Origin of the sequence: Paraburkholderia sp. NMBU_R16, from assembly GCF_013282575.1 — a bacterium.
Classification (GTDB): domain Bacteria; phylum Pseudomonadota; class Gammaproteobacteria; order Burkholderiales; family Burkholderiaceae; genus Trinickia.
Genome location: NZ_JAAAYE010000007.1, coordinates 1 through 112,682, shown reverse-complemented (window position 1 = coordinate 112,682; position 112,682 = coordinate 1). Strand labels below are relative to the sequence as shown.

The following is a 112,682-nucleotide window of genomic DNA, read 5'->3' as shown; positions in this document are numbered from 1 at the left end:
TTCGTCGAGGACGATGCCCTTGCCGCGCATGTAGATGAGGGTGTTGGCGGTGCCGAGATCGATCGCCAGATCGTTCGAGAAGTAGCTGCGCAAAAAGCCGAACATGAAATTCCTGTCTCGCCGGGGAAGAGCCGGGCTTCGCCACCTTGGGCGCTGCCGCGGCAGCGGAAAAAATAAAAGCCTCGGGATCGGGCGTGAACGGTGCGCCGATACCTGCGTACCGCCCACCGCGAGCGCGAAGCTGCGATGAATTCGACCGGAAGGCCGCACGAGGCGAGGCGGCAGCGTGGTTTTCAGCGCCAAAACCCCCTGCGAGGGACGGTCCGGGTTTGGTTCGAACGCGTAATGATACCTTATAATTTCGACCTATTTGTAGTAAACGGACGGTCCTTTTTGCCGTTCCCGGCCCGCTGTTCCGGGGTCTGAAGCGGCACTTCAACAGTTTCGCGCGGCACCGTTTCGGGCGCCGCGCGAGGCCCCTTTTTCTCCGGTGAGACGCATGGCCTTGACCCTGACCGATGTGAAACGCATCGCCCATCTCGCGCGGCTCGAGCTGCCCGAGGCGGACGCCGAGCCGACGCTCGCCCAGCTCAACGAATTTTTCGGCCTCGTCGAGCAGATGCAGGCGGTCGACACGGCCGGCATCGCCCCGCTCGCGCATCCGATCGAGCAGATCGAGGATGTCGCGTTGCGGCTCCGGGACGATGCCGTCACGGAAACAGTCGAACGCGAAGCCAACCAGCAGTGCGCGCCGGCCGTCCAGGACGGCCTTTACCTCGTACCGAAGGTGATCGAGTAACCGAATCGTCTTCAAGACAGGAACGAACCAGACATGCACGCCAACAGTTTGACCGAGCTCTCCCGCGCGCTCGCGACGCGGCAGATCTCGGCCGTCGAGCTCGCGCAGCTCTTTCTCGAGCGGATCGAATCCGCGCGCGAATTGAACGCCTTCATCGAAGTCGCGCCCGAGCGTACGCTCCAGGCCGCGCGCGCGGCCGACGCCCGTATCGCCGCGGGCGACGCCGGCCCGCTCACCGGGGTGCCGGTGGCCCACAAGGACGTGTTCGTGACGCGCGGCTGGCACTCCACGGCCGGCTCCAAAATGCTCGCCGGCTACGAGAGCCCGTTCGATGCGACCGTCGTCGAGCGGCTCGCGCGAGCCGGCATGGTGACGCTCGGCAAGACCAACATGGACGAGTTCGCGATGGGCTCGTCGAACGAGAACTCCGCCTTCGGGCCGGTGCGTAATCCATGGGATACGCGAGCCGTACCGGGGGGCTCGTCGGGCGGCTCGGCCGCGGCCGTCGCCGCCCGGCTCGCGCCCGCCGCGACCGCCACCGATACGGGAGGCTCGATCCGTCAACCTGCGTCGTTTTCAGGCGTGACGGGCATCAAGCCCACCTACGGCCGCGTATCGCGTTACGGCATGATCGCGTTCGCGTCGTCGCTGGACCAGGGTGGGCCCATGGCGCAGAGCGCCGCGGATTGTGCGCTGCTGCTCAATGCGATGGCCGGTTTCGATGAACGCGATTCCACGAGCCTTGCGAGAGAGGACGAGGATTTCGGGCGTTATCTCGACAAGCCCTGGGATGCCTCGGGCAGCGCGGACAAACCGCTTGCCGGCCTGCGCATCGGCTTGCCGAACGAGTATTTCGGCGCCGGTCTGGCCGATGACGTCCGCGAGGCCGTCGACGCCGCGCTCAAGGAGTACGAGGCGCTCGGCGCGACGCTCGTGCCGGTTTCGCTGCCGAAGACCGAGCTGTCGATTCCGGTCTACTACGTGATCGCGCCGGCCGAGGCATCGTCGAACCTGTCGCGTTTCGACGGCGTGCGCTACGGTCACCGCGCGGCTCAGTACCGCGACCTGCTCGACATGTACAAGAAGTCGCGCGCCGAAGGGTTCGGCCCGGAGGTCAAGCGCCGTATTCTCGTCGGGACGTACGTGCTCTCGCACGGGTACTACGATGCCTACTACCTGCAGGCACAGAAGATTCGCCGCATCATCGCACAGGATTTCCAGGAAGCCTTCCACCACTGCGATGTCATCATGGGGCCTGTCGCGCCAACGGTCGCATGGGATATCGGCGCAAAAGGCGACGACCCCGTGCAGATGTATCTGGCGGATGTCTACACGCTCTCGGTGAGCCTGGCCGGCCTGCCCGGCATGAGCGTGCCTTGCGGTTTCGGCGCCGGCGCGGGCGCAAAGCGCCCGGTGGGCTTGCAGATCATCGGCAATTACTTCAACGAGGCCCGTATGTTGCAGATCGCTCACGCGTATCAGCGCGCGACGGACTGGCAGCAACAAGCGCCGGAGGCATGACCATGCAGTGGGAAGTCGTAATCGGCATCGAGACGCACGCGCAGCTCTCGACAGCCTCGAAGATCTTTTCGGGCGCCTCTACGCGCTTCGGCGCGGAGCCCAACACGCAGGCATGCGCCGTCGATCTGGCGCTGCCCGGCGTGTTGCCGGTCATGAACAAGGGAGCGGTCGAGCGGGCGATTCGTCTGGGACTCGCCGTCGGCGCGACGGTCGCGCCGCGCAGCATTTTTGCGCGCAAGAACTACTTCTACCCCGATCTGCCCAAGGGCTACCAGATCAGCCAGTACGAAATCCCCGTCGTGCAGGGTGGCGCGATCACGATCCAGGTTCCGGCCAACGAGAAGACGGGCACCGCCGCATATGAAAAGACGATCCATTTGACGCGCGCTCACCTCGAGGAAGATGCCGGCAAATCGTTGCACGAGGATTTCGCCGGCATGACGGGTATCGATCTGAACCGTGCCGGCACGCCGCTGCTCGAGATCGTGACGGAGCCCGACATGCGCAGCGCGGCGGAGGCCGTCGCTTACGCGAAGTCGCTCCACGCGCTCGTCGTCTGGCTGGGCATTTGCGACGGCAACATGCAGGAAGGCTCGTTCCGCTGCGACGCCAACGTTTCTGTGCGCCCCGTAGGCCAAGAGCAATTCGGTACCCGCGCCGAGATCAAGAATCTCAATTCGTTCCGTTTTCTCGAAGAGGCGATTCAATACGAGGTGCGCCGGCAGATCGAGCTGATCGAGGACGGCGGCACCGTGGTTCAGGAAACGCGTCTTTACGATCCGGACAAGCGCGAGACGCGCTCGATGCGCAGCAAGGAAGACGCGCACGACTATCGCTATTTCCCCGACCCGGACCTGATGCCGCTCGTGATCGATGCGGGATGGATCGAGCGCGTGAAGCTCGAGATGCCCGAATTGCCGGCCGCGATGCAGGAACGGTTCGTGCAGCAATACGGGTTGACGCCCTACGATGCAGCGGTGCTGACATCGAGCAAGGCAATGGCGGCCTACTTCGAGGCTGTCGTGGCGAAGCTCGGCGCCTCGCAGGCGAAAACGGCCGCGAACTGGCTGATGGGCGAGGTCTCGTCGCAACTGAATCGCGATGGTCTCGAGATCGGCGCGTGCCCGGTGTCCGCGGCGCAGTTGGCGCTCGTGCTGCAACGGATCGCCGACGGCACCATATCGAACAAGATCGCCAAGGAGATCTTCCTCGCGATTTGGGACGAGAAGGCGACCGACGACGCTGCGGCGGATCGCATCATCGAAGCCAAGGGCCTGAAGCAGATCTCCGATACGGGCGCACTCGAAGCGATCATCGATGACGTGCTGGCGGCCAATCCGAAATCGGTCGAGGAGTACCGGGCCGGCAAGGAAAAGGCGTTCAACGCGCTGATTGGGCAGGCGATGAAGGCTACGAAAGGAAAGGCCAATCCGCAGCAGGTCAACGAGCTACTGAAGAAGAAGCTCTCATGATGCGGCACGGCAGCGGCTTCGAAAGGCGTGAATGAAGTCATGGTAAAACGAGCGCATTTGGACGACTTCCGAGTCCCGTTCTTCGACAGCGGCAACAAGAGCGACGCCTTCGATCTGACAGACTTCGATCCGGCCGACAAGCCGTTCTCGGCCCGCACGAAGCAGGCCGATCGCGAGCGGCTGGCGGCGCTCGCCGTCCAACTCGACGAAATGCAGGAGCGCTTGCACGCGCAACGCCGCGAGCGTGTCCTGCTGATCTTGCAGGGCATGGATACGAGCGGCAAGGACGGCACGATTCGCGCGGTATTTCACGAGGTCGACCCGCTGGGCCTGCGCATCGTGCAGTTCCGCGCGCCGACACTCGACGAAGCCGCACATGACTTTCTTTGGCGCGTGCATGTCCACGCGCCCGCGGCGGGCGAGCTGACGATTTTCAATCGGAGCCATTACGAGGATCTGCTCGTCCCGCGTGTGCAGGGACAACTGAACGACGAGGCATTCACAGCCCGTGCGTGCCATATCCGTCATTTCGAAGCGCTCCTTGCGGATTCCGGGACGGCGATTCTCAAGTGTTTCCTGCACATCTCGAAGGAAGAGCAGCGCGGCCGTCTGCAGGCGCGCATCGACGACCCGACCAAACATTGGAAATTCGATCTGTCGGATCTGGATGCGCGCAAGCAATGGGATGACTACCAGAAGGCTTACCGCGATACGTTGGCGGCCACATCGACCGACTACGCCCCTTGGTACGTGGTGCCGGCGGACTCGAAATCGCATCGGAACGTGATGGTGGCGGCATTGCTGCTGCGCGTATTCGAAAGTCTTTCGCTCGAGTATCCGCCCGCCAAGGCTTCCCTGACCGGCGTGACCGTCGTGTGACGCCTGTGTCGGTATCGGGGGCGGCCGCAGTCGAATCGACGAACAACGAACAACGAAAGGAAACGAGCATGCTGCGCGTGATTACCGCCAACCTCAACGGCATTCGGTCTGCCGCGAAAAAAGGCTTCTTCGAATGGTTCGGCGAACAGGAGGCCGATGTTCTCTGCGTGCAGGAAGTCAAATGTTCGCAGGAGGACATGACGCCCGAGTTCCTTGCGCCGCACGATTTCACGGGCTATTTCCAGCACGCCGTCAAAAAGGGCTATAGCGGCGCGGGCCTTTACACGCGGCGCCAGCCCGACGATGTCATCATCGGGTTCGGCAGCGCGGAATTCGATCCGGAAGGTCGTTATGTCGAAGCGCGTTTCGGCGAACTGTCGATCGTTTCGGTGTATGTGCCGTCCGGTTCGAGCGGCGAGGAGCGCCAGCAGGCCAAGTACCGCTTCATGGACGAATTCATGCCGCATCTGGCCAAGCTGCGCGAATCGCGCGAGGTCATTCTCTGCGGGGACGTCAATATCGTCCACAAGGAAATCGACATCAAGAACTGGAAGAGCAACCAAAAGAACTCCGGTTGCCTGCCCGAGGAGCGAGCATGGCTCACGAGGCTTTTCGACGAAGTCGGCTATGTCGATGTCTTTCGCACGCTCGATCCGCGCCCCGAGCAGTACACGTGGTGGAGCAACCGGGGCCAAGCCTACGCCAAGAACGTCGGGTGGCGGATCGATTATCAGATCGCGACACCCGGTATTGCCGAGAAGGCCAAACGGACCTCCATTTTCCGCGACATCAAGTTCAGCGATCACGCGCCGCTGACCGTCGATTACGATCACTGGGGCTGATCGCGGCGTCTGGGGGCTCGCAGAGATCAACGATTGCGCGTAGGCCGCGCCTTCGGCGATTTGACGCCGGGATAGTCGGGCAGCCGATCGGGTTCGACGCCGCGCGCTTTCGCGTACTGCGCGAGCATGTCGGGCAGGCGCTTGATGATATCGAGCCTGCGCGCTTCGCTGTAAGGGTGGATATGAATGAAGCCGGTGCCACGGTCGCCGCGTGTCGCGTCGGCCAGCTTGTCCCAAAGCGGCACCGCCGCGCGGGGATCGAAGCCGGCGCGCGCCGCGATATCGGCGCCGATCACGTCGGCCTCCGTTTCGTCGGTCGCATCGTAGCGCATGGCCAGAATCGGGCTGCCAAGGCCCGGCGCCTGGGGCTGTGAGCCGTCGAACTCGGTCACGCCGAACAACTGCGGCAGCGGATCGGTACCGAACGGTGCCGCCTGTTGAGCGCTGAGCCGGTCGCGCACCTGCTCACGCAGCGCATGGGCGATCATGTGGCCGAACAGCACACCGAGTTCGTCGTCCTTGAGGCGCAGGCGATCGAGCAGGCCGCTATAGACGACGAGCTTGCCGCCCGGCAGGCAAAACATGCCGATCTCGCGCGAGCGTACGACGTTGACTTCCCATCGCCAATCCTTGATGCGCTCGCTCCATTTATCGCCGTAAGGCGCCACGCGCATAAGGATCGAGTGCACGCGCTCGACGCGCGGGTCGCTCGCCGGCAGCAGGCGGCCCTCGCCGCGAGCCCGCTCGATCAACTGCGTGTACTCGACGGCCGACTGTGCTTCGAGGAGCGGCGACGGAATGAGGCTGCGGAACGTCGGGCCGCTGCCGAAATGCACGGTCGCATTAGGCGCGAGTGCGCTCGATGCCGGGGCGGGTGCCGAGGCCGGAATCGCCGCCGAACTGGTGCCGGCACTGGCGGCCAGCAACGGCTGTGCCGCCAGCAACACGAGGGCAGCCGATGCCAGCGCGGGTATTCGCACGAGGGGCCGCACCGTGCGATGGCGGGAACGGCACGAGGTGGCCCCTCGCTTCATGCGCGCGAACTCCATGGGGCAACTTTCGGCAATAGCAGCATGCCGGGTACCGCAAGCAAGGCACAGAGAAAGAAATAGTCGAACCAGCCGATTTCCGTAACGATGTAACCGCTCGCCGCCGAGGCAAGCGTTCGCGGAACGGAAGCGAGGCTCGTGAACAGCGCGAACTGTGTCGCGGTGTAGCGCGGATCGGTGGTGCTGGCGATATAGGCTGTGAAGGCTGCCAGCGTCAAACCCGTGGCAAATGTTTCGAAGCCGTAGATGAGTGCGAGTGCCGCGGGCGACGGTCCGATCTTGGCCAGCCAGGCGAAACCCAGCGTGGAGACGATCTGCACCACGCCGAACACCCAAAGCCCACGGGCGATGCCGACTTTCACGAGCCAGGCGCCACCGATGATGCCGCCGGCGAGGCTTGCCCAGAACGCCGTCGTTTTGGCGATCACCCCGATCGCGGTCTTGTCGAAGCCGATGTCGAGAAAGAACGAGGTGGACAGCGTGGTCGCCATCACATCCCCGAGCTTGTAGAGGAAGATGAACGCGAGGATCAAAAGTGCTGCGCTCCAGCCGTCGCGCGAAATGAACTCGGTGAACGGCTCCACGATAGCGGCGCGCAGGTTTTTCGGCGGCTGACCGCTGACCTGCGGCTCCCTCACCACGAGCGTCAGGACGATACCGGGCAGCATGAATGCGGCGGTGGCAGCGAACACGACGGTCCACGGCAGGTGATCGGAAAGGATCAGCGAAAGCGAGCCCGGAATGAGCGCCGCGACCTTGTAGGCGTTCACATGTATCGCGTTGCCCAGCCCCTGCTCGGTATCGGCGAGCAACTCGCGGCGATAGGCATCGATGACGATGTCCTGGCTCGCACCGAAAAATGCGACGAGCGCCGTCAGTGCCGCGACTGTCCAGATCTCCTCGCGCGGCGACACGAACCCGAGCGCCGCGATCGCGCCCGCGACGAGCAACTGCGTGGCGAGCATCCAGCCACGACGGCGCCCCGGACGCCAGCCCGGCAGCCGTGGGACGTACCGGTCCATCAACGGCGCCCAGACGAACTTCCAGGTATAGGGGAACTGGATCAGTGCGAACAGGCCGATTTCCTTGAGATTGACGCCTTCGGAACGCAGCCAGGCTTGCACGAGATAGACGAGCGTAAAAAGCGGCAATCCCGACGTGAAGCCGAGAAAGACGCAGATCAGCATGTGCCGGTTCAGGAATGCCCGCCAGCCGGGATGGTCCTCGTGAGCGCCCAGCGGGGCGTGCTCGTGCGGCGGGTTCGGAATATCTCGTTTGATAGGCGGCCTCTTGGGATGGTGCTGCGTCAGCCCGGGGACGGAACACCCGGCGCGGCGCGCTTCACGCGATAGACCGCAAGACTACCACGCCAGTTTCGGCCCCAGCGCACCGTCCGGCCTTCATGCAGGACGACGCGATCGAGGATCTCGATCCCGACTTCGGGGGCGAGCGCTTCGAAATCCTCGATCGTCAGTACGCGAACGTTGGGCGTGTTGTGCCATTGATAAGGCAGCGAACGCGAAACGGGCATGCGTCCGCGCAGCACCGAGAGGCGGTGCGGCCAGTAACCGAAATTCGGAAAGGAGACGATGCATTCCTTGCCGACGCGAACCGTTTCGCGCAGGATCGCGGCCGTTTGATGGATCGTCTGCAGCGTTTGCGAGAGGATTGCGAAGTCGAAGCTGTCGTCTTCGAAGAGTCGCAGGCCATCTTCGAGATTCTGCTGAATGACGTTCACGCCGTGTTTGACGCATGCGAGCACGCCCGCGTCGTTGATCTCGATGCCGTAGCCGCGCACCTCGAGCTCCTCGGTGAGCAGTGCGAGCAGCGTGCCGTCCGCGCAGCCTAGGTCGAGCACGGTCGAGCGGGGCTCGACCCAGCGCGCGATGGCGCGAAAATCGGCGCGTGTGGCGAGCGAATCGATAGCGGACTGGTTCATGCGCCGACCTCCTCGGCAATGCGCGCGTAATAGGCGCGTAGCAGATTGTGATAGCGCGCGTCGTCGAGCAGAAACGCGTCGTGACCATGCGGCGCATCGATTTCCGCGTAAGTGACTTGCCGCTTGTGATCGAGCAGCGCCTTGACGATCTCGCGCGAGCGCGCCGGCGCGAAGCGCCAGTCGGTGGTGAAGCTGACGACGAGGTATTTCGCGCGCGTCGCGGCGAGCGCGGCCGTCAGATCGCCGCCGAAAGCGCGGGCGGGATCGAAATAATCGAGCGCGCGCGTAATGAGCAAGTAGGTGTTCGCATCGAAGTAATCGGCGAACTTGTCGCCCTGATAGCGCAGATACGACTCCACTTCGAATTCGACATCGAAGTTGAAGTTGTAGGCGGCGCCCGCGGCTCCGTTCTCGGCGTTCTCCCGCCGCAGCGCACGGCCGAACTTCGTCGCCATGTCGTCATCGGACAGGTAGGTGATATGCCCGATCATGCGGGCGACCCGCAGGCCTCGCCTCGGTTTGACGCCGTGAGCGTAGTAGTCGCCGCCGTGAAAATCCGGATCGGACAGGATCGCCGAGCGCGCCACTTCGTTGAACGCGATGTTCTGTGCCGAAAGCTTCGGCGTCGAAGCGATGTCTATGCAGTGCGCGACGCGCTCCGGGTACATCGTGCTCCAGGCGAGTGCCTGCATGCCGCCGAGGCTGCCGCCCATGACGGCGGCGAAACGCTCGATGCCGAACGCATCGGCCACGCGCGCCTGCGCGTTGACCCAGTCCTCGACGGTCACGACGGGAAAACTCGCGCCGTACGGGCGTCCGGTCGCCGGATCGATGCTCATCGGCCCCGTCGAGCCGAAGCACGAGCCCAGGTTGTTCACGCCGATGACGAAGAACCGGTTCGTATCGAGCGGCTTGCCGGGGCCGACGAGGTTGTCCCACCAGCCGATGTTCTTGGGTTGATCCGCATAGAAGCCTGCGACGTGATGCGAGGCATTGAGCGCATGGCAGACTAGCACCGCGTTCGAGCGCGCGGCGTTGAGCGTGCCATACGTTTCGACCATGAGATCGTAGCCTGCGAGCGTGCTGCCGTTTTGCAGCGCGAGCGGCTCATTGAACTGCATACGTTGTGGCGTGACGATACCGATCGATTCCATTCATTCCGCCTCATGACAGGGCGGCTAAATGGTGTCGGCGATGCGCGGGGCAAGGCGGGCGCGGCTGACGACCTCTTTAGCCGCATTTATAGTGAATCCCATTTCGAGGGATTCGCGCGCCCGCAATCGAGTCGACAAATCGGCGCGCAGCTTGAGCTCGAACCCTCGAGCCACCCGACACGGTACCCCGTGACCGGGGCCGCATTCAGCAAGCAGACGGCAAAGAATAGCGGAAATCGAGTGCTTGCGCTATTGGAGAATCAGCCGCAGTTCGGCTTCGGCGTGCTCGGCCGGCGCGCGCGCAAAGCCGCTTCGCGCATAGCGGTGCCAGCGGCCGAGTACGTAGCTGACGAGCAGACTGGCCCTGAGCGCGGGGTCGTAATCGGCCGGCAGCGGTGCGGCCGCGTCGTGCGCGCCCTGGTTCGCCTCCATGAGCGCGACGCGCAGGCACTGCTTCACGGAGGTCTCCACGCGTTCGAGCATCTGCGTGACGCGCGCGCTCAGGCGTTCGTGCTCGCCGACGAGCGCCTCGCCCGTCAGCACCCGTGTCATCCCGGGATTTTTGGCCGCGAAGTTCAGCAGCATGACGCCGATTGCGCGCGCCTGCAGGACGCCGTTCGGCTCCTTGGCCGCGATCTGGTTGATGAGCCCAAAAAAGGTGCTTTCGATGAACTCGATCAGCGCTTCGAACATTTGGGCCTTGCTCGCGAACTGCCGATAAAGCGCCGCCTCGGAGACGCCGAGCCGGGCGGCGAGCGCCGCCGTCGTGATTTTCTCGCCTTTCGGGGCTTCGAGCATCGTGGCGAGCGTCTGCAGGATATGCACGCGCCGCTCGCCCGGTTTCATGCGCGGCGCTTTGCCGGTCCCCGCGGGGTTCGCTACACCTTCGGCCTCGCCATCGAGGATCGCTGCTTGCCGTTCAGTCGAGCGCATGGGAGCTCCGCGAGATGACCCGTCGGAGCGATTTTAGCGAACGAATGCGGCTATCGATATAGTGGGGGCGTCCGGCACCCGGCATTCGTGCCGCGCGGCGCTCGCCGCGTCCGTCGCGTTCGCCGCGCACCGGTGCGACGAGGTGCCCGACGATCCATACGGTGCCGATGCCGAGGCGCCGGTAGCGCTTCAAATGGGAGCGCGTATCTTCCACGAGCACGGCTTCGGCGAGCCGCACGCGCGCGGCTCGCAACACGTGGCGCAGCATCGCGAGATCGGGTTTCGCGTGCCACTGACCGCGCCGGCGCATATGTTCGATCGCGATGATTCGCTCGAACAGGCGCTCGATGCCGAGTTCGTTGAGCACGGCCCGCGCGTAGCCCTCCGGCGCGTTGGTCAGCACGATCTTGCGGCCCGGCAGCGCGTCGATCAGGCGCGCCAACCCCCGCTCGGCGCGCAGCATCTGGCGCAGCTCGGGCATCGCGTGCGCCACGCGCAGGAATTCGTGCGGATCGATCGGATGATGTCGCGCCAGGCCGAGCAGCGTTGCACCGTAGCGCCGCACATAGGCGAGCCGTAATTCATCGGCTTCAGCGCGCCCGATGCCGAGCGCGTCGATGATGTAGCGCGTCATCCCCTCGTTGATCGCCGGAAAGATCGCGTGCGATGCGCTGTGGAGCGTGTTATCGAGATCGAACAGCCAGACGGGGCCGCCGCCGCGATGTGCGGGACGGCGCCGGCGGGAAACGGGAATTGGCATGACGTGTGAGGGCAAGCGGCGGCGCGGCGCGCAGGGCCGCAGACAGCCGCGCCGCGCTCGTGGCCTCAGTGAGAGCGGATCATCGTGCCGAACGGCTGCTCGGTCAGAATTTCGAGCAGCACCGAGTGCTCGATCCGGCCGTCGATGATGTGTACCGAGCGCACACCGCTCTTAGCGGCGTCGAGCGCCGAGGCGATCTTCGGCAGCATGCCGCCCGAGATCGTGCCGTCGGCGAACAGCGCGTCGATCTCGCGTGCCGAAAGATCGGTCAGCAGATTGCCGGCCTTGTCCATGACGCCGGGGATGTTCGTCATCATGACGAGCTTTTCGGCATTGAGCACGACGGCCAGCTTGCCGGCCACGAGGTCCGCGTTGATGTTGTACGACAGGCCGTCCTCGCCGAAGCCGATCGGCGAAATGACGGGAATGAACGCATCGTCCTGCAGCGCCTTCACGACAGCCGGATTGATCGCCTCCACCTCGCCCACCTGGCCGATATCGACGTACTGCCCGGGGTTGTCCCGATCCGGCATCATCAGCTTGCGCGCATGGATGAGGCCGCCGTCCTTGCCTGTCAGACCTACGGCCTGGCCGCCGAAGTGATTGATGAGCGTGACGATGTCCTGCTGGACTTCACCGCCCAGCACCCATTCGACGACTTCCATCGTTTCTTCGTCGGTCACCCGCATGCCCTGGATGAACGTGCCTTGCTTGCCGATCTTCTTGAGCGCCTGATCGATCTGGGGGCCGCCGCCGTGCACGATGACGGGATTGATGCCAACAAGTTTGAGCAAGATCACATCGCGTGCGAATCCTTGCTTTAACCTCTCTTCCGTCATCGCATTGCCGCCGTATTTGATGACGACGGTCTTGCCGTGGTACTGACGGATATAAGGCAGGGCCTCGGCCAGAATTTCGGCTTTCAGCGTAGGCGCGATCTGGGCGAGGTCGTGAGGCTCGGACATGGCGGCAAGCTCGGCAGGCAACAGGGGTTCGAACGAGTGAGAGAGGCGAAAACAGGCCGAATTGTACAGGACTGGTGCTATGTTCCGCGGTTTTTGGTCGCAGGGCCGACGGCCGCATGCGGCTTGGCGCGAGGGCACGCATGCGCCGTGCCGGGAACGCTGGCATGATGCACTTGTCGTCCATGTTTCGGTTTTTTGCGGGCAATCGTCATGAGCCGTTCGCAGCGAAAATCGCCCGAGTGCGCGGCGGCACGCCCTGCCCGGTGCTCTCGGTGCGGCACGCCGTTCGATTGCGGCCGCGATGCGAAGCCCTTCGAGTGCTGGTGTGCTTCGCTGCCGCCGGTGGCGGCCGAGCGGCTCGTACCGGGGTGTGGTTGCCTGTGCCCGCGGTGTCTCGCCGAAGCGAGCGCGCCGCGCTGCCCGCCCTCGCCTCCGTTTCCCGATTGAGTCTCTCGATGCACCGAATCACCAATACCGGCCGCGTGAACCTGGGCCATCTGTTCTGGCTCCGCTCGCTGGCCATCATCGGTCAGCTTGCGACGATTGCCGTCGTCGAGCAGTTCTTCGGCGTCCATCTGCCGCTGCCGGCGATGCTCGCGATCATCGGGCTCGAGGTGCTTTTCAATGCGTTGACCTGGGTTCGCGTCGCCAGCGCGCGGCCGGAAACCGATCTCGAGTTGCTGGGCCAGCTTTGGGTGGATCTCGCGGCGCTTTCGGGACTGCTCTTTCTGTCGGGCGGCACGACGAATCCATTCGTTTCGCTTTATCTGCCCTCGCTTGCGATCGCCGCCGCCGTGCTGCCCTGGCGGCACATGATCTGGCTGGCCATTTTTGCGATGTGTTGCTATGTCGCGCTCGGCTTCGATTCGGTGCCGCTCAATATGGACAACCCGGCCAATCTGTTCGATTACTACCGCGCCGGCATGTGGGTCAACTTCATGGTGAGCGTCGGGCTCATCGCCTGGTTCGTCGCACGTATGTCGAATGCGCTGCGCCAGCGTGACGCCGCGCTCGGCGAGGCGCAGCAGCGACTCTTGCGCGACGAGCGTGCCGTGGCACTCGGCGTGCAGGCCGCAACCGTCGCGCACGAGATGGGCACGCCGCTTTCGACGATCGCCATGCTGACCGAGGAGCTGCGTGCGTCGGCCCAGCACGACAAGGGACTCTCGCCGTATGCGCCGGATCTCGATCTGCTCGAGCAGCAGATGACGCTTTGCACGTCGGCGCTCGCGCGGCTGCGCAGCCGAGCCTCCGAATCGTCGCATCGCGAAAATCTCGAGCAATGGTTGGGCGGTTTTTCGGAGCAATGGCGGCTGCGCCATCCCCACGTGAAATTCGAGCGGCTCGGCGCACCGTGCGCCGATGCGTGTGTCGACGATACGACGGCCGTCGGGCAGATTCTCACGATTCTTCTCGATAACGCGGCGCGCGTAAGTCGCGACAGCGTGACGCTCGCGGCGCTGGTGTCAGCGGGCGTCATCGAATTCGAAGTGCGCGACTGCGGGCCCGGCATCGCGCCCGCGCTGCGTGCGCAACTCGGCGCGACGCCGGTCGATAGCGCCCAAGGCGGTCATGGCGTCGGGCTTTATCTCGCGTTTTCGGCGGCCGCGCGCCTGGGCGGCTCGATCGAGCTTGCCGATGGCGTGCCGCGAGGCACGCGCGCGATTCTGCGTGTGCCCGCCGCCTCTTCTTCATCCGATTCCAGGGAGACCCTACGATGAGCGACACCCCTTTTCTCGTCATCGACGATGACGAAGTATTCTCGGGCATTCTCGCGCGCGGCTTGACCCGCCGCGGCTACGAGGTTCATCAGGCGCACAACGCGCAGGAGGCGATCCAGCTTGCCAATGCGCACAAATTCGATCTGATCACGGTCGATCTGCACCTGGGCGGCGATTCCGGCTTGAACCTCGTCGCGCCGCTGCGCGAGCTTCAGCCCGATGCGCGGATGCTGGTGCTGACCGGCTATGCAAGCATCGCGACGGCTGTGCAAGCGGTCAAGGATGGGGCCGACAATTACCTCGCTAAGCCGGCCAATATCGAGTCGATCTTGAGCGCACTGAAGGAAGAAGCGAGCGTCGAGCAGGCGGAGGCGGCACTCGAAAGCCCGGCGCTGCTTTCGGTGGCGCGGCTCGAATGGGAGCATATTCAGCGTGCGTTGGCCGAGAACGGCGGCAACATTTCGGCCACGGCGAGGGCGCTCAATATGCATCGGCGGACGCTGCAAAGGAAGCTGGCGAAGCGGCCGGTGAAGCAGTAGGACGAGGTGCGCACGCAGGTCGCGTCCGAGCCACCCGAATCCTGGGCGACCGCAGATGACCGCGCTCGAAAGCGGCCTTGAATGCTTGGGAGCACTCGCCCGGGTAACGTACAACGTCCGGCGCACCAGCACTCCACGGGGAAAAGCGTGAACGGCACAGCTGCCGCGGCGGGCTGTGCCCGGGCGTCGACCCGCTCGTCGACGCCCGGTCCGGCGCAGCCGTTGTTGAATGAACGGCTGCGCTACAGGATGACAGACGCCTGCTATTGGGGGATGGGAAGCGCGAAGTCGTTCAACTGCCCGCTTTCGACGAGACGCTGGATCAACCCTTGCCGCGGTGCGCTGCGATCCCACGACGCATGGGTGTTCTCCCCGATGATCTGCTGCAACATCCCGCGATTACCGGTACGAACGGCGCCCCAATCCGGTACGGAGCCCGCGGTGGCCACTACGCCTTGCTCCGTTGCCGCCTCGCCTGACGTTGCACCGTTCGGATCGCCCGTCTTCACGAACTGCTCGATATAACGCGAGAACACGCGTGCAACGTCGTAGTCAGCCGCCGTCCATGCATACTGCCGCAAGTGTTCCAGGTTGCCGAGCGAGTAGGCCACCTGCGCGTTATGCGCCGCCCCCGGAGCGGGTAGGTCCGGCTGAGCAGGCTCGGGCGACGCTTTCAGCTCCGCTGGCAGAGGTTGGGTATAGCGGTAATAGAAGACTGGCGACTGGCCCGTCTGCCGGTGATGATCCATCCACCGCCACGTACTGTGGTTGACGAACAGATCCCCTGCCAGTGCAGCCGCCGCATGCTTGACCTCTTCCGTATCGTTGCCGGGGTAATGCGCGAGGACTTCTTCCGCGTGATCCTTGAAGTGCGTTTGAATCGCTCCCCGCCAAGCCTCCGGTGTCGGGGCGGCCTTGCCGAGCAGCGCCGTGAAAGGCTGTTCCTGCGCGTTCGATCCCACGAGCAGCGGCACCTGCGCTTGCCCGCCGCTGGCGAATACCTGCTCGGGCGACGCAGGCAGGAAGTGGCCATCGACATGCGGCCAGAAAATCGCCGAGCCCGGCGCGAACTTGAGCTGCGTGGATGCCGTCAGCAGTGTGCGTGCCGGCAACGAGCGCAGCTGCTGCAGCGACGTTGCGCCGACGCGCGTCGAGAACTGCGTCGCCGCCGCCACTGCCTGCTCGCGCGCCCACAGGCGGTTCGGCGCGAATGCGCCGCCGCTTTCGCCGATGGCCCGGGCAAAGAGCCCGCGCGAGAGCGGCGAGACCATGTGAGCGCTGACTGCGACCGAGCCGGCCGAATTGCCGGCGATCGTCACTTTCGACGGATCGCCGCCGAACTGCGCGATATTGTCCCGTACCCAGCGCAGTGCGGCGACTTGATCGAGGAGACCGTAGTTGCCGGTCGCACCGTTCGAGGATTCCGTTGCCGCATCGGGCGATGCCAGGAATCCGAATGCACCGAGCCGGTAGTTGACCGTCACCGCGATGACGCCGCGCGAAGCCATGGTCGTGCCGTCATAACGAGGCTCCGAGCCATCCCCCGAGACGAATCCACCGCCGTGAAAATAGACGAGTACGGGCAGTTTGGCGTCCGGATTGCTCGCCGGCGTCCAGACGTTCAGGTAGAGGCAATCTTCGCTCATCTCCTTCGAGCGGAAATCCGGCTTGGCGGCGCCGGTGACAGGCGCCTGCATGCAACGAGGCCCGAACTGCCGGGCTTTCAATGCGCCAGCCCAGCGCGCGACGGGCTGCGGTTCGCGAAAGCGGAACTCGCCGACGGGCGGTGCCGCATACGGAATTCCGCGGAATACGCGGATGTCTTTATGCTGGCCGCGCATCTTGATGCCTTCGACGACGCCGTCGGCCAGGCGAACTTCGGGAGCTAGTGGCGCGCGCGCGGCATGAGCGCCGGGAGTCATGCACAAGAGAGAACCGCTGGCGGCGAGCGCCGCAACAACGGCACGATGGGTGACACGATCGAACGAAACTCTCACAGTCTTGCCTCCTTTTGTGGTTGAACTGTGGGTCTACGGCCCCACCGTTCGGGTGGGAGGCTCGATCATTGATGTCGAAATAATCGGGGCTCGTCTCGATTTTTCGAATCAGACGGAATAACGGTGCTCACCGAGCGGCGTGCGATCGGTCATAGCCAGCAGCGGATTCAGTCGCTGCATTGCTCGGATTTTGGTCCCGCGGGGCTTGGCGGCTTGCCGAGGATGGCAGAATCGCAAGGGGTGTAGCAACACTGCCACGTTGATTGACAGTTCAATGGGAGGGCGCTGGTGACCATTACCGTTTTGTCCAGCCACGAGTTCGAGCCCGGAGGCGAAGACGTCGAGTTCGAACCGCCACGCGCCGACATCGAGGCGGGACGACCCTCGCGGCCATCCCGCCGTCCAGCTCAAAGGACGTAGCGCGACAGATCTTCGCTTTGCGCTATATCGCCCAGCGCTTTATCGACGTACGCAGCATCGATGCGCACCTTCTTGCCGGTGTGATTGCCGGCCGAGAACGACACGTCCTCGAGCAGCTTTTCGATGACCGTGTAAAGCCGCCGGGCGCCGATGTTCTCCGTGCGTTCGTTCACGGAATACGCGATCTCCGCCATGCGCCGAATGCCGTCCTCGCCGAACTCGAGCTCGACTTCTTCGGTTGCAAGCAGCGCTTGATACTGCTTCACGAGACTCGCATCGGTCGCCACGAGAATCGATTCGAAATCCTCGACCGACAGCGAGTCGAGCTCGACGCGAATCGGAAAACGGCCCTGCAATTCGGGAATGAGGTCGCTCGGCTTCGACAGATGAAATGCGCCGCTCGCAATGAACAAAATGTGATCGGTCTTGACCATCCCGTAGCGGGTATTGATCGTCGTGCCCTCGACAAGCGGCAACAGGTCGCGCTGCACGCCCTGGCGCGACACCTCGCCGCCGCCGACTTCGCTGCGCGAAGCGATCTTGTCGATCTCATCGAGAAACACGATGCCGTTTTGCTCGACGTTCTGAACGGCCTTCGCCTTGACTTCCTCCTCGTTGAGCATCTTCGACGCTTCTTCGTCGGTCAGCACCTTCAGCGCTTCCTTGACCTTCAGCTTGCGGCGCGTCTTCTTGCCGCCGCCGAGATTGGCGAACATCGAGCGGATCTGCTCGGTCATGTCCTCCATGCCGGGCGGGCCCATGATGTCCATGCCGACTTGCGGCAGTTCGACGTCGAGTTCGATTTCCTTATCGTCGAGCAACCCTTCGCGCAGGCGTTTGCGGAAGGTCTGGCGCGTGGCGTTGTCTTCACCCGCCTCGCTCGAATGCGAACCGAACCCCACCGGACGCGCGGTGGGCAGCAGTATGTCGAGAATGCGGTCCTCGGCCTGGTCCTGTGCCTTCGAACGCACCTTGCGCATCTCGAATTCGCGCGTCTGTTTCAGCGAGATTTCGATCAGATCGCGCACGATGCTATCCACGTCGCGGCCGACATAACCGACCTCCGTGAACTTCGTGGCTTCGATCTTGATGAAGGGCGCATCGGCCAGTTTGGCGAGCCGCCGCGCAATCTCGGTCTTGCCGACACCCGTCGGCCCGATCATCAGAATGTTCTTCGGCGTGATTTCCTGGCGTAACGGCTCGGCAACCTGCTGACGGCGCCAACGGTTGCGCAGGGCGACAGCGACGGCCTTCTTGGCCTTTTTCTGTCCGATGATGTGCTTGTCGAGCTCCGAGACGATCTCGGCCGGTGTCATAGTGCTCATCGTGTCCTCACTCGATCGTCTCGATGACGCGGTTGTGGTTGGTGTAAATGCACATGTCGCCGGCGATCGAGAGCGATTTCTCGACGATATCGCGCGGGGACAGATCGGTGTTTTCTGCGAGCGCGCGGGCCGCAGCCTGCGCATAGGCGCCGCCGGAGCCGATCGCGCAAATCCCCCCCTCGGGGTCGAGCACGTCGCCGTTGCCGGTGATGACGAGCGTCGTTTGCGCGTCGGCCGTGATCAACATCGCTTCCAGGCGGCGCAACATGCGGTCCGTTCGCCAGTCCTTGGCGAGTTCGACGGCTGCGCGCGTCAGATTGCCCTGGTGTTTTTCGAGCTTCGCCTCGAAGCGGTCCAGCAGCGAAAACGCATCGGCCGTGCCGCCGGCGAAGCCGACGAGCACCTTGTCGTTGTATATGCGCCGGACCTTCCTCGCACCGCCTTTCATGACGATGTTGCCAAGCGTGACCTGGCCGTCGCCGCCGAGTGCGACCTGGCTGCCGCGTCGCACGGAAACGATCGTCGTGCCGTGAAATTGCTCCATTCTCGTTCCTTCAAAAACGTCGAAAGCGCCGCCGGCGACACGCGCCGGACGGAGGAATCGGGTGGTGGACGAGCTGCGGGTCACAACGGCGCCGCGGCTCGCGTATGACGCACGTCGGATTCATTTTAGGGCGAGTGCGGCTTTATCAAGAGCCAAGGCAGCAGGTACGCGTGGATCGGCGCCCGGCAGGCGCCACAACGCGCTTTCGCGGCGAGGCCGCGAGCGGGCGAGCAAAAAGGGGTATGTTCCACTAGAAATCGGACCGCGGAAGGGCCGAAGCACGATCGCGGCCGACAAAGAAAAAGCGCGCGGAATACCGCGCGCCTCTTCGAAGCAGCGTCAAGACGCGCAGCCTTCATCGCCGCGCGGGTTCTGGGTCGGTCAGTCGCCGAACAGCTTCTGGCGCAGCTCGCGGCGCTCCTGCGCCTCGAGCGACAGCGTGGCCGTGGGACGTGCGAGCAACCTCGGAATGCCGATCGGCTCGCCCGTCTCCTCACACCAGCCGTACTCGCCCGTTTCGATGCGCGCGAGCGATTGCTGCACTTTCTTCAGCAACTTGCGCTCGCGGTCGCGCGTACGCAGCTCGAGCGCATGCTCTTCCTCGATCGTCGCGCGATCGGCCGGATCGGGCACGATCACCGTTTCGCGCAGGTTCTCGGTCGTCTGGCCGGCATTGCGCAGAATCTCTGCCTGCAGCTGTTCGAGCCGGTTCTTGAAGAAGGCGAGCTGGTCTTCATTCATGTAATCCTTGTCGCTCATCTTCAGGATTTCGGCTTCGGTCAAGAGTCGTTTCGTCGTCATCTGCGTGCTTCTTCAATGTGAGGCAAAACCCATACATATTGCCCGCACTTTCGTGTTGCCCGCAAGCAGCGCACTATGCGCCACTCGGCAGGTCTGGCAGTCGTGACGGCCAGCGCCCGTGCGGGGCCGAACTCCTCTGGAAACCGATCCTTGGATGCACTCCCGTTTCGATGAGGTGTCCCTTGCCGGGCACTTCTTCCTGAGGCGACACCGGCACGAAGCGTGGTGTCGCCCGGGGTTTCGCCCGGCATTCCGCTTTGTCATTTTCGTTCGGCGTTGCCCGGATCAGGTTTTCCGGCGCCGTTCGCTACGCCCCGCGCGTATGGGGCGCGGGCTTCGCTGCTTACTGGTCAAGATCCAGCGGGCACGTATTGTAACTGAATCGCCCTTGCGCGCTGCAACAGAGAAAACCCTGCTGCGCGGCCTATTAGCACGAAAATATAACGCGCGAATTTATAAAAAGCGAACTCCCGGTGCAAACTGCGAGCGGTATCGTACACGCTCACGCCAAACAGGCATCGAGACCGTCGGTGATCAAGTCCTGCGGCAGATCGATACCGATGAAGACCATCTTGTTGGTCTTTTTCTCCGCCGGCAGCCATTTGGCCGCCAAGTCGCTACCCATCATCTGATGCACGCCCTGGAATACGACCTTGCGGTCCACGCCCTTCATATAGAGCACGCCCTTGTAACGCAAAAGCCGCTCGCCGTAGATTTGCAGCACGCCACCGAGAAAGTCCTCGAGCTTGTTGGGATCGAAAGGCCGGTCGTTGCGATAGACGAACGATTTGATCCGGTCGTCGTGATGGGCGTGATGATGGTGATGCCCGTGTTCGTGCCCGTCATGTTCGCACTGGCCATGGTCGTGATCGCAATGGGCATGATCGTGCCCATCGTGGTCGTGATCATGATCGTGATGCTCGTGGTCGTCTTCGGCCAGGAAGTCCGGATCGATCTCGAGTTTCGCGTTCAAATTGAAGCCGCGCAGATCGAAGATCTCCTTGATATCGGCGTCGCCGAAGTTCACGGTCTTGATCGTCGCTTTCGGGTTCATATGAACGAGCCGGTGGCGTAGATCGCCCAGCGCGGCTTCGTCGACGAGATCGGCCTTCGTGATGAACAGGCGATCGGCGAAGCCGACCTGGCGTTGCACCACCTCGTGTTCGTCGAGCTGAGCGTCGGCGTGCTTCGCGTCGACGAGGGTGATGATCGCGTCGAGCATAAACTCGTCGGCGATCTGGCTATCGATGAAGAACGTCTGGGCAACGGGGCCCGGATTGGCGAGACCCGTCGTTTCGATGACGACGCGGTCGAACGAGATCTCGCCCGAACGCTTGCGCTCCGCCAGATCGCCGAGCGCGCGCGCCAGGTCGCCGCGGATCGTGCAGCAAATGCAGCCGTTGCTCATCTGCACGATCTGCTCGGCTTCGTTCTGTACGAGGATTTCGTTGTCGATGTTCTCTTCGCCGAACTCGTTTTCGATCACGGCGATCTTCATACCATGCTTTTCGCTCAGGATGCGCTTGAGCAACGTGGTTTTGCCGCTGCCGAGAAAGCCGGTCAGGATGGTGACTGGAATCATTGTGACTCGCCTGTTGTTCGATGAAATCGGGGCCGGTACAGCTCGGCGCCCTGGCCTGGAAATATTGAAGCATACCTGTCAAGCGGGACGTCCCGCTCGGAGCGCTTCACGCGCGGGACAGATGCGCTCGCTCAGAGAATTTGCAACAGCAGCCCCTTCAGGTATTCGCCCTCCGGAAACGAAGCCAGCAGCGGGTGATCGAGGCCAGTGCCGAGCCGCTTCAAGATTCGGGCATCCACCCGCGCGTCGGACGCGGCGCCGGCGACGATCTTCAGGAACAGCTCAGCATCGATCGCGCCCGAGCACGAGTACGTGAAAAGCAGCCCGCCCGGGCGCAGCAGGCGGAAACCGGAGAGGTTGATGTCTTTGTAGGCGCGTGCCGCCCTGTCCACATGCTCGCGGGCCGGGGCGAACTTCGGCGGATCGAGCACGACGAGGTCGAAGCGCTCGCCTTCGTCGGCCAGACGTCGCAGCGTGCGAAACGCGTCGGCGTCGAGCCACTCGGCGCGCGCTGCGTCGAAGCCGTTCGCCTGCACGTTCGCGCGTGCGAGCGCGAGCGCCTCGCCCGATGAATCGATCGATACGACACGTCGTGCGCCGCCCTTCAATGCGGCCAGCGAGAAGCCGCCCGTATAGCAAAAACAGTTGAGCACGTCGCGCTCGGCGGCGTACGCCTGCACGAGCGCGCGGCTCTCGCGCTGATCGATATAAAAGCCGGTCTTGTGGCCGTTGCGGACATCGACGCGGTAACGCACGCCGTTTTCATCGACGATGAGCGTATCGGCAGGCGCTGCGCCGGCGAGCACACCCGTCGTTTGCGCGAGCCCTTCTTTTTCGCGGATCGAAACGTCGGAGCGCTCGTAGACGTTCGGGCAGCCGGTTGCGCCCGTGAGCGCGGCGACGATCGCCTCTTTCCATGCCTCCACGCCGGCCGCCATGAACTGACAGACGAGCTGCCCATGTTCTGCGGCTTCGTCTCCGGACAGCGGCAGGCGGCTTGCCCGTATAGGGACGTTCGAGTTTGGATCTGCCGGCGCGGAACCGCCGGCCATCGCGAGATCGGGAACGTAATAGTCGACGATGAGCCCGGGCAGGCCGTCCGCCTCGCCGAAGACGAGTCTGACCGCGCCGGTGTCGTGCACGAACGCTCGGCGATGCGCGAGCGCTTGCTGGACGCGGCGCTTGAAGAAGGCGTGATCGATCGGTTCGGCCTCGTCGAAACTCCACGCGCGCAGGCGAATCTGGGAGTGCGGACTGTAGGCGGCGCGCGCGAGAAAGCGTCCGTCGTGCGCGCGTACGACGACAGTCGCGCCCGAGGCGGGTTTGCCGTCGATCCGGTCGATGGCGTTCGCGTACACCCACGGATGACGGCGCAGCAGCGATTTTTCCTTCGACGGTTTGAGCGTTACGGTATTCATGCGGGTGTGAGAAACGAGTTACCCCTGCCGGTTCGGCTGAACCGGCAGGCGAGCCGGGGATCGGGTGTCGATCCGAGCCGCCGCGGCCTATTGGATCGATTGCGAATCAGCGCTAGTCGCGCTTTTTCGCGCGAGGATGCGCTATGTCATAGACCTGCGCGAGATGCTGAAAATCGAGCGAGGTGTAAATCTGTGTGGCCGCCACGCTCGCATGGCCGAGCAACTCCTGCACGGCACGCAGGTCGCCGCTCGATTGCAGCAGATGCGTTGCAAACGAGTGTCGAAGGACGTGCGGATGGACGTTCGCCGGGATGCCTGCCGTACGGGCGGCGCGCTTGATGCGCTCGCGTACGACGTTCGGCGACATACGCGCTCCGCGCACCGAAAGAAACAGCGGGTGCGGGTCGTGCCTGACGAACTGCTCGCGCACCGCGAGCCAGGCCTCGAGCGCCTCGATGGCCTTTTTGCCGACGGGTACCGTGCGCTGCCGCTTGCCTTTGCCGAGAACGGTCACTTCAGCGGTATCGAGTGCGAGCCAGCCCGCCGAGCGATATCCATCGCCCTCGGCGAACCCGGCGTCGAGCCCGACCAGTTCGGCCAGGCGCAATCCCGACGAATAAAAGAGCTCGAGGATCGCATGGTCGCGCAGCCCTTCGCCGCTTTCGGGCGAGGCGGCTTCCATCAGCGCGTTGGCGTCGTCGACGGACAGCGCTTTGGGCAGGCGCTTAGGCTGTTTTGGCGCGCGTACCGTCGCAACCGGGTTCGCCGGCAAGTCGACCCGTTCCGCAAGCCATCGGTAAAACGCGCGCCAGGCCGAGAGCCGATGCGCGATCGAGCGCGCGGATAAGCCGCCGCTATGAGCGCGCGCGACCGCCAAGCGGATATCCGTAGCCGAAAGGCTCGCAAGCGGGCGTCCGTTGGCGAGCGCGGTCAAGCCCTGGAGCTCGTGCGTATAGCTGCGCAGCGTGTGCTCGGACAGGCGCCGTCCATGAGCGAGGCTCGCGAGGTAGGCGGCGATCAGGTCGGTATCGGCCGGCTGCATGGCGTTTCGCGGGACGGTCTGGATGCGGTAGGCAGCCGGCTCAGCGCGCAAGCAGGCGGCTCGTCGCGGCACTCGCGAGCGTGCCGATCTGCATGAGGAAGTCCGTCGCCATGCCTTCGTGAAAGCGGCGCGGGTCGGGCGAGCCCATGACGAGCAGGCCGAACGCGGGCGCGCTTTCATCGGCCTGCGGATCGCGCAGCGCGAGCAGCACGACCGACTGGATGCCGCCTGCTTCGCCCGCAGCCGTGCCGGCTTCCTCGGCCGAAGCAGGGGCGCTTGGCTGTGCGCCCGCGCCGAGCCACTGGGCGGCTTCGAAGCCGGTGTTCGCCCCGCAGTACGGGGCGCCCAGGCTGTTGGCGAAGATCCGGACTTCTTCGCCGACCTGACGCGCGAACTCGGCCTGCGCATAGACATCGGCGACGTCCCAAAGACGCAACGCCGCGTGCGGGACGTCGAAGACTTCCGTGAGGCCATACGTGACGGTACGCGGCAGCGCGTGCGGATCGCGCTCCGCGATGACGCGTGCGGTCCAACGGTTGAACTTCGCGGCGATGCTGTCGTTCTCGTGCCCATAACGCAGCAATTCGGCCAGGCGCCTTTCGAGCAGCTTGTTCTTTTCGCGCAGCATCTCCATCTGCCGCTCTTGCAGCGACACGGCGGCTTTGCCATGAGGGTTCGCGAGTCGCACCGCGGCGAGCAGTTCGGCGTGTTGCACGAAAAATTCAGGATTGGCGAGCAGATATTCGGCGACTTCGCGATCGTTCATGGTGTGAGCGTTTGTGGCGGATAAGTGAGCGGCAAGCGCGGGCGGTTAGGCGGGTTCTCAGTCGGCCAATTCGATCTCGCCGCGAAAGACGGTCACGGCCGGGCCGGCCATCGTCAGCGCGGATGTTTCATCGCGCGCCCCGTCCCAGGCGATGGTCAGCGTGCCGCCGTGCGTGCGCACGCGGACCGGCGAGTCGAGCCGATGGCGCCGAATGCCGGCGGCCACGGCCGCGCAAGCACCCGTGCCGCAGGCGAGCGTTTCCCCGGCGCCGCGCTCGAACACGCGCAACGCGATTTCATGGCGGGAAACGATCTGCATGAAACCGGCGTTGACGCGCTGCGGGAAGCGCGAGTGCCGCTCCAGCGCAGGACCGACCGACGCAACAGGGTAGGCCTCGACGTCGTCGACGATCGTCACGGCGTGGGGGTTGCCCATGGAGACGACGGAGACTTCGAGCGGCTCGCCGGCCGCCTCGATCGGCCAGAGTGCGTCGGCACCCTCGGTGCGCGCGGCGAGGCCTCGAGAATCGAACGGCACGCGCGCCGGATCGAAGACGGGGCGACCCATGTCGACGACGACTTCGCCGTTGTCCTGCATCGTCAACGTGATCATTCCGCCGTGTACTTCGACGCGCACGCTGCGCTTATCGGTGAGTCCGGCGTCGCGCACGAACTTGACGAAGCAGCGCGCGCCGTTGCCGCAATGTTCGACTTCACCGCCGTCGCAATTGAAGATGCGGTATTTGAAATCGGCCCCGGCCGCGCTCGGCCGCTCGACGACCAGCAGTTGATCGGCGCCGACGCCGAAATGGCGATCGGCCAGCGCGCGCACCTGCTCGCTCGTCAGCGAGAGCGGGCGGCTGTAGCCGTCGAGCACGACGAAGTCGTTGCCCGCACCCTGCATCTTGGTGAATTGAAGTCTCATGATGGGCGTTATTGTAAGCGACGCGCGGCGCATATCGGGCGACGCCCGGTCAGTAGACGCTCGGCATGCCGGGCGGCCGCGTCTTGAAGCGTTTGTGAACCCAGTAGTATTGCTCCGGCATCCGCGGAATCTGTTCTTCGAGAAAAGCGTTCATGCGGCGCGCGTCGATGTCGTCGTCGCCGCTCGGGTAGTCCTGCCACGGCTCGAAGACCTTGAGCCGATAGCCCTTGTAGTTCGGCAGCACTTCGCCGATGAACGGCACCACCTGGGCGTGACCGACCTTGGCGAAGCGGCCGACGGCGGTCAGCGTGCAGGCCGGTACCCCGAAAAACGGCACGAAGGTCGAATTGCGCAGGCCGTAATCCATGTCGGCGCCGAGCATGACCGGTTTGCGATCGCGCAGCCAGCGCAGCACCACGCGCGCGCTATCGGCCCGGCTTGCCATGTCGGCACCGAAGCGCCCGCGCGCCGCTTTGGCGACGGCCTCCAGTTCGGGGTTCGACATCGGCTGATAGAGCGAGCCGCAACGGCGCCCGAGTGCGTGGTTGAGGAAGATGGAGCCTGCTTCGATGCCGACGAAGTGCAAGCCGAGAAAGAGCGTGGGCGGCAGGTCGGGATCGGTCAGATCGACGGCGCTGTCGACTTGCACGAGCTTTTCGAGCTTGCTTTGCGAGCCAAACCATTGAACGCTGCGCTCGACGTAGCTGCGGATCGCGTGGCGGAAATGCTGCTGTGCGATCCGTGCGCGCTTTTCGTCGCTCCATTGCGGGAAGCAGAGCGACAGATTCGTGTGAACGATACGGCGGCGCCGGCTCGGAATCTGATAGAGCAGCCAGCCGAGCCCGTCGCCGAAGCGCGCGACGAGGCCATAAGGCAGAATCGCGAGGAACTTGAGCAAGCCGATGGCGAACTTCGTGCCGATGTGCCTCAACATGCGCGCGCTCCGCTCGGTAGCGGGCGCAGCGCATGCCGCGCCGGCGCGAGGGGCGTCATGATGCCCGATACGAACGACGGGACCGGTGTAAGCGCGCAATGCGGCAAACAGGAGGCACAAGACACGGCAGTTCACTCTGTGACAGGATCGAGAAGTCGCTATAATACGGACTTCGCCGAGTTAATTAGACAACTTGCGGGGCGAAGCCGCAGGGGGCACGTAAAGGCCCACTCGCGGTAAGGGAAATCCGCTAAAGCGTCGCCGCTTCAGGCTCCCGGAGCTGGCTACGTGAAATCGACAACCGTAACCAATGGAGTCTGCAACGTGGCAAACGACTACCTCTTCACGTCCGAATCCGTTTCCGAAGGCCATCCCGACAAGGTCGCCGATCAAATTTCGGACGCGATTCTCGACGCCATCTTCACCCAGGACAAATACTCCCGTGTTGCCGCGGAAACGCTCTGCAATACGGGTCTCGTCGTGCTGGCCGGCGAAATCACGACGACGGCCAATGTCGATTACATTCAAGTCGCGCGCGATACGATCAAACGTATCGGCTACGACAACACGGACTACGGCATCGATTATCGCGGCTGCGCGGTGCTGGTTGCCTATGACAAGCAATCTCCGGATATCGCGCAGGGCGTCGATCGCGCGCACGACAACAACCTCGATCAAGGCGCGGGCGACCAAGGCCTGATGTTCGGCTATGCGTGCGACGAAACGCCCGAGCTGATGCCGTTGCCGATCCACTTGTCGCACCGGCTCGTCGAGCGTCAGGCGAGCCTGCGCCGCGATGGCCGTTTGCCCTGGCTGCGTCCCGATGCGAAATCGCAGGTCACGGTGCGCTATGTCGACGGCAAGGCCCATTCGATCGACACGGTGGTGCTCTCGACGCAGCATGCGCCCGATATCGATTTGTCGATGCTGCGCGAAGCGGTCATCGAAGAAGTGATCAAGCCGACGTTGCCCGCCGAGCTCGTCAAGGGCGACATCAAGTTCCTCGTGAATCCGACCGGCCGGTTCGTGATCGGCGGCCCGCAAGGGGACTGCGGTCTCACGGGCCGCAAGATCATCGTCGATACTTATGGCGGCGCGGCGCCTCACGGTGGCGGCGCGTTCTCCGGCAAGGATCCGTCGAAGGTCGACCGCTCGGCAGCCTACGCCGGCCGGTACGTGGCGAAGAACATCGTGGCGGCCGGGTTGGCCTCGCGCTGCCTGATTCAGGTGTCGTACGCCATCGGCGTGGCGCAGCCGACTTCGGTGATGGTCAATACATTCGGCACGGGCCGCGTGTCCGATGCGACGATCACGCAACTCGTGCGCGAGCATTTCGATCTGCGTCCGAAGGGCATCATTCAGATGCTCGATTTGCTGCGTCCCATCTACGAAAAGACGGCGGCTTACGGTCACTTCGGCCGTGAGGAACCCGAATTCACGTGGGAAAGCACGGACAAAGCGCTCGCGCTTGCGCAGGCGGCTGGGACGGAGGCTGTCGCGGCTGTGGCGTAACCCAGTGCGGTCACACTCGACGTGAAGAAAACCCCGACTTAAGGTCGGGGTTTTCGTTGGCACATCCGTGACGTACAGGCCTCGTCGGCGAACGCGGCTGCCCGCCTGCGCTGGCTGCGCTTTACGCAGCATGCGCGAGCTGGGAGCGAGTCAGTATAGGGTGCGCGGCGCCAAGTGCGGCGCGAACATACGGCAGTCCCGGGAGACTGCCGCGGCGCCGACTACGAAAAAAGGCGAGCGCATGAAGACGGCAGCATCGGCCGTCTTCGCCGACGGTCAATCCCGGTCAGGCGCACCGAGCGGAAACAACGATCGATAGGGTCGCGCCTCGTCGACGGCGCGCGCAAACGAGGGGCGCGCGAGCAACCGCTTGCGGTATGCGATGACGTGCGAAAACGACGGATCGATCCGGTGCGTCCAATCCGCGTAAAAGAGAAACGGTGCGGCCGCGCAATCGGCAAGGCTGAACATGTCGCCGGCGGCCCACTGTCGCTCGGCCATCACCTTGTCGAGCCACGCATAGGCCGTCTCGAGCATTCCCCTGGCTTCTTTCACCCCATACGTATCGTGCGTGCCGTCGGGGCGCAGGGCATCGAAGACGATCTTCTGCTGCGGCGTGGAAATGTAATTGTCGAAGAAGCGGTCCATGCTGCGCACCTCGAGCGCGGCGCGCGGATCGTTGGGCAGGAGTTGCACGGGCCCGGGGTGATTGAGCGAGAGATATTCGATGATGATCGTCGACTCTTTCAGGACGCGCGTGCCGTCCATCAGTAGCGGAAAGCGCTTGATTGGCCACAGCGCCGCGAACTGAGCGAGCGCCTCGGGGTTTTCCGGCGAGAGCTGCCGCCATTCGAACGGCGTGCGGTTCTCGTAGAGTGCGACCAGGACTTTTTGCGAGTAGGAAGAAAACGGGTGCGCGTACAGAATCAATGACATTCGGAGCCTCGTTCGTCGAATGAGCAGCGGGGATTCCGCCGGAACGGCTTCGGTGCCGTCCAGCTTGACGACGAACGAGCCCGTTCGAAATCGACACCTGCGGCGCCTGATTGCCGCGGCGACGTTCGCGAGATCGTCACTCCCACGAACGACGCTAATCCCAGCAATTGCGAAAAGCGACGGCGACGATGACAGGTACCGTAAGAACGAGCGGAATGGCGAAGTAAGGCACTTCCCGGTCGACGATCCAGCTGTAGACAAGCCAGGCGATGCCGAGGCCGAGGGTCGCGAAGCCGACGAGGAACGTCAGCGCCGTGAGCATCCGCTTCGACGGCCGCTTGTGCGGATGAGGATCGGGGCTGCCCCGAGATGGCGTGTTCATGCCGACATTAAACCGCTATCGCGGCCAGCATGCCAGCACTGCCGCCGGAATGGGATCAAGCGACGGATGGGTGCATCCGATTCGATACCGCTCGGTGACAGCCGATTCAACGCGCGGCGAACGCGAACCATCCGGCGCTGGGCGCGAGCCTGCGCGGCCGCCGATTCGTCGCCTGGTGTACGAAGCGCGCTTGCGCTGCTTGCACACGGCGCACGGCCGGCTTTACGAGCAGCGCGCGCAGCGAAAAGCGCCGCGCGGCACGACGGGTGCGCAGCACGGCGACCACAGCCCGCAGCCAGGACCGCAGCAGGCCGGTGGGCGTCTGATGACCGAAAGAGCTGGCGCTGCGGCGTGCGCGAACGGCGTGGTGGCGCAGCGCGCGAACGACACCGCGCCGCGCGGGGCGTGCGGCTTTGAGCGCGGCATGCTTGAGGCGGATGGCGATTCGTCTGTGCATGGGAACCGAAACGGGAACGGTGTCGCGATCGACGGGAGGCGCTGCGGTTGATGCAGCAACCATGCCATCGCGAAACGGAGAGGCGAAACCGGGGGCAAGAGCCGCACCTGCGCGTGTGCGCGGCCGGCGTTGTAGGACTATCGACATGCGTGCAGCCTACACGCGAATCATGACGCGCGTAAGTCGGGGTCCACCCGAGCGCATTCATGCACAATGGCGGTGCGCCGGCACGCGTGCCGTGCGCGCTCCGGCGCTTTAAAATAAATCGTTTCCGACCACCCGCCACCGGCGAACGGACCGTTTCATGTCAGAGCATTCGAAAAAAGAACAGGTGCAGGCGCTGCGCGAACGCGGTTTCGTGGTCGTGCCGGGCTTGGTATCGCCCGAGCGGTGCGCCGCAATCAAAGCCCGCGCGCAGGAACAATTGCGGGAAGCCGCGCAGCCGGTCGAATATGAGGCCGATTTGCGCTATCCCGGCGCGCCCGAGACCAGGCACGCGCCGGGCGGCCATACGGTCCGGCGGCTGCTCGATGCGTATGCGCGCGATGCGCTGATGCGCGAATGGGCGAGTTCGCCCGAGATTCGCGGCTGGATGGAGCTTTACTTCGGCGAGACGCCGCACCTGTCGCGCGCCCATCACAACTGCGTGATGACGAAGCATCCGGCGTACGGCAGCCTGACCGGATGGCATCGCGACGCGCGCTACTGGTCGTTCGAGCGCGACGATCTCGTTTCGACATGGCTCGCGCTCGGTCCCGAATTCGTCGAAAACGGCGCGCTCTGGCTCGTGCCCGGCTCGCATGCCATGACTTTCACGTCGGAGCGTTTCGACGCGGCGAAATTCCTCCGCGCCGACTTGCCCGAGAACAAGTCGATCATCGAAACGGCCGTTTGCCCCAAACTGCAGACAGGCGATGTCGTCTTCTTTCACTGCAACACGCTGCATTCGGCCGGTCGCAACCAGACCGACGAGGTCAAGTTCTCGCTCGTTTTCACTTACCATGGCGCGAGCAACGTCCCGTTGCCGGGCACGCGTTCGGCTTCGAAACCGGAGATCGTGCTGTAGTGCCGGCGGGGGCGATTCAGCCCTTGCGGCCCGGGCCCGTCGATATGAGTCCGATGAGACCCGCGAGTGTCGCCACGATGCCGCCGGCAATGAGCCATATCGTCTTGTTCGTCGGGGCGCCCGTGAACATGCGCGACATATCGTTGGCGAGAGAATGGAACGATTGCCCGCCGAAATAGAGCAATATGACGCCGCCCGCGAGTAACGCAATCGAGATCGCTTTGATCATGGAGAAGTTTCCGTCATTGGCACGCTAACGGCGCAGTGTATGAAAGTTGCACCGTCGATGTCCACCCGGCGCGCATCCGGCTGCCGATTTTTCGATGCACAATGCGCGAGGCATCGGCAGTACCGCACGTCATTTGTCGACCCGCATGAAAGGACCTCCTATGGGCTATGAAGCTGCTTCGCAACGCTATTCGGACATGCAGTACCGCACTTGCGGCAAGTCGGGCTTGAAGCTGCCGGCCTTGTCGCTTGGCCTATGGCACAACTTCGGCGATACGACGCCGTTATCGACGCAGCGCGAAATCCTGCGCACCGCGTTCGACCTCGGCGTCACGCACTTCGATCTGGCCAATAACTACGGCCCGCCCTACGGCACCGCCGAGACCAACTTCGGGCGGCTTTTCAAGGACGACTTCCGCCCTTATCGCGACGAATTGCTGATTTCGACCAAGGCCGGCTGGGACATGTGGCCGGGACCGTATGGTCAGGGCGGGGGCTCGCGCAAATACGTACTGGCCAGCCTCGATCAGAGCCTCGCGCGAATGGGGCTCGACTATGTCGATATCTTCTATTCGCATCGCTTCGATGCGGATACGCCGCTCGAGGAGACGGCCGGCGCGCTGGCGAGCGCAGTGCAGCAAGGCAAGGCGCTCTATGTCGGCATTTCGTCGTATTCGGCCGCAAAGACGCGCGAAATGGCCCGGTTGCTCGGTGAGTACAAAGTACCGCTGCTGATCCACCAGCCCGCTTACAACATGCTCAACCGCTGGATCGAGCACGAACTGCTCGATGCGCTGGAACAGACTGGAACCGGTTGCATCGCCTTCACGCCGCTGGCGCAGGGACTGCTGACTTCCAAGTATTTGAATGGCGTGCCGGCCGACGCGCGCATCAACAAGCCGGGTGGCGGTTCGCTGCAGCAAAGCCATTTGAGCCCGCAGAACATCGAGCACGTGCGCAAGCTCAACGCGATCGCCGAGCGGCGCGGCCAGAGTCTCGCGCAAATGGCGCTGGCGTGGGCGCTTCGCGATGGGCGCGTCACTTCGGTGCTGATCGGCGCGAGCCGGGCCGAGCAGGTGCGCGAGAACGTCGGGGCGCTCGCGCAACTCGCGTTTTCGGCCGAAGAACTTGCCGAAATCGATCGTTATGCGACAGAGGGTGGGATCAACCTCTGGGAAAAGCCCTCGACGGATCAGCCGATCCGCTAAGGAGGCGGCATCCGCCCGCGCTGCCGCACCGCTAGACGAGCGCGGGCAACCCTTCCACGAGCACGACCGCGAACACGACGCCGAGCAGCGCGCCGAACACGCGGAGCACGTTGTGGACGAACCTGGAGGAGGTCGGCAGCGCGCCGAGAAACAGCGCGCCTGCGAGCGCCATCGGGATCATGAGAATGAAGTCGCTGACCGTGAACGTCGCCATGCCCGCCTCCTTGCTCGCAGCCCGCGCAGGATTGGCTGCCGGTGCAAGCTGTAATCGTCGCGCCGGCGAAACCGCGGCGCGTTATTGATCGAGTATAGGAGATGGCGCCGCCCTTGGCGGCTATATCCTGGGCGGCGTCATATACGCGAAGGGCTTGTTCGTTGCGTGCCGTTTCAACCGTCGACGCCAGGGGCGGCGGGCCGGGCCTTCGCGGCGGCGGGTGCGCCGGGAGCGGGCGCGGGCGTATCGCCGCGCTGTGGATGCTGCATATCGGGCAGCGGCTGGACCGGCGCGGCATCGGACACCTTGGCGGTGGTCGATGTCGGCTTGACGTAATCGGGCCCGTGCGCGCACGCGCCGAGGGCCAGTATCGCAGCGCCGGACACGGCGGCAATCGCGTAGGGCAGCAACGTGTTCATCGATGATCTCCTTGTCCCGAGCGCTCGAGCGGGGGCATGCTCGCGCTCCGTACAAAACGCGCGTCTCGGATCACGCGCAAAGCCGAACCCGGCCTACAGCACCAATCGTACCCCGGGGCACGCGCCGCCGGCAGGCGGAATTCGACAGTACTTTGTAAGGGTGATCGCGGGAAGTGACGGCAGATAGCCCGTTACATTCTGCTTTGCACTGCGGCCGGTTCCGGCAACAATGCCTGCATGTGCCAAGGTGTCATCGAATGTGCGTTTTGCCCCGCCATACGGTTGTCTGCCGGCTCGGGCGCGTTGTCGTCGCGCATCTTCATCATCCACCACTGACACGGGGGAAACATCATGCAAGTCGGTTCGATCGTCAGGTCGGTGCATATCGCCGTGCCCACGGGCGCGCGCGGCATCGTCATGCGCATACTCGGCGATATGGCGATGGTCGTCTGGTACGCCGGTGAACCCGGCGCATCGCTGCAACTGAGCACCGAGCCTTTTTTCCTCGAAGATCTCATCGATACCGGGGAACTCGTCGCGCGTCCGGCTGGCGCGCTCGTCCACTGACGGGCCCGCCGCCCGATAGCCAACGCCGGCCCCGACAGGCGGGCCCTGAGGGCGATGCCGGCTCGCCCAACTGCGCGTGGATGCCGCACGCGTGCCGTTACGGCACAATGCCGGCATGAACGATCATTTTTCCGACGGACCTGGCGTGGACGATCAGTCGCCCACGCACCCCTCCACGCACCCCTTTACGCGGCTCACGCCCGAGTGCGTGCTCGATGCGCTCGATACGGTGCTCGCGCCGACCGGTGTGCGCACCGATGGGCGGCTGCTGCCGCTGAACAGCTACGAAAACCGCGTCTATCAGGTCGGCGTCGAAGACGGACCGCCGGTCATCGCCAAGTTTTATCGGCCCGAGCGCTGGTCCGACGAGGCGATTCTCGAAGAGCACGCCTTCGTCGCCGAGCTCGTCGAGCATGAGATTCCCGCTGTGCCGGCCCGTATCGTCGAATCGCGTACCTTGCATACATTCGACGGTTTTCGCTTTGCCGTCTTCGAGCGGCGAGGCGGGCGCGCGCCCGATCTCGACCGGCGCGATACGCTCGAATGGATGGGGCGCTTCATCGGGCGCATTCATGCGGTGGGCCGGCGCGTGCCCTACGCCGTGCGTCCGACGCTCGACATTGCGTCGTTCGGCCGCGAGCCGCGCGATTACCTGCTGGGTCACGGCTTCATTCCGGCCGAGCTGCGTGACGCCTATGCCGCGGCGGCTGCGATGGCGCTCGATGCGGTCGAGCGCGCGTTCGAGGCGGCCGGCGACGTGGCGCATCTTCGGCTGCACGGAGACTGCCATGCGAGCAACGTTCTATGGACCGATGCCGGCCCACACTTCGTCGATTTCGACGATTCCCGCATGGGCCCGGCGGTGCAGGACCTCTGGCTGCTGTTGCCGGCCGGACGAGCCGATGCGTCAGCCGCGTTGACCGATCTGCTTGCCGGGTACGAGGACTTCTGCGACTTCGAGCCGCGCGAGCTCCATCTGGTGGAAGCGCTGCGCACGCTGCGGCTGATCCATTACGCGGCGTGGCTCGCGCGTCGGTGGGACGACCCGGCGTTTCCGGCCGCCTTTCCGTGGTTCAACACGCAGCGTTATTGGGAAGCACGCGTGCTCGAACTACGCGAGCAGATCGGCGCGATGCAGGAAGGGCCGCTCTGGCCGGTCTGAGCGTCCATCGGACTCGCCACGGTCAGAGTTTCAGCATCGTGGCGATGATGGCCCGAAAGCGCGGCCCGTACGGTGGCAGCAGCAGCGATCGCGCGTTCAGGCGCGCCTGCACGAACACCGGCTTGAGCTTCGAGAAAGTCAGGAATCCTTCATGACCGTGATACGCGCCCATTCCGCTCGCGCCCACGCCGCCGAAAGGCAGTCCCTCGCATGCGATATGCAGCAGTGTCTCGTTGACCGAAACGCCACCTGAGACGGTATGGCGCAGCACGCGCTCGACGTTCGAACGATCGTCGTCGAACAGATAGAGCGCAAGCGGGCGTTCGCGGCCATTGACGTAGCGAATGGCCTCGTCGAGCGTCTCGTACGGGACGAGCGGCAACAGCGGGCCGAAGATTTCTTCGCGCATGGCGGCGGTGTCCTCGGGCGCGTTCGTGACGACGCACGGTACAAAGACGCGGCGGGCCGCATCGTTGGGCGCGTCGGACAGCGGATGGAGCTGCGCGCCTGCTCGAACGGCCTCGTCGGCCATGCGCACGAGCCGCGCATAGTGACGCTCGGCCACGATCGAGGTGTAATCGCGATCGCGGCCGAGATCGGGGTACAGCTTGGCCACGCGGGCGCGGGCGCGCTCGATGAAGGCGGCCACGCGCTCGCGCGGCAACAGCACGTAGTCGGGCGCGATGCAGGTCTGGCCCGCGTTCAGCGTCTTGCCCGCGACGATGCTGTCCACCGCGGCGTCGAAACGGGCCTGCGGGCCGATGATCGCAGGGGATTTGCCGCCCAGTTCGAGCGTGACCGGCGTGAGATTGCCGGCCGCGGCGCGCATGACTTCGCGGCCCACCGCCGTGGAGCCCGTGAACAGCAGATGATCGAATGCAAGTCCGCAAAACGCCGCGCCGACCGCCGCATCGCCGGTCACGACGCTCACATGGTCGCGCGCGAACGTCTGCGCAATCAAACGCGCGAACAGCGCGGAGGTGCGTGGCGCAAGTTCCGACATCTTCACCATTGCGCGGTTGCCGGCCGCCAGCGCGCAGACGAGCGGGCCGACGGATAGCAGCAGCGGGTAGTTCCACGGCGCGACGATGCCGACGACGCCGAGCGGCTGCGGCATCACTTTCGCGCGCGCCGGTCGGAGCCAAATGCCGGTGGCGCGGCGGCGCGCGCGCATCCACCGCTTGCCGTGCCGAAGCGCCGCATCGATTTCATTCTTGATGAGCCAGACTTCGGAGAGCAGCACTTCGGCGTTCGCGCGTTGGCCGAAATCCGCGTCGACGGCCGCCGCCAGTGCGTCGCGGTGATCGAGCAGCATGGCGCGCAACGCTTTCAGATGCGAGGCGCGCTGTGCCCAGTCGGGGTACGGCATGCGCAAGAAGGCCGCGCGCTGAGCGTGCAGCAAGTCGCCGAGCGCTGCATCATCGGGTAAATCGTTGTTCATGGCGTCGTCGCTCCCTATGTCGATCCAACGCGCGTTCCGCGCTCGCTCAATGCTCGAATGCGCGCGCGATAACGGCTGAGTGATCGAATGACGCCGGCAGCGTTCCATAGACGCGGCCACACCGGCCGGCACCCTGCCCGAGCCGCGTTGCGATGAAGGCGTCGGCACTCGCCGCGGGCGCCGCCTCGAGCATCGACACAGCTTGCGCGCACAGGACGATGTGCTGCGCGAGCCGGCGCGCCAGCACTTCGCGCGCGTCCGGGGGAGCACCGAGCAAGGCCTCGAGTTCGGCGAGGGCGGTGCCGAGCACGGCGTGTCCGTCGGCATTCCGTCGCCATTGCGCCAGTAGCGCTTGCGCACCGGGCGGATCGCGTTCGATCGCGCGCAGCACATCCAGGCACATGACGTTGCCCGACCCTTCCCAGATCGAATTGACCGGGGCCTCGCGGTAAAAGCGCGCCATCGGGCTCTCTTCGACATAGCCGTTGCCGCCGAGTACTTCCATTGCCTCGCCGGTGAACTCGAGCGCGCGCTTGCATACCCAGAACTTCGCCGCGGGCGTGACGATGCGCCGCCAGGCACGCTCGGCATCGCTGTCGGCCCCGGCTTCGCCCGCATCGGCGGCGAGGTGCGCATCGAACGCGCGCGCAAGCCGCATGAAGAGCAGGGTCGCCGCCTCCGATTCGAGCGCCAGATCGGCTAGAACGTTGCGCATCAGCGGCTGTTCGGCGAGCCGCTTGCCGAATGCCATCCGATGACGCGCGTGGTGGATGGCCTGCACGAGCGCCGCGCGCATCAGTGCGGCACTGCCGATTACGCAGTCGAGCCGCGTGTAGTTCGCCATCTCGATGATCGTCGGTACGCCCCTGCCCGGCTCGCCGACCATGATCCCGAAAGCATCGAGGAATTCGACTTCGCTGCTCGCGTTCGAGCGATTGCCGAGCTTGTCCTTGAGCCGCTGGATTTGGATCGCGTTGCGCGTGCCGTCGGGGGCGAAGCGCGGCACGTAGAAGCACGACAGTGCTTCGTCGTCGTCGGCACGCGCTAAAACGAGATGGGCGTCGGATTGCGGCACCGAGAAAAACCACTTATGCCCCACGAGCCGGTAGGCGTTGCCGCGCCCTCCTCGATCCAGTGCGAACGCCCTCGTGCGATTGGAGCGAACGTCGGAGCCGCCTTGCTTTTCCGTCATGCCCATGCCAATCAGCATCGAGCGCTTCTCGTCGAGCGGCGCGTCGCGCGGATCGTGCTCGCGCGAATAAAGCTTGTCGGCCAGCGCCGCGAAGAGCGCCGGCTCCCGACGCAATACCGGAATACTCGCGAACGTCATCGTCAACGGGCACAGCGAACCCGATTCGAGCTGGGCATGCAGGAAGTAGCCGGCGCATCGCGCCACCATGGCGCCGGGGCGCGGCTCGGAAAACGGCAGCGCGTGCAGGCCTTCTTCGCGCAGCAATTCGAGCAGCCGGTGCCAACTGGGGTGGAATTCGAGTGTGTCGATGCGCTCGCCGCGCGGGCTGTAGGTAAACAGTTCGGGGGCGTGGCGATTGGCGAGCTCGGCTAGCGCCAGAATCTCGCGCGTGCCGATGCGTGCGCCGTCGCGCACGAGCGCCTCGGCGTGCCAGTGCGCGCCCTCGCGATCGACGGCTGCGGCGAGCACCGGGTCGCTCGCAAAAAGGTTATAGCCTTCGAGCGGCGGCGTTTGGTTCGTGACTTCGTGCGTGCTCTGCGGGGTCATGACGCGTCTCCGTTGTGGCGGTCGCTGCGCTTGGCGGCTCGCGACGCTTCATGCGGCGCCGGTGGCGTCGTCGGTGCATCGCACCTGCATCATAGGTTCTGACCGGGCCGAACGATTAGAGGAAGGGCTCGCGACAACGATCGGACGCCTCATGCCGGCTGTCTGTCGATTGCACCGCCGATGGCGGCGAGGTCACGCCCCGCACGGCTCACCAAACGTCTGGACTGCCGGCCGCCTTGCCGGTGCGCGCATAGACGAAATCGTCGCCTGGCTGGCCCGGCAGCGTTTCCCGCGCCACGTCCAGCCAAGCACGGGCGGCATGCGAGAGATAGCCGTTGCGCCGCCAGCCGATCGCCATCTCCCAGGGGATTTCGGGCTCGCCCAGCGGACGGCAGGTGAAGTGCGCCGGATCGAGACGGTCGCAGTACGGGGCGGGCAGCAACGCGATGCCCAGCCCCGCGTGCACGAGCGCCGCCATGAAGTCCCAATGGCTGCTGCGCGCGACGATCGTCGGAGCGAATCCCGATTGCCGGCACGCTCGCGTCACGACATCGTTCAATGCAAGGCTTTCGCCGTAAAAGACGAACGGTTCTTCGGCAAGGTCGGCGAGCCCGACCCGCTCCACGTTGTCCCAGCGCGTGCCGGTGCGCGCCACGAGCCACAGAAGCTGCCGCGACATCGGAAGCACATCGAACAGCTCCGCGTCGACGGGCAACAGCAAGCCGCCGAGCTCGAGCTCGCCCGCGGCGAGTGCGGCTTCGATGCCGCGGGAGCCTTGCTCGAAAAGCTTCAGCTCGATCTTGGGATAGCGACGCTTGAATTCGGCGATGGCCGGCGTAAAGAGCGAGCCGCCCATCGGCGGAATGCCGACGGTGAGCTCGCCGCGTCCCAGCGTGCCGATATCGTCGAGCTCGGCCTGTAGCCGCGTGTGCGCGGCCAATACGTCCTGGCCGCGCTGGAACACGATGCGGCCTTCGTCGGTAAGCACCATTTGCCGGCCTTCGCGCAGGAGGAGCGGCGCACCGACCTCCTCTTCGAGCGCCTTCACCATCTTGCTGATGGTCGGCTGTGTGACGAAAAGACGCTCGGCTGCGAGCGTGAAGCTCTGCTGCCGCACGACTTCGACGAAATAACGCAGCGCGCGCAATTCCATGGCCTGCCCTCCCAGCTTTTTGAGGAGCGAAGCCGCCCCACGGCCGACGTTGTTCCAAATTGGAATGGATCGGATGATTTTAAGTCATTTTATTTATGGGCGCGAGCTGACTACACTCGGTTCATGAAGTCAATAGGGAGTTTTGCCATGACCGTCAAGCGCATCCGGAACTTCGCGCAAATCGTTGCGCAAAGCGCACTGCTGGCCGCACTCTGGTTCATCGCGGACCAAGCCGCACGGCGCTTGAGTCTGCCGGTGCCGGGCAGCGTGGTCGGCTTGGCGACGTTGCTGGCCCTGCTGCTCACCGGTGGCATCGCGCCGAAGTGGGTGAAGGCGGGGGCGGACTGGCTGCTTTCGAACATGCTGCTTTTCTTTATTCCGGCGGCCGTCGCCGTCGTCCAGTACGGCGGGCTTTTCAAGTCCGACGGCTGGCGGCTCGCGCTCGTGGTCGTGGCCGGCACGTTGACCGTCATGGTTGCGGTGGCCTTCACCGTCGATCAGGCGGCGCGCCTCGAACGCCGACTGGCCATGCGGCATGCGCGCGTCGCGCGCGGCTGATGGCTCGTCCGCGCATTTTTCACGCGTCGGATCGCCGCACCTAACGGAACATGACCATGCTTGCCTCGATCTTGTCATCGCCGGTGTCCGCGTTCGGTCCGCAAGCCATCGCGGCCGTCTGCTTCGCGCTGACGATCGCGCTCTATGCCGCGGGCAAGCGGCTTTATGCGCGATTTTCGCGCCCGTGGCTGACGCCGCTCGTGGTGGTGCCCGCGTTGCTCGCGACGCTCGTGGTCATCGCCCATGTTCCCTATGCCGTGTATTTTGCCGATACGCGCTGGCTCATGTGGCTGCTCGGGCCGGCGACAGTCGCATTCGCCGTGCCGATCTACGAATACCGCGAACTGATGAAACGCCATTGGCTCTCGCTCGCTGCGGGCGTGTCCGTCGGCATCGTCGTCGCCGTGAGTGGCTCGTTCGCCTTGGCCAAGCTCCTGCACCTGGCCCCTGACGTCGCGCGCAGTCTGCTTACGCGTTCGGTATCGACTCCGTTCGCGCTCGCCGTGTCCGATGAGATCCATGCGCCCCGGCAACTGACGGCGCTGTTCGTCATCGCCACGGGTGTCTGCGGCATGCTGCTCGGTGAGTTCGTCTTGGCGCTGATGCCGCTTCGCACGCGGCTCGCCCGCGGTGCGCTGTTCGGCGCGGCGGCCCACGCGGTCGGCACCGCAAAGGCGCGCGAACTCGGCAGCGAGGAGGGCGTGATCGCTAGCCTCACGATGATGATCGCGGGCGTCGTCATGGTGCTGATCGCCCCGCTGATCGGCTCGCTGCTCGGCGGCGCGTTCGGATAACACGCGCCGCCGTTGCGACGGCCCTGTGGCTCGCCGCTCAGTGACCGAATGCGGGGGAAAAGCCCGCCCACACTTCGTCGTTGGGCAGCAGGCGCCGCTGGGTTTTGATCTGGCGGCTGATCGGCAGATCGTGCAAAGGCGCTTTCGGCGGCAGGCAGGCCTCGTTGCGCTTGCGCTCGACCTGCGGATCGTGTCGGGCGTTGATCCGCGGCACTTCGCACGTGAGATCCGCGACGGGGATGCGTCCCCCGTTACGCACACCGAGCGTGAGCGGATCCCGCGATGCGTCGCACTTCAAGTCGGTCAATTCGTGCTGTCCCTGGAAGTAGATCCACCAGCGCCCTTGCTCGTACTTGAGGAATGCGAAACCACGTCGTTCCGTGCGGACCTGTCCCATCCCGAACCGGTCCCCGCAGACGTGTCCATAGTCGCCGAAGGTCATCGCCGCGGCGAGGCCGAGCCGCTTCGGCGTGCTGTCGTGATGCCGGTAATACTCCGGCTGCAAACGGGCGCTTCCGCCTTGCACGTGATAGACGCGATACGCGTCGTTGCCGATCTGGTCCACCAGCAGCGAGCAACCGCTGAAGTCGGGGGTGAAGACGAAGTATTTTCCACATGGCTTCGTGGGGATGTCGCAATAGCCGCCTTGCGGCACCCAGTAGCCGAGGAGTATTTCATCGGTACGGCTGCCCGCGCCCCAGTAGCCGAGATGGACGGTCGATCCGTTGACGGTCGACGGTATCTGCAAATCGAAAGCCGCTCCGCCTGCGCCGCCTGTCTGAATAGCCTTCGCGGAGATCGCCATCTGGCTGATGAACCCTCGGGTAGCTTTACGAAAGTGGCTGTTCAATCCCAACGACATAAGCATCCCTTTTTTGACACAAACATCCGGGCACTATCCGGAACGGCCGCGAGACCGGCAACGAGAAAAGTCTTGTTTATCCGACTGCGGAATCGCAGCCTTGGGCAGCATGCGACGTCGAGACCGTTGCGCGCATGTTTTTGCTACAATTCCCCCCGTTTCCGAGGAGCGTTGCGACGAGGCTTTGCCCGCCAGGCTCGGAAACTTCAATCGGACCCCGCCAACAGACGCGCGGCGGTTCCATCGAACGGCGCTCACGTCTATTTCTAGAACTCATTTAGAAAGGAGGGCGTGATGAACGCCGCAGTTATCGAATCGAATCAATCGCAGGATTTCGTTGTCGCCGATCTCTCGCTTGCGGACTGGGGCCGCAAGGAGCTCAACATCGCCGAGACCGAAATGCCCGGGCTCATGCAGATCCGCGAAGAATACAAAGCCGCGCAACCGCTCAAGGGTGCGCGCATCGCGGGCTCGCTGCATATGACGATTCAGACGGCCGTGCTGATCGAGACGCTCGAGGCGCTCGGCGCCGACGTGCGCTGGGCTTCGTGCAACATCTTTTCGACGCAGGACCACGCCGCCGCGGCCATCGCCAAGGGCGGCACGCCCGTCTTCGCGTTCAAGGGCGAATCGCTCGACGAGTACTGGGAATTCTCGCACCGTATCTTCGAATGGCCGAACGGCGAATTCGCCAACATGATTCTCGATGACGGCGGCGATGCCACGTTGCTGCTCATCCTGGGTTCGAAGGCGGAGAAGGATCGCAGCGCGATCGCCAAGCCGACGAACGAAGAGGAAACCGCGCTCTTCAAATCGATCGAGCGCCATCTCGCCATCGATCCGACGTGGTATTCGAAGCGCCTCGCGCAGATTCGCGGCGTGACCGAGGAAACCACCACGGGCGTGCACCGCCTCTACCAGATGGAAAAGGATGGCCGTCTGCCGTTCCCGGCCATCAACGTCAACGATTCGGTGACGAAGTCGAAGTTCGACAACCTCTACGGCTGCCGCGAATCGCTCGTCGACGGCATCAAGCGTGCGACCGACGTCATGATCGCCGGCAAGGTCGCGGTCGTGGCGGGCTACGGCGACGTGGGCAAGGGTTGCGCGCAGTCGCTGCGCGGGCTCGGCGCAACGGTCTGGGTCACGGAAATCGATCCGATCTGCGCGCTGCAGGCGGCGATGGAAGGCTATCGTGTCGTGACGATGGAGTACGCCGCCGACAAGGCCGACATCTTCGTCACGGCGACGGGCAACTATCACGTCATCACGCACGCGCATATGAAGGCGATGCGTCACAACGCCATCGTCTGCAATATCGGTCACTTCGATTCGGAGATCGACGTTGCTTCCACGCGCCAGTACACGTGGGAAAACATCAAGCCGCAAGTCGATCACATCGTGTTCCCCGATGGCAAGCGCATCATTTTGCTGGCCGAAGGCCGCCTCGTGAATCTCGGCTGCGCGACGGGCCACCCCTCGTTCGTCATGTCGAACTCGTTCGCCAATCAGACGCTCGCGCAAATCGAGTTGTTCACGCGCGGCGCCGAGTATGCGAACAAGGTCTATGTGCTGCCGAAACATCTCGACGAGAAGGTCGCGCGTTTGCATCTTGCTCGAATCGGCGCGCAGCTGACCGAGCTCACGAACGATCAGGCGAGCTACATCGGCGTCGACAAGAACGGTCCGTTCAAGCCGAATCACTACCGTTATTGACCGGTCAGCTTCGCCCCGGCGCGTATGGCATGCTTGCGCGGAACGCGCCGGCCGGCGGCCGCCCGTTGCCAGCCTCGGCCGGCGGCGGGCCTCGCCTTGCGTCCGGCGGCGACCCCGAACCGATACTGAAACGAATCGAAACCGAAAGGAGTCTTGAGATGACCGTGCTGCTGACCTGGCTGATCAATGCGCTCGCGCTCTTGATCATCACCTACCTGGTGCCGTCGATCCATATTCGCAGCTTCGGTACCGCGCTCATCGTCGCGCTCGTGCTCGGGCTCATCAATGCCGTGCTTCGTCCCGTACTGATTCTGCTCACGTTGCCCGTGACGATCGTTACGCTCGGGGTTTTCATTCTCGTCGTCAACGCGCTTTGCTTCTGGCTCGCGGCGTCGCTACTGAAAGGCTTCGAAGTGTCGGGATTCTGGTCGGCTTTTTTCGGCTCGATTCTGTACAGCATCGTGTCGTGGTTGCTGTCGGCCCTCATATTCGGCAATCGCAGCCTAGGCTGATTGCCGTTCTTCTGTCGCCACCATGGCCACCATCGAAATCTCTTTCGAATTTTTTCCGCCGAAGACGCCCGACGGCGTCGAGAAGCTACGCGCCACCGCCGCGCAGCTCGCGCGGCTCGCGCCGAAGTTCGTCTCGGTCACGTTCGGGGCGGGCGGTTCGACCCAGCAAGGGACGCTCGATACCGTCCTCGAACTGGCGCGCGACGGGCTGGAAGCCGCGCCTCATTTGTCGTGCATCGGCTCGTCGAAGCAGAGCCTGCACGATATCCTCGAGCGCTATCGCAGTCACGGCATCCGCCATATCGTTGCATTGCGCGGCGATTTGCCTTCGGGCATGGGTGAGGTCGGCGAGCTGCGCTATGCGTCCGAGCTCGTCGCCTTCATTCGCGCCGAATACGGCGATTGGTTCCGCATCGAAGTCGCGGGCTATCCCGAATATCACCCGCAGTCGCGCTCGCCGCAAAAAGATCTCGAGAACTTTGCACGCAAGGTCAAGGCGGGGGCCAACTCGGCCATCACGCAGTACTTCTACAACGCGGACGCCTATTTCCGCTTCGTCGAAGATGTGCGTAAGCTCGGCGTCGATGTACCGATCGTGCCCGGCATCATGCCGATCACGAACTACTCGCAACTGATGCGCTTTTCCGATATGTGCGGTGCGGAAGTGCCGCGCTGGATCGCGCGCCGGCTCGAAAGCTTCGGCGACGATCGCGAGTCGATTCGCGCGTTCGGACTCGATGTCGTCACCCGGCTTTGCGAGCGCCTCGTAAAAGAAGGTGCGCCGGGGCTGCATTTCTACACGCTCAATGGCGCCGCGGCAACGAAGGCGATTTGCGAGCGGTTGGGCTGAACGCCCGCCGGTCGCCGGATCAGCCGAGTAGTCCTGGCACCGCGCGGGTACCGATGCTGCGGGGATGTCGTTCCCCGCGGCATCAGCGAACCGGATGGCCGGGACGGCTTACATTTCAAGCGACTGAGCGCTGGCGTTCTTCAGCGGGAATGCCGTGATGACCATCCCGTTCTGGCCGAGCACGATTCGCACATTTCTGATGGCGAAAAGACGTTGGCCCTGTCGGAACGTGAAGTACTCGAACGTGCGGACGACGTTGCCGTTGCGTGAGCGCGTCTGCCTGAATTGGGCGAATGGATCGGTCAAGGCAGCCATGATCACCTGTGTGAGCACGTCGCGCCCGTTCACCGAAAGCCCGGGCAGACGACTCTGCCAGTCGTCCCGGTGCCCCGCATCGTCGCCACCGCCTCCGCCGGGTGCCCAGATGTGTTCGATTCCATATTTGAACCGGACGTTGCCGCGAAGCGTGGGATCGTTGATGTAGATCAGGCCGAGATTGTCGCCGGTCGGCGCGCGATCTCTGGCGATCGCTGTCGTGAACTGGGCGAAATGATCGCCGGCCATGCCCGGAGGCAGGCTCCTGCCCGTGTTGCGGAATTCCCGGACCAGTCGCGTGAACCCCGGCGTGCCGCGCAGATGGAAACGGTCGCTGTCGTCGACATGCGGCGGTAGGGCCACCGTCGGGCCGGTCTCGCCTAGCTGCCTCTTCGCTTTTTTGACGCAAAGCGTGAATTCGTCGTCCGCGCCGTTTTTCACCTCGTTCGAGCCATCGTCTTTTTGCTTGATGACGCAGCTTGCCTTGACGACTTTCTCCTTCTTGTTCTTCTTCTTTTTGATCGTTTCGTTGACGTTTGTCGCAGCATCCGAGACGCGCACGATCGCCTTGGCCGCGTTGAGCGCCTGCTCGGCCCGGTTCAGATCGGCGTTGAGCCACCGGTCGAGTTCGGCGTTGCCGGTGCGCAGCGTACCCGTGCCCTGTTGATCGGGCGCGAACATGCGAGCGATGCTGGCAAGCAATTCATCGACTTCCAGCGGGGTGAGCTCGCCAATGGCCGCAACCGCACGCCGGTCTTCGTCGGTGCACGGTTGCTCGCCCTCTCCGGCGAGGTGGTTGGCATTGCAAAACTGGACGTCCATCGCGGCATCGAATGCATCGGTATGACCGAGTTCTCGCGGCTCCAGCGCGGAGGCTTCGAAAACGGTCGGCTCGGGCAGGCGCGGGATGTCCTGCGGATCGGTCACTTCCACGAGCGGCAGGGGTGCCGCAATGTCTTCGTTGGGATGGGGATCGAACGAGCAAAGATCTGCGCGGCCGAAGTAGACGTCCAACAACAACGGCAGCATCAGATTGCTCATGTCGAAGATGACGTTGTTCAGGCATCGCTTGTCGCGCCGGCGGCCGCCCGAATCGGCCCGCAGATCGAGCGTTCGCTGTTCGATGAAGGGCAAACGGTTGGTAGAGGCCCGCAGCGGATGGAGCACGTTGTCCTGGTCCCCGCGCACGAGCCCCGCACGCAACGGTGCTTGCCGCCAATGAGACCAGTTGCTTTCGTCCACCGCAAGCGCAATGTCATTGGCCAGCGTGCGCCCGGTGACAACGTGCATGCCTTGCACGGTGGCCTCGTTGACGGTGAGAAGCAAGTTGCCTTTGCCGTTGGACGACGATGTGTCGTCGAGACGCGGAACGACATACAGCGTCACCATGAAATGTGTCGCGCTGGAAGAGCTGACGCTCACCGTCTGCGCCCACCGGCGGGTGCCATCTTGCCAAGTCGACCCCCTGTCGGTCCGCAGGAAGGGATTTTGGGATTTCGAAAGGGAAAGGCCGCCATAGACCACGTACAACGCGTGATTGTAGAACTCGACGATGAACTGGGCGGACTCGTCCTGCGATGCGATGGCGACATTGCTGGCTCTCGGCACCAGCATGCGAATGGCTCGCAGGTGGCTCGCCTCGACGCCCGACATATCGGGGGCGGAGGACACCGGGCGCGCACCCTGAAATTGAGGAAACGTGTTGGCATCGACTTGCTGAAGGATGCCGACGCCGTTCGAGCGCGTTTCGCTTCGCATGCGGTAGTCGCCTGAATCGGCGAGCGCGTCGAGCGAAACGACCGATGCAGTCGCTAACAGCAATGCCAAGGGGATCGTGCGGATACGGACCGATAAACAACGAAACATCTATGCCTCTATGAGTGAACGAATCGAAAACGCGAAACGCGGCGAACGCGCTTGACTGCGGTGCGCAGGCTAACCGCCAGGTGAGAGAGACAGCGCTGTTCGCGAAAATCTAGGACCGACTCCAGAGCAATGGGCCCGAGATGTTGGCCGAATCAGCTTGTCATCCTCGATTCGCCCTGGCCGCTGATCCGCGGACCGCGCTGCGAACGCGCCGTGCTACGCTTGTGCGGCCCGGTTACCGAAGGAGTGCCCATGTCGGTCCGTCATCCGCTTTTTCGCCTACGTTCGACTTCGTTCATCGTTTCAGCCGCCGCAGCGGCCGCAGCGGCCAGCGCCATCTTCGGCAGCATCGCTTGCGGGGCCGCCGAGCTTCCCGCCAAAACACTCGTCTACTGCTCCGACGCGAGCCCCGCGGGCTTCGATCCGGCGCAATACACGAGCAGCGTCGAAAATTCGGCTGCGGCCTATACCGTCTATAACCGGCTCGTCGAATTCGAGCATGGCGGCACAAAAGTGGAACCCGGGCTGGCCGAGTCCTGGGAGGTTTCGCCGGACGGCAAGACCTATACGTTCCATCTGCGCCACGGCGTGAAGTTCCAGACGACTTCGTTCTTCGAGCCGACGCGCGCGTTCGACGCCGATGACGTCGTCTTCACGTTCGAGCGCATGCTCGATCCGAACCAGCCGTTTCGCAAGGCCTATCCGGTCGCGTTTCCCTATTTCACGGATCTGCGCCTCGACAAGACCATCGAGCGCATCGACCGGATAGATGCGTACACGGTGAGATTCAAACTGGCGTCCGTCAATGCACCGTTCCTTTCGCAGCTGGCGATGCCGTTTGCGTCCGTGCTCTCGGCCCAGTATGCGCAGCAACTGCTGAACGCGGGCAAGGCGTCGGAGATCAACAGCGCTCCGGTGGGGACGGGGCCGTTCATTTTCCGCGGCTATACGAAAGATGCGTCGATCCGTTTCGACGGCAATCCCAATTACTGGAAGCCGGGCGCCGCGCGCTTGAGGCGGCTGATTTTCTCGATTACACCTGACGCCGGCGTGCGCGAACAGAAGCTCAAGCGCAACGAATGCCAGGTCATGACCTACCCGCGCCCGGCCGACATCGCCTCGCTCAAAGCCGATCCCGATTTGCAGGTGCCGTCGCAAGCCGGCTTCAATCTTGGCTATCTTGCCTACAACACGACGAAAAAGCCGCTCGATAACGTCGACGTGCGCCGAGCGCTCGACATGGCGATCGACAAGCGGTCGATTCTGGCAGACGTATATCAGGGCGCGGGCCTGATCGCGAGCCATCCGATGCCGCCCACGCAGTGGTCTTACGACGAGTCGATCGCCGACGCGCCGCGTGACATCGCCAAAGCGAAGCGGCTGCTCGCCGATGCCGGATTCAAGGACGGCTTCGAGATCACATTGTGGGCAATGCCGGTGCAGCGCGCTTACAACCCGAATGCGCGGCTCATGGCGGAGATGATCCAGGCGGACTGGGCGAAGATCGGCGTGAAGGCGAACATCGTGACCTACGAGTGGGGCGAATATGTGAAACGCGCGCACGCGGGCGAATACGACACGCTGCTGATCGGTTGGACGGGCGATTACGGCGACCCGGACAATTGGCTGGGGGTATTGCTGGGTTGCTCGGCCGTGGGCGGCAGCAACTTCGCGAGATGGTGTTACAAGCCGTTCGACGATCTGATCGTCAAGGCGCGGGAAACGACCGATACAGCGGAGCGCACGAAACTCTACCGGCAGGCACAACGCATTTTCGCCGATCAACGCCCGTTCACGCCGATCGCTCATTCACTCGTCTATCAGCCGCTGCGCAAGGAGGTGACGGGCTTCAAGATCGATCCGTTCGGACCGACGCAGTTCTGGAACGTAGGCTTGCATTAGCGGAAGCCAGGCGCCGAGGCATTGGCCCGAACTGGGCCGGGCCCCCTTCTTGCGACCCGCGCCAGCGCTGTGGCCAACCCGACATCGTATATTTTCGACCGCTTGTTCGGGTAATCAAAGGTCAGTAATATCCGGCTACGCCGGCTAGCCGGACTACGACTTGGAGGAATGATGGAACTCAACAAACTGTTGCGTGCTGCGCGGGTCACCGCTCTCGCGGCCGCAGCCGTGACGGCATCGCTTGGCGCCGCGACGATCTCGCAGGCCGCGACGATTCCCAACAAGACCCTCGTCTACTGCTCGGAAGGCAGTCCCGCCGGTTTCGATCCCGCGCAGTACACGACCAGCGTCGATTTCAGCGCCAACACGTTTACCGTGTACAACCGCCTCGTCGAATTCGCGCGCGGCGGCACGAACATCGAGCCGGGGCTGGCCGAGAAATGGGAAGTCACGCCCGATGGCAAGACCTACACGTTCCATCTGCGTCACGGCGTCAAGTTCCAGACGACCTCGTTCTTCAAGCCCACGCGCGAATTCAATGCCGACGACGTCGTCTTTACGTTCGAGCGCATGCTCGATCCGAATCAGCCGTTTCGCAAGGCATACAACGTATCGTTCCCGTACTTCACCGACATGGGCCTCGACAAGCTCATCAAAAAGGTCGAAAAGGTCGATCCGTATACGGTTCGCTTCGAGCTGAACGAGGTCAACGCGCCGTTCATCCAGAATCTGGCGATGGAATACGCGTCGATTCTCTCGGCCGAATACGCGGACCAGTTGCTGAAGGCCGGCAAGGCCGCCGACATCAACCAGTTCCCCGTTGGCACGGGTCCGTTCATTTTCCGCAGCTATACGAAGGACGCGACGATCCGGTTCGACGGCAACCCCGATTACTGGAAGCCGAACACGGTCAAGGTCTCGAAGCTGATTTTTTCGATCACGGTCGATTCGAACGTGCGCTCCCAGAAGATCAAGCGCAACGAATGCCAGATCATGAGCTATCCGAAGCCGGCCGATATCGCCACGCTCAAGAGCGACAGCAATGTCGAGATGCCGAACCAAGCCGGCTTCAATCTCGGCTATCTCGCCTACAACGTGCAGCATAAGCCGCTCGACAATGTCGACGTGCGCCGCGCGCTCGACATGGCGATCAACAAGAAGGCGATTGTCGACTCGGTCTATCAGGGTGCGGGTCAGGCGGCGACACATCCGATGCCGCCGACCGAGTGGTCCTACGCCAAGGATTTGAAGGCCGCCTCGTACGATCCCGCGAAGGCGAAGGCGCTGCTCGAGAAGGCCGGCTATCCGAACGGCTTCGAAATCGCGCTGTGGGCGATGCCCGTACAGCGTCCCTACAACCCGAACGCGAAGCTGATGGCCGAAATGATCCAGTCGGACTGGGCGAAGATCGGTGTGAAAGCGAAGATCGTGACCTACGAGTGGGGCGAGTACATCAAGCGCGGCCATGCGGGCGAGCAAGACGCTTACCTCATCGGCTGGACCGGCGACAACGGCGACCCCGACAACTGGCTCGGGACGTTGCTGGGCTGCGAGGCGATCAACGGGAACAACTTCTCGAAGTGGTGCTACAAGCCGTTCGACGAACTCGTTCAAAAGGGCCGGACGACGACGGACCGCGCGCAGCGCACGAAGGTCTACGAAGAGGCACAAAAGATCTTCGCCGATCAACTGCCGTTCTCGCCGATCGCGCACTCGACGGTCTATCAGCCGACGACGAAGAACGTCGTCGACATGAAGATCGATCCGCTCGGCTATACCCGTTTCGACGGGGTGAGCCTCAAGTAGCCGCCGGCGTCGCTCCGGTATGTTCGATGGACGTCATTTGCGGTAACCGGAAGGTGCCGCAATCGATCCGGCGACAGGGGACATGCGCCTCTCGTCGCCGGTCGCATTTTTCCCCACGCAGATCAAGGGGCGAACCATGTTCCGATTCGTTTTGCGCCGCGTGGGAATGGTGATACCGACTTTCATCGGCATCACCATTCTCGCGTTCGCACTCATTCACCTCATTCCCGGCGATCCGATCGAAGTCATGATGGGCGAGCGCGGCGTCGATCCCGCGATGCACGCGGCGGCGCTGCACCGGCTCGGCCTCGACGAGCCGCTGCCGTTGCAGTACGTCCACTACGTGTGGCGCGCCTTGCACGGCAATCTCGGCACATCGATCATCACGAACACGAGCGTGATGGGCGAGTTCCTTGCGCGTTTCCCGGCCACCGTCGAGCTGTCGATCTGCGCGATGGTGTTCGCACTCGTGCTGGGTCTGCCGGCGGGCATCTTCGCGGCGCTCAGGCGCGGCACCGTCGTCGACCACGGTGTCATGGGCACGGCGCTGGCCGGCTATTCGATGCCGATCTTCTGGTGGGGGTTGATTCTCATCATGCTGTTTTCGGTGACGCTCGGCTGGACACCGGTCTCGGGCCGCATCGCCGTGGAGTACGATATTCCGCGCGTCACGGGCTTTTTGCTCATCGATTCGCTGTTCGTGCCCGACGAAGGTTCGTTCGTCTCGGCCGTGAGCCACCTGATTCTGCCTTCGATCGTACTCGGCACCATTCCGCTGGCCGTCGTGGCGCGCATGACGCGCTCGTCGATGCTCGAGGTGCTGCGCGAGGACTATATCCGCACGGCGCGCGCCAAAGGGCTCTCGCCGGCGCGCATCGTCATCGTGCATGCGCTGCGCAATGCGCTGATTCCGGTCGTGACGGTGATCGGGCTGCAAGTCGGCACGTTGCTGGCCGGCGCGGTGTTGACCGAGACTCTCTTCTCGTGGCCCGGCATCGGCAAATGGCTCATCGACGCGATCGGCCGGCGCGACTATCCGGTCGTGCAAGGCGGCATTCTGCTGATCGCCACGCTCGTCATCATCGTGAATCTTGCCGTCGATCTGCTCTACGGCGTGCTCAATCCGCGCATCCGTCACACGCGCTAGCGAGGCCCCGACATGGCAGACATACAAAACGCAATTCCGGAGGCCGTGACACCGGCGAGCGGCCGCAGGCTCGCCGCCCGCGAGTTCTGGCACAACTTCTCGCGCAATCGCGGCGCGGTGGCGGCGGGCGTCATCGTGCTCGTGTTCATCGTGCTGGCCGTGGCCGCGCCGATGGTCGCACCGCATAGTCCCATCGAGCAATATCGCGAGTTCGTCAAGATTCCACCCGCATGGCTCGCCGGCGGCAATTGGCACTTCGTGCTCGGCACGGACGAGGCGGGCCGCGATATCCTGTCCCGCCTCATCTACGGTGCGCGCATGTCATTCTGGATCGGCAGCGTATCCGTCGTGCTGGCGCTCATTCCGGGCATCGTGCTCGGGCTCGTCGCCGCCTTCTTCGAGAAATGGGCCGATACGCCGATCATGCGCCTCATGGACGTGTTGCTCGCGTTGCCCTCGCTGCTGCTCGCGGTGGCCGTCGTCGCGATCATCGGACCGGGTCTCGTCAATACGATGTTCGCGATCGCGATCGTCGCGCTGCCCGGCTATGTCCGCTTGACCCGGGCGTCGGCGCAAGGCGAACTGCACAAGGAGTACGTGCTCGCGTCGCGCGTGGCCGGCGCGGGGACGTTGCGGCTCATGTTTTCGCAGGTGCTGCCCAATTGCACCGCACCACTGATCGTGCAGGCGACGCTCGGCTTCTCGTCGGCTATTCTCGATGCGGCCGCGCTCGGTTTTCTCGGCCTCGGCGTTCAACCGCCGACGCCCGAATGGGGCGCGATGCTCGCCTCCGCACGCGATTACATCGACAACGCCTGGTGGATCGTCACCATGCCGGGTCTCGCGATACTGATCTCGGTCCTGGCGATCAATCTGCTCGGAGACGGGTTGCGCGATGCGCTGGATCCCAAATTGAAACGGATGGGATGAATGGAACGACCCCCACACTCACCGCGGGATACTGCCATGGGCGATCTTCTGACGATCCGCAATCTGTCGGTCACGTTCGGCGGCGCGCCTGCCGTCGACGGCGTGAACTTCTCCATCGCACCGGGCGAGGTCGTTGGCGTCGTCGGCGAATCGGGCTCGGGCAAGAGCGTGACGATGATGGCCGTCATGGGGCTCATCGACGCACCGGGCATCGTGACGGCCGATGAGATCGCCTTCGACGGGCGCGATCTCATGAATGCCTCGCCCAAGGAACGCCGCAAGACCGTGGGCAAGGACATCGCGATGGTGTTCCAGGACGCGCTGACGAGCCTCAACCCGAGCTATACGGTCGGCTACCAGATCAAGGAGGTCCTGCGGTTGCACGAGGGCCTGCGCGGCGCGGCGCTGGACGCCCGGGCGCTCGAATTGCTCGATCAGGTCGGCATTCCCGATGCGAAAAACCGCCTCGGCGCGTTTCCGCATCAGCTCTCGGGCGGTATGAACCAGCGTGTCATGATCGCCATGGCCGTTGCCTGCAATCCGAAGCTGTTGATCGCGGACGAGCCGACGACGGCGCTCGATGTCACCATCCAGGCGCAGATCATGGACTTGCTCGTCAGCTTGCAAAAGCAGCGCGGGATGGCGCTCGTGCTGATCTCGCACGATCTTGCCGTCGTCTCGGAAGTCGCGCAGCGGGTTGCCGTGATGTACGCGGGCGAGATCATCGAGACGAATCGCGTTCCCGACATCTTCGCGAGCCCTCACCACCCGTATACCGAGGCGCTGCTCGCGGCCATTCCCGAGCATAATTTCGGCGCGAAGCGTCTCGCCGCGCTGCCGGGTATGGTGCCCGGCCGGGACGACCGGCCGCGAGGGTGCCTGTTCGCGCCGCGCTGCAAGTATGTCGTCGACGATTGCTGGAAAGGCCGGCCCGAACTCGCGGCGCTGGAAGCGGGCAACGACGGCATGCGCGCGCGCTGCATCAAGCCGCTCAATCTCGATTCGATTCGCTCGACCCATGGAGGCGCACGATGAACGCAGTACCCGAGGCACCGCGTGCGCCTGAGCGCGGCGATGCCGTGCTCGTCGCCGAGGGGCTGACGAAACACTACCCGGTGCGTCGCGGTCTCTTCGGCCATGCCACGGTGAAAGCGCTCAACAACGTATCGTTTGCGCTCTCGCGCGGCAAGACGCTGGCCGTCGTCGGCGAATCGGGCTGCGGCAAATCGACGCTTGCACGTCAGTTGACGATGATCGAGACACCCACATCGGGGCGGCTCGTCATCGAGGGCGAGGACGTCGCCGGTGCGTCGCGCGAGCGCATTGCCCAGTTGCGTCGCCATGTGCAGATGGTTTTTCAGAATCCGTTCGCGTCGCTCAATCCGCGCAAGACCGTTGAGCAGACGCTCGGCGAGCCGCTCGCGATCAACTCGGCGCTCTCGGCGTCCGAGCGCGCCGGACGCATCGCTCATATGATGCGGACGGTCGGTCTGCGGCCCGAGCATGCCAAGCGCTACCCGCACATGTTTTCGGGCGGTCAGCGCCAGCGCATTGCGATCGCGCGTGCGATGATTCTGGATCCGCGCATCCTCGTGGCCGACGAGCCCGTTTCCGCGCTCGACGTCTCGATCCAGGCGCAGATTCTGAATCTTTTCATGGACTTGCAAGAGCAGTTCAAAACGAGCTACGTGTTCATCTCGCACAACCTGGCCGTCGTCGAGCATATCGCCGACGACGTGATGGTCATGTATTTCGGCGGCATCGCCGAGCTTGGCCCCAAGCAGACGATCTTCGCCAATCCGCGCCATCCCTATACGCGCTCGCTGATGTCGGCAACGCCGGCCATTTTCGAGTCGGATCGGCGCATCCAGATCAAGCTGCAAGGCGAATTGCCGTCGCCGCTCAATCCGCCTTCGGGCTGCACGTTCCATCAGCGTTGCCCGTATGCGATCGAGCAGTGCCGCATCGAGGAGCCGCGCTTGCGGGAAGTCGACGGGCGTCTCGTGGCTTGTCATCGCGCCGAGGAGGTGGGGGACGCGGATGCCTGATGCGCGGGCGGCGCGGCACGTGCGTGGCGGCGCGGCCGCCGGCATGCGGCGGCGCCGCTTGCGCGCATTCGTGTTGGTGCTGCTGCTGTCGAACGCCCTCGACTGCGAATCGCAGGCGGTACTCGGGCTCGCGCGCGCGGTGGCCGGACCGAGCGGCACGGCGGTGCCGCCGGTGCGTCTTCCGGCTTCGGCCGCTACCGCCCCCGCGTCGCCGGCGGCGCCTGCCGCCGTCATTCCCGGCTTTCACGGGCCGCCAGAGGCGTCGAGCACGAGTGCGAGCGGGCCGGTGGTCGCGCAGCCCGCGCATATGCCGTTTTACGTGGCGACGAAGGGCACGACGACGATCTACGTGCTGGGTACGCTGCACGTCGGCGATCCGGCCGACTATCCGCCGAGCGCGCCGTTCAGACGGCCGATCCTGGCGGCGCTTGCCGCCGCGCCGACGCTCGCGCTGGAACTTTCGCCGGACGACCTCATTTCCTCGCAAGACGACGTATCGAAATACGGCGTGTGCAACTACGCTTGCCTGCCGCGGCTTTTACCGGCGCCGCTCATGCGCAAGCTCGCCGCGCGGCTGCGCGACAACCCGGCCGCGCTCGCCGAGATCAAGAAGACGCGGCCGTGGCTCGCGGCACTGCTCGTCGAGACTTATGGCTCGTTGAGCGCGGGTCTTCAGACCGAATATGGCACCGAGGCGCAGCTGCAAAACGTCTACCTGCGCTCGCGCGGCAAGGTGGTCGGTCTGGAGACGCTCGGCGAGCAGATGCGCGCGTTCACGAATCTGACGCTGGCCGAGCAGCGCGAAATGCTCGCGCAGGATTTGGAGGAGACGCCGGAGCAGACGGTCGACGATGTCAAGGCGCTTCACCGGCTCTGGCGCGTGGGCGATGCCGATGCCATTTCGGCGTGGGCCTCGGCGAAGTCCGAGCGGCTCGCGGCATCGAAGGCCGCTGCCCGTTCGCTCGACAACAAGATCGTCTTCGAGCGCAATCGCCGGTTCACGGCGCGCATGCTCCAGCTCGCCGCGCCGAACCATCCGATATTCGTGGCGATCGGCGCGCTGCACCTGGGCGGGCGCAAGGGTGTCCTCGCGCTGCTGCGCGAGCGGGGGTTCGTCGTCGATCCGGCGTGAGCGGCGCGGGCTCGCGGGCGTTAGGTACGCAAGGTCCAGGCGGGTTGGACGTCGATGTTGTTCGAATCGAGGACGGTACGCAGCCGGCGCGCGAACGCCAGCGCGTGCGGACCGTCGCCGTGCAGGCACAGCGTGCGCACGTTGAGCGAAACCCAGGTTCCGTCGACTGTGCGCACGCGTTTGTCGCGCACCATCGACAGCACGTGTTCGAGCATTTCGTCTTCCGATTCGATCAGCGCGCCAGGTTCGCTGCGCGGCACGAGCGAGCCGTCGGCGCGATAACCGCGATCGGCGAAGCCTTCCTCGATTGCCGCGAGGCCGGCCTGTCGGGCCGTTTCGATGAAACCACTGTTGGCGAGACCGAAAATGGCCAGCGACGGATCGAAGTCATGCACGGCCGAGACGATCGCATCGGCGATCGCAGGATCGCGCGCCGCCTGATTGTAGAGCGCGCCGTGCGGCTTCACGTGCACGATGCGTCCGCCCTGAGCCTGCGCGATGGCGGCGAGCGCGCCGAGCTGATAGAGGATGCCGGCATAGATGTCGTCGGCCGGCAGATCCATTTCCTTGCGGCCAAAGTTGGCGGGATCGTGAAAACTCGGGTGCGCGCCGATGGCGACACCCTTTGCGAGCGCGAGACGCACGCAGTCGCGCATCGCGTTGGAGCCGCCGGCATGCCAGCCGCAGGCGATATTCGCCGAGCTGACGAGATCGAGCAGCGCTTCGTCGGAACCGCTGCCTTCGCCGAGATCGGCATTCAAATCGATTTCCATGACTTCCTCGTTCAAGACCGCTCAAGCGGCGCGTGCCGACTGTCGCAACCGCTCCTCATACATGACCATCGCGACATCGATCTGGCGAAGATAGGCGCGCTCTTCGGCGAGGGCGAAGACGGCTTCCTCGCGAGAGCTCGGTACGAACCGTACGCTGCCGTTCAATCGAAGTTGCGCGAGTTTCCATAAATCCGCCTGAATGACGGCTCCGATGCGCGGATATCCGCCCGTGGTCTGCGCATCGGCCAGCAACACGATGGGCTGCCCGCTCGGCGGCACCTGGATCGTGCCCGGCAAGACGGCGTGGGAAGGCAAGTCGCCTTGCGCGTCGCGCGTGAGCGCCGAGCCCGAGAGCCGGTAGCCCATGCGGTTGCTCTGCGGCGTCACGCGCCACTCGTCGGACCACAACGCTTCGTGCGCGAGCGCCGTGAAGCTTTCGTACTCGGGACCGCGCAGCACGCGTACCGACACCGCGCGCTCCGCTCCGGCCAGATGCTTGCCGCGCCGGACCGGTTCGTGGCCCGCCGCAGCGAAGCGGCACCATTGCGGTGCCTTGACGCCGAAAGGCGGCGCCTGCACGGCGATGCCCGAGCCCGGCCGAGCCGACGGCGTGCCGACGGCGAGACGATCGCCTTCGCGCAACGTCCGTCCGCCGAGTCCGCCGAAGCGGGCGCACAGATCGGTGCTGCGCGAGCCGAGCATCTGCAGCACGTCGATGCCGCCGCGCACGCAAACATAGCAGCGCATGCCACGCACGGCCCCATGCAAGACCAGTTCCTGTCCGGCCCTCACGGGAAGGCTCCACCACGCATAGATGGGCTTGCCGTCGAGCGAGGCGTCGAACTGCGCGCCGGTGATCGCAGCACGTGTGGCTTGCGTGAAGCGCAGCGCGGTCGGCCCCATCGTCACCTCGATGGCCGCGGCCTGCGGCGCATTGCCGACGAGCCGGTTGCCGACTTCGAGCGCGAGCGTGTCGAGCGCGCCCGCCGTGGCGATGCCGAGATGCCGGTAGCCGGGGCGGCCCAGATCCTGCACCGAAGTCAGGATGCCTGCGCGAAGCACTTCGATCATCGTTCGATCCCCGCAATGGTGAAGCGGACGCGATCGCCGGGTTGCAAGAGCGCGGGCGGTGTGGCGGCGGGATCGAACAGCGTCACGGCCGTTCGGCCGATCAAGTGCCAGCCGCCCGGCGACGCGGCCGGATAGATACCGGTCTGTGCGCCGCCGATCGCCACGGAGCCCGCCGGGACTTCAATCCGCGGCACTGAGCGGCGCGGGCTGTGGAGCGCGGACTCGAGCCCGCCGAGGTAGGCGAAGCCCGGCTGAAAGCCGAGAAAGAACACGACGTATTCGCCCGCGGCATGCCGCTTGGCGACTTCTTCGGCGTCGAGCCCCGTGTGCCGCGCCACGTCGGCGAGATCCGGCCCGAATTCGCCGCCGTAATGCACGGGGATCTCGACGAGGCGGCCTGTCGTCGCAGCGCTTTCGGCGCCTTCCCAGGCTGTCGCCAGCGCGCCGGCGAGCGTTGCGCTATCGGCCGCGAGCGGATCGAAGACGATCGTCAGATTATTCATGCCGGGAACGACTTCGACGACGTGCGGCCAGTGCCGCGCGATGTCGGCCATGGCCCAGATGCGCTCCTGGCACTCGAGCGTGGCGGGCGGCGGCACTTCGCATACCAAAGCTGCGTCGCCGAACGGAAAGATGCGGGGTGGGGTCATCGCCGGAGTCTCGTTGACATCGATCCAAAAAGTGCACGCCAAAGCCGCCGCTCGTTCCTTTCCAGCGTATTATCGATAAAATATCGATAATTTACAAATAAGAGTTTTCGCCAAGCGTGCGCGCGGCGCGTGCGTCGTACACTGCGACCATCATCGTTTCGTCGTATTCAAAGTGGCTGCCATGTCGCGTCAACCGACCAAGATCGTGTCCTCGGAGCACCTCGTTTCCGAGACGAGTGCCGAGCTGTCCGAGTTCGAGTATGGACTCATCATGGCGAGCAATGCGTTCAATCGCTGGATGGTGCGCTGCATGGCAGCCGCCGGCGGCAAGGACATGACGCCTGTCGAGGTGTCGTTGCTGCACCATGTGAGCCACCGGGACCGCAAAAAAAAGCTCGCCGACATCTGCTTCGTGCTGAACATCGAGGATACGCACGTCGCCACGTATGCATTGAAGAAGCTCGTGGCTAGAGGGTATGTAAAAAGCGAAAAGACAGGCAAGGAAGTGTTTTTCTCCGCGACCGCCACGGGGCGCGAGCTCTGCGCGCGGTACCGCGATGTCCGCGAGCGTTGTCTCATCGCCGCGCTCAGGGAAAGCGGCCTCGTCAACGAGCAGATCGGCGCGGCGGCTCAACTCATGCGAAATGCATCGGGCCTTTACGATACGGCCGCGCGCGCGGCGGCTTCGCTGTAGCGGCGCGGCGGGGCTTCGTCCTTTGTCCGCGCGGGCGCGCTCAGGTCGTAGAGGGCGCGCGCTCGCCCGTTTCGGTGACGATGGCATCGAGCGGCAGATCGTGCAGCTCGCGCGGCAGCGAGGCGATGCGGCAGGCGTCATAAGCGATGCCGACGGTTACTGGGCGGCTCGTGCCGGGCCATCCCGCGAGTGTGCGATCGTAATAGCCGCCGCCGTAGCCGAGCCGGTAGCCGTCGTCATCGAAGCCCACGCATGGAATCAGCAGCAAGTCGGGCAACACCGCAGGCGTGTCGAGCGGCTCGGGTATCCGGTGATGGCCGATTCGCATCGGAGTCTCGGGTGCCCATGCATGAAAAACGAGCGCATGGCCTTTCATCGCGATGACGGGCAAAGCGGCTTGCCGGCGCACGTCTTGCGCGAGCCAGCGCGAGAGTGCGTCGCGTGCATCGAATTCTCCCGGCAGCGGCCAATAGAACCCCACCGTGTGCGGCGCGAAACGCTCGAGCGCTTCGAGCACATGCATGCCGAGCGCCGCATTCGCGCCGGTTGCCGCAGCCGCCGCGTGACGCACGTCACGCAAGGCTTTGCGCAGTTCGGCTTTCGAATTCGACGCAACGTTGCGTGCTATGCTGTCGCTCAATTTTTGCTCCACCGATCATGATGTCGAAACGCTTTTTTCGAGTATATCGCGCGGCTTGCTCCGCTTTCGCCGCGGCGGCACTCGTTGCGTGCGGCACGGCGTCCGCCGGGCGTCACGCGTCCCCCGCGCCGATGAGCGACGACCGCATTTTCGTGCAATTGCGCGAAGCGGCCCGCAACAACGACGCGGCACGCGCCGCGCAGCTCGCGAGCATGATCCCGGACTATCCGGCGCAGTCTTATCTCGAGTACTTTCAGATCAAGCCTCAGCTGTTCGACGGCTCGGGCCATGCCCGGCTCGACGCGCCCGACGAGCCTGTGCTGTCTTTCTTGAAGCGGCACGACGGCGAAGCGCTCGCCGACCGCATGCGCAACGACTATCTGACGGTGCTCGGCGCACGGCACGACTGGCGCAATTTCGACGCCCAATACGCGCGCTTCGTACTGAACGACGATACGCAGGTCAAATGTTATGCGCTCGAGTCGCGCGCCGCGCGCGGCGAAAACGTGGCCGATGCGGCGCGCGCGCTGCTCGTGGAGCCGCGCTATTACGGTGACGGCTGCGTCGATCTGATCACCGCGCTTGCGGCTGAGAAGCAATTCACGCCCGAGGACGTGTGGCAGCAGATCCTGCTGGCCTACGAGCAGAACGCCACGACGGCGGGCAGCCGTATCGCCGACGCGCTCGGCGCGGCGCGACCCGATGCGACGCGCTTCGAACAGGCGACGAGCGCGCCGCCGCTCCTGCTGGCGAACGGTATCGGCGCCGATTCGGCCTCGCACGAGCTCGCCCTGTTGGCGATCACCGTCATGGCGCGCAACGACGCCGCCGCGGCGGCGGCCGCCTTCGCGACCGTCGCGCCGCAGCTTTCGCTCGCCGAGCGTGCGATCGGTTGGGGCACGATCGGCTACCAGGCGGCGGCGCGGCAGGTGCCCGGTGCGCTCGACTGGTTCCGGCTGTCCGCGAACGCACCGCTTTCGTACCCGGCCTATGAGTGGCGCACACGCAGCGCCTTGCTGGCGGGCGACTGGACGATGGTGCGCTGGTCGATCGAGCAGATGCCCACGCCGCTGCGCAGCAGGCCGGCCTGGGTGTACTGGCACGCGCGCGCGCTGAAGCAGGCCGGCGAGACGGCCGCAGCGAACGAGGAATTCGAGCGTATCGCCTCGCGCTTCGATTTCTATGGCCAACTGGCCACCGAAGAGCTGGGCCGCAAGATCGAGATACCGCCGAAGACCTCGGTGACCGACGCGGAAGTCGAGGCTGTCGCCAAGACGCCGGGCTTCGAGCTCGCGCGGCGCTTTTTTGCGCTCAACCTGCGGCTCGAGGGCAATCGCGAGTGGAATTGGCCGCTGCGCGGGATGACGGACCGCCAATTGCTGGCCGTGGCCGAGTATGCCCGCCGCATCCAGCTTTACGATCGCACGGTCAACACGGCGGACCGCACGCGGACCGAGCACGATTTCTCGCTGCGTTACCTGTCGCCGTTTCGCGATATCGTCGAGCGCGATGCCCAGACCAACGGGCTCGACGTGGAATGGGCCTACGGACTCATTCGTCAGGAGTCGCGCTTCATCATCGACGCGCGCTCGGGTGTCGGCGCGGGCGGTCTCATGCAGTTGATGCCGGGTACGGCGAAGATGGTCGCAAGAAAGATCGGTCTTGGCGCCGTGTCGCCGGCCGAGCTCAACGACATCAACACGAATATCCTGCTCGGCACGACGTATCTGTCGATGATCTACAATCAGTTCGACGGTTCGGCCGTGCTTGCGACCGCCGGCTACAACGCCGGCCCGGGGCGGCCGCGGCAATGGCAGGCGGCGTTGCCGCGTGCCGTCGAAGGGGCCATTTTCGCGGAGACCATTCCGTTCAACGAGACCCGCGACTACGTCAAGAATGTGCTGTCGAACACGGTCTACTACGCGGCGCTGTTCGAAGGCCGTCCGCAATCGCTGAAGGCCAGGCTCGGCGCCATCCTGCCAAACTGACGCCGCTGCGCGGCCGCCCCGGTGCGCAGCTCGCTGTGCGCCGTGCGCGCGCGAGTGCTTCGGCGGCCATAGCGAAAGGAGGCGAAGATGCGGCATCAATCCGTAGCGTTGATCGGCGGTTCCGGCTTTATCGGCGCGCATCTGGCCAATGCGCTCGTCGCAGCGGGCAAGACCGTCCGGCTGGCGACGCGAAGTCGCGCACGCGCACGTCATCTGACGATGCTGCCGATCGACGTGCTCGAAATCGATGTCTTCGATCCTGTCGCGCTCGCGCGCTTCGTCGAGGGCGCCGATGCGGTCGTGAATCTGGTCGGCACGCTCCATGGCGGACGGGGCCGTCCCTATGGGCGCGAATTTGCGAGGGCGCATGTCGAGCTGCCTGCGAAAATCGTGTCCGCCTGCGAAGGCAAGGGTGTGCATCGGCTCGTTCACATCAGCGCGCTCAATGCCGATCCCGCCGGGCCGAGCATGTACCTGCGCTCGAAAGGCGATGGCGAAAAAGCCGTGCGCGCTGGATCGCGGCTGGCCACGACGATTTTTCGGCCGTCGGTCGTATTTGGGCCGCAAGACAACTTCCTGAATACCTTTGCCGTACTGCAGCGTCTTCTTCCGGTGATTCCGCTCGCGAAGCCCGATGCGAAGTTTCAGCCCGTCTTTGTCGGCGACGTGGCGAGCGCGATCGTGAACACGCTCGATCTCGATGCGGCAAGCGGGCGCACCTACGAACTGGGCGGGCCGACGGTCTACACGCTCGAAGCGCTCGTGAAGTTCTGCGGGGACGCGATAGGGCGTCACGCGCGCATCGTGCGTTTGCCCGATGCTTTGGCCTATATGCAGGCCATGACGTTCGAGATGTTGCCGGGCGCGCCCGTGCTTACGCGAGACAACCTCGATTCGATGACGCGCGATGCCGTGCTGAGCGGCCCGCTTGCGCCCGAGCTCGGTATCGAGCCGGCGAGCATGGAGGCCATCGCGCCGGCCTATCTCGGCAATGCTTCGCTCAGATCGCGCTTCAGTGCGTTTCGTACGACGGCCGGTCGTTGACGGCCGTCGCGATGTGCCGTAGTCAGTCGCTTGCTCAACCTTCTCATCACAACTCGCGATATGAAACTCGTAATCGGTGACAAGAACTATTCCTCGTGGTCGATGCGGCCCTGGCTGCTGATGCGCCAAGCGGGCATTTCGTTCGACGAAATCTCCGTCGAGCTTGGCGAAGCGTCCACGCCCGCGCGGATTCTCCAGTATTCGCCCTCGTGCAAGGTACCTTGCCTCATCACCGACGAGGGGCAGTCGGTATGGGAGTCGCTGGCTATTTCCGAAACGCTCGCCGAGCGCTTTCCCGAACTGGCGCTATGGCCCCGCGATCCCGCGGCGCGTGCGCATGCGCGCTCGGTCGCCAGCGAAATGCACGGCGGCTTCGGCGAGCTGCGTTCGGCCATGTGGATGAACATCCGGGCGAAGTGGCCAGGCGCCAATGCCACGCCCGGCGCGTTGGCCGACATTGCCCGCATCGATGCGATCTGGTCCGAGTGCGTGGCGCGCTACGGCGGTCCTTTCCTGTTTGGCGCGTCATTCACGATCGCCGATGCGATGTATGCGCCGGTCGTCATGCGGTTCAATACCTATGCCCCGAAGCTGTCCGAGGCGGCGAGCGCTTACGCCAGGCACATCACTGCGTTGCCGGCTGTGCGGGAGTGGATCGAAAGCGCGCTGCGGGAAACGCATCGGCTCGACAAATACGAAACGCCCCAATGAAGATTTACGCTGTAGGCGGTGCCATTCGTGACGAACTGCTCGGCGTGCCCGTGTCGGACCGCGACTATGTCGTGGTCGGCGCGACACCCGAGCAGATGGTCGCGCAGGGTTATCGCCCCGTGGGCAAGGACTTTCCCGTCTTTCTGCATCCGGCCACCCAGGAGGAGTACGCGCTCGCGCGTACGGAGCGCAAGACGGCCGCCGGTTATCACGGGTTTCAGTTCTACTATGCGCCGGACGTGACGCTCGAAGAGGATCTGGCGCGGCGCGACCTGACCATCAACGCGATGGCGCGCGAAGTCCGGCCCGACGGCGAGCTGACGGGGCCTGTCATCGATCCGTTCGACGGGCAGCGCGATCTCGCTGAAAAGCGGTTTCGGCATGTCGGTGAGGCGTTCGTCGAAGATCCGGTGCGCATCCTGCGCCTCGCGCGCTTCGCGGCCCGCTTCCACGATTTCGACGTGGCGCCCGATACGCTGGCGCTGATGAAAACGATGGTCGCGGCCGGCGAAGTCGATGCGCTCGTACCCGAGCGCGTCTGGCAGGAAATCTCGCGCGGCCTGATGGAAGACAAGCCTTCGCGCATGTTTGCGACGTTGCGCGAGTGCGGGGCGCTGGTGCGCGTGCTGCCCGAGGTCGACGCGCTCTTCGGCGTCGCGCAGCGCGCCGACTACCATCCCGAAGTCGATACCGGCGTGCATGTGATGATGGTCGTCGATTACGCCGCCGCGCGCGGTTATGCGCTGGCCGTGCGATTCGCCGCGCTCACGCACGATCTCGGCAAGGCGACGACACCGGCTGACGTCTTGCCGCGACATCTCGGCCACGAGATGCGCAGCGTCGATCTGCTCAGGCCGATGTGCGAGCGGCTGCGCGTGCCGAACGAATGCCGCGATCTGGCGCTGCTCGTGGCGCGCGAGCACGGCAACATCCATCGCGTGATGGAGATGGGCGCGGCGGCGCTCGTACGCCTTCTGGAGCGCTCCGATGCACTGCGTAAGCCGGCGCGCTTCGCCGAAGCGCTACAGGCCTGCGAATCGGATGCGCGCGGGCGGCTCGGCTTCGAAATGCGCGAGTATCCTCAGGCCGAACGGCTGCGTGTGGCGCTCGTCGCCGCCCGGGCGGTGGATGCCGGGGCCATCGCCCAAGCGCAGGCGCAGGCGCAGGGGCAAGGACAGAGTGGCAAGCCCGCGGGAGCCGAGAACATAAAGGAAGCCGTGCATCGCGCGCGCGTCGCGGCCGTGGCAGCGGCGCTGGGCCAGGCGCCCGACGCGCTCACCGAGGACGCCGGCGCTTCATGAGGTCATAGCGTGTGCGAACGGTCGCCGCGCGCGAACGCATCCAAAGTCCGCTCGATGCCGCGCGAAAAGGCGATCACCTTGAAGAGTTCGCCCATTTCGGCTTCGGAAAGCAGTTTCTGTACCGCATTCGCCGCCGGCAGGAAGCGGGACGTGTCGGACGCGTCGAGTCCGGCCAGCGCTTCCGTGATGCCCGCATTCATCAGAAACCGGGCCTGCGACGTATAGCCGAGCAGATCGGCGCCCGCTTCCGTTCCCGCGACGGCAATGGCCGTGAATTCGACGTGAGCGGTGATGTCCTGCAACCCCGGGTGAAAGAACGGATCGTCGTGGGAGTGATGGCGGTAATGGCACATGAGCGTGCCTTGCGCACGTTGCGGATGGTAGTACTCGTGACGTGGAAAACCATAGTCGACGAAAAACGCCGCGCCTCTCGAGAGCATCGTGCAGACAGTGCGTGTGAAGGCTGCTGCCGCCGCGTGCGTTTCCGCGACGTAGTCGATCGACGGATCGATCCGCTCGTCGAGTTCGGCCAGCACAGCGGCGTCGTAATCGGTCAGTACCGTGCCGCCGCTTTCATGTCCAGTGGGGCGGTCGGCGAAGCCCAGTTTTCCGTCCGCGCCCGTCGCGACGCCGCGCTCATGCCATACGCCGCCCGTACGGACGAAAAGCCTGACCGGCATCGCATCGAGCACCTCGTTGCCGAGCGCGACACCGGCGAAGCGCTCGGGCAGCGCATCGAGCCAGCGTACGCGCTGCGCGAGCTCTCCGGCGAGCGCCTCGATCGTCTCGCGTTGGCGCGCGCGCAGCTCGCCCGAGAGCTCGACGATGGCGTAGCTGTCGAAAGGCACGCCGAGCGCGTCGAGTGTAGTGAGCAGGCCCGCGGCGAGCTTGCCCGTGCCGGCACCGAATTCGATCAATTCGCGCGTGCTGCTCTCGGCCAGCGCTTGAGCGACGGGGCGCGCGAGCGTCGACGCAAAAAACGGGGAGAGTTCGGGCGCCGTGACGAAATCGCTGCCGTCTTGCGCGCGCAGGCCGAATTTGCGCGCTCCGCCGCTGTAGTAGCCGAGGCGCGGGGCATACAGCACACGCTCCATGTACCGATCGAACGGCAGCCAGCCGCCCGCCGCCGCGATGTCGTCTCGGACGAGCGCGACGAGCGCCTGGGAGGCCGCGAGCGCGTCCGCGTCCGGAACGGGTAAACTAACGGGTTTGTGAGCATTCTGATTCATTCCGGCATTGTAAATGAGCGCCCCCTCCGATCCGCGCGCGAGTCCTGACGCAGGTGCCAGTCGCGCCGCTACCGCCGGTGGCGCTGGCGCGCAAGGGCGCGTCGTGCTCGTTACGGGCGCCGCGCGGCGCATCGGCCGGGCCCTGGCGCTCGGCTTCGCTGCGAAAGGCTGGGATGTGGCCGTCCATTACGGCACATCGGGCCGCGAGGCCGAGGGCGTCGTCGCCGAGATTCGCGCGCTGGGCCGCCGCGCTTGCGCGCTCGAAGCCGATCTGGCCTTCGAGGAGGACGTGGCGCAGCTGGTGCCGGCCTGCACGGCCGCGCTCGGCCGACCGCGCTGCATCGTCAACAACGCGTCGCGTTTCGTCGAGGATACGGCGGCGACCATCGGCTACGAGACGCTGCTGCAACTGATGGCGGTCAACGTGGGCGCGCCGCTCGTACTGGCGCGCGCACTGCATGCGGCGACGCCCGCGGCCGCCTGCGAAGACGAGACCGAGCGCAGCGTCGTCATCAACGTGCTCGATCAGAAGCTTTACAACCTGAACCCGGACTATTTGTCGTACACGTTGTCCAAGGCGGCGCTGCAGACTGCAACCGTGGCGCTGGCACAGGCGCTGGCACCGAAAGTGCGCGTGGTCGGTATCGCACCGGGGCTGACCTTGCCCTCGGCCGATCAGACGCCCGACGGCTTTGCCGCCGCGCATCGCGTCACGCCGCTCGGCCGTGCGTCGCGTCCCGAGGATATCGTGCAGGCGGCCTGCTATCTCGCCGATGCGTCGGGCGTGACGGGCGCGACGCTCGTCGTGGACGGCGGCCAGCATCTCGTGCCGCTGCCGCGCGATGTGATGTTTTTGACGCCCGAGGGCAAGTAGCGCGTTTCGGGTGTTGGGGACGCTTGTGCCGGGCCGCGACGCTCGATTGGCGAGCTTGGGCGGATGCGATGAGGCATCGCCGGTGCGCATTTTTTTGATTGGAACGGATATGGTTTGCGCTCTCTTGCACCCCCGGCTCGCCGACTGTCGCAGGCTTTTTCTGCGCAATTACGAGGTTTTCATCAATATCGGCGTGCACGAGTTCGAAAAGCGCGGCGAGCAGCGCGTCGTCATCAACGTCGAGTTGTTCGTGCCGCTCGCGCAGACGACGCCTGTCGACGACAAGCTTCATGAGGTCGTCGACTATGACTTCATGCGCGCGACGATCGCCGATCGCGTCGGCCGCGGCCATATCCATCTGCAGGAAACGCTGTGCGACGACGTCGCCCGCGTGCTGCTCGCGCATCCGCAGGTGAGGGCCGTGTGCGTATCGACCGAAAAGCCTGATGTTTATCCGGACTGCGATGCCGTGGGCGTCGAAGTCTTTCGCATCAAAGAGGAAGATTGAGATGAATGCGCCAGAACACGCCGCCGCGAACGCCGAGGCAGGGCAAGCGCGCCAGGCGCTCACGCGCCGGGAACAGAAGGAAGCCTACGAGAACAACAAGCTGTTCAAGCGGCTTGCGCGTCTGGTCGGGCAGGCGATCGGCGATTTCAACATGATCGAGGATGGCGACAAGGTCATGGTCTGCATGTCGGGCGGCAAGGACAGTTACGCGCTGCTCGATATTTTGCTGCGGCTGCGCGAGCGCGCGCCGATCCATTTCGATATCGTGGCCGTGAACCTCGATCAAAAGCAGCCCGGCTTTCCCGAGCATGTGCTGCCTGAGTATCTGAGCAGCCTGAACGTGCCGTTTCATATCGAGAACCAGGACACCTACAGCATCGTCAAGCGGCTCGTGCCCGAGGGCAAGACCACCTGTTCGCTGTGCTCGCGGCTGCGGCGCGGCATTCTCTACCGTGTGGCAGGCGAGCTCGGCGCCACGAAAATCGCACTCGGCCATCATCGCGACGACATTCTGCAGACGCTGTTGCTCAATCTTTTTTACGGCGGCAAGCTCAAAGGCATGCCGCCCAAGCTGCAGTCGGACGACGGCAAGAACGTCGTGATCCGGCCGCTCGCCTATGTGAAAGAAACCGATCTCGAGAAATACGCCGAACTACGCGCGTTTCCGATCATTCCCTGTAATCTCTGCGGGAGTCAGCCGAATCTGAAGCGTGCGGAAATGAAAGCGCTGATTCGCGAGTGGGACAAACGGTTTCCGGGGCGTGTCGACAATATGTTCAATGCACTTTCGAACGTCGTGCCGTCGCATTTGATGGATCCGCGGCTTTTTCCGTTTGCGGGATTGCGCGCGACGGGCAAGGCCGACCCGCTCGGCGACATCGCTTTCGACGATGACCCTTGTTCGGCGGACGGAGCCGGCGGCGGGAATGCCGGCGCAGCACAACCGATCTCATTCGCGCAATTCGACGACCTCTGATGCGCGGCGCGCCTTGACCGTGCGCTGTGCCGCTTTGGCGTAAAGAGCGCGATGTTAGAATCGCGCACCTGATACCTCTCTATTCGTGTCGACGCAATGAATATCGTCGTCTTGGCCGCAGGCGCCGGCAAACGGATGCGCTCCGCGTTGCCCAAAGTGCTCCACCCATTGGCCGGCCGGCCATTGCTATCGCATGTCATCGAAACGGCGCGAATGCTGTCGCCGACTCGCATCGTCGTCGTTGTCGGGCACGGCGGCGAGGCCGTCCAGCAGGCCGTGGCCGCCCCGGACATCAAGTTCGCCGTGCAGCATGAGCAGCTTGGCACCGGTCACGCTGTGCAGCAGGCGCTGCCGCTGCTCGATCCGGCTCAACCCACACTCGTGCTGTACGGCGATGTGCCGCTGACGAAGGCGTCGACGCTCAAACGCCTCGTCGACGCAGCCGTGGACGGCCGCTATGGCCTGCTCACGGTTACGCTCGACGATCCTCACGGGTACGGCCGCATCGTGCGCGACCCCGCGGGCTATGTCGTGCGCATCGTCGAGCAGAAGGACGCCACGCTCGAAGAACTGCGCATTGCCGAGATCAATACCGGCATCGTCGTCACGCCCACGGCACAGCTCGCGATGTGGCTCGGCTCGCTGAAGAACGACAACGCCCAGGGTGAGTTCTATTTGACCGATGTCGTCGAGCGCGCCATCGAAGCCGGTTTCGATGTGGTCACGACGCAGCCCGACGAGGAATGGGAAACGCTTGGCGTGAACAGCAAGGCGCAACTGGCCGAGCTCGAGCGGATTCATCAACGCAATGTCGCCGAGGCGTTGCTGCAAGCCGGCGTGACGCTGGCCGATCCCGCGCGGCTCGATGTGCGCGGTGCATTGATCTGTGGGCGCGATGTTTCGATCGACGTCAACTGCGTGTTCGAAGGCGAGGTCACGCTCGGTGACGACGTGAGCGTCGGCGCCCACTGCGTGTTGCGTAACGCGACGATTGGCGCGGGTACGCGCATTGAACCGTTCACGCATGTCGATGGTGCGGCCGTGGGCGAGCGCACCGTACTCGGCCCTTATGCGCGGCTGCGGCCCGGCACGGCGCTCGCGGACGAGGTGCATATCGGCAACTTCGTCGAAGTCAAGAATGCTGCACTCGGGCGGGGCTCCAAGGCGAACCACCTCACTTATATCGGCGATGCCGACGTCGGGGCGCGGGTCAACGTGGGCGCCGGTACGATCACCTGCAACTACGACGGCGCGAACAAGCATCGCACGGTGATCGAGGACGACGTGTTCGTGGGCTCCGATACGCAGCTCGTGGCACCGGTGCGTGTCGGGCGGGGCGTCACGATTGCCGCGGGGACGACCGTCTGGAAGGATGTACCCGAAGATACGCTCGTACTCAATGAGAAGACGCAGCGTACCCGAACGGGCTACGTGCGTCCGGTGAAGAAAAAGCGCTGACGAAGGCGATCAGAACGAACCGGCGCGCGCGTGGCGTGCGCTGCAAATGGCGGAAGTTTCATCGAGGAAGGGATAGAACCATGTGTGGCATTGTCGGCGCGGTTGCGCAGCGAAATATCGTTTCCGTTCTTATCGAAGGGCTTCGCCGCCTCGAATATCGCGGCTACGATTCTTGCGGTGTGGCCGTGCTGGCCGGCGACGCGCCGCGCCGTGCGCGCAGCGTGTCGCGCGTGGCGGACCTCGATGCGCAAGTTCACGAAGGGCACCTCGAAGGCGTGACCGGCATCGCGCATACGCGCTGGGCCACGCACGGCGCACCGGTGACCGACAACGCTCACCCGATTTTCTCGCGCGATACCGTCGCGCTCGTTCACAACGGCATCATCGAAAACTACGAGTCGCTGCGCGAGATGCTGCGCGGCAAGGGCTACGAGTTCGTTTCGCAGACCGATACGGAGGTGATTGCCCATCTCGTGCACAGCCTTTATCGCGGCAGTCTCTATGCGGCCGTTTGCGAGGCTACGCGGCAACTGCATGGCGCGTATGCGATTGCCGTCGTTCACAAGGACGAGCCGCATACGGTGGTGGGCGCGCGGCAAGGTTCGCCGCTCGTCGTGGGGTTGGGTGAGGGCGAGAACTTTCTGGCATCCGATGCGCTGGCGCTTGCCGGCAGCACGGACCGGTTCATGTTCCTCGAAGAGGGCGATGTTTGCGAGCTGACGCTCGATGGCGTGCGCATTTGCGATCGTGCCGGGCAGGACGCCCAGCGCGAAGTTCGCACGGTTCAGGCGTATGGGGGTGCCGTGGAACTCGGGCCGTATCGGCACTTCATGCAAAAGGAGATCTTCGAGCAGCCGCGCGCGATCTCCGATACGTTGCCGCAGGGCGATACACTTGCCCCCGCGCTGTTTGGCGAGGGTGCCGAAGCGGCGTTTCGCGAGATCGACAGCTTGCTGATTCTGGCTTGCGGCACGAGCTACTACTCGGGGCTGACCGCGAAGTATTGGCTCGAATCGATCGCGAAAATTCCGACGCAGGTCGAGATTGCCAGCGAGTATCGCTACCGCGAGTCGGTGCCGAATCCGAAGGCGCTCGTGGTGGTGATTTCGCAATCGGGCGAGACGGCCGATACGCTTGCGGCGCTCAAACATGCGCAGGAGTTGGGGCATAAGCATACGCTCGCGATTTGCAATGTTTCGACGAGCGCGATGGTGCGTTTGACGGAACTGGCGTTTTTGACGCGCGCGGGGCGCGAGATCGGTGTGGCTTCGACGAAGGCCTTTACCACGCAGCTCGTCGGGCTTTTTGTGCTGGCGGTGACGCTGGGTAAGCTGCGCGGGCATGTGGATGGTGAGCTGGAAGCGCAGTATGTGAAGAGCTTGCGGCATTTGCCTGCGGCATTGAACAGCGTGCTGGCGCTGGAGCCGCAAATCATCGCCTGGTCGGAAGAGTTCTCGCGCAAGGAAAATGCGCTGTTCCTCGGGCGTGGCATGCACTTTCCGATCGCGCTGGAAGGTGCGCTGAAGCTCAAGGAGATTTCGTATATTCATGCGGAAGCTTATCCGGCCGGGGAGCTCAAGCATGGGCCCCTCGCGCTCGTGACGGAGGCGATGCCGGTGGTGACGGTGGCGCCGAACGATGCGCTGCTCGAAAAGCTGAAATCGAATATTCAGGAAGTGCGCGCGCGCGGCGGGCAGCTGTATGTGTTTGCCGATGCGGATACGCGGATCGGAAATGGAGAAGGCATTCACGTGATTCGGATGCCCGAGCATTATGGAATGCTCTCGCCGATTCTTCATGTGGTGCCGCTGCAGTTGTTGGCGTATCACACGGCTTGTGCGCGGGGCACCGATGTCGATAAGCCGCGGAATTTGGCGAAGTCGGTTACGGTGGAGTGAGGGGGGATGACCATCACCGCCTCAGAAGCGAGACTGACCTAGCCCTGTGCCACTGGACCCCCATCTGTCGCCAAAAACCAGTTGTTGACGACAGATGGACGGCTCGTGTGAAAATTTCGTCATCTCGTAGACACGTTCTCGACCTTAATCTTTGATTGTCGCGTGCTAGACTCCGCTCTATGTCGTACTGGCGCAAACTCTTCATCGTTATATTGCTGACACTGAGCCTTCCGCTTCAGTCGTTTGCGGCCGTCTCGATGAAATGCGTCACTGCGCAAGCCGAAGCGGCGTCCAAACACGTCGAAGAGGCGACGTCAGCGTACCAGCCTGGCGCGCACGACATGACGGTTGCCGGTGACGACCATCGCCATCAGCACCGCGACAACGCCCATCACGCGCATTCGTGTTCGGCTTGCGCATCTTGCTGCTTCGGTACCGGAATACCTGCCGTTCCTGTCGTTTCCGTTTCCCTGAACGCTACACGTATAGCGGCGCCCTTCCCGCAGTCCGTCGGTGTCGTGTCGTTTCTGACCGACGGTATCGAACGGCCTCCTCGCTTCCCTCTCGTCTAGTTCCTGCTAGCGGTCGATGACCGCGACCCACGCCGTACTGGCGGTCACACACGGACCGCCGGATGACTCATGACGAGAAAAATCTATGCGACTGATTTCTGCGGCGCTACTCGGCGCGGCGGCGACATTGCCGGCGCTCGTGTACGCGACGACAACAATTCCTGACCCGACGGATGCAGCGGTTCCGGTGCCGGCCGTCACGGTACCGTCCGCATTCGACGGTTACCGCGCCTACCGGGAAGGCGATGGCCCCGCGTGGCAGCAGCTCAATCGTGACGTTCTGGATAAGTCGACCATGACTGGCATGAAGCATGGCGCGATGCCGGGCAAGCCGGTCGACAACGCCAATGCGCACCGCCCGACGCACGGGGGGCCCGCCAAATGACGCAACGACTTGTTTCCACGCGAATTGGCGCGGCGCTCGCCGTAATGGTCTTCCTCGCCGGCTGTACGACGTTTTCGAAGGACGGTGGATTCAATGCCATCTCGTCCACGGCTTCGGAGCGGCTCGGCAAGGACGCCGTTATCGTCAAGACCGACACGGACCGCGAATCGGTCGCGAAGCGAACGCAAGACCTGCTGGCGAAACCGCTGAGCATGGACGACGCAGTACAGGTTGCGCTGCTGAACAACCAGGGTCTGCAGGCTTCCTACGCCGAGTTGGGATTGTCCGAAGCGGACCTGGTACAGGCCGGTCGGCTACCGAACCCAGGGTTCACGTTCAGCCGGACCCGCGCGGGGAACGGCGACCTGAGCATCGGCCGCACGTTTTCGGCCAACGTTCTCAGCATCCTGACCTTGCCGTTCGCCACACGTATCGAGGGCCGACGCTTCGAGCAGACCAAGCTCGAAACCGCCGATGCGATGCTCAAGGTGGCCGCCGACGCGCAACGCGCGTACATCGACGCGGTTGCCGCCGAGCTGTCCGCGAAGTATGCGGAGCAGGTGAAAGATTCGGCCGATGCCGGCGCAGAGTTGGCGCTGCGCATGCGCCAGGCGGGTAACTTCAGCAAGCTCGATTACGCGCGCGAACAGGCGTTCTATGCGGACTCGGTTGCACGGTTCGCCAAGACCCGGCAACTGGCCGTCGCCGCCCGCGAAAAACTCACACGGTCGATGGGCCTGTGGGGCACTGATACCCGATATCAGCTTCCGGACCGCCTGCCTGACCTGCCGAAGGAGCGTCCTGACCTGAAGGACCTGGAGCGCTATGCGATGCACAACCGCCTGGATATTCAGGCAGCAAAACTGCGGACCCAGGGCGTTGCTTCATCGTTGGGGCTGAGCAAAGCCACGCGTTTCATCAACGCGCTCGATGTCGGCTATCTGAACAACTACGAAACCGACAAGGGGCATGAGCACGGCTATGAAATCAGCGTGGAAATTCCCATTTTCGACTTTGGCAGCGCCAAGGTCGCACGTGCGGAGGCCACCTATATGCGCTCGGCTAACCAGCTTGCTCAGACGGCCATCGACGCCCGCTCCGAGGTACGCGAATCGTACTCGGCTTACATAACAAGCTACGACGTTGCGAAGCATTACCGAGACGAGGTCGTGCCGCTTCGCAAGACCATCTCCGACGAGCTCCTGCTTCGTTACAACGGCATGTTGGCCAGCGTGTTCGAGTTGCTCGCGGATTCGCGCGAGCAAGTCAACGCGGTCAATAGCTACATCGATGCGTTAAAGGACTACTGGCTGGCCGAGACCGATCTCCGACAAGCAGTCGGCGGCCGTCTGCCGCCCGCGGCCGACGCGCCAAGCGTAAGCGCAAACGCAGCTGGCGCACCTGCAGCCGATGCACAACCTGCAACGAAATCCACTTCAGCTCATGGGGCGCAACCGTCGCCAGCAACACATTCGGAAGGTAAATGACATGGTGTCACGGCGAAAATTCCTCAGTGGGTCGGGGGCCGCGCTCTTGGGTGCTGCCATGGTAAGCAAGGCGGGCGCTGCGTCACTGCCCGAAGCGCCGACGATGGCAAACGCCACGTCGCAACCGCCGCTCGTGCCACCCAACGGCCGCCCGTACACGCCAGTCTCGACGCTCAACGGCTGGACGCTGCCCTGGCGGATGAAAAACGGGTGGAAGGAGTTCCATCTGACGGCGGAGCCTGTCGTGCGCGAAATGGCCCCCGGCATGAAGGCGAATCTATGGGGCTACAACGGGCAATCGCCCGGTCCGACCATCGAAGCGGTGGAAGGTGACAAGGTCCGCATCTTCGTAACGAACAAGCTGCCCGAGCATACGACGGTTCACTGGCACGGCATGTTGCTGCCGTGCGGCATGGATGGCGTCGGCGGCCTCACGCAACCGCAGATCCCGCCTGGCAAGACGTTCGTCTACGAGTTTCAGCTCGAAAAGCATGGCACGTTCATGTATCACCCACACGCCGACGAGATGACACAGATGGCGATGGGGATGATGGGAATGTTCATCGTTCATCCGAAAGACCGCACTGTGATGCCGGTCGATCGCGACTTCGTATTCTTGCTGGCCGCCTACGACATCGACCCCGGCAGCTATACGCCGCGCGTCAATGAAATGACGGACTTCAACATGTGGACGTTCAATTCACGCGTATTTCCCGGCATCGATCCATTGCCCGTTCGGGCGGGCGACCGCGTACGCATCCGGTTCGGCAATCTGACGATGACGAATCATCCCATCCATCTGCATGGCTACAGCTTCGAGGTAGCCGGCACGGATGGCGGGTGGATTCCGCCCGGTGCCCGCTGGCCGGAAGTGACGGTCGACGTGGCAGTGGGCCAGATGCGCGCCATCGAGTTTGCGGCGAACCGTGCTGGCGATTGGGCATTCCATTGCCACAAGTCGCACCACACGATGAACGCAATGGGTCATCAGGTTCCCAATCTGATTGGAGTGCCTCAGAAGGACCTGGCGAAGCGCATCAACAAGCTGGTGCCGGACTACATGGCGATGGGCAGCACGGGTGGTGCAATGGGCGGAATGGAGATGCCGTTGCCTGACAACACGCTACCGATGATGACCGGTACCGGCCCGTTCGGTCCGCTGGAAATGGGCGGCATGTTCACGGTCGTCAAGGTTCGCGAGGGACTCGGGCGAAACGATTATCGCGACCCAGGCTGGTTCAAGCACCCCAAGGGAACCGTGGCCTACGAATATACAGGCGAGCTGTCGGACAGCTGAATAACGCAACGAGGCCGAGCCCGACCCGGCCGTCGATTTCATCACTTCAACTCTGGAGAAAACGGGATGAACAAAGCACTTTTTTCGATTGCAATGAGCCTTACCCTGGCGTTTTCCGCTGCGTCGTACGCGGCTGGCGATACGGGCAACATGGACATGAGCGGCGGAGCAAAGCAAAGCGCCGACGCGAAGAACAGCATGTCGCACGGCGAAATCAAGAAGGTCGACACAGCCAACGGCAAGCTGACCATCAAGCACGGTCCGCTGGAGAACCTCGGAATGGAAGCCATGACGATGACCTTCAAGGTCAAGGATCCGGCCATGATGTCGCAGGTCAAGGTCGGCGACAAGATCGATTTCGTGGCAGAGGAAATCAATGGCGCGCTCACCGTGGTGAAGCTGGAGAAGCAGTAACGACTTCTGGTGGGGCGCGCTGCCCACGCGTGCCCGCCGTGACCATTCGAGACGAGCAATAACATGAAGACACATACTCTCAAGCGTCTGGCCTGCATGGTGGCGGCTAGCATAGTCGCGCTCCTTCCCGTTGCAGCGTTGGCGCACGGAAAGCTGGAAAGCGCGGCTCCTGCGTTGGGCAGCACCGTAGACGTAGCGCCGGATACATTGCGCCTTACCTTCAACGAAGACCTCGAGCCGGCCTTCAGCTCGGTGAAAGTATCCGACGCCAACGGGACGGCCGTCACGAACGACAAGGCCAAGATCGATGCATCGAATCCACGCGCCATGACTGTCGCGGTACCGAAGCTGGCCTCGGGTACCTACACGGTCCAGTGGGCAGTGATGACCGCCGATGCGCACAAAACCAAGGGCACGTTTACCTTCAAGGTGAAGTGAATGAACGACGGGTTCCTCGGCCTCTTGCGGCTGGTTGCTGTCGCTATCCAGAACGTTGGCTTCGCCGTTGTCGTCGGCGCATTGCTCAGCAACCAGTGGCTTGCACGCGGTGCGTCGACTTGGCAAGACGATGTCGGACGAAGGCTGCTCGTAACACTGCGCGTTGCGTCGATAGTCTCGCTGCTCGCAACCGCACTGTCATTCTGGGCGCATTGTGCGCTGATGGGCGATACAACATTGCTCGATGCCGGGCCGGCCGTATGGTCGATGCTCGTAGGAACCGGTTTTGGACACGCGTGGCTGGTTGGCGCCGCTTTCACGCTATGCATCGTTGTCCTGTCGTTCTTGCGTCCCGGGAGCGAGACTCGCTTCCCGATTGCGATCTGGGTCGCCTTGGCCGGTACCGCGCTTGCACGCAGCAACGGCGGACATCCGGTTGATGCGGGTCTCTTCAGCCTACCGGTATGGATCGACTGGCTGCATCTGCTGGCCATCAGCGCGTGGGTTGGACTCGTGCTCGTCACGACTTACGTCGTCATGCCGCGCCTGCTCGATGCACCGGGAAGCGAACGCCAGACCAGTGCATCGTTCGTGCAGTCTCTCTCCGACGCCGCGACGTACGCATTGATTGTCTTGTTCAGCACGGGCGCGTACAACGGGTGGAGGGGTGTCAATACACCGAACAATCTGCTTGAATCGACGTATGGGCAGGTGCTGCTTCTCAAGCTGGTCCTCGTACTGATGGCTGCGGTGCTTGGCGGACACAATCGTTTCTTCGAAATGCCAAAGCTCATGACAGCACTCGAGAGCCCATCCGCAGCCCAGCCCATAGGCCTGCTTCGTCGTTTCGGTCTCGTACTTCACATCGAGTCCATCGTGCTCGCCGGCGTCTTGATGGTGGCCGCGGTACTCGTCTCGAGTCCGCTGCCCGGCACGATGTAACCGGCTCCGTTCGAGCGAGAACGCGCGGTGTCCGGATGGTGCTGGCGGTGAATGCAAAAGGAGCGTCAAGATGAGCGATCAACATGGAAAAGACGAGCTTTATCGTCAACCGAGTTCCGGGCACGCGTCATCGGGCGGGCATGATGCACCTGAGGCGGACAAGCACGACCATTGCCGAATGCACGGACACGACGCGCATGCTCATCGCCATCAGGGCCATCAGCCGCCACACGAAGTGCGTGAGGGCACCGTCTATACGTGCCCGATGCACCCGGAAATTCGCCAGGACCATCCCGGGCAATGTCCGAAGTGCGGCATGGCGCTGGAACCGATTCTGCCCAGCGTCGACGAAGGCGAGAATCCGGAACTGGTCGATTTCCGACGCCGATTCTGGTGGACGTTGCCACTGACCGTCGTAGTTTTCGTGCTGGCAATGTTTGGCCATCGCCTCGGACTGATGAACGCCGGCACCGAAAACTGGGTCGAGTTCATCGTCTCTACGCCAGTCGTCCTGTGGGCAGGCTTGCCGTTTTTCGAACGGTGCATGCGCTCATTCATTAACCGCAGCCCCAACATGTGGACGCTCATCGGGCTAGGGACAGGCGCGGCTTATATCTACAGCGTCATCGCCACCCTCTTGCCCAACGTGTTTCCTGAAACGTACAGCGCGCACGGCCGAGTCAGCGTGTATTTTGAAGCGGCCGCGGTCATCATTTCGCTGACGCTTGTCGGGCAATTGCTCGAACTGAAGGCCCGCTCGCAAACATCCGCAGCCATCAAGGCGCTACTCGGGCTCGCACCCAAGACTGCTCGGCGAATCAACCCCGACGGCTCCGAGGAAGACATTCCGTTGTCCCATGTGCATGTGGGAGATATCCTTCGCGTGCGGCCGGGCGAAAAAGTCCCCGTGGACGGGGTGGTGACCGATGGCTCGAGTTCGCTTGATGAGTCCATGATTACTGGCGAGCCCATTCCCGTCACGAAGCGCGTTGGCGACCCTGTTATTGGCGCGACGATGAACGCGACGGGCGGTCTCGTCATCCGCTCCGAAAAGGTTGGCTCCGAGACCGTGCTGTCGCAAATCGTCCAGATGGTCGCGCAGGCGCAACGGTCTCGGGCGCCCATGCAACGTATGGCCGACAAGGTAGCGGGCGTGTTCGTCGTCGGGGTCGTCAGCGTCGCGCTTCTCACTTTCTTTGTTTGGGGCATCTTTGGACCCCAGCCTAGCTGGGTGTTCGGTCTAATCAATGCGGTGGCGGTGCTCATCATCGCGTGTCCGTGTGCGCTGGGCCTTGCGACGCCGATGTCCATCATGGTCGCAAGCGGCAAAGGCGCCACAACCGGGATTCTCTTTCGAGATGCAGCCGCGATCGAGAATCTGCGCAAGGTCGATATGCTCATTGTCGACAAGACGGGAACGCTGACTGAGGGTCGTCCAGCCTTCGAGCGGGCTGTCGGAACCCATGGATACACGGCCGATGAAGTGCTTCGGCTGGCGGCCAGCCTCGACCAAGGTAGCGAGCATCCGCTTGCCGCTGCCATCGTCGCCGCTGCACGCGGCAAGAACCTGGTTCTGGACCGCGCCGAGGACTTCGAATCCGCGACCGGTATCGGCGTGAGAGGATGGGTCGCCGGCAGGAAGCTGGCGCTCGGCAACACTGCGCTGATGCAGACAGACGCCGTATCCGTCGAATCGCTGGCCAAGGAGGCAGACGGCATGCGCGCACAAGGCGCGAGTGTCATGTATTTGGCGGTCGACGGCAGCTTGGCTGGACTGCTGGCCGTCGCCGACCCAATAAAAGCGACGACACCGGAAGCGCTTTCGACGTTGAGGGCGAAGGGTATTCGAGTCGTGATGGCGACCGGAGATGGCGTGGTGACGGCCAAGGCCGTGGCGGAGAAGCTCGGCATCGACGAATTCCATGGAGAGGTGAAGCCTGCCGACAAGCTCGACTTGGTGACGCGGCTTCAGCAAGCCCGGCATGTCGTAGCGATGGCTGGCGATGGCATCAACGACGCCCCCGCGCTTGCCAAAGCGGATGTCGGCGTGGCCATGGGGACCGGCACCGATGTGGCAATGAGCAGCGCTCAGGTGACGCTCGTCAAAGGCGACCTGCGCGGTATTGCGCGTGCGCGAGAGCTGTCCGAGGCAACGGTCGCCAACATGAAGCAAAACCTTGGCTTCGCGTTCGTGTACAACGCACTCGGCGTTCCGCTGGCGGCCGGCGTGCTTTACCCGTTCACCGGATTGCTGCTCTCGCCGATGATTGCAGCGCTTGCGATGAGCCTGAGTTCAGCGTCTGTCATTTCGAATGCGCTGCGACTGCGCAATGCGAAGATTTAGCTTGTCGTGCGGCATGAAGCGATTGCATGGACGGCAAAGCAGTAAGCCGCGCACCACGCAGAACGCCAAGAACGTCGCCGAAATCGGTCACGTCGGGCGCAATCGCGAAAGTGCGAAGGCGCCCGCTGATGCAGCCGTGCGAGCTTGGCGCCGACGGCCTCTCCCGCATCCAGCCCCCAATCAAAACTCGAGCTGAAACAACACCGGCCGGTGATCGGGACCATCCATCGTCTGGAAGTCCTTATGGAACTCTGTGTAACCGTTCGCTGCCGCGAGTTTGACGCCCTTGCCTGCAAGGCACCAATCCAAGATGCCGCCGCTGGCCTGCGTCATATCGGGCCAGCAGCTCGCGCAGTGGGACCCGGCCGGCAGCTTGAGCTTGTTGAAGTTGGCCATATCCCAGTTCATATCGCCGGCGATGGCCCATGTGTCGCCGAGCATACCGTTCACAAATTCGGCGGCATTCTCGATTTGATTTTTTGTCAGGCCCGTCTGACCGGATTTGAAATGAGCAAATCCGACGCCGAGCTTGTTCTCGATCGTACACAACAAGAAGTTGCGATTCAGGTGGTTCAACTGGTCGTAGGATAGGCTGAAGCCGACGGACTTCTTGTGCATGACGACATAGGCATTGCTATGTCCACCGTCGAGCGATTCGCAATGGTAGTGCTCGGAATACACACTCTTCAGAAAGGCGACGTAGTCTTGGATCCGCGCCGAGTGCACCTCACAGAGAAAGATCAAATCCGTTCCTCGCTTACAGCAATAGTCGACGAACTCGGAAACCTTTTGCTGCTTGAAGGGATCCGACGACTGCCCGTTTTTCTCGATGTTGAACGCTGCGATGGTGATGTAAGTCATGTTCGTTGCTCCTCTCAAAGCAATGTGGGGACTTGCGAGTGATGTATGTGATGCGTTTAGGCTGCGCGGCCGGTGTATCAGCGTGATGCGTTCCGGCAAGGGGAAGCTGCCACGACCGGGCGGCCGCCTCAGGAATGAATGAACGTCACTGCAACTCTGGAATGAACTCGGATCGACGGGGCTGATCTGAGACGCGTTTCGCGTATTTGGAAAGGTACGGGAACAGCAGGTCCGCGATAAATACGTCAAATGCGGTATCACTGGGCGAAATGCAATGAAAGGCATCGTGCGATGCGTCGACGACGCCATGCATGGCGGCCACGCTGGGCTGCGTTCGACCAACCACGCTCATCGCGACAAAAACGTCGTTTGGCCATCGCGTGCGTCGCGAAAGCCGTCGGCTTTCAGCGATCAGCGCTCTTAGAATTGAGCGTGCACTATGTTTTCCTGACTACCTAATGCTGCAACGAGCCGTGCGCTCGAGCTATTTGAAGGGCTACTGCATCATGGAAAGAACGTCTGGCAGTTCGCGGGCGCCGCGCGATATTGATATTCCGCAAGCATCGGCCGTGAATGACGCTTCCCCAACCGCCGTGCCAGCAGCCGGCGGTGTGCCGCCGGGGAACTCTCCGCGACTCGATGGACTGCCGAAGCGAGCACGGACTGGACCCATTGGCGGAGCCCCCGCTAAGCCGGATGATGCCGAAACCGGCGGTGCGGGCCGTCCTCTAACCTTGCTGGGGCGACATCAAGCGGCCTTGCGTCATGCCAACGAGAATGGGGGGATCGAATATGTCACAGGCGTTGCCGTAGCCCTTCAAACGCTCGAGACATCTCGATCAGAGGCCGTCCCACCACTGATGCTGTCATTCTCGGAACCCGCTCTGAGAGGCGCGCGTGAAGCGGCCCCGGAGTTGCAGCGCGTGCTGAACGTCGAAACCGGGAGATTGCCTCGCAACTGGATCGATCGTTTGCACAGCCTTGAGTGCGTCGCGATAGATCTGGACCACACCGATATTTCGCCTGAGATCATCAAGACGGCGCATGAAGGTGGATTCCGTATCATGTGCTACACGGTGAATGACTTGGACAGAATGAGGCAGTTGTTTTCCTGGGGGATCGACAGCGTCGTTACCGACATGATTCATGAGATAGCTCCTGACGCCTGCCTACGTTGGGACAAAAAAGCAGGAACAGGCTCCGACGGCAGAGCCCAAGACGCTTACGACTTGCCCCCATGGCACTGCCCAGAACTGGTTGCACATCGGTTCAGCGGGAAAACCGACCCGCGAGAGTTCAGGATCGCGCCAGAAAACACACTGGCGGGGGCCCGCGAGACGGTTCGGTATGGCTATCGTGCGGCCGAGTACGACGTCAACATCACGACCGATCCGGTTCCAGTGCCATTTGCGATGCATGACGAAACACTTCAGCGCACCACCGACGGATCGGGGCCTTCCGCGCGTCCTTGGTCAGAACTGGCGTCGCTCCATGCGGGTATCAGGCATTCACAGAAATATGCGGACGAACCCATTCCCACCGATCTCGAACTCGCCGCGTATCTCGCTCAGCACCGCATCCAGCGGCTGGTCGAAATCAAGCCCATGCCGGACTTATGACCGAACTCGCGGGCCGAGACCGAGCCGCAGACCGCATGTGGGCTGAATCCGCGACTTGACGAAAGGCGGCAGAGGGTCGCGGCCTGTTTCTTCGCGACACGAGGGACTTTGTCGCGCGCGGAACCGAAGCCGTTATCATCGGTGACGGCCGGCCACGCACGAAGCGCGTGGCGATCAAGCAGATCTCCTTCAAACACCTCTGCCAGTGCAAATGCGAGCCGTTGCCGTAAGCTAATCGCCTCCCAGACACTTGCCTTCATCTCGACGTAATGGATCCTCTCCTCCCAGCCGCCAATCCCGAATTCCTCGACACCGCAATAGCGGCGCGCCTGGGCATGCCGGACGCCCCACCGGTACGCATCCTGCTGCTCTACGGCTCGTTGCGCCAGCGCTCCTATTCACGCTTGCTCGTAGAGGAAGCCGCTCGCCTGCTGCAACATTTCGGTGCCGAGACGCGCATATTCGATCCGCGCGGGCTGCCTTACCCCGATGCGGTCGAAGGCAACGACCACCCGAAGGTCAAGGAATTGCGCGACCTTTCGATCTGGTCCGAAGGACAGGTCTGGTGCAGTCCTGAACGTCACGGCACGATTTCCGGCGTCATGAAGACGCAGATCGACCAGTTACCGCTCTTCATGGGAGGCATCCGCCCCACGCAGGGCCGAACGCTCGCCGTCATGCAAGTGAGCGGCGGCTCCCAATCGTTCAACACGGTCAATCAATTGCGCCAGCTCGGCCGATGGATGCGCATGTTCACCATCCCGAATCAGAGCTCGGTCGCCAAAGCGTTCGAGGAGTTCGACGAGCAAGGGCGCATGAAGCCGTCCCCCTACTACGACCGCCTCGTCGACGTGATGGAGGAACTCGTGAAGTTCACGTTGCTGCTGCGCGGGCGGTCCGATTACCTCGTCGACCGATACAGCGAACGTGTCGCAGCAGGGCGGCCGCTCGATCCGGCGACCGACCTTGCGTCGCGCGCGGTGGGGCCTGGCGAGGCGGCGGCGCCGCAAGACGACATCGACTAAGCGGGTTCTCGCCGTTTTCGCGCCGCACTTTCGCAGTACTGGAAGCAGAGAATGCTGGCGGCAAGAATGGCGAGACCGATCGTACCGGCGAAGGTGAAGGCCGATTTGAACAAGAGCAGGTCCCCAACGAAGCTGATGGCGACCGAGAACAGCAGGAACATCGAGACGAGCGACACCGACACTTCCTTCAGCGAAGTGACGAGTCCGACTTGATAGAGCAAGCCGCAAATGCCGATAAGGGCGAGCTTCCCCCAAGGCACCGGGCTTACCGTCTGCATGGCGGCTTTATCGAAGAACAGCATATAGATCGTCAGGCCGATCGTGGAAATCGTGAAATACATGACGAGTACAGCGTCCGAATCCTCGGATCGCGCGACGCGTTTGATTTCATAGAGCGCGATTGCGCCGAAGAGCGCCGATGCGAGCGCAAAAGCCATGCCGGTGACGTCGGCATGCGCATTCGGGTTGGTCATGCACGCGACGCCCGCTAGTGCTCCGATGACGAACACGCCTCTGGCGTCGAGGCGTTCCCGCCCGGAAATCAAAGAGATTGCATACGCAAAGAACGGCAAAGTGTACGACAGGCATAGCGCTGTCGATAGGGGGACGCGAGCGATTGCGGCGAACAGGCAACACACCGATAAGAATCCGAGCGCCGCGCGTAGCAGATGCTTATGCGGGCGAATACTCGTGAACGGATAGCGCTTTAGGGAAAGCAGGCCCCAGTAAATCAATGCGGGCACGCCGAAGCGCGCGAGCAACAAGGCCGATTCGGGCACGCCCTTCGTCGATTTGACGAACATTCCCATGCCCGCGAGGCTGACCGGGCACAACAGGATAGAGATGGCAGTTCCAGGCTTAACGGAACGCGACGTCGTGCTCATTGGCCCACAACTCGAAGATCAGCCAAGCCCAAATCGAATTGCCGAGAGCCGTAGTCGGCCGATTCACGTTTTCCTCGATGCATCCGAGCAGCACGTCCTTGTTGATGAAGTCGAACGTTCGGCAAGACGAGCCCAACGTGTCCATGAGGTAATCGAATATCGCAAAGCCCGGCCGCAACATCCCAGCAATCGGCAGCAAAAACGGCTGCTTGTGCCGCGTCATGATCGCTTCCGGCAAAATGCCTCGCGCGCAATCATAGATCGGCCGCTTGCGCGCCTGCCGGTCAACCAGTTGCTCGTTTTCGCAAACCAACGCGTGTCGATAGACCGAAGGCAGGCAAAATGGAACGCGTGCCTCGACCGAATGGGCCATGCTCAGCGCGTCCACTCGATGGAGTATGTAATACGGCAGCCGATGCTTCGCTTCAAAGTGGAGAATCTTGCGGAACCAGCCGCATCCAGGCAGGTTGCGAATGAAGTCCTCCAATCGCATGGCGTATTGCATGTCGAGCGCCTCCGGCTCGATCAAGCGGGCGCGAAGGCGGCTGGGTATGGCTGCCAGATCGCCGACGTAGCTTGTCGTTTTGCCGCGTGTCGACGATGGCAATGGCGAACATTCCCTCGAGCTTCTCGACGAAGCGAGGGCCGAGGCGATCGAACAACGGCAAGATGACGCAACCATCGGCATCATCTACGTCTCGGGCGATTCCGTATGTGGACGATAACGCCCTGTGGTTGTAGATCTCTCCGACGAATATGCAGTGCCGGCCGTCGAGAGTATAGGGTTGACTGCCATTTAGCAGGCCGTTGACGGGCACACGAGTATGCCCGAGCAAGCCGGTGCGCAGAAATCGAACGTTTTGCTCGTCTGGTCCTCCGGCGTTCAGGTATTCGATGATCTCGATGACCTTTTCGCGCTTATTGCTTCCGAATAGCCCAAACATTCTACACATGCGGCATTTTCTCGATCGAGGCAGAAACCCAACTGCGCCGGCAACAAGTCCGTTGTCCGGTTCATTAGGGCTGGGCTCGCGATATTGGCATGGAAATTCGCCGCTGCCGTACTGCCAGTTTTGGGAGGCGGTTGAGCGGCGTTGGGGCTGCAAAACAGAATCTAAGAACCCTGCAACGCTGCGATCCGTCGCCGAAGCTCATCGAACGCCACCCACCGCCCAGGCTTCGGCTACTTGCTCGTCTCTTCGTCCGACGTCGCCTTATCCTTACCGACCGCCTTCCGGACAGCATGTTTGGTCGCGTAGTACCCGCTGCGCGCGCCGCTCGCGATGGCGTGGCCGGCTGCCTTGGCGGTACTGGCCGCGCCATGTGCAGCCTCGCGCGCATCCTCGCCGAATTTCTTGCCGGCGGCTTTCACGTTCTCTTTCGCTTCATGCGCCGTTTCCTTCACATCCGCATAAGCGGCAGTGCTTAATATCGCCGGAATCAAGGCGACAAGCAGCAAACGACGGACTGTTGTTCTCATATGATTGCTCCTTGGTTCATCGTCATAAAATTCATGGGAGTGCCGAAAACCGGCCATCCTTTCAACTCGCATCTTGCGACGAGATCGCACCGACAGCCGAGGCATCGAGAATCACCGCGGCCCGCCCTTCGACTATCGTTCGGTCATCACAGCTAACAACGAACCGATAGAGGATATTGTTGACATCGCCACTGATTCTCGTGGCTTCGACGACAAGCGGCGCCTCCAGTGTGTCGAGCCGCTCGACATGCGTTTGCACGTTGCGCACGCTCGCGAGAAACCCCGCGCGCGGGCGCTCCGAGGCTGCGCCGAGAACCGCGCCGTGTACTGCCATCGCTTGCGCGGCATATTCGATCGCGCAAACGGCGGCAAGACGCTCATTCATGCGCAGCGGGTTACCTAGATCACGATGACTCGTTGCCGTACAACGGATGGTTTCTTCATCCCATTGCACGACTTCATCGAGCAGGCACATCGCGCCACTATGGGGAATATGCGCGGCGATCCACGCATGATCGAGTGGCAGTGAGAGTCGATCGTCAGCAGTCATTGCGTCAGGGTTCTTTACGGGCATCGACGGGCACGACATGGACCCGCAGACGCAAATCGTCCAAATAATCGAGCACGACGGTCCGGGCCTGCTTCGCCGCCAGCGCTTCGAGTAACGGCAACGCACGCGCCGCAGGATTGCCGAGACGCACCGCTTCGAGTGCCGGCGACGCGAGCGTCGTAGCCGGCGCATCGGTCAACTCCACATCGATACGGGCCACGGTGCGCTCGCTTTCGCGCGGCGTCAGCACCAGCGCGACGCCAAATGCATCCGCCGTAGGGCGCACACCGCGCAGCGGATCGGGATATTCGGTATCGAACGCGATCAGGAGCGTTTCCTGCGCATCCACGCTGACCGCGCAAAGGCTCTCGAGCAACCCCGCGCAGAAGCTCCCATCGTACGCACACAACACGTTCGAGGAGCTCATCGCATGGGCCGCGATGCTCCAATACCCCGCGGGCGCGTTATGAACCGAGTTATGAAACCGGGTCGGCGAAATCTCCCGTTCGTCGCCTGCGAGCGTTTCGCAGATTGCGTGGCAGTTCTCGCCATCGCCACCCGATGCCGTGAAGACGGTGCTCAGTGCGGCGGCGTCGCGCCCGCTCGCTTGCGCCGCTTCGAAGCCGATGGCGAGCGCCAATCGGACCGGTTGGCTCGTGCGGCGTCGCTCGGCCGATGGCAGCGCGGCGGGTGCGGGAATGGCGGCCGGCGCGTGGACGTACGCCTGCGCGCCACTCAGTACTGGAACGGCTTGCGGCCAATTGGCGAAGCCCGGGCCGATGAGCCCGAGCCCCTCGATATATGCGCTCGTCTTGCTCATGATGTTTCGCTTCCTCCGCGCACACTGTCGCGACGGCCAAGAATCAGGCTGCAATTGGTGCCGCCAAAACCGAACGAGTTACTGAGGACGGTACGCACTCGCGCGTCACGGCTTGCAAGGACATAGTCCAGTTGCAAGACCGGATCGGGCTGCGTCGTGCCGACCCCGGCCGGCACGAACTGATGGCGCAACGCGAGCGCCGAAACAACGGCCTCCAGCGCGCCGGCCGCGCCGAGCGTATGCCCGGTCGCACCTTTGGTGGAGCTCGCAGGCGTTCCGTCGAATAGCGCGTTGAGCGCGAGCGATTCGGCCACATCGTTGCTCGGGGTCGCGGTACCGTGCAGATTGATGTAGTCGATATCGGCTGGGCTCAAGCCGGCCGTCGCAAGCGCGCCTTCGATCGCGCGCCGCGCACCGAGCCCTTCCGGATGTGGCGACGACATATGATGCGCATCGCTCGATTCACCGATGCCGAGCAACAGGATCGCGTCATCGTTCGTCCCCGCACCCATCCCCGCACGGTGGCCGTTGCGCGGCCGCTCCAGCAGGAAGAATGCCGCCGCCTCTCCTATCGAAATGCCCTTGCGCGTCATATCGAATGGCTTGCAGGGTTCGGAAGAAAGCAGTTCGAGCGAGTTGAAGCCGTAAAGCGTGGTCAGGCACAGCGAATCGACGCCGCCGACAACGGCCGCGTCGATCAACCCGGCCTCGATCATGCGGCGCGCCGAAGCAAAAGCCTTTGCGCCCGATGAACATGCCGACGAAATGACCGCTGCCGGCCCGGCGAGGCCGAAGTACGCGCGCACGAAAGCGGCGAGCGAGTACGTGTTGTGCGTTTCGGCGTAGTGGAAGTCGGCCGGCAGCGCGCCGCTTTGCGGGTCGCGTCGTCGATAGGCCAGCTCGGTCTGAAGAATGCCCGAGGTGCTCGTGCCGAGAAATACGCCGACGCGCGCGGCCTCGTAGCGCGCCGCGGCGGATTCGACGGCTTCGGCGAAACCGTCCTGCGTCAAACCGAGTTGCGCGAGCCGATGATTGCGGCAATCGAACGCGCTGAGATCGGCGCGTACCGGTGTGTCGTCGACGCCGTCGACGGTGCCGATCCATGTCTCGAGTTCGGCACGCTCGAAGCGGCAGGGCGCGAGGCCGCCGCGGGACTCGCGTAACGCTTGCAAGGTGGCGTCGAGGCCTCTGCCGATGCAGCTCGTCGCGGTGAAGTGGGTGAGTTGCAGTGGTTTCACAGGAATCAATCCGGATGCCGATGTGCTTCGTATCGATGATGAGCGGTCGTCTTGGCGACCGTTACCGTTGCGTTGGTCTCGGGTACCTCTGTCATGGCGGCGCGCAGCGTCGTGCATTGCAGTCGAGCGTCGCGCGCCGCACGCAATACTGTCTCGAGTGCATCGAGCACGACCGGCCGGCCTTGCGCGTCGCGCGCGGCGTGGCCGTCATGCAGCAGCAGGATGTCGCGCGCCGAGAGGCCGCGCAGCAGCCGCTTTGCGACGAGGCCGGCATCGGAGGTCCGCGTATCGAATCCGCGCCGCGTCCAACTCGCGAGCTGCAGACCGAGCCGGCACAGCACGGGCTCGAGAAACGGGTTGCGCAGTCCGGCAGGCGCGCGAAAGAACAGCGGCACCGTACCGCTCAACTCCGTCAGCGTGCGTTGGGCGGCATCGATCTCGCGTTGCAGTCCTCGTGGCCCAAGCAGCGAAAAATAATGCCGATGATGCTGGCTGTGGTTCTCGATGGCGTGTCCGTGAGTCGCGATCGCTTCGACGAGCGCAGGATGGCGGCGCGCGGCTTCGCCGATGCAGAAGAACGTCGCATGCGCTTCATAGCGATCGAGCAACTCGAGCACACGCGGCGTGACCTCGGGATCGGGGCCGTCGTCTATCGTGATCGCGATCTGATGCCGATCGCGAGCGGATTCGGGCAATGCAGTCCAGTTCGGTCCAAGCCATGCGCTGCGCGGCCACAGTCCTGCGGCCGTCAGCAAGGTATGAGAAAGCGCGACTGCGCCGGCCGCGTAGGGCCAGCACGCCGGTTGCACGGCCAGTGCCGTGACGGCGCCTGCGTGCAACGCAATCGTGCCGCCGACGAGCGGGGTGGGGCGCCAGCGTCGCGGGCTGCCGGCCTGCGAGCCGGCGGACGGGCGGACGAGCGGCAGTGGCGTTGGCTCGTTCATGCCGTCTTCCTTTGGCCCGGCTCATCGGTCGTTGCCCGCGACAATGCCGTGTGCGGTGCGCGCGGCGCCAGAATCGCCGAAAACAGCAGCGCCAGAATCGCGCCCGGGCCGACAGTCAGCCCGAACGATTCGAGCATCGGCACATGCGAGAGCGCCAGCAATCCGAATCCTGCGACAGTCGCCAGGTTGGCGATCAGCAGCGAGGCGAGCGTCAGCGGTGCAACGGTCCGTGCGGCGGGGGACGTCCCGGTCGAATCGGCACTCGATGCGTCGTTTCGTCGATTGAAAAACAGCGCATAGTTCGAGCCGATCGCGACGATCAGCAGCAGCCCGATCAAATGCAGGATCGTGAGCGGCTCGTGGAACAGCGCGAACGCGGCCGTCACGACGAGCACGGCCGCGATCAACGGCACGAGCGTACTGACGACGCGCCGCGGGTCGCGCAATGCGACGAACAGCAACACGACGATCGCCGCGAATCCGGCAAGCGACAAGCGAATGTCCTCGTACACGTAATTTACGTAGAGGTCGTCGGCTTCTTTTTTGAGGTCGACGAAAAGCGCGCCCGTTACGCCGGCACCGGCGACGGCCGTTTCGATCGCATGCGCGTCGAGACTCGTCTCGTTCGCGGGCGGCGCTGCAGCCCCCGGCTTCGCGGGCGCCCGTAACGACAGCATCGCTTGCCATTGGCCGTCGCGCTCGGTCAACAGTGCGTCCACGGCCAGTCCCATCGACGTTCCTCGCAGATCTTCGCGACGCAAAAGCGGAGCGTTGCGCGCTTTCTCTACATCGGCGACGAACGGGGCGAACACGTCGGGCTTCACGCCGATAGTCTGGTTGGCCACCGCCGAGCGCATGCGCGCTTCGAGCACGTCCGCGGGCGGAAGGCTCGCGAGCCGCGCGCGTTGAGTCGCGTCGCTCGGCAGATAGCGGGCCGGGCTATCGAAGCCGGCCAGCGTGCCCGAGTCGACCAGCGGCTGCAACCGCATGGCAATTTTTTCGGCGCCTTCGAGCGCGGCCTGCTCGCTCGCGCCCGAGACGACGACCAGATAGCGGACATCGGGCGCCCCGACATCGGCCCGCAACGCCGCATCGAGCGCCTGGCTCGACGCGGGGACGGGGCTCAGCGACGACAGCTCGTGACTCCACAACTGGCCGCGATGCAGCGCGAGGGCGGCCACTGCGCCGATCATCAGCGCCGCAAACGGCCAGCGCAGGCGGCCAGCCGCATCCGCCGCCCGAGCCAGCAAGGTGCCGAGACGCGAGAGATCGCGAACGGCCGGTGCGCGAGTGCCCAGATGAGGCAGCACATAACGCGTCACCGCGGCGGCGGCCGCGAGGCCGACCATCGAGTACAGGCCCAGTTGCACGAGCCCCGGGAAGCCTGAGAACAGCATCGACGCGAAGCCGCAGACCGACGTCAACATGCCGAGCCGGATCGTCGGCCAATAACGGGCGATCCATGCGCGCATCGCATCGCCACTGGCCTCTGACTTGTCATGCCGCGCCGATTGAATGAACAGATAGATCGAATAATCGACGGCTTCGCCGATCAGCGTCGTACCGAATCCGAGCGTGAGACCGTGCACGGTGCCGAACGCAAGGCTCACTGCCGCGAGGCCGGCAGCCACGCCTGACGCAACGGGAACGAGCCCAAGCGCCAGCGTGAGCGGGGAACGATAGACGAGCAACAGAAGCCCGACGATCAGCGCGAGGCTGATGATGGACAGCTTCTCGACATCGTGTTTGATCGTATCGCGCGTTTCGACCGAGAACACGCCGGGCCCCGTGAGCAGCAACCGGCACGACGATGCGGTTGGCTTGCCATGCGCGGCTGCGTCGAATGCCGCCCGCACGGCGGCGATCGCACTTTCCTGCGCGTCGGTGTCCGAGCCGGCGCCGGCCGTCTGCACGACGAGCAACGCGCGTTTGCCGTCGCGCGAGGCCCATACGCCATCGGCGGAGGCCGGCTGCGCCTCGCCGTCGAACTGGCCGACGATGGCCGTCACCTCGCCAGTCGGGTCGCGCGGCAGCAGTGCTTTCGACATGAGCCCCGCCGATGAACTCAGCAAATCGAGGCTCTCGCCAAGCGCACTGTGCAGGCCCTCGGCAGAGAACCGCTGCGGCGTGACTGCGGGGCTTAGTAGATAGCGATGCTCGAAAACGAAGCGCTCGTCGAGCGCCTGCGTGACGGGCTCCCCGTTGTTCACTGAAACGAAGCGCAGATCGCGGCGCAGTGTCGCCGCGATGCCGTGCGAGAGTTCGGCGCGCGTGGCCGCATCGCCGCCAACGATTGCGACGATGATGAGCCGCGAGATGACACCCTCGCGCAATTGGTCGACGAGCAAACGCTGCTGTGCGCTCGGCGCGCGCGGCAGGAATGCGGAAAGGTCCGCTGTAAAGTGGGCGCGTTGAATCGCGATCGCGCACCCGATCAGAAACAGCAACCAGAGCTGCACCGGACGCCGGCGCAGTAGCGCGCGGCGAGGAGAACCGGAATCGGATCGGTGCGCCATGGGGTCTCGCATCACTGTCTCGACGCGCTGCGAAGCTGCATCACCGAATGATCGCCATCGGCTTGTTCGATCACGACGGTACGCAGTACATCGCGCGTTCCGTCGAGCTTGATCGTCTGCACCGTCTTCAGCATCCGCGAATCGAGCGGCGTCAGCGTCAACGTCCAATCGTCCCCGCGGCCCGCGATGGCGACCTTGTAGAGCTGTTCGAGCACATAACGATTGCCGGCCAGCGTCGCGCGGATGCTTTCGATGAACGCCGCGAGATCGGGGTAGTGCGCGAGCGAGACCGTGTACTTACGCTGATTGCGCTCGACCGTCAGTTTGTCGCCATCGACGACGAGCCGCTCGGGCTTCGGACTCACCGTCACTTTCTCGAGGTGATCGGGCGCGACGAAGGCCAGCTCGCCCGTCGATTCGATGGGCTTGTCCGCGATGGCGAGATATTTCGTTTCGGTGAAGCTTGCGCGACCGGACTTGTTGTGTGCGAGGGTCGACATGAGCCGGTCGAGCGTCCATTGTGCAGTGCCGGCAGCCGCAGGCGTTACCGCGGCGCTGGCAAGCGGCTCGGCGCTCAGGCAGCACGTGGCGGCGGCCACTACGGCGACGGCCCACGCCGCGCGCGTGTTCGCGCACAAAGCGGTGAACGGAGACGATCTTCTCATGCGTCCACCTCGCTCGCCGATTGCGATGTGCACGGCAACGTGGGCTCGCCGTCCTGCCAGAAATCGAAGAAGTTGAACCAGTTGTAGGGGGCGCGGCGGCAGTGCTGCTCGAGCAGTCCGACATACCGCTCGACGGCGGCTTGCACGCGCGCCGCGCGATCGCCGGCCCCGGCGTCCGAGAAATCGACGAGCGGTTCGAAGTGGATGTCGTAGCGATTGCCGCCGCGATAAACGCCTGCCATGAAAATGACCGGACGCTTGAGCATTGCGGCCATGCGCAACGGGCTCAGCGGAAATCCGACGCGGCCGTCGAGAAACGCGCACTGCTGCAGTGCGCTGCCGTCTTCTTGCCGCAGCGTTCGATCGGCGAGCATGCCGATCATCGCGCCGCTATCGAGATATTCGACGGCTTCGAGCATCGCTTCGGGCCGGCCGAGGCTGATGACGTCCTGCTTCACGGCGGGATTGACGGTCGCGAGCACCGCGTTGATGTTACGGGCGTTCTCCTCGTACATCATGATCGCGACGCGCAGATTCGGCCGCGTGCGGCCGATCGCGCGCAGCGCCTCGAAGCTGCCGAAATGTGCTCCGACGAGAAATGCGCCGCGCCCTGCGGCAAGCGCTTCGTCGACGAGTGCGCCGCCTTCGACGCGAATATCGAACAGATCGAACCGCTCGTTGAGCAGATAGATGCGGTCATGGATCGTCGTCGCGAAGACGAGCAGATGCCGGTAGATCTCGCGCCAGCGCGCGGGGCGTCCCAGCACGCGCGCGAGGTAAGCGCGCGAGGCGCGGCGTGCGAGCGGCGCGGCCAGCAGGAAGTAGAACGTGATGCCGTGCAGGACGATGCGCGTCAACGGTCTGCCGAAGTGCAGCGAGAGCCAAGTCATGATGCGCAGCACCGCGAAGTTTCCGCGCTCCTGGCGTTCGGCCCACGTCGAATGATCGCGGTTCGCTTTCGTACTCATGCCGATTGTCGCCGCGTCAGCACACCGGCCGCCGCCGTGCGCTCGCCGGTGCGGATGGTGAAGTGGATCGCGCCGCGTTCGTCGCAGCTGAACGAGAGCGCGAGCGGTTCACCGGGCGAAGCTGGCGCGGTGAATTTCGCCGAGCCGATCGTGCATGCGTTCAACTCGCACCCGAGGGCCGCGCCGATCCGCGCGATCGCATGGTCGAGCAGTACGACACCCGGTACGATGGGCCGGCCCGGAAAATGACCCGGCAACGCGGGGTGATCGGCCGGAATCTCGAAGACGATCGGTTCGTGCTGGCTGTGAGCCGCACTTCGGGTGCTCGGCGGCGGCGCGTTTGCCTCGCTCGCGGGCGCTGCGCTGCGCTGCAGCAGCGCAGCCACGAACGGCGCGAGCGTATCGCGTGGGAGCTTGCCCGTGCCGTTGCGCGGCAAACTGTCGACGAATAGCAGCGGACGCGGCATGAATGCAGCGTCGATTCGCTCGCGCAGCTTGCGTTGCAGCTCGGCAGCCGAGAGCGTCGGTGCCACAACGAGCGCCATCAGTCGCGTGACAGGCGGACCGCCTTGCGGGTCGGCGTCCAATGCGTCGGTCGCGGTTTCGTCGGGCATGAAGAAGGTACCGTCGTCGACACCGGGAATCGCCATCAACTGATGATTGAGGTAGGCGATCGAGGAGCGCTTGCCGGCGATGTTGATCAAATCGCCCTTGCGGCCGTGCAACAGGAAGTGGGTTGCATCGATGAGCTCCAGCGCATCGCCCATCTGCACGGGCACCTCGACATGGCCTCCGGCCGCCCATATTTCGGGACCCTCGTCGCTGCCGGTCGCCGCGTCGCGCGCCGTCAACGTGACTTCGGGGAAAAGCTCCCAGGCGGCGCTCTGCGCGGTGCGGCGCGTCGCGATCTGGCCCGTCTCCGTGCTGCCGTAAATCTCCATCAGCGGTGCGCCAAGGCGCGCTTCGGCTTGTCTCGCCAGTTTTTCCGAAAGCGGTGCCGTGGCCGAGAGAATCAGCGCGGCACCTGGCAACGCGGGCTCGGACGCGAGCAGCGCGCGAAGGTGGATCGGCGATGTGACGAGCGCGCGCGGCGTGGGTACCGCTGCGAGTTCGCCGCGGATATCGTCGGGATAGAACGGCTGGCCGTTGCTGAACGCGAGCCCGCCAATCAATGCGAGCAGCACCGTGGATTCGAACCCGTACATGTGCTGCGGCGGCACGGTGCCGACGAGCGTCGTGCCGGCCGCTTCGACGAGGCCGAGCCGCGCTGCGGCGGCGCGCACGTTCTTGACGAGGAATCCCCACGTCTTGCGATGCGGCACCGGCGCGCCGGTGGATCCTGAAGTAAATACGTACGCCATGATGCGCGCGCCATCGATCTGCGGTACGGCGATATCGTCGTACGCCGCCAGCGATGCGCGCGGCGCGGCAGGGTAGCGAAAACGCGGCAGCTCGATCGTGCAGTCGTCCATGTCGTGAAGACAGAACGCGTCGGGGGCGAACGCTTGCAGTTGCCGCACCGTTTGTGGAGTGTAGGTCGAGGGCAGCAGGCTCACCTTTTCGGCAAGCAGCGTGGCGGCGAGGCCGACCGTGAAACGGTAGCGATCCTTGCAGACATTGAACACATGCTGGCCTGTCGGCAGGACAGCCGCAAGCGTCCTGACGTCGACGAGAAATTCACGTACCGTGACGCTCGCCCCATCGCGCCAGGCGATGGTCCGGTCGAGCGATACATGAGAGACCAGCGGAAAACTCGGCATAAAGTGGCTAGCAAATAGGCGTAAGCGGTAAGCGGGCGGCGCGCAGGCGATGCCTGGCGGACCTTCCCTGGGCATTCATCGCTGCGCGGCGGGCCGCCCCGCGGTCGAGCGCCGATAAGCCCGAATGCTCGCGACCATTCCCGAGCTGCGCACACCTGGCAGCGCGAACCGGCGGCATGCGTGTTCCGCGACGAACATGAGCGCGGCCAGCGGCAGCGTCAGGTAGTTGGCGAAGGTCGACCAGGTTTCGATCGGGACAGTCGCGAAAAGCAGCGTCGAGACAGCGACGACGAGCGCGAAAAAGAGCGTCCAGGCAGCTGTGACCCGCCGCGTATAGGCGGCGATTTCCGGCGCAAGCGGGTTGCCGCGCACGAGGGCGGCGAACTGAGTGCACAGCGGCACGCGCCCTTGCATGAGCGTGCGGCCGAACAGGTACCCGAGCGCGCCGTTGAACAGCACGTGTTCGAGGAAAAGCCCCCACTCGTAATGGCGCACGAGCGTGCCCCGCGCGAGCCACAGCCCCGCGGCGGCCATGGCCACGAGCGGCAGCAACACGGCGCGCCGCGGCGAACGTGCCGCGTAGCCGAGGGCGAGAACGAGCGCCGGCGCGAGCACGAGCGCCAGGCCGAGCGGCTCCAGGCCGGGCGTGCTGACGGCGCGATGCGCGCCGATCTCATAGCCGACGATGAGTGCGGCACCGGCTGTGCCGCGAACGATGGATCGCAAACGGCTCATTCGACGCTCCCCGTGCTGCAGTACCTCGTGTTACGCGCGAATGAAACCCGGCGAAAAAAAATCAGTGCCATCCCGAATAAGACCCGCCGACGGCAACCGCCCGCGAGTTTGAGTCTGTCGCTTTGTGCGATCGATCATACGGAGTTCAGTGGGCGCCGGTGCTGCGTTTTGTAACTTTTTTGCAAGTCGATCACCGGCGGGCAGCGCCGGATTTTAGCGCACGTTAGCGCTCCAAACGAAGAGGCGCCGTGCGCGACGGGGCCTCGCCCGGGAAGCGGTCCGTTGTTCGGCTGCTTCATTCAGTAACCATTCGGGTATACGGCAGGAAACGCTTCGTCTAGAATCGCTCGAACCTGAAGGGACCCCTTAATCGGCCCGGATGGGCCCCCACATTAGCCGGAGCGGACCAACGACGCCGTGCCCGCTCGCATAGCGCGCCGCGCGCCCGCCGTTTCAGGCTGCATCCTTGTTGTCAGCTCGCCGTAAGCATCATGAATGAATTGGAACAAGAGCTCGCCGGATTGATCATCCGCGAATTGAACCTCGAGGATATCAAGATCACCGACGTATCCGGCGACACGGTTTTGTACGGTGAAGGCTTTGGGCTCGATTCCATCGACATTCTCGAGATCGCCCTTCTTATCTCGAAAAAATACGGCTTCGGGCTCAGGTCGGACCATCCCGACAACACGAAGATCTTCTCGACACTCGGTGCCTTGGCTGCCTACGTGGCCGAGCATCGTGTGCGTTGACCTGGTGCGCTCACGATGAAGGCATTGGTGACGGGCGGCAGCGGCGCGCTGGGCCACGCGATCAGCGAGGCGCTCGCCGCCGCGGGCCATGAAGTCTGGGTCCATGGGCACCGCAACATAGCGGCCGCCGAGGCCGTCGTTGCGGGGATTGCGGCTTCGGGCGGCAACGCGCATGCGATCGGCTTCGATGTGACGAACGCCTCCGAATCGCTCGCCGCGCTCGAACGCGTGCTCGAAAGCGGCCCGGTGCAGATCGTCGTCAACAACGCGGGCATCTACGACGATGCGCCCATGCCGGGCATGACGCAACAGCAGTGGCGCAGTGTCATCGACGTCACGCTGAACGGCTTTTTCAACGTGACGCAACCGCTATTGATGCCGATGATCCGCACCCGCTGGGGCCGCATCGTCAATATCGCCTCGGTGACGGGGCTCGTCGGCAATCGCGGGCAAACGAACTATGCCGCGGCGAAGGCAGGGCTGATCGGCGCCACGAAATCGCTCGCCCTCGAACTCGCGTCGCGGCATATCACCGTGAACGCCGTGGCGCCCGGCATCATCGCGTCGCCGATGACCGAAACCGCGTTCCCGCCCGAGCGCATCAAGCAGCTCGTGCCCGCCGGCAGGAGCGGCACGCCGCAAGAGGTGGCCGCGATGGTGGCCTACCTCGTCTCCGATGCCGCGGCCTATGTGACAGGGCAGGTCCTGTCCGTCAACGGCGGTATGGCTTGAGCAGGTCGGCTCGAGACTCCGGATATCGCACGAATGAAGCAAAGGCCAAGCCCATGAATAATCCGCCGCACCCTGACGAGATGACCGAGTGGGACGTTGCCGTGATCGGCGGCGGCCCCGCGGGATCGACCGCTGCAACGTTGCTGGCCGATGCCGGCTATCGCGTGCAGCTCCTCGAAAAGGCGCGCCATCCGCGTTTTCACATCGGGGAATCGTTGCTGCCCGCGAACCTGCGTCTATTCGAGCGGCTCGGGGTCGGCGAAGCCGTGCGCGCAATCGGCATGATGAAGCCGGCCGCCGAATTCGTTTCTCCGTTCCACGACCAGCGGCTGCAGCGCTTCCCGTTCGCCGAGGCGTGGGACAAATCCATGCCTTACGCCTATCAGGTGCGCCGTTCCGAACTCGATGAAATCCTGTTGCGCAACGCGGCGACGCATGGCGCCGATGTCGTCGAAGGTTGTCAGGTCCGCGACGTCGAGTTTCTCGGCGACGGCAGCGGCGCGATCGTGAGCGCGAAGCACGACGATGGGCGCCCGTATCGGTGCCGTGCGCGTTTCGTCGTCGACGCGTCGGGTCGCGATACGCTGCTGGCCAATCGCATGCGCACGAAGCAGCGCAACAAGAAGCACAACAGCAGCGCGTTGTACGCACACTTCCGCGGCGCGCAACGCCATGCCGGGGCGGACGAAGGCAACATCACCGTGTATTGGTTCGAGCACGGCTGGTTCTGGTTCATTCCGCTCGCCGACGGCGCGACGAGTATCGGTGCCGTCGTATGGCCGTACTATCTGAAGCGGCGAGCGCAAGGCACCTCGCTCGAGACGTTTTTCCGCGAAACGATTGCGATGTGCGCGCCGCTCGCCAAGCGGCTCGAACACGCAGAGCTCGTGACCGGCGTGGAAGCGACCGGCAATTTTTCGTATTCGGGCGACGTGACGCACGGGCGCAATTTCCTGCTGCTCGGCGATGCGTTCGCGTTCATCGACCCGGTGTTTTCGTCCGGCGTCATGCTTGCGATGCAAAGCGCGTTCATGGGCGCCGAAGCGATCGATACATGCTTGCGCGATCCGGCACGAGCGAGCGCGGCGCTCGCCGAATTCGATCGGCGCGTACGTCACGGGCCGAAGCAATTCGCCTGGTTCATCTACCGGATGACATCGCCGACGATGCGCAACCTGTTCATGAATCCGCGCAACATGTTCCGCGTGAAAGAGGCGCTGCTGTCGCTGCTCGCCGGCGATATCTTCGGAAACACGCCTATCTGGCCGTCGCTGCGTTTGTTCAAGATCATCTATTACCTGTCGGCGCTGGCCGATGCGCGCAATTCGCTGCGTGCGTGGCGTGCGCGCCGCCGCATGTTGCGGCAAGCCGACGACGCACGCACGGCAGCGGGGTAGGTGGTTTCGATGCCGCTTCCGTTTTTGAAGCTCGTCCGACTCGAGGGCGCACGACTTGCGGCGATGCTGAAAGCCGAGCCCGCCCATGCGCGAAACGAGGCGTTCGAGCGCGCATTTCCGGGCGCGCTGGGTGCTGCATGCTTCGGCGATCCGGCGCAATGGGCGCACTTCGCTCAGACGGCGCCTCATCTTCCGCTCGCGCCGGCGCATATGGCGAGGCTCGTTCCCGCTTCGGAGCGCGTGCACGACAGCAGCGACACCTGTTTCGAAATCTGGCAGTGCGATGCCGTCGATCTCGCGAACGGCCGGCACGGTCCGCTGCGCTACCGGTTCAGCGAATCGGCCGGCATCGTGTTCGGCAGCGTCGAAGTGTACGAGGAAGTGCACGCACGTGTGCCGCAGGCGAGCGTCGAGACGCCGCTCGAACGCGCTACGTATGCGGCTTACGAGGCGATCTTCAGCGTGCTCGATGCACTCGACATGCGGCATCCGCTGAGAATCTGGAATGTCGTGCCCGCAATCAACGCACATCAGTTCGGCAGCGAGCGCTATCGCCAGTTCAATACCGGGCGGCAGCGGGCATTCAAGGCCTGCGGGCGTCCCGTCATCGATAGTGTGCCGGCCGCAAGCGCGCTCGGCAGCGTGGCCAGCCTCGTCGGCGATACGGCGCCCGCGACGCCGTTGTCGGTGTCGTTCCTGGCGTCCCGCTCGCCCAGCCGTGCGATCGAAAATCCCAGGCAGGTTAGCGCCTACCGTTATCCGGCTCGATACGGCCCGAGCGCGCCGACGTTCGCGCGCGCGGCGGCATGGTGCGGCGCTGCCGACTCCGATGGGGAATCGGCCTTGTTCGTCTCGGGCACCGCAAGCATCGTGGGGCACGAAACGGCACATTGCGGAGATGTGATCGCGCAGTTGCGCGAGACGCTGGTCAACATCGAAACCGTGCTCGACGAAGCCGCGCGCCAAACCCAGGGCAAAACGGCACTCGCTGAGCTGACCTACAAGGTCTATGTGCGCGACGCGAACGATGCGCAGGCGCTTGCCGCGATCGACGAGGTGTTGCGCGCGCGGTGCGGGTCTTCGTTGCGCGTGCTTTATCTGCATGCCGACGTTTGCCGTGCAGACTTGCTGCTCGAGATCGAGGCGAGCGGCGGCCATCCTGTCGAGGTATTCGCGTGAGCTACGCCGGACCTCCGTCGACCGAACGCGTCAGCATCGACCCGGTATCGCGCGGACTCGAGGCGCTGCGTCAGTACGTGGTTTTCTACTTGGGCCTGCTGCTGCTCGCGATCGCCTGCCTGGGGTGGCTGCCGTTTGCCGCTCTGTTGCGGGTACTGCTGCCGCGACATGTCGCGCGCACACTGGGGCGCGCGGTCATTCAACACGTCTGGCGGCTCTACTTTCATGCGCTTTCGGCGCTCGGCGCGGCGCGTTTCGATCTGTCCGAACTCGCGACGCTGCGCGGCAAGCCGGCGATGATCCTTGCGCCCAACCATCCGACGCTGATCGACGCGATGCTGATCGCGGCCTGCGTGCCGCGCGTGTGCTGTGTGATGAAGGGCGACATCGCCGACAACGTGTTCCTGGGTGCCGGCGCGCGTCTTGCCGACTACATCGTGAACGATGCGCCGAAGGGAATGATCAAGGCCGCCGTCGACGATTTGCGGCGCGGCCATCCGCTGCTGTTGTTCCCCGAAGGCACGCGCACCGAATCGCCGCCCGTCAATCCGCTGAAGGCCGGCATCGGGCTCGTTGCGGCGCGCGCGAGCGTCCCGGTGCAGACGCTCATCGTGGAGGCCGGCTCGCCGTTTCTCGCGAAGGGATGGCATATCCTGCGCAAGCCGGTGCTGCCGCTGAACTACCGGGTGCGACTCGGCCGCCGCTTTGCGCCACCGCAAGCGAATCCGGACGCGGTGCGCAGCTTCGTCGCGCAGTTGCACGCGTATTACGAAGCCGAACTCTCGAACGATTCGCCCGCGGGCTGATCGATGCTGCGCACCCCCGCACTCTCATGCCGATGACCATTGCTTCGACCACGCATCTCGTCCTGATCCCGAGCTACAACCCGGGAGAGAAGGTCTACGACACGGTGCGGCGCGCGCGCGAGCAGTGGAATCCGGTCTGGATCGTCGTGGACGGGAGCACCGACGGAAGTGCCGCGCGCCTTCAGGCCATGGCCGAGCAGGACCCGGGCTTGCGGGTCATCGCCTTGTCGCGCAACGGGGGCAAGGGCGCCGCTGTGCTCGCCGGGCTCGACGCAGCCGCCGCACAAGGCTTTACGCACGTGCTCACGATGGATTCGGACGGGCAGCATCCGGCCGAGCTGATCGGCCGCTTCATGGCTGCCTCGACGGCGCGCCCCGAATGTATGGTGCTCGGGCGGCCGTTGTTCGACGAAACCGCGCCGCGTATCCGCGTGCTCGGTCGGCAACTCTCGAATTTCTGGGCGAACGTCGAAACGCTGTGGGCCGGCGTCGGCGATTCGCTTTATGGGTTTCGCGTCTATCCTGTCGCACCGCTGCGCGCGCTGATGCACGCTCAGCGCTGGATGCGGCGCTTCGATTTCGATCCCGAGGCGGCGGTGCGGCTTTGCTGGCGCGGCGTTGCACCGATCAACATCGACGCGCCCGTGCGCTATTTCAAGCGTGAGGAAGGTGGCGTCTCGCACTTTCATTATTGCCGCGATAACGCGCTGCTGAGCTGGATGCACGCGCGGTTGCTCGTGGGTTTCGTGCTGCGCTTGCCGCTGCTCGTCGCGCGTCGTGTCTTCCGGCTCGGCCGGTAGACTGCGCGCGAGGCCTTTTTTCGACACGCTGTCAATCCGGACAGCGTCGACTTTCAGCTTTATGCCATAGGATGCCGATGGACCGAAATCGAGCAGAGCAGGATGCCGCATCGCGCGGGCTGACCTTTTATCGCCCGGCGGCGTTCTGGCTCGGCGTCATCGCCGTCATCGCCGGTGTGCTCGCGCATTTGCCGATGTATCTGATGGGCCGGCATATCGGCTATCGGCTCGTCGGTATGCCGATGGATGCGACGATGGAGGCTGGCATGGCCGCGATCATCGTAGGCCTCGCCGTCAGCCTGTATGGGTTGGTTCCTCCGGCGGCGCCCGGCGAAGCGCGCGCAGGCTCCAGGATTCGAGTGGCCGCGCTCGACGACGTCCCGCTCGGCCCGGCGCATTACCGCTTGCTGCTCGCAATGGCATTGGCGGTGACCATCGACGTCATGAAACCGACGGCCCTGGCATTCGTCATGCCCGGCATGGCGCTGGAATACGGGCTCAAGTCGCCGCTCGTACCGACCGGCACGACTCCGGTCGTCTGGATCGCGCTCGCTTCGGCGACGGGCACCGTGTTCGGCTCGTTCCTATGGGGATGGCTGGGCGACAAGATCGGAAGGCGCGCATCGATTCTCTATGCGGGCATAGCATTCATGGGGACGTCGATCTGCGGTGCGATGCCGAGCTTCGGGTGGAATCTCGTCATGTGTTTCGTCATGGGCCTCGCGGTGGGCGGGATGCTGCCTATTTGCTATGCGCTTCTGGCTGAAACGATCCCCGCTCGCCATCGCGGCTGGGTCATGATCCTGATCGGCGGGGACATCGCGGGCGCTTATGTATTGACGAGTTGGCTGTCCGCCGAATTGGTGCCGCTGTTCAGCTGGCGCATCCTGTGGCTGATCGGACTGCCCACGGGTGCGCTCTTCATCGTGCTCAATCGGTGGATGCCGGAGTCTCCGCGGTTCTTGCTCCGTCATGGGCGCGAGCGCGAAGCGCGCATCGTCATGGCCCGCTATGGTGCGGCGATCGTTGAAAGCGAAACGGTGCCGCCGTCCGCGGCGCGACCGACCGATGCGTGGAGCGAGCTCGTGAGTCCCCGGCTTCGCTCGAGCACTGGCGTCATCGGTTGTCTGGCAATCAGCTCGGGGCTGGTTCTATTCGGTTTCAACCTCTGGATTCCCACTAATTTGCGCATGCTGGGTTTCACGCAGCCCGATGCCCTTCTGCGCAATGCTGCTTTGATGGGCTTTCCGCTGACTTTCGTCGTGGCCTGGATGTATGGATTTTGGAGCAGCAAGAAGACCATCATCGTGTTGACGTCGTTGACGGCCGCTGCCTTGTTCGGATTCGCGTTGGCCCCGGACTTCGTGGTCCGGCATCGCAGCCTGCTTTATTTGCTGCTGACCGTGCCTATCTGGGGAATCAGCTCCGTCGTGGCGGTGCTCTCGGTCTATAGCGCCGAGATTTATCCGACCGGCGTGCGATCGCGCGGAACCGGCTATGCGGCCGGTGCGAGCAAGGCGGGTGGCGTGGCGATCATTGCGTCGACCGCGGTGGGATTTGCGGCACCCTCGATCGCGAACATCGCGCTGGTGGGGGCCGTTTCGATGACGTTGAGCGCCGCGTTGACGTTCGCGTGCGGCATCGAGACTCGAAAGCTGCGGCTGGAAGACATCCATCGGGGGCAGTCGACGACTACGGCATAGCGGGTGTCGTTCGTTCTGTCGAGCGCGAGCTCACCGTCCGCCTGGCGGCGCGGCTAACGCACCAGCGACACGACGTTCGAGAACGGCTTGTCCGAGGCGGCGCCGAATGCATACTGCGATCGACCGGCCCGCTTCGCGCGATACATCGCGCTGTCCGCGACATCGAGCAACTCGAGGCCCGTGCTCGCGCGATCTGGGATGGTCGTGATCCCGATGCTCACACCGATTGCGAACCGGCCTGCGTACTCGCGTTCTCCGGTCGCGCTCACGCATGCAATCAACCGTTGCGCGAGCGCCCTTAGCTGCGCGTCATCCGCATTGCGCCGCGTGAGCACGACGAATTCGTCGCCGCCCACGCGCGCCAGCAGGTCACCCTCGTCGATCGTCGCGCGCAACGCGCGTGCGAGTTCGCAGAGCAATGCATCGCCCGCGGCGTGACCGAGCGTATCGTTCACCGATTTGAAACCGTCGATGTCGAGATAGAGCAGGGTAGCCCTCACGCCTTCCTGGGTGCACTCGATCGTCAACGCGTCGAGCGCGTTCAGCAAGTGCCGGCGGTTCGGCAAGTCGGTCAGCGCATCGTGCGTGGCCTGTTCGGTCAGCAAGATCGAAGCCTCGCGCGCACTCGCGAACGCCCGACGCTGAACGAAAGCCGCATAGCCGATGAGGCCGCAGACCAGCGCGGCAATCGCTGCGAGCGCCGCGCTTTCGAAGATCACGCGAGTATGCGCATCCCGTGTCGCCAAGCTGCGGCGGTATCTCCACCGATCCAGCAAGAGCTCCAGATCGCGGCGCAGTGCATCCATGATGCCTTTGCCTTCATTGGTCCGGACGAAGGCGAGTGCGGCTTCGCGATTGCCGGATTGAGCCAGGCCGATCGTACGTGCGAGCTCCATGACTTTTTCCGACTTGGCACGCTCGATCTTGCGGACGAGGTCGACCGAATCCGGGTCCGCGGCTACGGCTTGGCGCAGTTTGGGCATCGTGTCGTCGAGATCGTCCACGCCCTGACGGTACGGTTCCAGATAAGCGCTGCCGCCTGTGAGCAGATAGCCACGCTGGCCCGTCTCCGCGTTTTCGATGTCGTGCAATACCTGGTTGCCGGCCAGCAGCACGGCGAACGCTTCTTCATCGTTCGCGTTGTCTTCGACGATGAGGCGCGCCTCGTAGATGAACAGCGCCGCTGCCGCGACCAGGCCCGCCACGAGAAAAACATAGAGTCCGAGAAACCGGTCGCGGTCCGCTTCAGCGGACCGGAGCATGCGTCGATGCAACTCGCCTCCTAGTACTACGGTTTCGTCCGATGGGGGTAAGCCGCGCGACTCGCGCTGCCCATGCTTGCCGGCTGGCGTGTCCTCTCGGCAGCGGGTCGTTGCGCGGCATGCTTACGTCACTTATAACGGTCGCGCGGGCGTCGACTTTAGGTCTGCGATGCAAAATCCGGCCGCCCGCGGCCGTCCGTTCGTGAACGGCCACGTGTGGGCAGGGATCGGGTGGGTATCGGCGCGCAAGCGAGGGGACGCGCGCGAGTTCACAGCACGACAGGGCCGCTCGGCAGTTCTTCGCGCGACGCTCCGCGAGCGGGAAAGTGCTTGTTGAGCAGTTCCGTTACCTGCTCCACGCCGCGGATCACGCCGCTCTGATACCTTCCATGGCGAAAATCCGTTTCCATGACTCGGCAGATGGCTTCCCATTCATCGTCGCCCACCTTCGCATGAATACCGCGGTCGGCGATGATCTCCACATCGCGATCGGCAAGCAGCAGATAGATCAGGACGCCGTTGTTGTGCTCCGTGTCCCAGACTCTCAATTCGGAAAAGACATCGATTGCACGCTCGCGGGCCGTCAACCCTTTGACAAGCGCGGCACCGTGCAATGCACCTTCGACGGCGAACCTGACTTGGCCGATGTGCGCTCGATGGCTTTCCCGCACGGCCTTGTCGATGGCAAGCAAGGTCCGCCTGGGAAAGACGCTTCGCACGCGCCAGCGAGTCATCGATAGGTGTCTAACGAGTCGTCCGAGATCCATGGCTACCACCTGCCCGATGCGCCGCCGCCACCGAAGCCGCCACCGCCGCCCCTGAAGATGTCTCGATTCGAACGGTCTCCGAATCCGCCGCGCCCTCCGCCAAGGGGCCAGCCGCCGGCGTGCATGACCGTCGCACTGCCCAGCAGCGTAAGCACGAGCGCAACCGCACCCGCAGCGATGGCGAGCAATACCGCGCCGGACAGCAACCACGCGATGAAACCGATGGCGCCACCGGCAACCAGCGCTCCGGGTAGCCTGCCCAACACCGCGCGCAGTACGCCACCGCCGACCACGATGAGGACGAACAGTACCGGCAGCAACGCGCCGATGCCGTTGGAGCCGCGATGCCGTTCGCTCGGCGGCGGCAACGGCTCACCGTTGACGACGCGCATCATGCTTTCGATGCCCGCCGAAACGCCGCCGTAGAAATCGCCTTGCCTGAATCTCGGGACGATGATCTCGTCGATGATGCGATGGCTTGCGACATCGGTTAGCGCGCCTTCCAGCCCGTATCCGACCTCGATGCGCAACGTGCGGTCGTTTTTGGCGACGACGAGCAATGCGCCATCGTCGACGTTCTTTCGCCCCAGCTTCCACTGCTCGGCGACGCGTATCGAATACTGCTCGATGGTCTCGGGCGCGGTCGTCGGCACGATGACGACGGCGATTTGCGCACCCTTCTTTGCTTCGAAATCCGCGAGCGTTTGCTCCAGCGTGACTTTTTGCTCGTCCGTGAGTGTGCCGGTTGCATCGGTAACCCGAGCGTTCAGGCTCGGCACGGGTACGTCGGCTCGAACGCCAGTGCCGCCAAAGGCGAACAATGCGATGAATAGTGCGATCGCCGCACGTGCAACCTTCAATTGGACGCTCCCCCTGCCGATGCCGGCGTCGCATCGAACTCTACGCGCGGCGGTCGCGAGACCTCGGCTTCATTGGCAACGGAGAAATTCGGCTTTTCCTGATAGCCGAACGCTTTTGCCGTCAGGTTGGCGGGGAACGACCGGACGGTCGTGTTGTACACCTGAACCGAACGAATGTACCGGTTTCTTGCGACCGCGATGCGATTCTCCGTTCCCTCGAGCTGCGACTGCAAGTCCCGAAAGTTCGCATCGGATTTCAACTGAGGGTAGTTCTCGGAGACCACCAGCAGCCTCGACAAGGACGAAGTGAGCTGCCCCTGGGCGGCCTCGAATTTCGCGAATGCCTGGGGATCGGAAAGCAGCTCCGGCGTCGCCCGGATCGAGCCGACTTGTGCTCGCGCTTGCGTCACGCTGACGAGCACGCTCTTTTCCTGGCTCGCATAGCCTTTTACCGTATTGACGAGATTCGGTACGAGGTCGGCGCGGCGCTGATATTGGTTCAGCACCTCCGACCAGCTTGCCTTGACCTGCTCGTCCTGCGTTTGGATGGTGTTGTAGCCGCATCCGGACAGTCCGAGCACGATCGTCAGAAGCAATGAATTCCAAAGCGTGCGTGTTTTCATACACCGATCCCGAAGGGGCCAGCGCGTTCGGGCGATGTCACGCGTCGCGGCAAGCTATGCGCCGTCAACCGACCCGAATCTAGCCAGCATGAGAACACACTACGCCGCCGGCACGCGGCTCGTTTGATGCAGGTCAATCATCGGCTCGCATCTTCGTCTTGCAGGACCCACTGAGCACGTTTGGCCGCTGGTGGCGCTGCGACGAAACCCGTTGACGTGCATCAAGACGCGCCTGAGGGACCGATGTAGCCTGAGGTGGTTCGGCATCCTGCTGAGCCCCATCGTCGCAAGCGCCGCGATGGCACTGAGCTCGGTCTCGGTCATCGGTAACGCGTTGCGCCTGGGGGCGGCGCGAACGTGAGGCGCGTCGACCGTCACCGGACACCGTAGGGGTGAGCGCATGACCGATCCTTGGCACACGCAAAGCGCGCAGGCAGTGGCGCGCCACTTCGCGTCGGACGCCGCGAGCGGCCTCGGCAGCGAGGATGCGTTGCGCCGCCTCGAACGGCATGGGCCCAACGAGATTGTCGGGGCGAAGCGCCGCAGCCTCATCGCGCAGTTCGTCGCACAGTTTCGCGATTTCATGATTCTCGTGCTCGTGGCGGTCTCGATCGTCTCGGGCTTGATCGGCGACGTGGAGGATTCGATCGTAATCGTTGCGATCGTTGTACTGAACGCGGGCATCGGCTTCGTCCAGAGCTTGCGCGCCGAGCGGGCCATGGAGGAACTCAAGCGGCTGGCGGCGCCACAGGCGAGCGTGATCCGCGACGGGCAACGTTCGACGGTGCCGGCGTCCTCGCTCGTGCCCGGCGATGTCGTGCTACTCGAGGCTGGCGGCACCGTGCCGGCCGACGTGCGCCTCATCGATGCGCCCCAGCTCCGGGTGAGCGAAGCCACGCTGACGGGCGAAGCCGCGCCGGTCGATAAGAGCGTCGCGGCGCTCGACGATCCGGAACTGCCGCTCGCCGACCGGACGAACATGGCTTTCAAGGGGACGACGGTCACGTACGGACGCGCGCGCGGCCTGGTGGTGGCGACCGGGATGGACACGCAACTCGGGCGCGTCGCGGCGCTGCTGGAACGGGTGCAGCCTGCGGCGACGCCTCTGCAAACACGTCTCGCTGCCTTCGGACGCCACCTCGCCGTGCTCATTCTGGCGTTGTGCACCATGATCTTCGCGGCGGGCATTTTGCGTGGCGAAGCGGCACTCCTGATGCTGTTGACTGCCATGAGCCTGGCGGTTGCTGCCATTCCCGAGACGTTGCCCGCCGTCGTAACGGTCATGCTTGCCCTGGGCGCTCGCGCGATGGCGCGACGCAGTGCGCTGGTACGCAGCCTGCCCGCGGTCGAGACGCTCGGATCGGTAAGCTATATCTGCACCGACAAAACCGGCACACTGACAGTCAACGAACTGCGAACGGTCGAGCTTTATCCATGCGGCGGCGCACGGGTGGCCGTGGCGTCGGCCAGCCGCGAAGGCGTGACCGCGCAATTGCTCGAAGCCGCTGCGTTGAGCAACGATGCCGAATACGGCGCACGCGGAGAGCCCGCTGGCGATCCGACCGAAGTAGCGTTATGGCGCGCAGCGGCGGATTCGGGATTCGATCGTCGCCAGCTCGAGCGATCGATGCCGCGCTGCATGGAATTCGCATTCGATTCGGATCGCAAGCGAATGACGACGATTCACCGTTCGACAGACGGCTTCGTGGCGTATACGAAGGGGGCGCCGGAGACGGTGATCGATCGCTGCACTTCCATGGCGGGCAGCAACGATTTCGACCGCAGGGCGCTGCTCTGCGCCGCGAGCGACATGGCGGCGGACGGCCTGCGCGTACTCGCGATCGCGCGGCGGTCGTGGCCGGCACTACCCCCACCCGAGAGCGTACCGGAGACCGTTGAGCAAGACCTGGTGTTGCTCGGCCTTGTGGGGATGCGCGATTCGCCGCGGCCCGGTGTGGCGGAGGCGATCGAACGGTGCAAGACGGCGGGGATCACGCCTATCATGGTCACTGGCGACCATCCTGTGACGGCTCGGGCGATCGCGCGTTCGCTCGGCATGCTCGGAGAGGGCGATACGGTCATGACGGGGCGCGAGCTCGCCGGGCTGACCGACGGCGAGCTCGCAGGACGCATCGAGCATGTAAAAGTCTTCGCGCGCCTGGATCCGGCGCAGAAAATCCGCATCGTCGATGCCATCCAGGCGCGCGGCCATTATGTCGCGATGACCGGGGATGGCGTGAACGATGCGCCGGCACTCGCGCGCGCCAACGTCGGCGTGGCGATGGGACGCGCGGGTACGGACGTCGCTCGGGAAGCAGCGAGCATCGTACTGCTCGACGACGATTTCGCGACGATCGTGGCCGCCATCGAGGAGGGCCGGCGCATCTTCGACAACATCAGGAAGTTCGTGCGCTACATCCTGACCTGCAACGCAGCCGAGATCTGGGTCATCGCCGCTTCACCCGTGCTAGGCCTTCCGGTACCGTTGCTCCCGATTCATATCCTATGGATCAATCTGCTCACGGACGGATTGCCCGGCCTTGCCCTGGCGGCCGAGCCAGCGGAGCCGACTATCATGCAAAAAGGTCCGCGGCCACCCGACGAGAGCCTTTTCGCATACGGTATGTGGCAGCACATTCTATGGGGCGGGCTCGCCATGGCGGCAGCCACCGTTTGCATGCAGATCTGGGCGCTGCGGGGCGGTCATGCCGGATGGCAGACCATGACTTTCACCGTGCTCGCGCTTTCGCAAATGGGACACGTGCTGGCGATCCGTTCGGAGCATCGCTCGCTGTTCACACAGGGACTGCGTTCGAATCTGCCGCTCGTCGGTGCGGTGGCGGCGACGATCGCTTTGCAAATGGCCGCCATCTATGTTCCGGCGCTCAACAGGCTGCTGCGCACGTCTGCCCTCAGCCTTCCCGAGTTGGCACTCGCGCTGGCGGTATCCGCCGCCGTATTCGCGCTCGTCGAGTTCGAGAAGTATCTGGCGCGCCGTCATCTCGCTCGCCGCGCCCGACACCGTTCGGTGCCGAACCGCGCAGCTCGCACAACAAGCACGGAGCGGACATGACAACGCCCACGGGCAAGCAGGTGGTGCTCGCATGTCTTCTGACCGTGCTCCTGCTGCTCGGCTATCTCGTGCTGCGTCCGTTCGCAATCCCAATTGCGTGGGCGTTCATCATTGCGTATGTAACATGGCCGCTCTATGAGCGTATGCGAAACGCGTTGGGCGGCCGGCGGTCGTTCGCCGCTTTTCTGATGACGGCGATCCTTGCGTTGGGCCTTGTCGTGCCGATGCTGCTGCTCATGATGCCGCTCACGCGGGAAGCCATAGGGTTCTTTCGCGAGATGGGCACATGGCTGTCCGACGGACACCGCACGCTGCCGCGCGCACTGAGCTCCGTTCCATGGCTCGGTGCGTGGTTGCAGACATTGCTCGACGACTTCACGCACGAACCGTCGGCATGGCGAGCGCAACTGGCGCAGTGGGGCAACCGCTGGATCGGCGAGGCGGCACAGCTCGCGGGAGGCGTTGGCCGCAATGGCGTCAAGTTTGGCTTCGCTGTGCTGACGCTGTTCTTCGCCTTTCGGGATGGAGAAACGCTGCTCGGCCAGGTCCGGCAGGCGCTGAAGCCTTACCTCGGCGAGCGACTGGATATCTATCTGGCCGCCTTCGGCGATGTGTGCCGCTCTGTCGTGCTCGGCATCGTGGTCACAGCGGCGGCCCAAGGCGCGCTTGCCGGCATCGGCTACTGGGCCGCGGGCGTCGGCGCGCCGCTGCTGCTGGCAGTGTTGACTGGGCTCGCGGCGCTACTGCCGTTCGGCACACCGCTCGTCTGGGCGCCGGTCGGCCTGGTCCTGCTCATGAACGGCCACATGTGGGCAGGCATCGGGTTGCTGCTGTGGGGGACGGTTATCGTCAGTTGGATCGACAACCTCATTCGCCCGCTCGTTATCAGCAGTAGCGGGCACATGCCGTTTCTTCTCGTAATCTTCGGCATTTTTGGCGGCATCGCTGCGTTCGGTCTCGTCGGTCTCTTCATTGGTCCGTTCGTCATGGCGACGCTGCTCGCCGTCTGGCGTGAATGGCAGGCCGCGCCGCTCGCAACTCGCGGCGAATCACGACCGGGTGCGCGCGAGACCGAGGTGTTGTGCGACGCCAGCAGGGAACAGGATGCCGAGCGATGACGTACGTGAGCCACACGAGCTGCGGGCGCGGGATTCGACAGGGTTGATACAGGTCAACGCGCACCGTGGGCTGCTGGCGAAAAATGGCTTCATGCCGATGTTAAGAATCCGGTAAGGAAGCGGCCCGAACATGCAAAGCATCGACAGGAGAAATTGCGATGCTTACGTCCTGGCGCCTACGCGCACTTCGTTCGTTGTATGTCTTCGGTTTGATTGCGGGCGTGGCGGGCTTGCCTGCGTACGCGCAATCGCCCGCGCAGATCCTGAACGGCTACACCGCGCAATCCGGGGCCGCACCGGTACCGTCGCGCGGTCAGCAGTTCTTCACCACGCGGCATGGACGTGAGTGGGCCTGCGCGACTTGCCACGGCGTCACGCCGACTGGCAACGGGCAGCACGCAGCCACCGGCAAAACCATCGCACCGCTTGCTCCGGCGTTCAATCCGGAGCGTTTCAGGGACTCGGCCAAGACGGAAAAGTGGTTTCGCCGCAATTGCACAGATGTGGTTGGGCGCGAGTGCACGGCCTCGGAGAAGGCGGACATTCTGAGCTGGCTGATCGCGCTCAAACCGTAGTACTCCACATCGATTACTTCGCGAGGAGCAAAGCGTGAGCGTCCGAATCGCCTCCATTGCAACCCGAGCCTGGGCCGCACTCGTTTCCACGGCGCTCATGGGTGCCGCATTCGCCGAAGATGGGCCGCAGGTGAAGTCCGTGACACCGTTGCCCGCATATCGGCAGGAATGCGCGGCCTGTCATGTCGCCTATCCGCCCGGCATGCTGCCGGCCGATTCCTGGCGGCACATCCTGAACAACCTCGATCGCCACTTCGGCACGAACGCCTCGCTGGACCCGGCTTCCGTAAAGCAGATCGAGCTCTGGCTCACGGCGCATGCGGCAAATGCGGGACGCGCGGCGAGCGCACCGCCCGAGGACCGCATTACGCGTTCGAGATGGTTCATCGCCACGCACGACGAAGTTCCGGCGTCGACGTGGCGACTTCCGGCAGTCAAAAGCGCTTCGAACTGCGCCGCCTGTCATACCCGGGCAGATCAAGGAAACTTTGATGAACGATACATTCGCATCCCGCGTTGACGGGAAGGCCCGCTCGTCCGGCACAGTCCGGATCCTCGTATGGGACGCGCCCGTGCGTGTGTTCCATTGGCTCATGGTGGCCTCGTTTGCTGGCGCCTGGCTGACGGCGGAAAGCGAACGATGGCGTTTGCTTCACGTGACGCTCGGATACACGATGCTGGGCCTGATTGCGTTTCGGATCTTCTGGGGGCTGGCGGGCACGCGGTACGCACGGTTTGCCGCGTTCGTGCGCTCTCCGGCGGCGGTCATGCGATACCTGGCGAGCCTGGTGACGCGCCGTCCGGAGCGATACGTCGGGCATAACCCGGCCGGCGCGCTAGCGATTCTGGCGATGCTGCTCATGACCGGCGCGGTTGGCGCGAGCGGTTGGGCAGCGTATACCGGCACGGGCGGCGAGTGGCTCGAAGAACTTCATGAGGGCATGGCCAACGCGATGCTCGCGCTCGTGATCGTTCACGTCGTGGCCGTTGTGGCGAGTAGTCTCCTGCATCGGGAGAATCTCATCGGCGCCATGGTGACAGGATACAAATCCGGCCGTACCGGCGAGGGCATCCGAAGCGCGCATCGGGTGGTTGCGGCGCTGGTCGTCGCAGCTGCACTCGCCTGGTGGTGGACGCAGTGGCACGCAGCGCCGCCGGCGCAATCGTCGAATCCGGCCGCAGGCCATTCCGCATCGGCGCGCGGCGGTGGCGGCGATAGCGACGGCGACTGAGTTCGACAGCGAGCAGACTTCCGTGCGCATTCTCCTTGTCGAAGACGATCCGCTGCTGGGGGACGGCATACGAGCCGGTTTGCGGCAGCAGGGCTTTCAGGTGGACTGGGTCCGCGATGGCGAGGCCGCGCAGCGCGAGCTGCGTGGCGAGCCGTTCGCGGCCGCGGTACTCGACCTGGGGCTGCCGGGCGTGGATGGCCTCGAGGTGCTGCGAACCGTGCGGCTCGCGGGCGTGGAACTGCCTATTCTGGTACTCACCGCACGTGACGCCGTGCCGGATCGTATACGTGGGCTCGACATCGGTGCCGACGACTATGTCGTCAAGCCGATCGATCTCGATGAGCTCGGTGCCCGGCTGCGGGCGCTGGTACGCCGCTCGCACGGCAGACCGCGCGAGCAGATTCGGGCGCAAGACATCGTACTCGAGCCGGCGTCGCGTACCGTATATCGCTTGGGCATGCCGGTCACCTTGACCAACCGCGAGTTCGATCTGTTGCACGTGCTGATGCTCAATGCGGGCCGCGTCCTCTCGCGCGAACAGATCGAGCAGCACCTGTATAGCTGGGGACAGGAGGTGGAGAGCAACGCGGTGGAAGTGCATATTCATCGGCTCAGGAGCAAGCTCGGCGCCGAGCTGATTCGAACCGTGCGCGGCGTCGGTTATGTGCTGCTGCCGCGCGTCAAACAAGATGAGAGCAGCGCGTCAATCAGGATGAGAGTACTGGCGTGGCGGCAGCGGTGAAGGGCGTAGCCCGGAACCTGTCTCTTATACACATCTCCGAGCCCACGAGACTCTG

Annotated in this window: 110 protein-coding genes, 1 pseudogene and 1 riboswitch (1 of these 112 running past the window's edge); of the genes and pseudogenes, 58 read left to right on the top strand and 53 right to left on the bottom strand. The window is 63.9% G+C overall.

The features are described from left to right. Positions 1–105, bottom strand: partial view of a rod shape-determining protein gene (locus GWC77_RS05410; protein ID WP_017772379.1) — the 5' end (the start) only. Its footprint begins 939 nt before the window's first position; only the first 105 of its 1,044 coding nucleotides appear in the window; it begins with the start codon at positions 103–105; the stop codon falls past the left edge of the window. A gap of 394 nt (positions 106–499) precedes the next feature. Here GWC77_RS05410 and gatC point away from each other — a divergent pair, with 394 nt between their 5' ends. The 5 genes from gatC to GWC77_RS05385 all read left to right on the top strand — a co-directional run bounded on the left by gatC (position 500) and on the right by GWC77_RS05385 (position 5,513). Next, a complete protein-coding gene (gene gatC / locus GWC77_RS05405) occupies positions 500–799 on the top strand; it encodes an Asp-tRNA(Asn)/Glu-tRNA(Gln) amidotransferase subunit GatC (RefSeq protein ID WP_173255844.1) in 300 nt (99 codons plus the stop codon). 33 nt (positions 800–832) lie between these two features. Next, positions 833–2,320, top strand: a complete 1,488-nt coding sequence (gene gatA, locus GWC77_RS05400) for an Asp-tRNA(Asn)/Glu-tRNA(Gln) amidotransferase subunit GatA (RefSeq protein WP_173255843.1) — start codon at positions 833–835, stop codon at positions 2,318–2,320. Continuing rightward, positions 2,317–3,792, top strand: coding sequence for an Asp-tRNA(Asn)/Glu-tRNA(Gln) amidotransferase subunit GatB (gene gatB / locus GWC77_RS05395; RefSeq protein ID WP_173255842.1), 1,476 nt, complete (start codon positions 2,317–2,319; stop codon positions 3,790–3,792). The genes gatA and gatB overlap by 4 nt, the downstream gene beginning before the upstream one ends. Before the next feature lie 39 nt (positions 3,793–3,831). Then, entirely contained in the window at positions 3,832–4,671 is an 840-nt protein-coding gene (locus tag GWC77_RS05390) for a PPK2 family polyphosphate kinase (RefSeq protein ID WP_173255841.1), read from the top strand. A 68-nt stretch (positions 4,672–4,739) separates the two neighbouring features. After that, complete coding sequence (locus GWC77_RS05385) at positions 4,740–5,513, top strand: exodeoxyribonuclease III (RefSeq protein ID WP_173255840.1); 774 nt, start codon at positions 4,740–4,742, stop codon at positions 5,511–5,513. Positions 5,514–5,539: 26 nt separating this feature from the next. On the opposite strand, the gene GWC77_RS05380 is transcribed toward GWC77_RS05385, so the two are convergent. The 7 genes and pseudogenes from GWC77_RS05380 to argB form a co-directional block, all read right to left on the bottom strand. Then, positions 5,540–6,547: a M48 family metallopeptidase gene (locus GWC77_RS05380; protein ID WP_254366816.1), complete on the bottom strand. Its 1,008-nt coding sequence runs from the start codon at positions 6,545–6,547 to the stop codon at positions 5,540–5,542. Further along, positions 6,544–7,830, bottom strand: a complete 1,287-nt coding sequence (locus GWC77_RS05375; protein ID WP_173255874.1) for an AmpG family muropeptide MFS transporter — start codon at positions 7,828–7,830, stop codon at positions 6,544–6,546. The genes GWC77_RS05380 and GWC77_RS05375 overlap by 4 nt, the downstream gene beginning before the upstream one ends. A 38-nt stretch (positions 7,831–7,868) precedes the next feature. Next, positions 7,869–8,501: a methionine biosynthesis protein MetW gene (gene metW / locus GWC77_RS05370; protein ID WP_173255838.1), complete on the bottom strand. Its 633-nt coding sequence runs from the start codon at positions 8,499–8,501 to the stop codon at positions 7,869–7,871. Further along, on the bottom strand, positions 8,498–9,655 hold the full coding sequence (locus GWC77_RS05365; RefSeq protein ID WP_173255837.1) for a homoserine O-acetyltransferase: 1,158 nt from the start codon (positions 9,653–9,655) through the stop codon (positions 8,498–8,500). Before GWC77_RS05365 ends, metW begins: the two co-directional genes overlap by 4 nt. Positions 9,656–9,904: 249 nt before the next feature. Continuing rightward, a pseudogene (gene slmA / locus GWC77_RS05360) lies at positions 9,905–10,498 on the bottom strand (nucleoid occlusion factor SlmA); the annotation flags it as partial. A gap of 76 nt (positions 10,499–10,574) precedes the next feature. Continuing rightward, positions 10,575–11,348, bottom strand: a complete 774-nt coding sequence (locus tag GWC77_RS05355; protein ID WP_173255835.1) for a pyrimidine 5'-nucleotidase — start codon at positions 11,346–11,348, stop codon at positions 10,575–10,577. A 65-nt stretch (positions 11,349–11,413) separates the two neighbouring features. Next, entirely contained in the window at positions 11,414–12,313 is a 900-nt protein-coding gene (gene argB / locus GWC77_RS05350) for an acetylglutamate kinase (protein ID WP_173255834.1), read from the bottom strand. A 210-nt stretch (positions 12,314–12,523) separates the two neighbouring features. Between argB and GWC77_RS29505 the strand changes: the two genes are divergently transcribed. The 3 genes from GWC77_RS29505 to GWC77_RS05340 are packed head-to-tail and all read left to right on the top strand — an operon-like array spanning position 12,524 to position 14,573. Next, on the top strand, positions 12,524–12,760 hold the full coding sequence (locus tag GWC77_RS29505) for a cysteine-rich CWC family protein (RefSeq protein ID WP_254366815.1): 237 nt from the start codon (positions 12,524–12,526) through the stop codon (positions 12,758–12,760). 8 nt (positions 12,761–12,768) lie between these two features. Continuing rightward, positions 12,769–14,034, top strand: coding sequence for an ATP-binding protein (locus tag GWC77_RS05345; RefSeq protein WP_173255833.1), 1,266 nt, complete (start codon positions 12,769–12,771; stop codon positions 14,032–14,034). Continuing rightward, positions 14,031–14,573: a response regulator transcription factor gene (locus GWC77_RS05340; RefSeq protein WP_173255832.1), complete on the top strand. Its 543-nt coding sequence runs from the start codon at positions 14,031–14,033 to the stop codon at positions 14,571–14,573. Before GWC77_RS05345 ends, GWC77_RS05340 begins: the two co-directional genes overlap by 4 nt. Before the next feature lie 263 nt (positions 14,574–14,836). On the opposite strand, the gene GWC77_RS05335 is transcribed toward GWC77_RS05340, so the two are convergent. From GWC77_RS05335 to GWC77_RS05290, 10 genes are all read right to left on the bottom strand, one after another. Further along, entirely contained in the window at positions 14,837–16,570 is a 1,734-nt protein-coding gene (locus tag GWC77_RS05335; protein ID WP_367949000.1) for a carboxylesterase/lipase family protein, read from the bottom strand. 407 nt (positions 16,571–16,977) lie between these two features. Continuing rightward, positions 16,978–18,315 (bottom strand): ATP-dependent protease ATPase subunit HslU, encoded by a 1,338-nt coding sequence (gene hslU / locus GWC77_RS05330; protein ID WP_173255831.1) that lies wholly within the window; start codon positions 18,313–18,315, stop codon positions 16,978–16,980. Positions 18,316–18,322: 7 nt separating this feature from the next. After that, on the bottom strand, positions 18,323–18,859 hold the full coding sequence (gene hslV, locus GWC77_RS05325; RefSeq protein ID WP_173255830.1) for an ATP-dependent protease subunit HslV: 537 nt from the start codon (positions 18,857–18,859) through the stop codon (positions 18,323–18,325). A gap of 381 nt (positions 18,860–19,240) precedes the next feature. After that, on the bottom strand, positions 19,241–19,660 hold the full coding sequence (gene dksA / locus GWC77_RS05320; RefSeq protein ID WP_173255829.1) for an RNA polymerase-binding protein DksA: 420 nt from the start codon (positions 19,658–19,660) through the stop codon (positions 19,241–19,243). Positions 19,661–20,162: 502 nt separating this feature from the next. Continuing rightward, positions 20,163–21,242 (bottom strand): GTP-binding protein, encoded by a 1,080-nt coding sequence (locus tag GWC77_RS05315; protein WP_173255828.1) that lies wholly within the window; start codon positions 21,240–21,242, stop codon positions 20,163–20,165. 131 nt (positions 21,243–21,373) lie between these two features. Beyond that, positions 21,374–22,660 carry a class I SAM-dependent rRNA methyltransferase gene (locus GWC77_RS05310; protein WP_173255827.1) on the bottom strand — a complete coding sequence of 429 codons (1,287 nt, stop codon included), beginning with the start codon at positions 22,658–22,660 and terminating at the stop codon, positions 21,374–21,376. Positions 22,661–22,772: 112 nt separating this feature from the next. Further along, entirely contained in the window at positions 22,773–23,702 is a 930-nt protein-coding gene (gene xerC, locus GWC77_RS05305; RefSeq protein ID WP_173255872.1) for a tyrosine recombinase XerC, read from the bottom strand. A 40-nt stretch (positions 23,703–23,742) separates the two neighbouring features. Further along, on the bottom strand, positions 23,743–24,468 hold the full coding sequence (locus tag GWC77_RS05300) for a DUF484 family protein (RefSeq protein WP_173255826.1): 726 nt from the start codon (positions 24,466–24,468) through the stop codon (positions 23,743–23,745). A gap of 57 nt (positions 24,469–24,525) precedes the next feature. Then, on the bottom strand, positions 24,526–25,392 hold the full coding sequence (dapF, locus tag GWC77_RS05295; protein WP_173255825.1) for a diaminopimelate epimerase: 867 nt from the start codon (positions 25,390–25,392) through the stop codon (positions 24,526–24,528). 49 nt (positions 25,393–25,441) lie between these two features. Then, a complete protein-coding gene (locus tag GWC77_RS05290; RefSeq protein ID WP_173255824.1) occupies positions 25,442–26,326 on the bottom strand; it encodes a lipid A biosynthesis lauroyl acyltransferase in 885 nt (294 codons plus the stop codon). Between the two features lie 324 nt (positions 26,327–26,650). Between GWC77_RS05290 and metK the strand changes: the two genes are divergently transcribed. Next, the gene (gene metK / locus GWC77_RS05285) at positions 26,651–27,838 is read left to right on the top strand and encodes a methionine adenosyltransferase (protein ID WP_173255823.1); all 1,188 of its coding nucleotides are present in this window, start codon (positions 26,651–26,653) and stop codon (positions 27,836–27,838) included. Between the two features lie 276 nt (positions 27,839–28,114). Here metK and GWC77_RS05280 read toward each other — a convergent pair whose 3' ends face one another. The 3 genes from GWC77_RS05280 to GWC77_RS05270 form a co-directional block, all read right to left on the bottom strand. Continuing rightward, positions 28,115–28,774, bottom strand: a complete 660-nt coding sequence (locus tag GWC77_RS05280) for a glutathione S-transferase family protein (protein WP_173255822.1) — start codon at positions 28,772–28,774, stop codon at positions 28,115–28,117. A gap of 154 nt (positions 28,775–28,928) precedes the next feature. Further along, entirely contained in the window at positions 28,929–29,156 is a 228-nt protein-coding gene (locus GWC77_RS05275; protein ID WP_173255746.1) for a hypothetical protein, read from the bottom strand. Between the two features lie 106 nt (positions 29,157–29,262). Continuing rightward, on the bottom strand, positions 29,263–29,613 hold the full coding sequence (locus tag GWC77_RS05270; protein ID WP_173255821.1) for a hypothetical protein: 351 nt from the start codon (positions 29,611–29,613) through the stop codon (positions 29,263–29,265). 304 nt (positions 29,614–29,917) lie between these two features. On the opposite strand from GWC77_RS05270, the gene GWC77_RS05265 reads away from it, so the two are divergent. Beyond that, positions 29,918–30,679, top strand: coding sequence for a phytanoyl-CoA dioxygenase family protein (locus GWC77_RS05265; protein WP_173255820.1), 762 nt, complete (start codon positions 29,918–29,920; stop codon positions 30,677–30,679). 16 nt (positions 30,680–30,695) lie between these two features. On the opposite strand, the gene GWC77_RS05260 is transcribed toward GWC77_RS05265, so the two are convergent. Beyond that, positions 30,696–30,908 carry a DUF3185 family protein gene (locus GWC77_RS05260; RefSeq protein ID WP_173255819.1) on the bottom strand — a complete coding sequence of 71 codons (213 nt, stop codon included), beginning with the start codon at positions 30,906–30,908 and terminating at the stop codon, positions 30,696–30,698. Positions 30,909–31,068: 160 nt separating this feature from the next. On the opposite strand from GWC77_RS05260, the gene mgrA reads away from it, so the two are divergent. Next, entirely contained in the window at positions 31,069–32,115 is a 1,047-nt protein-coding gene (gene mgrA / locus GWC77_RS05255; protein ID WP_173255818.1) for an L-glyceraldehyde 3-phosphate reductase, read from the top strand. A gap of 31 nt (positions 32,116–32,146) precedes the next feature. On the opposite strand, the gene GWC77_RS05250 is transcribed toward mgrA, so the two are convergent. The 3 genes from GWC77_RS05250 to GWC77_RS05240 form a co-directional block, all read right to left on the bottom strand. Then, complete coding sequence (locus tag GWC77_RS05250; protein ID WP_173255817.1) at positions 32,147–32,329, bottom strand: hypothetical protein; 183 nt, start codon at positions 32,327–32,329, stop codon at positions 32,147–32,149. Positions 32,330–32,502: 173 nt separating this feature from the next. Beyond that, positions 32,503–32,748, bottom strand: a complete 246-nt coding sequence (locus tag GWC77_RS05245) for a hypothetical protein (protein WP_173255816.1) — start codon at positions 32,746–32,748, stop codon at positions 32,503–32,505. Between the two features lie 191 nt (positions 32,749–32,939). Then, entirely contained in the window at positions 32,940–33,101 is a 162-nt protein-coding gene (locus GWC77_RS05240) for a hypothetical protein (protein ID WP_173255815.1), read from the bottom strand. On the opposite strand from GWC77_RS05240, the gene GWC77_RS05235 reads away from it, so the two are divergent. Then, positions 33,100–33,315, top strand: a complete 216-nt coding sequence (locus GWC77_RS05235; RefSeq protein WP_173255814.1) for a hypothetical protein — start codon at positions 33,100–33,102, stop codon at positions 33,313–33,315. The two genes, GWC77_RS05240 and GWC77_RS05235, sit on opposite strands and share 2 nt — an antisense overlap. 115 nt (positions 33,316–33,430) lie before the next feature. Continuing rightward, positions 33,431–34,477 carry a serine/threonine protein kinase gene (locus GWC77_RS05230; RefSeq protein ID WP_173255813.1) on the top strand — a complete coding sequence of 349 codons (1,047 nt, stop codon included), beginning with the start codon at positions 33,431–33,433 and terminating at the stop codon, positions 34,475–34,477. Between the two features lie 22 nt (positions 34,478–34,499). Here the strand turns inward: GWC77_RS05230 and GWC77_RS05225 are convergent, their stop codons facing one another. The 3 genes from GWC77_RS05225 to GWC77_RS05215 all read right to left on the bottom strand — a co-directional run bounded on the left by GWC77_RS05225 (position 34,500) and on the right by GWC77_RS05215 (position 38,809). Beyond that, positions 34,500–35,918, bottom strand: a complete 1,419-nt coding sequence (locus GWC77_RS05225) for a coniferyl aldehyde dehydrogenase (protein WP_173255812.1) — start codon at positions 35,916–35,918, stop codon at positions 34,500–34,502. A gap of 46 nt (positions 35,919–35,964) precedes the next feature. Continuing rightward, positions 35,965–37,656: an isovaleryl-CoA dehydrogenase gene (locus GWC77_RS05220; RefSeq protein ID WP_173255811.1), complete on the bottom strand. Its 1,692-nt coding sequence runs from the start codon at positions 37,654–37,656 to the stop codon at positions 35,965–35,967. 208 nt (positions 37,657–37,864) lie between these two features. After that, a complete protein-coding gene (locus tag GWC77_RS05215) occupies positions 37,865–38,809 on the bottom strand; it encodes a LysR family transcriptional regulator (RefSeq protein WP_173255810.1) in 945 nt (314 codons plus the stop codon). A gap of 147 nt (positions 38,810–38,956) precedes the next feature. Between GWC77_RS05215 and GWC77_RS05210 the strand changes: the two genes are divergently transcribed. Both GWC77_RS05210 and GWC77_RS05205 read left to right on the top strand, forming a co-directional pair. Then, positions 38,957–39,367 carry a CidA/LrgA family protein gene (locus tag GWC77_RS05210; RefSeq protein ID WP_254366814.1) on the top strand — a complete coding sequence of 137 codons (411 nt, stop codon included), beginning with the start codon at positions 38,957–38,959 and terminating at the stop codon, positions 39,365–39,367. Between the two features lie 56 nt (positions 39,368–39,423). Then, positions 39,424–40,161, top strand: coding sequence for an LrgB family protein (locus GWC77_RS05205; RefSeq protein ID WP_173255808.1), 738 nt, complete (start codon positions 39,424–39,426; stop codon positions 40,159–40,161). A gap of 37 nt (positions 40,162–40,198) precedes the next feature. Here the strand turns inward: GWC77_RS05205 and GWC77_RS05200 are convergent, their stop codons facing one another. Beyond that, positions 40,199–40,966, bottom strand: a complete 768-nt coding sequence (locus GWC77_RS05200) for a hypothetical protein (RefSeq protein WP_173255807.1) — start codon at positions 40,964–40,966, stop codon at positions 40,199–40,201. Positions 40,967–41,180: 214 nt separating this feature from the next. Continuing rightward, positions 41,181–41,286: riboswitch (S-adenosyl-L-homocysteine riboswitch) on the top strand. 31 nt (positions 41,287–41,317) lie between these two features. On the opposite strand from GWC77_RS05200, the gene ahcY reads away from it, so the two are divergent. The 3 genes from ahcY to metF all read left to right on the top strand — a co-directional run bounded on the left by ahcY (position 41,318) and on the right by metF (position 44,101). Then, entirely contained in the window at positions 41,318–42,739 is a 1,422-nt protein-coding gene (gene ahcY / locus GWC77_RS05195) for an adenosylhomocysteinase (RefSeq protein ID WP_173255806.1), read from the top strand. Between the two features lie 158 nt (positions 42,740–42,897). Next, entirely contained in the window at positions 42,898–43,251 is a 354-nt protein-coding gene (locus tag GWC77_RS05190) for a phage holin family protein (protein WP_173255805.1), read from the top strand. A 22-nt stretch (positions 43,252–43,273) separates the two neighbouring features. Continuing rightward, positions 43,274–44,101: a methylenetetrahydrofolate reductase [NAD(P)H] gene (gene metF, locus GWC77_RS05185; protein WP_173255804.1), complete on the top strand. Its 828-nt coding sequence runs from the start codon at positions 43,274–43,276 to the stop codon at positions 44,099–44,101. A 108-nt stretch (positions 44,102–44,209) separates the two neighbouring features. Here metF and GWC77_RS05180 read toward each other — a convergent pair whose 3' ends face one another. Continuing rightward, a complete protein-coding gene (locus GWC77_RS05180) occupies positions 44,210–46,243 on the bottom strand; it encodes a hypothetical protein (RefSeq protein ID WP_173255803.1) in 2,034 nt (677 codons plus the stop codon). A gap of 291 nt (positions 46,244–46,534) precedes the next feature. On the opposite strand from GWC77_RS05180, the gene GWC77_RS05175 reads away from it, so the two are divergent. From GWC77_RS05175 to GWC77_RS05145, 7 genes are all read left to right on the top strand, one after another. After that, positions 46,535–48,184: an ABC transporter substrate-binding protein gene (locus GWC77_RS05175; RefSeq protein ID WP_173255802.1), complete on the top strand. Its 1,650-nt coding sequence runs from the start codon at positions 46,535–46,537 to the stop codon at positions 48,182–48,184. 171 nt (positions 48,185–48,355) lie between these two features. After that, positions 48,356–49,990 (top strand): ABC transporter substrate-binding protein, encoded by a 1,635-nt coding sequence (locus GWC77_RS05170; RefSeq protein WP_173255801.1) that lies wholly within the window; start codon positions 48,356–48,358, stop codon positions 49,988–49,990. Positions 49,991–50,126: 136 nt separating this feature from the next. Beyond that, positions 50,127–51,137: an ABC transporter permease subunit gene (locus GWC77_RS05165; protein WP_173255800.1), complete on the top strand. Its 1,011-nt coding sequence runs from the start codon at positions 50,127–50,129 to the stop codon at positions 51,135–51,137. Positions 51,138–51,149: 12 nt separating this feature from the next. Then, positions 51,150–52,067, top strand: a complete 918-nt coding sequence (locus GWC77_RS05160) for an ABC transporter permease subunit (protein WP_173255799.1) — start codon at positions 51,150–51,152, stop codon at positions 52,065–52,067. Between the two features lie 36 nt (positions 52,068–52,103). Continuing rightward, complete coding sequence (locus GWC77_RS05155) at positions 52,104–53,102, top strand: ABC transporter ATP-binding protein (protein WP_173255798.1); 999 nt, start codon at positions 52,104–52,106, stop codon at positions 53,100–53,102. Then, positions 53,099–54,115 (top strand): peptide ABC transporter ATP-binding protein, encoded by a 1,017-nt coding sequence (locus GWC77_RS05150; RefSeq protein WP_173255797.1) that lies wholly within the window; start codon positions 53,099–53,101, stop codon positions 54,113–54,115. Before GWC77_RS05155 ends, GWC77_RS05150 begins: the two co-directional genes overlap by 4 nt. After that, positions 54,108–55,247, top strand: coding sequence for a TraB/GumN family protein (locus tag GWC77_RS05145; RefSeq protein ID WP_367948999.1), 1,140 nt, complete (start codon positions 54,108–54,110; stop codon positions 55,245–55,247). The genes GWC77_RS05150 and GWC77_RS05145 overlap by 8 nt, the downstream gene beginning before the upstream one ends. A 20-nt stretch (positions 55,248–55,267) precedes the next feature. Here GWC77_RS05145 and pxpA read toward each other — a convergent pair whose 3' ends face one another. From pxpA to pxpB, 3 genes are read right to left on the bottom strand one after another with little or no spacing between them, the layout of a single operon-like run. After that, positions 55,268–56,020 (bottom strand): 5-oxoprolinase subunit PxpA, encoded by a 753-nt coding sequence (gene pxpA / locus GWC77_RS05140; protein ID WP_173255796.1) that lies wholly within the window; start codon positions 56,018–56,020, stop codon positions 55,268–55,270. A 21-nt stretch (positions 56,021–56,041) separates the two neighbouring features. Beyond that, positions 56,042–57,091 carry a biotin-dependent carboxyltransferase family protein gene (locus tag GWC77_RS05135; protein ID WP_173255795.1) on the bottom strand — a complete coding sequence of 350 codons (1,050 nt, stop codon included), beginning with the start codon at positions 57,089–57,091 and terminating at the stop codon, positions 56,042–56,044. Next, positions 57,088–57,741, bottom strand: coding sequence for a 5-oxoprolinase subunit PxpB (gene pxpB, locus GWC77_RS05130; RefSeq protein WP_173255794.1), 654 nt, complete (start codon positions 57,739–57,741; stop codon positions 57,088–57,090). Before pxpB ends, GWC77_RS05135 begins: the two co-directional genes overlap by 4 nt. A gap of 181 nt (positions 57,742–57,922) precedes the next feature. Between pxpB and GWC77_RS05125 the strand changes: the two genes are divergently transcribed. Beyond that, positions 57,923–58,435 (top strand): winged helix DNA-binding protein, encoded by a 513-nt coding sequence (locus GWC77_RS05125; protein WP_173255793.1) that lies wholly within the window; start codon positions 57,923–57,925, stop codon positions 58,433–58,435. Positions 58,436–58,475: 40 nt separating this feature from the next. Here the strand turns inward: GWC77_RS05125 and GWC77_RS05120 are convergent, their stop codons facing one another. Further along, positions 58,476–59,075, bottom strand: a complete 600-nt coding sequence (locus GWC77_RS05120) for a 5-formyltetrahydrofolate cyclo-ligase (protein WP_217283170.1) — start codon at positions 59,073–59,075, stop codon at positions 58,476–58,478. A gap of 20 nt (positions 59,076–59,095) precedes the next feature. On the opposite strand from GWC77_RS05120, the gene GWC77_RS05115 reads away from it, so the two are divergent. The 4 genes from GWC77_RS05115 to GWC77_RS05100 all read left to right on the top strand — a co-directional run bounded on the left by GWC77_RS05115 (position 59,096) and on the right by GWC77_RS05100 (position 64,119). Further along, positions 59,096–61,063 carry a lytic transglycosylase domain-containing protein gene (locus GWC77_RS05115; RefSeq protein ID WP_173255870.1) on the top strand — a complete coding sequence of 656 codons (1,968 nt, stop codon included), beginning with the start codon at positions 59,096–59,098 and terminating at the stop codon, positions 61,061–61,063. Between the two features lie 87 nt (positions 61,064–61,150). After that, positions 61,151–62,107, top strand: a complete 957-nt coding sequence (locus tag GWC77_RS05110; protein ID WP_173255791.1) for a complex I NDUFA9 subunit family protein — start codon at positions 61,151–61,153, stop codon at positions 62,105–62,107. Positions 62,108–62,167: 60 nt separating this feature from the next. Next, entirely contained in the window at positions 62,168–62,818 is a 651-nt protein-coding gene (locus tag GWC77_RS05105; protein WP_173255790.1) for a glutathione S-transferase family protein, read from the top strand. Continuing rightward, the gene (locus GWC77_RS05100) at positions 62,815–64,119 is read left to right on the top strand and encodes a multifunctional CCA addition/repair protein (protein WP_173255789.1); all 1,305 of its coding nucleotides are present in this window, start codon (positions 62,815–62,817) and stop codon (positions 64,117–64,119) included. The genes GWC77_RS05105 and GWC77_RS05100 overlap by 4 nt, the downstream gene beginning before the upstream one ends. 2 nt (positions 64,120–64,121) lie before the next feature. Here the strand turns inward: GWC77_RS05100 and GWC77_RS05095 are convergent, their stop codons facing one another. Next, the gene (locus GWC77_RS05095) at positions 64,122–65,348 is read right to left on the bottom strand and encodes a class I SAM-dependent methyltransferase (protein ID WP_173255788.1); all 1,227 of its coding nucleotides are present in this window, start codon (positions 65,346–65,348) and stop codon (positions 64,122–64,124) included. 13 nt (positions 65,349–65,361) lie between these two features. On the opposite strand from GWC77_RS05095, the gene GWC77_RS05090 reads away from it, so the two are divergent. The 13 genes from GWC77_RS05090 to GWC77_RS05035 all read left to right on the top strand — a co-directional run bounded on the left by GWC77_RS05090 (position 65,362) and on the right by GWC77_RS05035 (position 78,941). Next, positions 65,362–66,222, top strand: coding sequence for an SDR family oxidoreductase (locus tag GWC77_RS05090; RefSeq protein WP_173255787.1), 861 nt, complete (start codon positions 65,362–65,364; stop codon positions 66,220–66,222). Positions 66,223–66,331: 109 nt separating this feature from the next. Beyond that, on the top strand, positions 66,332–66,730 hold the full coding sequence (locus tag GWC77_RS05085) for a dihydroneopterin aldolase (RefSeq protein WP_173255786.1): 399 nt from the start codon (positions 66,332–66,334) through the stop codon (positions 66,728–66,730). A 1-nt stretch (position 66,731) separates the two neighbouring features. Next, positions 66,732–67,706, top strand: a complete 975-nt coding sequence (gene ttcA / locus GWC77_RS05080; protein WP_173255785.1) for a tRNA 2-thiocytidine(32) synthetase TtcA — start codon at positions 66,732–66,734, stop codon at positions 67,704–67,706. A 96-nt stretch (positions 67,707–67,802) separates the two neighbouring features. Then, positions 67,803–69,164, top strand: a complete 1,362-nt coding sequence (gene glmU, locus GWC77_RS05075; RefSeq protein ID WP_173255784.1) for a bifunctional UDP-N-acetylglucosamine diphosphorylase/glucosamine-1-phosphate N-acetyltransferase GlmU — start codon at positions 67,803–67,805, stop codon at positions 69,162–69,164. Between the two features lie 80 nt (positions 69,165–69,244). Next, complete coding sequence (gene glmS, locus GWC77_RS05070; protein WP_173255783.1) at positions 69,245–71,062, top strand: glutamine--fructose-6-phosphate transaminase (isomerizing); 1,818 nt, start codon at positions 69,245–69,247, stop codon at positions 71,060–71,062. A gap of 179 nt (positions 71,063–71,241) precedes the next feature. Further along, a complete protein-coding gene (locus tag GWC77_RS29500; RefSeq protein WP_254366813.1) occupies positions 71,242–71,634 on the top strand; it encodes a hypothetical protein in 393 nt (130 codons plus the stop codon). 85 nt (positions 71,635–71,719) lie between these two features. Continuing rightward, positions 71,720–72,019, top strand: coding sequence for a hypothetical protein (locus tag GWC77_RS05065; RefSeq protein WP_173255782.1), 300 nt, complete (start codon positions 71,720–71,722; stop codon positions 72,017–72,019). Beyond that, the gene (locus GWC77_RS05060) at positions 72,016–73,506 is read left to right on the top strand and encodes a TolC family protein (protein ID WP_173255781.1); all 1,491 of its coding nucleotides are present in this window, start codon (positions 72,016–72,018) and stop codon (positions 73,504–73,506) included. The genes GWC77_RS05065 and GWC77_RS05060 overlap by 4 nt, the downstream gene beginning before the upstream one ends. A 1-nt stretch (position 73,507) precedes the next feature. Then, a complete protein-coding gene (locus tag GWC77_RS05055) occupies positions 73,508–74,803 on the top strand; it encodes a multicopper oxidase family protein (protein WP_173255780.1) in 1,296 nt (431 codons plus the stop codon). Between the two features lie 66 nt (positions 74,804–74,869). Next, entirely contained in the window at positions 74,870–75,217 is a 348-nt protein-coding gene (locus tag GWC77_RS05050; RefSeq protein ID WP_173255779.1) for a copper-binding protein, read from the top strand. Positions 75,218–75,280: 63 nt separating this feature from the next. Next, positions 75,281–75,655 carry a copper homeostasis periplasmic binding protein CopC gene (gene copC / locus GWC77_RS05045; protein ID WP_173255778.1) on the top strand — a complete coding sequence of 125 codons (375 nt, stop codon included), beginning with the start codon at positions 75,281–75,283 and terminating at the stop codon, positions 75,653–75,655. After that, a complete protein-coding gene (locus tag GWC77_RS05040; RefSeq protein ID WP_173255777.1) occupies positions 75,656–76,597 on the top strand; it encodes a copper resistance D family protein in 942 nt (313 codons plus the stop codon). A gap of 70 nt (positions 76,598–76,667) precedes the next feature. Further along, the gene (locus GWC77_RS05035; RefSeq protein ID WP_302181325.1) at positions 76,668–78,941 is read left to right on the top strand and encodes a copper-translocating P-type ATPase; all 2,274 of its coding nucleotides are present in this window, start codon (positions 76,668–76,670) and stop codon (positions 78,939–78,941) included. Positions 78,942–79,121: 180 nt separating this feature from the next. On the opposite strand, the gene GWC77_RS05030 is transcribed toward GWC77_RS05035, so the two are convergent. Continuing rightward, positions 79,122–79,802 carry a hypothetical protein gene (locus tag GWC77_RS05030; RefSeq protein WP_173255776.1) on the bottom strand — a complete coding sequence of 227 codons (681 nt, stop codon included), beginning with the start codon at positions 79,800–79,802 and terminating at the stop codon, positions 79,122–79,124. Between the two features lie 311 nt (positions 79,803–80,113). On the opposite strand from GWC77_RS05030, the gene GWC77_RS05025 reads away from it, so the two are divergent. Together GWC77_RS05025 and arsH are read left to right on the top strand one after the other, a co-directional pair. After that, complete coding sequence (locus tag GWC77_RS05025) at positions 80,114–81,421, top strand: glycerophosphodiester phosphodiesterase family protein (protein WP_173255775.1); 1,308 nt, start codon at positions 80,114–80,116, stop codon at positions 81,419–81,421. A 269-nt stretch (positions 81,422–81,690) separates the two neighbouring features. Further along, positions 81,691–82,446 carry an arsenical resistance protein ArsH gene (arsH, locus tag GWC77_RS05020; protein ID WP_173255774.1) on the top strand — a complete coding sequence of 252 codons (756 nt, stop codon included), beginning with the start codon at positions 81,691–81,693 and terminating at the stop codon, positions 82,444–82,446. Here the strand turns inward: arsH and GWC77_RS05015 are convergent. The 13 genes from GWC77_RS05015 to GWC77_RS04955 form a co-directional block, all read right to left on the bottom strand. Beyond that, complete coding sequence (locus GWC77_RS05015) at positions 82,443–83,330, bottom strand: DMT family transporter (protein ID WP_173255773.1); 888 nt, start codon at positions 83,328–83,330, stop codon at positions 82,443–82,445. The two genes, arsH and GWC77_RS05015, sit on opposite strands and share 4 nt — an antisense overlap. Then, positions 83,305–83,823 (bottom strand): asparagine synthase-related protein, encoded by a 519-nt coding sequence (locus GWC77_RS05010; RefSeq protein ID WP_254366823.1) that lies wholly within the window; start codon positions 83,821–83,823, stop codon positions 83,305–83,307. Before GWC77_RS05010 ends, GWC77_RS05015 begins: the two co-directional genes overlap by 26 nt. Further along, positions 83,756–84,274 (bottom strand): hypothetical protein, encoded by a 519-nt coding sequence (locus GWC77_RS05005; RefSeq protein WP_173255771.1) that lies wholly within the window; start codon positions 84,272–84,274, stop codon positions 83,756–83,758. The genes GWC77_RS05010 and GWC77_RS05005 overlap by 68 nt, the downstream gene beginning before the upstream one ends. A 239-nt stretch (positions 84,275–84,513) precedes the next feature. Beyond that, positions 84,514–84,810 (bottom strand): hypothetical protein, encoded by a 297-nt coding sequence (locus tag GWC77_RS05000; protein WP_173255770.1) that lies wholly within the window; start codon positions 84,808–84,810, stop codon positions 84,514–84,516. Between the two features lie 61 nt (positions 84,811–84,871). Next, entirely contained in the window at positions 84,872–85,360 is a 489-nt protein-coding gene (locus GWC77_RS04995) for a hotdog family protein (RefSeq protein ID WP_173255769.1), read from the bottom strand. Positions 85,361–85,364: 4 nt separating this feature from the next. Then, the gene (locus GWC77_RS04990) at positions 85,365–86,180 is read right to left on the bottom strand and encodes a beta-ketoacyl synthase chain length factor (RefSeq protein WP_173255768.1); all 816 of its coding nucleotides are present in this window, start codon (positions 86,178–86,180) and stop codon (positions 85,365–85,367) included. Continuing rightward, positions 86,177–87,418 carry a beta-ketoacyl-[acyl-carrier-protein] synthase family protein gene (locus GWC77_RS04985; RefSeq protein WP_173255767.1) on the bottom strand — a complete coding sequence of 414 codons (1,242 nt, stop codon included), beginning with the start codon at positions 87,416–87,418 and terminating at the stop codon, positions 86,177–86,179. The genes GWC77_RS04990 and GWC77_RS04985 overlap by 4 nt, the downstream gene beginning before the upstream one ends. Positions 87,419–87,423: 5 nt before the next feature. Then, positions 87,424–88,362: a polysaccharide deacetylase family protein gene (locus GWC77_RS04980; RefSeq protein WP_173255766.1), complete on the bottom strand. Its 939-nt coding sequence runs from the start codon at positions 88,360–88,362 to the stop codon at positions 87,424–87,426. After that, positions 88,359–90,878: an MMPL family transporter gene (locus tag GWC77_RS04975; RefSeq protein ID WP_173255765.1), complete on the bottom strand. Its 2,520-nt coding sequence runs from the start codon at positions 90,876–90,878 to the stop codon at positions 88,359–88,361. Before GWC77_RS04975 ends, GWC77_RS04980 begins: the two co-directional genes overlap by 4 nt. Positions 90,879–90,889: 11 nt before the next feature. Next, a complete protein-coding gene (locus GWC77_RS04970; protein ID WP_173255764.1) occupies positions 90,890–91,543 on the bottom strand; it encodes an outer membrane lipoprotein carrier protein LolA in 654 nt (217 codons plus the stop codon). Beyond that, a complete protein-coding gene (locus tag GWC77_RS04965; protein WP_173255763.1) occupies positions 91,540–92,511 on the bottom strand; it encodes an acyl-CoA synthetase in 972 nt (323 codons plus the stop codon). Before GWC77_RS04965 ends, GWC77_RS04970 begins: the two co-directional genes overlap by 4 nt. After that, positions 92,508–94,271 (bottom strand): AMP-binding protein, encoded by a 1,764-nt coding sequence (locus GWC77_RS04960; protein ID WP_173255762.1) that lies wholly within the window; start codon positions 94,269–94,271, stop codon positions 92,508–92,510. The genes GWC77_RS04965 and GWC77_RS04960 overlap by 4 nt, the downstream gene beginning before the upstream one ends. A gap of 75 nt (positions 94,272–94,346) precedes the next feature. Then, on the bottom strand, positions 94,347–95,006 hold the full coding sequence (locus GWC77_RS04955) for a hypothetical protein (RefSeq protein ID WP_173255761.1): 660 nt from the start codon (positions 95,004–95,006) through the stop codon (positions 94,347–94,349). Positions 95,007–95,497: 491 nt separating this feature from the next. On the opposite strand from GWC77_RS04955, the gene GWC77_RS04950 reads away from it, so the two are divergent. The 7 genes from GWC77_RS04950 to GWC77_RS04920 all read left to right on the top strand — a co-directional run bounded on the left by GWC77_RS04950 (position 95,498) and on the right by GWC77_RS04920 (position 102,375). Continuing rightward, on the top strand, positions 95,498–95,758 hold the full coding sequence (locus GWC77_RS04950) for a phosphopantetheine-binding protein (RefSeq protein WP_173255760.1): 261 nt from the start codon (positions 95,498–95,500) through the stop codon (positions 95,756–95,758). 15 nt (positions 95,759–95,773) lie between these two features. Further along, a complete protein-coding gene (fabG, locus tag GWC77_RS04945) occupies positions 95,774–96,490 on the top strand; it encodes a 3-oxoacyl-ACP reductase FabG (protein ID WP_173255759.1) in 717 nt (238 codons plus the stop codon). Positions 96,491–96,543: 53 nt separating this feature from the next. Beyond that, positions 96,544–97,887 carry an NAD(P)/FAD-dependent oxidoreductase gene (locus GWC77_RS04940; protein WP_173255758.1) on the top strand — a complete coding sequence of 448 codons (1,344 nt, stop codon included), beginning with the start codon at positions 96,544–96,546 and terminating at the stop codon, positions 97,885–97,887. Between the two features lie 9 nt (positions 97,888–97,896). Further along, on the top strand, positions 97,897–99,066 hold the full coding sequence (locus GWC77_RS04935; protein ID WP_254366812.1) for an endoribonuclease L-PSP: 1,170 nt from the start codon (positions 97,897–97,899) through the stop codon (positions 99,064–99,066). Then, entirely contained in the window at positions 99,063–99,872 is an 810-nt protein-coding gene (locus GWC77_RS04930) for a lysophospholipid acyltransferase family protein (protein WP_367948998.1), read from the top strand. Before GWC77_RS04935 ends, GWC77_RS04930 begins: the two co-directional genes overlap by 4 nt. Positions 99,873–99,898: 26 nt before the next feature. After that, on the top strand, positions 99,899–100,672 hold the full coding sequence (locus GWC77_RS04925) for a glycosyltransferase family 2 protein (protein ID WP_173255757.1): 774 nt from the start codon (positions 99,899–99,901) through the stop codon (positions 100,670–100,672). A 77-nt stretch (positions 100,673–100,749) separates the two neighbouring features. After that, entirely contained in the window at positions 100,750–102,375 is a 1,626-nt protein-coding gene (locus GWC77_RS04920) for an MFS transporter (protein ID WP_173255756.1), read from the top strand. Between the two features lie 53 nt (positions 102,376–102,428). On the opposite strand, the gene GWC77_RS04915 is transcribed toward GWC77_RS04920, so the two are convergent. The 4 genes from GWC77_RS04915 to GWC77_RS04900 all read right to left on the bottom strand — a co-directional run bounded on the left by GWC77_RS04915 (position 102,429) and on the right by GWC77_RS04900 (position 105,887). Beyond that, positions 102,429–103,637 carry a diguanylate cyclase gene (locus GWC77_RS04915; RefSeq protein ID WP_254366811.1) on the bottom strand — a complete coding sequence of 403 codons (1,209 nt, stop codon included), beginning with the start codon at positions 103,635–103,637 and terminating at the stop codon, positions 102,429–102,431. Between the two features lie 269 nt (positions 103,638–103,906). Further along, a complete protein-coding gene (locus GWC77_RS04910) occupies positions 103,907–104,404 on the bottom strand; it encodes a TPM domain-containing protein (RefSeq protein WP_173255754.1) in 498 nt (165 codons plus the stop codon). Positions 104,405–104,406: 2 nt separating this feature from the next. Beyond that, positions 104,407–105,243 (bottom strand): YgcG family protein, encoded by an 837-nt coding sequence (locus GWC77_RS04905; protein WP_367949001.1) that lies wholly within the window; start codon positions 105,241–105,243, stop codon positions 104,407–104,409. A 17-nt stretch (positions 105,244–105,260) separates the two neighbouring features. Further along, a complete protein-coding gene (locus GWC77_RS04900) occupies positions 105,261–105,887 on the bottom strand; it encodes a LemA family protein (RefSeq protein WP_173255752.1) in 627 nt (208 codons plus the stop codon). A 400-nt stretch (positions 105,888–106,287) separates the two neighbouring features. Between GWC77_RS04900 and GWC77_RS04895 the strand changes: the two genes are divergently transcribed. The 6 genes from GWC77_RS04895 (at position 106,288) to GWC77_RS04870 (ending at position 112,627) form a co-directional block, all read left to right on the top strand. Further along, on the top strand, positions 106,288–108,960 hold the full coding sequence (locus GWC77_RS04895; protein WP_173255751.1) for a cation-translocating P-type ATPase: 2,673 nt from the start codon (positions 106,288–106,290) through the stop codon (positions 108,958–108,960). Next, positions 108,957–110,078, top strand: coding sequence for an AI-2E family transporter (locus GWC77_RS04890; RefSeq protein WP_173255750.1), 1,122 nt, complete (start codon positions 108,957–108,959; stop codon positions 110,076–110,078). Before GWC77_RS04895 ends, GWC77_RS04890 begins: the two co-directional genes overlap by 4 nt. A gap of 158 nt (positions 110,079–110,236) precedes the next feature. Next, positions 110,237–110,653, top strand: coding sequence for a DUF1924 domain-containing protein (locus tag GWC77_RS04885; protein ID WP_173255749.1), 417 nt, complete (start codon positions 110,237–110,239; stop codon positions 110,651–110,653). A 97-nt stretch (positions 110,654–110,750) separates the two neighbouring features. Continuing rightward, on the top strand, positions 110,751–111,173 hold the full coding sequence (locus tag GWC77_RS04880; RefSeq protein ID WP_173255866.1) for a diheme cytochrome c: 423 nt from the start codon (positions 110,751–110,753) through the stop codon (positions 111,171–111,173). Continuing rightward, entirely contained in the window at positions 111,145–111,885 is a 741-nt protein-coding gene (locus GWC77_RS04875) for a cytochrome b/b6 domain-containing protein (protein ID WP_173255748.1), read from the top strand. Before GWC77_RS04880 ends, GWC77_RS04875 begins: the two co-directional genes overlap by 29 nt. A gap of 22 nt (positions 111,886–111,907) precedes the next feature. After that, positions 111,908–112,627 carry a response regulator gene (locus GWC77_RS04870; protein WP_173255747.1) on the top strand — a complete coding sequence of 240 codons (720 nt, stop codon included), beginning with the start codon at positions 111,908–111,910 and terminating at the stop codon, positions 112,625–112,627. Positions 112,628–112,682 lie beyond the last annotated feature (55 nt).

Bases quoted from the DNA above. Each gene is read 5' to 3' on its own strand.
- gatC (WP_173255844.1), top strand. From the start codon at position 500: ATGGCCTTGACCCTGACCGATGTGAAACGCATCGCCCATCTCGCGCGG.
- gatA (WP_173255843.1), top strand. From the start codon at position 833: ATGCACGCCAACAGTTTGACCGAGCTCTCCCGCGCGCTCGCGACGCGG.
- gatB (WP_173255842.1), top strand. From the start codon at position 2,317: ATGACCATGCAGTGGGAAGTCGTAATCGGCATCGAGACGCACGCGCAG.
- GWC77_RS05390 (WP_173255841.1), top strand. From the start codon at position 3,832: ATGGTAAAACGAGCGCATTTGGACGACTTCCGAGTCCCGTTCTTCGAC.
- GWC77_RS05385 (WP_173255840.1), top strand. From the start codon at position 4,740: ATGCTGCGCGTGATTACCGCCAACCTCAACGGCATTCGGTCTGCCGCG.
- GWC77_RS05380 (WP_254366816.1), bottom strand. From the start codon at position 6,547: ATGAAGCGAGGGGCCACCTCGTGCCGTTCCCGCCATCGCACGGTGCGG.
- metW (WP_173255838.1), bottom strand. From the start codon at position 8,501: ATGAACCAGTCCGCTATCGATTCGCTCGCCACACGCGCCGATTTTCGC.
- GWC77_RS05365 (WP_173255837.1), bottom strand. From the start codon at position 9,655: ATGGAATCGATCGGTATCGTCACGCCACAACGTATGCAGTTCAATGAG.
- GWC77_RS05355 (WP_173255835.1), bottom strand. From the start codon at position 11,348: ATGCCAATTCCCGTTTCCCGCCGGCGCCGTCCCGCACATCGCGGCGGC.
- argB (WP_173255834.1), bottom strand. From the start codon at position 12,313: ATGTCCGAGCCTCACGACCTCGCCCAGATCGCGCCTACGCTGAAAGCC.
- GWC77_RS29505 (WP_254366815.1), top strand. From the start codon at position 12,524: ATGAGCCGTTCGCAGCGAAAATCGCCCGAGTGCGCGGCGGCACGCCCT.
- GWC77_RS05345 (WP_173255833.1), top strand. From the start codon at position 12,769: ATGCACCGAATCACCAATACCGGCCGCGTGAACCTGGGCCATCTGTTC.
- GWC77_RS05340 (WP_173255832.1), top strand. From the start codon at position 14,031: ATGAGCGACACCCCTTTTCTCGTCATCGACGATGACGAAGTATTCTCG.
- hslU (WP_173255831.1), bottom strand. From the start codon at position 18,315: ATGAGCACTATGACACCGGCCGAGATCGTCTCGGAGCTCGACAAGCAC.
- hslV (WP_173255830.1), bottom strand. From the start codon at position 18,859: ATGGAGCAATTTCACGGCACGACGATCGTTTCCGTGCGACGCGGCAGC.
- dksA (WP_173255829.1), bottom strand. From the start codon at position 19,660: ATGACGACGAAACGACTCTTGACCGAAGCCGAAATCCTGAAGATGAGC.
- GWC77_RS05315 (WP_173255828.1), bottom strand. From the start codon at position 21,242: ATGATTCCAGTCACCATCCTGACCGGCTTTCTCGGCAGCGGCAAAACC.
- GWC77_RS05310 (WP_173255827.1), bottom strand. From the start codon at position 22,660: ATGAATACCGTAACGCTCAAACCGTCGAAGGAAAAATCGCTGCTGCGC.
- xerC (WP_173255872.1), bottom strand. From the start codon at position 23,702: ATGCAGCCGGCCGATACCGACCTGATCGCCGCCTACCTCGCGAGCCTC.
- GWC77_RS05300 (WP_173255826.1), bottom strand. From the start codon at position 24,468: ATGAACGATCGCGAAGTCGCCGAATATCTGCTCGCCAATCCTGAATTT.
- dapF (WP_173255825.1), bottom strand. From the start codon at position 25,392: ATGAGACTTCAATTCACCAAGATGCAGGGTGCGGGCAACGACTTCGTC.
- GWC77_RS05290 (WP_173255824.1), bottom strand. From the start codon at position 26,326: ATGTTGAGGCACATCGGCACGAAGTTCGCCATCGGCTTGCTCAAGTTC.
- GWC77_RS05280 (WP_173255822.1), bottom strand. From the start codon at position 28,774: ATGTCATTGATTCTGTACGCGCACCCGTTTTCTTCCTACTCGCAAAAA.
- GWC77_RS05275 (WP_173255746.1), bottom strand. From the start codon at position 29,156: ATGAACACGCCATCTCGGGGCAGCCCCGATCCTCATCCGCACAAGCGG.
- GWC77_RS05270 (WP_173255821.1), bottom strand. From the start codon at position 29,613: ATGCACAGACGAATCGCCATCCGCCTCAAGCATGCCGCGCTCAAAGCC.
- GWC77_RS05265 (WP_173255820.1), top strand. From the start codon at position 29,918: ATGTCAGAGCATTCGAAAAAAGAACAGGTGCAGGCGCTGCGCGAACGC.
- GWC77_RS05260 (WP_173255819.1), bottom strand. From the start codon at position 30,908: ATGATCAAAGCGATCTCGATTGCGTTACTCGCGGGCGGCGTCATATTG.
- mgrA (WP_173255818.1), top strand. From the start codon at position 31,069: ATGGGCTATGAAGCTGCTTCGCAACGCTATTCGGACATGCAGTACCGC.
- GWC77_RS05250 (WP_173255817.1), bottom strand. From the start codon at position 32,329: ATGGCGACGTTCACGGTCAGCGACTTCATTCTCATGATCCCGATGGCG.
- GWC77_RS05245 (WP_173255816.1), bottom strand. From the start codon at position 32,748: ATGAACACGTTGCTGCCCTACGCGATTGCCGCCGTGTCCGGCGCTGCG.
- GWC77_RS05235 (WP_173255814.1), top strand. From the start codon at position 33,100: ATGCAAGTCGGTTCGATCGTCAGGTCGGTGCATATCGCCGTGCCCACG.
- GWC77_RS05240 (WP_173255815.1), bottom strand. From the start codon at position 33,101: ATGATGTTTCCCCCGTGTCAGTGGTGGATGATGAAGATGCGCGACGAC.
- GWC77_RS05230 (WP_173255813.1), top strand. From the start codon at position 33,431: ATGAACGATCATTTTTCCGACGGACCTGGCGTGGACGATCAGTCGCCC.
- GWC77_RS05225 (WP_173255812.1), bottom strand. From the start codon at position 35,918: ATGAACAACGATTTACCCGATGATGCAGCGCTCGGCGACTTGCTGCAC.
- GWC77_RS05220 (WP_173255811.1), bottom strand. From the start codon at position 37,656: ATGACCCCGCAGAGCACGCACGAAGTCACGAACCAAACGCCGCCGCTC.
- GWC77_RS05215 (WP_173255810.1), bottom strand. From the start codon at position 38,809: ATGGAATTGCGCGCGCTGCGTTATTTCGTCGAAGTCGTGCGGCAGCAG.
- GWC77_RS05210 (WP_254366814.1), top strand. From the start codon at position 38,957: ATGACCGTCAAGCGCATCCGGAACTTCGCGCAAATCGTTGCGCAAAGC.
- GWC77_RS05205 (WP_173255808.1), top strand. From the start codon at position 39,424: ATGCTTGCCTCGATCTTGTCATCGCCGGTGTCCGCGTTCGGTCCGCAA.
- GWC77_RS05200 (WP_173255807.1), bottom strand. From the start codon at position 40,966: ATGGCGATCTCCGCGAAGGCTATTCAGACAGGCGGCGCAGGCGGAGCG.
- ahcY (WP_173255806.1), top strand. From the start codon at position 41,318: ATGAACGCCGCAGTTATCGAATCGAATCAATCGCAGGATTTCGTTGTC.
- GWC77_RS05190 (WP_173255805.1), top strand. From the start codon at position 42,898: ATGACCGTGCTGCTGACCTGGCTGATCAATGCGCTCGCGCTCTTGATC.
- metF (WP_173255804.1), top strand. From the start codon at position 43,274: ATGGCCACCATCGAAATCTCTTTCGAATTTTTTCCGCCGAAGACGCCC.
- GWC77_RS05175 (WP_173255802.1), top strand. From the start codon at position 46,535: ATGTCGGTCCGTCATCCGCTTTTTCGCCTACGTTCGACTTCGTTCATC.
- GWC77_RS05170 (WP_173255801.1), top strand. From the start codon at position 48,356: ATGGAACTCAACAAACTGTTGCGTGCTGCGCGGGTCACCGCTCTCGCG.
- GWC77_RS05165 (WP_173255800.1), top strand. From the start codon at position 50,127: ATGTTCCGATTCGTTTTGCGCCGCGTGGGAATGGTGATACCGACTTTC.
- GWC77_RS05160 (WP_173255799.1), top strand. From the start codon at position 51,150: ATGGCAGACATACAAAACGCAATTCCGGAGGCCGTGACACCGGCGAGC.
- GWC77_RS05155 (WP_173255798.1), top strand. From the start codon at position 52,104: ATGGGCGATCTTCTGACGATCCGCAATCTGTCGGTCACGTTCGGCGGC.
- GWC77_RS05150 (WP_173255797.1), top strand. From the start codon at position 53,099: ATGAACGCAGTACCCGAGGCACCGCGTGCGCCTGAGCGCGGCGATGCC.
- GWC77_RS05145 (WP_367948999.1), top strand. From the start codon at position 54,108: ATGCCTGATGCGCGGGCGGCGCGGCACGTGCGTGGCGGCGCGGCCGCC.
- pxpA (WP_173255796.1), bottom strand. From the start codon at position 56,020: ATGGAAATCGATTTGAATGCCGATCTCGGCGAAGGCAGCGGTTCCGAC.
- GWC77_RS05135 (WP_173255795.1), bottom strand. From the start codon at position 57,091: ATGATCGAAGTGCTTCGCGCAGGCATCCTGACTTCGGTGCAGGATCTG.
- pxpB (WP_173255794.1), bottom strand. From the start codon at position 57,741: ATGACCCCACCCCGCATCTTTCCGTTCGGCGACGCAGCTTTGGTATGC.
- GWC77_RS05125 (WP_173255793.1), top strand. From the start codon at position 57,923: ATGTCGCGTCAACCGACCAAGATCGTGTCCTCGGAGCACCTCGTTTCC.
- GWC77_RS05115 (WP_173255870.1), top strand. From the start codon at position 59,096: ATGTCGAAACGCTTTTTTCGAGTATATCGCGCGGCTTGCTCCGCTTTC.
- GWC77_RS05110 (WP_173255791.1), top strand. From the start codon at position 61,151: ATGCGGCATCAATCCGTAGCGTTGATCGGCGGTTCCGGCTTTATCGGC.
- GWC77_RS05105 (WP_173255790.1), top strand. From the start codon at position 62,168: ATGAAACTCGTAATCGGTGACAAGAACTATTCCTCGTGGTCGATGCGG.
- GWC77_RS05100 (WP_173255789.1), top strand. From the start codon at position 62,815: ATGAAGATTTACGCTGTAGGCGGTGCCATTCGTGACGAACTGCTCGGC.
- GWC77_RS05095 (WP_173255788.1), bottom strand. From the start codon at position 65,348: ATGAATCAGAATGCTCACAAACCCGTTAGTTTACCCGTTCCGGACGCG.
- GWC77_RS05090 (WP_173255787.1), top strand. From the start codon at position 65,362: ATGAGCGCCCCCTCCGATCCGCGCGCGAGTCCTGACGCAGGTGCCAGT.
- GWC77_RS05085 (WP_173255786.1), top strand. From the start codon at position 66,332: ATGGTTTGCGCTCTCTTGCACCCCCGGCTCGCCGACTGTCGCAGGCTT.
- ttcA (WP_173255785.1), top strand. From the start codon at position 66,732: ATGAATGCGCCAGAACACGCCGCCGCGAACGCCGAGGCAGGGCAAGCG.
- glmU (WP_173255784.1), top strand. From the start codon at position 67,803: ATGAATATCGTCGTCTTGGCCGCAGGCGCCGGCAAACGGATGCGCTCC.
- glmS (WP_173255783.1), top strand. From the start codon at position 69,245: ATGTGTGGCATTGTCGGCGCGGTTGCGCAGCGAAATATCGTTTCCGTT.
- GWC77_RS29500 (WP_254366813.1), top strand. From the start codon at position 71,242: ATGTCGTACTGGCGCAAACTCTTCATCGTTATATTGCTGACACTGAGC.
- GWC77_RS05065 (WP_173255782.1), top strand. From the start codon at position 71,720: ATGCGACTGATTTCTGCGGCGCTACTCGGCGCGGCGGCGACATTGCCG.
- GWC77_RS05060 (WP_173255781.1), top strand. From the start codon at position 72,016: ATGACGCAACGACTTGTTTCCACGCGAATTGGCGCGGCGCTCGCCGTA.
- GWC77_RS05055 (WP_173255780.1), top strand. From the start codon at position 73,508: ATGGTGTCACGGCGAAAATTCCTCAGTGGGTCGGGGGCCGCGCTCTTG.
- GWC77_RS05050 (WP_173255779.1), top strand. From the start codon at position 74,870: ATGAACAAAGCACTTTTTTCGATTGCAATGAGCCTTACCCTGGCGTTT.
- copC (WP_173255778.1), top strand. From the start codon at position 75,281: ATGAAGACACATACTCTCAAGCGTCTGGCCTGCATGGTGGCGGCTAGC.
- GWC77_RS05040 (WP_173255777.1), top strand. From the start codon at position 75,656: ATGAACGACGGGTTCCTCGGCCTCTTGCGGCTGGTTGCTGTCGCTATC.
- GWC77_RS05035 (WP_302181325.1), top strand. From the start codon at position 76,668: ATGAGCGATCAACATGGAAAAGACGAGCTTTATCGTCAACCGAGTTCC.
- GWC77_RS05030 (WP_173255776.1), bottom strand. From the start codon at position 79,802: ATGACTTACATCACCATCGCAGCGTTCAACATCGAGAAAAACGGGCAG.
- GWC77_RS05025 (WP_173255775.1), top strand. From the start codon at position 80,114: ATGGCGGCCACGCTGGGCTGCGTTCGACCAACCACGCTCATCGCGACA.
- arsH (WP_173255774.1), top strand. From the start codon at position 81,691: ATGGATCCTCTCCTCCCAGCCGCCAATCCCGAATTCCTCGACACCGCA.
- GWC77_RS05015 (WP_173255773.1), bottom strand. From the start codon at position 83,330: ATGAGCACGACGTCGCGTTCCGTTAAGCCTGGAACTGCCATCTCTATC.
- GWC77_RS05010 (WP_254366823.1), bottom strand. From the start codon at position 83,823: ATGCGATTGGAGGACTTCATTCGCAACCTGCCTGGATGCGGCTGGTTC.
- GWC77_RS05005 (WP_173255771.1), bottom strand. From the start codon at position 84,274: ATGTTTGGGCTATTCGGAAGCAATAAGCGCGAAAAGGTCATCGAGATC.
- GWC77_RS05000 (WP_173255770.1), bottom strand. From the start codon at position 84,810: ATGAGAACAACAGTCCGTCGTTTGCTGCTTGTCGCCTTGATTCCGGCG.
- GWC77_RS04995 (WP_173255769.1), bottom strand. From the start codon at position 85,360: ATGACTGCTGACGATCGACTCTCACTGCCACTCGATCATGCGTGGATC.
- GWC77_RS04990 (WP_173255768.1), bottom strand. From the start codon at position 86,180: ATGAGCAAGACGAGCGCATATATCGAGGGGCTCGGGCTCATCGGCCCG.
- GWC77_RS04980 (WP_173255766.1), bottom strand. From the start codon at position 88,362: ATGAACGAGCCAACGCCACTGCCGCTCGTCCGCCCGTCCGCCGGCTCG.
- GWC77_RS04975 (WP_173255765.1), bottom strand. From the start codon at position 90,878: ATGGCGCACCGATCCGATTCCGGTTCTCCTCGCCGCGCGCTACTGCGC.
- GWC77_RS04970 (WP_173255764.1), bottom strand. From the start codon at position 91,543: ATGAGAAGATCGTCTCCGTTCACCGCTTTGTGCGCGAACACGCGCGCG.
- GWC77_RS04965 (WP_173255763.1), bottom strand. From the start codon at position 92,511: ATGAGTACGAAAGCGAACCGCGATCATTCGACGTGGGCCGAACGCCAG.
- GWC77_RS04960 (WP_173255762.1), bottom strand. From the start codon at position 94,271: ATGCCGAGTTTTCCGCTGGTCTCTCATGTATCGCTCGACCGGACCATC.
- GWC77_RS04955 (WP_173255761.1), bottom strand. From the start codon at position 95,006: ATGAGCCGTTTGCGATCCATCGTTCGCGGCACAGCCGGTGCCGCACTC.
- GWC77_RS04950 (WP_173255760.1), top strand. From the start codon at position 95,498: ATGAATGAATTGGAACAAGAGCTCGCCGGATTGATCATCCGCGAATTG.
- fabG (WP_173255759.1), top strand. From the start codon at position 95,774: ATGAAGGCATTGGTGACGGGCGGCAGCGGCGCGCTGGGCCACGCGATC.
- GWC77_RS04940 (WP_173255758.1), top strand. From the start codon at position 96,544: ATGAATAATCCGCCGCACCCTGACGAGATGACCGAGTGGGACGTTGCC.
- GWC77_RS04935 (WP_254366812.1), top strand. From the start codon at position 97,897: ATGCCGCTTCCGTTTTTGAAGCTCGTCCGACTCGAGGGCGCACGACTT.
- GWC77_RS04925 (WP_173255757.1), top strand. From the start codon at position 99,899: ATGCCGATGACCATTGCTTCGACCACGCATCTCGTCCTGATCCCGAGC.
- GWC77_RS04920 (WP_173255756.1), top strand. From the start codon at position 100,750: ATGGACCGAAATCGAGCAGAGCAGGATGCCGCATCGCGCGGGCTGACC.
- GWC77_RS04915 (WP_254366811.1), bottom strand. From the start codon at position 103,637: ATGCTCCGGTCCGCTGAAGCGGACCGCGACCGGTTTCTCGGACTCTAT.
- GWC77_RS04910 (WP_173255754.1), bottom strand. From the start codon at position 104,404: ATGGATCTCGGACGACTCGTTAGACACCTATCGATGACTCGCTGGCGC.
- GWC77_RS04900 (WP_173255752.1), bottom strand. From the start codon at position 105,887: ATGAAAACACGCACGCTTTGGAATTCATTGCTTCTGACGATCGTGCTC.
- GWC77_RS04895 (WP_173255751.1), top strand. From the start codon at position 106,288: ATGACCGATCCTTGGCACACGCAAAGCGCGCAGGCAGTGGCGCGCCAC.
- GWC77_RS04890 (WP_173255750.1), top strand. From the start codon at position 108,957: ATGACAACGCCCACGGGCAAGCAGGTGGTGCTCGCATGTCTTCTGACC.
- GWC77_RS04885 (WP_173255749.1), top strand. From the start codon at position 110,237: ATGCTTACGTCCTGGCGCCTACGCGCACTTCGTTCGTTGTATGTCTTC.
- GWC77_RS04880 (WP_173255866.1), top strand. From the start codon at position 110,751: ATGGGTGCCGCATTCGCCGAAGATGGGCCGCAGGTGAAGTCCGTGACA.
- GWC77_RS04875 (WP_173255748.1), top strand. From the start codon at position 111,145: ATGAACGATACATTCGCATCCCGCGTTGACGGGAAGGCCCGCTCGTCC.